Here is a 115343-nt window from a genome sequence, read left to right as displayed (position 1 = left end):
CGACCGGGACCCGGACAGCGCCCGCACCGCGATGCGGGCGCATCTGCGGCACGTCCGCACGACCCTGCTGGGGGACAACGCCTGATATGTAGGGCGAAGTTTGTCCAGAGGGCAGGGTGAGGCGGCCGCCGGGGAGCTCGATCGACGGAGCCTCGTTGCTTCCGCGGCGCGTCCGTGTGGTGAGCGTGCCGGTAAGCGACGCGCGGTCCGACCGATATGTGCGGGTTGGCAACCGCGGGACACATACACGGGCCGATCTCTGAGCCGATGGCGAGCGGGTGACGATGAAGTGTCATGCCTTTTGTTCGTCGCGCGAAGGAGCCCACTGGTCAATGCCGATGTTGTGAACGACCTCTTGAATGTGTTGGGTCATCGCGGCGCGGGCGCCTTCCGCGTCATGGCTACGGATCGCATTGTAGATCCGTCGATGGGCAGCCACAGATTGCTCGATCCTCGTCGTGGTCTGCAGGCCAGCCTCTCTCGACGGCGCCATCCATTCGTGGGCGACTTCCAATAAGCGGGACAGCATGGGGTTATGAGTCAGTTTCGATATTCCAATGTGGAATTCCACGTCGAGTCGAACCAGAAGTTCGATCGACGGAACTTCGTGTTGTAGCTCATATTCGGCAAGTTCGAGTGGTTTGAGGAGCGCAGAGAGTTCACCATCACGCGCACGACCAGCTGCCCGTTCTGCGATGGGCGGCTCGATCACCGCCCGCAGATCCATTACTTCTCTGAGCATGCGCAAGGACGAATCCATCATCCCGAGCATTCCAGCGTCCAACTCGGGGCGGGCATGCTCCTCCACGATGGTTCCTCTACCGGGCTTCCGGCTGATCAGCCCTCGCAACTCGAGGTCACGCAGGGCTTCTCGAACGGACGTCCTGGAAATACCCGCACTTTCGGCTAGTTCGCGCTCGTTGGGTAGCTTTTGTCCCGACTTGATCTCGCCGTCGACGATCATCCGGATCAATCGCTCGCTCAGGAGTTCAGCTCGCGAACCGCTCGAAATAGAAAGGCTGCTCCAAGATGTCATGTGGCCCTCCGGCGAGATTGTGGTCCAACCAACGTACCAGTTCGACCGGGCCGATCGTCGATTCCAAATGGCCACCCAGTTCGCGAAGCAACGGCCAGCCACGTGACCTGTCGCTCCGACGAGCAAGCACCCGCCCGAGGCCGTATTCGCACCGCAACCGCCCTGAAAACTGGCGAATTCGGACTACGAACGAAGCAGTGCAGTCACGTGTGGAAGTCGCGAAGCAGACCAAGATGATGCTGGCACGCACTCGATCACGCGAGTCGCGCGCATACCTTCGTGCGCCCCAGCAAATCAGCGCATTAGAACTCCGATCCGGACCTGGTCAATCACGAGGGTGACTCCCCATCGCCAGCGCCCGCTGTCTAGTGCGATTCTGGTGCCCGAGGTCGAGCACGTTGCCGGCCACGCACCGTGGCTCCAAGTCCCGCCGGTATTGGCGTTGCAGTTGCGGGACATGCAGTAGGCAGCGGTCCTCACTCCGAACTTCCTCGCGCGATTCTCATAGTCGTTCGTCATCTCCGAACTCCCCGCCGCGCCGACGGCGGGGAGACATTTGTTTGATGGTCCAACCAAGTTGGGAAAGTGTTCCATGCCACTTGATTTGAGTCAACCCGTCGAAGGGAAGACACCGTCCCAGCTACAGAGAGGATCCCTTGCTTCGATGCTGATAACTGCAGAGCAGCAAGAGCTTCCGGTCTGATCACCCGGCCGCCGCGAGCAACGGCGTGCCACGTTCGAATGCCGGCAACGAACCGACAACTTCGCAGTGGGTACCGATCGGAGTGTCCACCACGTCGGATGGCAGAACTGGTCGAGCTAGGCATCGACGTCGACGCCGAAGTCTCAGGTCCCGATCGTCGCCAGTGGCCTTCATGAACAGACGACGTATTTCGTTGCCGGCCGAGGAAGAAACCAACCGCAACGAACACCGCAAAATCTGGCGCCAATTTCCACTCCGGTGCCAAATTGCGATCCGCGCCTTCCTTTTACAGCCGAGTAGAGTCTTCGCTTCATCCCTTGACGTAGCTCATCAGGGAGGCCTAGCCTCCCCTTTGAGGGACAACGCCGAACGGTTCCCTTCCAACCAAGCCTCATCGTCACCATCGGGCAGAGCCGTACGAACAAATTTGTGCGCCGCGCCGCTCCACCCAGGAACTGCTTGGAAGGAATCGCCATGCTCGAAACAGGCCCCAACCTGGCGCCACTGGAAGTGAGCCTTTCCGACGATCCGCGAGTCGTGAAGAAGGCTGCAACCGAGGACTACACCACTCACGTTGTTCCGCTCTCATGGCGCAGTAGTAAGAAATCCCTGTCCATGTCCTGGTACTCGCTCGTCAGCGGGATGTTCTACCTGGTCACAGCCGCCACGCTAGCCGCGGTGGTCGGTACGGCGAACACGCTGATTGGCGGCGCTCTCGCCGTTGCCGTCTTCGGGCTGTTCGGATCGATCGTCTCCCGCTATGCGGCCAAGACCGGACTGACCGTGGCCTTGATCTCTCAGCGGCTCTTCGGGGTCACCGGTTCGATCGTGGCCCCGCTGATTCTTGCAGCCACGTCGATCTACTACGCAGTCTTCGAGAGCTCAGTGATCGCTCACGCGTTCTACGGCTACATCGGCGTTCTCGATATCAGAGTGTGGAACGCCATCGCCGTTGTGATGAGCCTGCCACTCATCATGGGCGGAATACGTCGCTGGATGGACAAGTACAACGCTGCCCTTCTTCCCGTCTACTGGATTGGCCTCATCATTGTGGTCGTCCTTGCAGCCAGGCAAGGCGACACATCAGGTTGGCTCAGCCATGCACCGCAAACATCCGTCGATCTCTCCGCTCCCGGCTGGCTCTACGCCTTCTTCGTCTACCTCGGTTCCCTGGTGTTCATGATGTTCACCATGGACTTCGCGCGGTTCGGAAAACCCAACGACGCCAGAATCAATGGTATTGGTATCTTCGGTCCCGTCTTCTACTTCTTCGTCTACATCGCCAACGGGCTCATCGGGATCTTCATCGCCTACGCGGCCGGACTGTCAGGACAAATTTCCGACACAGCAGTCGTCGACACTATCGTCGGGCTCCTCGGCACTTGGGGTCTGCTACTGGTATGGGTCACGCAGGCGCGAATCAACACAGCAAACTTCTACGTAGCTTCCACCAACATCGAAGCGCTCTGGACGAGAGTATTTCGCACCGAACTTCCCCGAGTGATCGCCGTCCTGATCTGTGGTGGCATCACCTATCTGTTCATGCTCACCGACGTGCTCAGCTACCTCCTGGTCGCATTGGCGTGGCAGGGAGCATTCATCGCCGCCTGGGCCAGCATGACGCTCGTGCACATCTACCTCAGCCCATCCGGCGACGGACATGGACTGCCCGAATTCAGGCCGGGCCGCCTCGCAAACTTCGGCGCCGGCGCATGGATCTGGTTCGCCAGTTCAATACTCGGCATCGTGCTGTACCAATATGGCGGCAGCATCGGAGCGACCTGGTCCACCCCCGTCACCTTTGTTCTAGCAGCCGCCGCCTACGCCACCGTCTTCAAACTGCAGTCCAAAAACATACTCCTTCAACGTAGTCACGACCCACGAGACGAAGTGGCCGATATCTGGGAAACACGCGTCAAATGCCACGTCTGTGACCACAGCTATATCGCAGTCGAGATGGACCGAGATCCCAGCACAACAGGGAGCCCCGCAATTTGCGCCGCCTGCGCCGGATTAAGTCGAAGCTATCGACGTGCGTGCATCGAGGAACACACCCAACCAGCATCGGAGCAAACCCTTGACCAACCACACGCCCATAGCGATCAGGCTCGTTGAATGTACCAATCTAGTGGTGCGTCTCTGATGTAACTGATCCTTCGGGACTGGGATTGATGGTGGATCCGCGTTGGCCTTTCCCGCCGAGCAGCGTGCTTGGCGGGAAAGACATACCATGACAGCAACATTGGCCCCATGGCGAACGAAGTAATCAGCAGCAGTTGCCCGAGAAGCTCGTGGCGCGAGCGAACGAACAGGGCATCGAGCTCACTGCTCCACCGGATGACGAAGAACGTGCTCGAAACCGCACTTGATGCAGATCACCGAGCATCTCGGCTACGGACACACGATTTCGGCCGGCCGCGATAGCGGAAACTCACGCAACGGCACCCGCACTAAGACGGTGCTCAGCGAGATCCGGCCGGTCGAGATCGAGGTCACCGAGCCACTGACACAGTGCGTTGGCACTGACTACCGGAGATCGGCGAACCCAGTTCACTGACGGGTACGGGGAACATATTCGAGGGACACAATCGCCCGGATCACCGTCAAGGTGGATCGCCGAGATGATCGAGTGGAAGAACCGGGCCTCGATGAGGTCTACCCGGTGGTGTTCAGCGACGCGATACGCGTCAACACCCGCGACAGACAGGTCACAAACCGGCCGATTACGTCGCGATCGGTGTGAGCGTGAACGGCGAACCCGACATCCTCGGATTGTGGGCCGGTGACTTCGTGCAGCACAGGATGGACGCGGACTGGGCCGTCGGGGTCACCGCGGCGACCGCACACGGGCCTGACCACCACCCGGATTAGCGCCACGGTCACCGCGCTGCGCGGGATCTGGATGCCGAAGTGCGGAAACCAGATCGGCTTGGCACACAGAGAGCGACCGCCTAGTGCGGCGGCGGGAAGTAGTTTGACGGTCAAGTGCTCGCGAGCCGCAAGAAGACCCGGTCACGTCCTAAGACGTGCTCTTGCGGGGTCTCAACCAAGTGTTGCATTTGCGAACAGCAAGAGAAGCGTTCGGGAGAGGTGATGCCTTCCTGAAGTCGGACAAGCTCAAAACCGAAACAGCACCTCGGAGCCGGTGCTTGCCCTCCCCGATATCGATTGAGGAGGCGGCAGCAACGTCTTCCGGAGTCTGCGCTTCCCAGCGGCTCCCGGAGAAGCGCAAGCTCGAGAATGTCATTGTCGTGATGGCTGTTCCACGTTTCTTCCTGTTGAAGTTCGACTACTCTGGTTTCTTCGCCGGTTCGTGGGACCTGTCGGACCGTCAGCCGCCGGCTGGCCGCCGGTTCGGCCATGGTGCGGGTATGCGCGCGCCAAACTGCGTACCTCGTCTCGACGACAGTGAGATTCGGGGACGACCTGCCACAATCGTTCGACGAACCGGCACGTTGTCATTCCGAAGTGCACAAGGATCTCCTCGCCGGTAGCGCCACCGAATGGTGCCCACATCATGGCGAACTCGATGAGGCGCTCCGCCTCGGGATCAGGATGATTGCGACTGCGGTTGGTGTCGATCCAAGCGGCACGACGCCGCTTTCGCCATTGGGGATTCTTAGGAGAGTTCACGGAATTCACACATCTGATCGGGACTGCGGAAGTCTTGGAAGTTGGGGAACCTCGCCGCAGCGAGGAAATACGTGGAGTGCCAGTCACTCTCACCCTTAATGTCAACCTTCTTGTGCAACGCCGGACTCGTTCACGACAGTACTTTGAGTTCTTCTGTAACGGCACCGACAGATTTCTTGGCGTCACCGAACAGCATGGAGGTGTGATCGGCGTAGAACAGGGGGTTGTCGATCCCTGCGAAACCGGAGTTCATCGACCGTTTGAGCACGATGACTGACTTGGCCTGGTCCACATTCAGGATCGGCATCCCATGAATCGGGCTGCTGGGGTCGGTGCGTGCGGCGGGGTTCGTGACATCGTTGGCACCGATCACCAACACCACATCGGTGCGGGAGAACTCCCCATTGATGTCGTCCATCTCCCGAAGCGCGTCATAGGAGACTTCGGCCTCGGCGAGCAGCACGTTCATATGCCCCGGCATACGTCCGGCGACCGGGTGGATCGCGTACTTGACCTCGACACCGTTGGCTTCCAACAGAGTCGCCATTTCCTTGACAGCGTGCTGCGCCTGCGCCACAGCCATCCCATAGCCAGGGACGACGATCACCTGATTTGCGTACGCCATCTGAATCGCCGCATCCGCAGCGTTGGTCGCCTTCGCGCTCTTGTGCTCACCAGTATGGTCTGCGGCAGCGACACCCGTACCGCCGAACCCACCGGCCACGATCGCCGGAATGGACCGGTTCATCGCCTTCGCCATCAAATTCGTCAGGATCGTGCCCGACGCGCCGACGATCATTCCCGCCACGATCATCGCTTGATTATTCAATGCCAACCCGGCAGCAGCCGCGGACAATCCAGTGAGCGCGTTGAGCAGGGAGATCACAACGGGCATGTCGGCGCCGCCGATCGGCAACACCACCATCAACCCCAGCACGCCCGCCAGGACGAGGACAGCAACTATCCACCACGGCGACACTCCTTCACCGGAAGCACCCATGCCGATCACGACCGCAGAGACGGCAGCACCGATCAACAGCAGGGCGTTGACCGGTTGCTGGGCGCGGCCCAGAGTAATCGGGGACCCGGGCAGGATCTCTTGCAGCTTGCCGTACGCGACCAGCGATCCCCAGAACGAGATCGACCCGATGACCGCGGCGAACAGTGAACCGACGATGATGTGCACCGTCGGTTCCTCACCATGTTTGAAGTTCGAGAAGCCGCTGGTGTCGAGGAATTCGGCCCACGCGATCAACGCGACAGTGCCACCACCGACGCCGTTGAACAACGCCACCAATTGCGGCATCGCCGTCATCTTGGTGTGGCGCGCCGGCGGAATACCAAGCAGCACACCGGCCAGTAGGCCGGCCGCGATGAGGATCCAGTTTTGGGTGTGCAGCACCGAAAGCAAGGTCGCAATCACTGCGATCGCCATACCTACAGCAGCGATCTGATTGCCGCGTACAGCGGTCTTCGGCCCTGTCAAACCCATCAGACCGTAAATGAACATCGCGAACGCGACGATGTAGAGCACGATTATGAAGTTGTCCATCAGACTTCGCCTTTCTCAGAATGCTTGGCGCGCGCCGTAGCAGTCGCCCGATCGGGCTTGAACATGCCCAGCATCCGGTCGGTCACCACGAACCCACCTATAACGTTGAGAGTTCCGAAGATCACCGCAATGAACAAAATAAGTTGGATCAGCACCGAGGGGTTCTCCACCCGCCCTAATGTCACCAGCGCACCCAAAACTACGATCCCGTGGATCGCGTTGGTTCCCGACATCAACGGGGTGTGCAGGGTGTTGGGTACCTTCGAGATTACGGCGAATCCCACGAACCCGGACAGAACGAGGATTGCAATATTCGCGAGCAATTCGGTATACATGCTCAATCCTCCGTCTCGTCGTCCGTATACCAGTGCTCATACTCGAGCGAGCACGGCATCACGATGTAGTCGACGATCGCCGCGACAAGCCTTCTCGCCGCTGTTGCCAGTGTGGCTATCAATGCTTTCCTCCAGGAGCGACTTTCAGTTCTGACCGCGAAGTCACACATGAGTCCGCGAGCACCTGATCGGAGAAGTCGGGGGCTAGTTTGCCATCGACCAGCATCAGCTCGATCAGTTCCGCAACATTCTTCGCGTACAACTCGCTGGCGTGCTCGGGCATCGTCGCCGGTAGGTTCAGCGGTGAAGCGATGGTCACGCCGTGCTTGACAACAGTCTTTCCGGGTTCGGTGAGCGCGCAGTTGCCACCGGTCTCCCCTGCCATGTCGACGATCACCGACCCGGGCTTCATACCTTCCACCGCAGCCGCAGTCACCAACTGTGGCGCCGGCCGACCCGGAACCAACGCAGTAGTTATGACGACGTCGAATCCCTTGATCGCGTCCTCCAACGCCTGCTGCTGCTGAGCCCGTTCCTCGGCCGTCAACTGACGGGCGTAGCCACCTTCGCCGGTTGCGTCGATTCCCAGATCGAGCCAACGGGCGCCGACCGAACGAACCTGATCGGCCACCTCCGGCCGCACGTCGTACCCGGTCGGTCGGCCACCGAGACGTTTGGCAGTGGCCAATGCCTGCAAGCCCGCAACCCCGACACCGAGGATCAACACATTCGCTGGCTTCACCGTGCCGGCAGCCGTCGTGAGCATCGGGAAGAACCTGGTCGACTCCGATGCCGCGAGCAATACAGCCTTGTATCCGGCAACGCTGGCCTGCGACGACAACGCGTCCATCACCTGCGCGCGAGAGATACGCGGGATGGCCTCGACCGCGAAGGCGCGCACACCCGCGGACTTCAGCACCTCGATCTTATTGTCGGCATTATGTGGGGCACAGAATCCGATCAGTGTCTGACCGGTCGACAGTTTTCCGATTTCGGCATCGGACGGCGGCGCAACCTTGACGACGACGTCGGCCGACCACGGATCACCGACGGTTGCGCCGGCGTCGGTATACAACTTGTCGGGGATCAACGCACCCAGACCGGCACCCGACTCAATGACTACATTGACGCCCTTGCCTGTCAACGATGCCACGATCTTCGGGACCAATGCCACACGTCGTTCTCCGTCATTCCGCTCACGAACAACCCCCACGCGCGGCCCTTCGACTCTTTGCGATGTGTCCAACTACCTGCCTTCCTTTTGTACGTAACGCACACGTTTCGACTCACCGAGAGAGGCAGCGGCTGACCGCGCTTAGGCGGAACATGTTGGTAGCCTTTGCAGCAGCGAGCGCCGTGGCTTTGCCGGGGAGTTCGCCGGGTTTCCTCAGATGGCCCGACGAACGAGATATTCGCCGCGGCTCACAGGATGACGAGATCGGGATTCCGCGAGAGAAACTATTAGCCGGTAGCGATCGCGGCCGCGCAGGAGCCCATCCCGGCCAAGACGATCTCGTGGCGAGAAAGATGGGCCCGAACCGGATGGCCTGCTCGCCAATCTGGCAAAGCGCCTCCTCCGCCTTCGACTGATGGATCGAAGGTCGATCTTCACCGAGACGAACAGCGACCGTCTCGATCCTGAGTCCGCATGCCGCACGGTACGTGCGGATGGCAACTTCGCCGCCATTGGCCACTGCGACGGTGGAGAACATCGACTTAACCTACCAGGATTTGACCATTGGTCAATTTTCAACTTTTGGTTTACTTCTTTGGTATCGTCGCGGCGTCAAGCTCGTCTGGACCGGAGCGGTGTCTCTTCGAGGCGGTCCGAGCACTCGAACGAGCACCTCGATCACCCAACGGTCAGGAGAGCGAATGAACGCCGACAAATACCTCCGGAGCATCCCCAAGGTAGAACTCCACAACCACGTCACCGGAGCAGTCCGGCTTCAGACGGTGGTGGAAATTGCCCGCAAGAATTCGATACCCCTTCCGGCGGGAGACCCCGGCGCACTCTACGAATACGTGGATCTCATCGGATTTCTCACCAGCCACTCCTTCGTCTGCAGCGCCCTCAGAGATCGGGACGACTTTTCGCGTATCGCGTACGAGTCACTCGAAGACGGATACCAGAACAGCAACGTGCGTTATATGGAGATGTTTTTCAACCCGACGAATCACATGGCTGACGGTGTTGCCTACACAGAGGTCGTCGATGGACTCGTGGATGGGATCCGCCGCGCTGAGGCCGAATTCGGCGTGCAAGGTCGACTGATCCCGTCCATCAACCGGCAGCAGTCGATCGCTGTCGCTCGCGAGATGCTCGATGCGATCGTCGCGCATCGCCGCGACGAAGTAATCGGTATCGGCATGGACCACGACGAGCTTCCGGATCCTCCGGAGAAGTTCGCGACCGTCTACCAGGCGGCAGGACGGGCGGGGCTGAAGAGGACGGCGCACACGAGCCACGATGGACCCGCCAGCCACATTCTGACGTGCCTCGATGAACTGGGATGCGACCGAATCGATCACGGGTACCGCGTTACGCGAGATGCTCAGGTACTCCAAAGAGTAGTGGACGAGCAGATTCCATTTACCTGTGCGCTCACTAGCGCACAGATGTTCTGGCCGTGGGCTGCGATCGACGAGACCCCGGACGGTGCAGTCAATCCGGTCAAAACGATGTTCGACGCCGGCGTGAACGTGACCGTGCACACCGATGACCCGACGATGCTGCACACCGATCTGGGATCCGAATACATCAAATACTTTCGTGATTGTGTCCTCGATATCGACAGCACCCATGCGGCGGGATTGTCCGCGTTGGATGCAGCCTGGTTGGACGAGTCGGACAAATCTGTTCTTCGGAAGGAGTTTCGGGCTGAAATGACGCGCCTTGGTTCGGAATTGAATGCCATGTAGAAAGGTTGGCGGAACGAGGACGCGGCGTCGACGGGTTGTAGGCGACCTCAATTGTTTTTCGGTAGAACATGGAGCGGCGGCGATCTCTTCGAGACCGCCGCCGTTCCATGTGCCTACCCTGTGCCGTCGAACTGTCGCGACGTGACGTCCTAGTTAGGCTGCGTCGGTCGTCCGCAACGACAGGACCCCATCCGCGCCCGCGGACAACTGTGCTGGCTGGCGCTGCTGCGGATCCGGGTCGCCGAGACCGAAGCCGGTGACGCCTGGATGGGCATCCGTCACGAGTTCGTGTGCAATCGTATGCACCTGGAGATCCTTGCCACCGACCACGGCCGGGTGGCCCAACGCGCGGCCGTCATCGCCGGCCATAAGCGGAACCTCGCGGCACTTGAGCTGCCCGAACCGCCCCGGTTCTTCGACTTCGCGTCCGCCGACGGGTAAGGCACGCTCAGACCGCAGCGAAAGCCCGGAGTAACACGACTCCAACGCCCTCTCCGCACGTCAACATGTCTTCTCACAGAATCGTGTGTTCATCTACGGAAGATCGGCCCGAGGCCCCGGTTCGTTATCCGCGATAGCGGCGGTGGCCGTACACGGCGACCGTGAACGTCAATGCCGCTGCCAGCATCATCGGCACCCAGATGTGCCCGAAAAGCAGCAGTAGTGCGCCAACAGCTGCGCCGGCGAAGAGTACTGCAATTGCTGTAATTCTCCGGTTGAACACTGCGTGTCGCCCACCTCGGACCAGCGAATCACCGGCGAACGATGTCAGCGTGGACGTCACGACAACGGTTGTCAGGTCCTTCACTGCCAGCGACCGGGCAACATACGCTTGCTCGCCCATCGTCGCGGCTGTCAACGACGCCACGCCCACCTGCACGAGGGGAGAGGGTGCTCCATCGACGACAAAGAGCACTACCGCGAGCGCGAAGAGGATCGAGGCGCCGGTGGTCAGGGCCAACGTGACGCGAAGAGTCCAAAGGGAACTCGACGATCGCAATGCGATGCCGGTCACGAATGCACCGACGGCGAAGGCGACTAGCGCGGACGCCGGACCCAACACCGGCAGTTCATCTGCACCCGCAACTCCCATTGCCAGGATCACGATGTTGCCGGTCATATTCCCGGTGAAGACGCGATCGAGACCGAGATAGCCGATGGCGTCTACTACGCCGGTGACGAAGGTCAACATCATCATCAGCACCAACGCCGCATGGTCACCGGCAACGGCTATGTCGGCACGGGGCGCCCCCGTCGATCCGGATCTCGACGTCGGCGGCTGCCCCGCCGCTGGTTCGCGGGCACGGCCGCCGCCCACGGTTGTCACGCCCGACGGGCGAATGTCTTCAGTCATGTTTGTGTACATACCTTTCGGTTGTCACGCGTTACTTCGGCGCGTGTCGTGGCAAAACGGTCGATTGGGAGGGAGGTGGCTATCCGCCAGGCCGGGGTTCGGGAGGTTCCGCTCCACGCCGAAGAAACGGAGGTGGGGTCGACAGCAGACCGATGCCATGCGCACAAGGCTCACGGAGCGCGACAGTTGCATATTATAGGATCTGTGTCACACTTTCAACGTGGAGCCCAGTCGTTCGGCACGCAAGGAAGGGAGATGAGCGCCTATTTCCCCCGCATTCGATCCATCCCCACGAAACCTAGCGATGCTCGACTTCGACATCGACATCCCACTGATTCTATAGAATCTTACGTTGCTCGATCGCTACTCAGCTTTCGTCAACGAACTCGTCCCCCGGCTTTGGACGGGTTCACACGACCGTCGCTGCCGGATGAGTGTGGGTGGATTCGCAACCCGAGTCCCAACAGTAGTCCGTCTGCCTGGAGTTTCATCTGCCTGTCGGCCTCTGCCGCGGTCGGCCGATGTTTCGGTCCGTCGAAGTCTCGGCGGCTTGGCGAACCGATTCGACATTTGTCAGCTCGACGATGCCGCTGTCAACGGATGCTACGAGATTTGCGGAGTGGTCGGAATCCAATTACCGGACGACGGAACGACTTCCCCTCTCGAGCTGCTTGCCGGTGCAACAACATCCTCTCGTCTCGATGTGATGCCGCTGCAGACTCCGGGATCCGGGCGGCCGCTCAGCTCGGCCGTGGCGACCACACCAACTGGCATTTCCTCGTCAGTGCAGACACTCGACTCCAGGTACATCGTCATCTGTAGACCCTTCGGCCTGTCCGTAGGCTCCGCGACGCTACGTACCCCCGAACTTCTCCACACGAGTTACGCCAACGGAACGCAGATCATCCGACGGCGATGCACTTCTCCCGCACGACCCACACCACATGACATGTGCGTAGAACCGCCTCGCACACACCAGCAAGGAGCCTCGTATGCCGCGCGCTCACATCGACACCCTGATCAACAACACGATGGTCGTCACGATGAACGCCGACCGTCATGTCCTCGCCGATGCGAGTGTCGCGATCAACAGGGACCGAATAGTGGACATCGGAAAGACAGCCGAACTTGATTCCCGCTATGACGCGCGTGAGACGATCGACGGCTCTCGATTCGTGGTCACCCCCGGAATGGTCAACACCCATGTTCATCTGACCGGCGAGCCCCTCACCAAGGGGTATGCACCGGAGAACATCGACCTCGACACTCTGATCTTCGACTGGCTCTGCCCGATGTACGGTATGTACACCGAGGACGAAGAGCGCCTGTCGGCGCAACTTCTCGCCACCGAAATGCTCAAGTCGGGCACGACGTGCTTCCTCGAGGCAGGGAGCATCAAGTACGTGGACGCGGTCGTCGACGGGCTTGTCGAAATCGGAATTCGCGGCCGCGTCGGCAAATGGATCTGGGACCTTCCGCCGGAGCCACTGCCGCTGCGCCAGAGCACCGTTGAAGCAATCGCGAATCTCGAGAAGACGCTCGCCGATCACCGTAATGCCGCCGGGGGGCGCATTCAGGCCTGGGCAATGGTTCTCGGGCACACGACCTGCAGCGACGAACTGTGGACGGCGGCCGCGGATGCGGCCAAACGGTGGGAAACCGGCATCAACTTCCATATGTCGCACGGTCCGGGCGACGCCGCCGGGTTCGCCGAGCAATACGGGGAGCGGCCACTCGAACATCTCGACCGCCTCGGCGTTCTGGGACCCAATTGTGTAGTGGCACATGCAGTGCACGTAACAGACGCCGAAATCGACTTGCTCGCGCGGTCCGGTACGTCCGTTGCCCATGCACCTACCGCGGCGTTGCGCTGTTCGGTCGGGGTGACCCAGATCGGGCGAGTACCGGAACTGGTCAAAGCCGGTGTCAATGTCTCGATCGGCATCGACGGCTGCAATGCCTCCAACTACGCAGACATGATGCGAGCGACGTACCTGGTGGCCGGCCTCTACAAAGATGCACGTCGCGACCCCAGCATGTTCCCTTCGGAGATGGCGTTCGAGATGGCCACCCTAGGTGGGGCACGCTCGATCCACGCCGAACATGAGATCGGTTCGATCGAGGTCGGTAAGAAGGCAGACCTGGTGCTGCACGACCGACTGCGCCCCGAGTGGACACCGCTTCTCAATGTCGCCGCTCAGCTGGTGTGGTCGGCGGACGGCCGCGGAGTCCACACAGTCTTCGTTGACGGCAGGAAGGTCGTCGACAACTACTCCCTGACCACGATCGACGAAGTCGCCCTCTACCGCCGAGCGCAGACGGCGGGAGAGGCAATCGTTGCTCGGAGCGGACTGCCCGATCTGTCTACCTGGAAGGTGATCTGAGCATTCGAGACTCGACCCCGCCGTGCACTGCTTTGGCCCCGGACCGACACAGTCCGGGGCCCAAGCAGAGCAAGGCGAACGTGCTACAACACCAGCGCCAGACCTTCCGCGCGTGGATCGGATGCTGCCCGCACCGCCGTGCCGGACAGATCGATCAGCTGCGCATGACCCATCATGTCGCTGTACGGCGCGACAATCTCCACATCGTGCCCCCGGCCTCGAAGCCCAGCCAGCACCGTGGCGTCCATGTCTGCTTCCACGCGAACCTTCCACGTTCCCGGTTCCACGCTCCACCGGGGCCGGGCCAACGCCGACGCAATGTTGACTCCGTCGTCGAGCAGTGCGGTAAGTAGCTGTAGATGCACCTGTGGTTGCGCATCGGCGCCCATGGTCGCGAAGAGCAGACTCGGTGAGCTCCCGTCGATGATCATGCCGGGCGCCAATGTGTGCATCGGAAGCTTGCTCGGGGCCCAAGCATTGACGTGGTCGCGGTCGTAGCTGAACGACGCCCCGCGGTTGTGCAGAACGAACCCGCTATTGGGCACATTGACACCCGACCCGAGCGGCATCAGATTCGATTGCAGCAAACTGATCGACAACCCGGATGAGTCGGTGGCGCAGATCGCCGCTGTCCCTCCACGCTGAACGACCGCTGCGCCAGGGTTACGAGCGGAGTCGGGGTCGAACTCCGATCGGATCCGGTCGATGTGAATATCCGAGATCAGCTCCTGTGCCGAACGCGTCATTCGGGCGGGATCGGTGATCGTGGTGTCTCGATCGAACAGCGCGCATTTCATCGCCTCCACCAACTGATGGGAGCGTTCAGCGGAACTGCGTCGACGATCGTCCTCGACCAGCCGCAGAGCTTCGAGTGCCATCGTTCCTTGAGTCGGCGGCGGCAGTTCGAATATCTGCCGTCCCCTGTACGTGCACGACAGCGGATCCACCCACATTCCCCGATGCGATGCGAGGTCGTCAGCGGTCAGGATTCCCCCGGCATCGGTCACCGTGTGCACAATCTCGCCGGCGACCGGTCCGTCGTAGAAATGCGACGGCCCGCAGCGGCCCAGCGATACCAGCAACTCGGCGAGCGCTTGCTGCCGTACGGTGTTGTCACCGCGCCACTCGGCGCAGAACTCGTGCACGGAACTGTCGGCCGGGTAGGACTCCAGCGCGCGTTCGATGCGCACCCGAGCGGCCGAGCTCACTCTCAGCCCGGACCGCGCGTTGGCGACCGCGGTGCGGGCCACAGCGTCGAAATCCCAGGTACCCCAGCGATCGAGGAGATCAAACCAACCTTGGACCGCACCGGGAACTGTCACAGTCCGGCCGCCGACACGCGATCGGGGCCCCGGAAGGGCCTGGATGTGATCGATGTGCGCTGCCTCGGAGGAACGTCCGACACCGAGATAGCCGTGGACCGACCCGTCCCACACCATCGCCAGCAGGTCTCCGCCGACACCGCAGAAGTAGGGAGTAACGACAGCCAACGTCAGATTAGTGGCCACGGCCGCATCGACGGCGTTACCACCACCAGCAAGTACGTCGGCTCCGGCCATTGTCGCCAGGTAATGGGGGCTCGCAACTGCCGCGCCGCTCATCGCGTCAACACCTGCGCCGCGGCGGTACCTGCGGATTCGAGCATGCACGCCAACTCGAGCAAAAGGGCGTCCCCGCCCGGACGCCCGACGAGCTGAACACCGCGTGGTAGCCCGAGGTCGTCGGGTTCGGCGACGGGCACCGACAGTGCCGGCAGGCCGAGGAACGAGAACGGAATGCAGCACCGCCCGAGAGCCGGGTTCAGCGCCTCCACCTGGCCATCGATCTCGAGCGTGCTCAGCCTCGACAGCGGTGCCGTCGTCGGTACCGTCGGCAGGATCAGGACGTCCGCGCCGTCGAAAAGATCAGCAACTCGTGACATCAATACGCCTCTGAGCTGCAACGCTTCCGTCGCATCGATCGAGGCGGCGTTCGCGGCGACCAGACGCGCACGCAAATCATGGCCGATGTCGTGGGGACGCTCGAGCAGCGCCGTGCGGGTCTCGGCCGCGATCTCGGAGGCGGTGAGGATCTGGGCACCGAATCGGGCAGCACCCGCCCACGCAGTTCGGACCCTCCGCGTCGAGTCCAGCGCGCGCGCCGCGATCGACACGGCATCGCGCATGGCCGGTGTGGCAGGTTCCGCGGGGAACCCGTCCACTACCGCGATTACCGCATCCCCGGCGGCCACCGGACCGGAGGAGGCGATGCCCATTGCGGAGGCCAGTTCGCGCAATAACTGCGCTGTGGCGGCCATGGGCCCCGGGGTATCGAGTGTGGTAGAGAGATAACGCATTCCGCGCGAGGATACCGCACCCGAGGTCGGTCGAAGCCCCCATATTCCGCACAGAGCGGAGGGGATCCGTATCGAGCCGTTGGTGTCGGTGCCGAGTGCGATGTCGATCATGCCGCCGGCTATCGCCGCTGCGCTGCCGCTCGACGACCCACCCGATATGCACCCAGCTGCGTGGGGGTTGGCGACAGACCCGAAGTGGCTATTTCGGCCGGTAAAGCCGTATGCAAGTTCGTCCATGTTCGTCGTTCCGACGATGGCGGTGCCCGCCGACCGGACCGCCGCCACCACGGGAGCGTCGCAGTCCTGGGGCGGTTCATCGGCGTAGGCGGCACAGCCGGCCGAGCGCCGGAAACCTCGCACCGCGATATTGGCTTTGATCGCGATAGGCCTTCCGGCGAGCGAGGAGGGCCTATCTCCTGCGGTGCGGAGCTCGGCAAACGCGCCGTCCCAGTCCGTCTCGAGGAACCACCCCGCCACGTCTGGTGTTGCGGGTTGCGTGAACTTCGCTGGTGCGCTGTTCGGTCTCATCGGTCCTGATCTCCGTTCAACCAGGCGGTGATCGCGTCCTGCGCAGACCGCAGTCCGCTCAGATGCTGTGCTGCACTGGCTCCGTCGGCACAATTGAGGGTGAATCCGAGCCCCGCGGCGGTGGCAGCGATTTCGGACGCGGTGTGGGAGTCGCTGTGCTCTGTCGCGGTGGAACGATAGGGTAGCGGCATGGCTGACCTTGACCTTTCGGATATGGAGAATAAGCGGGTGGCGCAGAACAATGTGCACGGTGACGGCGCCGGTCGGCCCAGTACCCGTCGCCGCCGGGCCAAGATCCAGGCCATTGTCGAGGCTGCCGAACACTTGTTCACCTCAAATGGCTACGCCGACACCAGCCTTGGAGACATCGCCGACCGGCTCAACCTCTCCCCCAAGGCGATCTACTACTATTTTCCTTCCAAGCTCGACATTCTCGATGCGGTGATTGCCGAAGCATTCGGGTATTTCGACGAGGATCGGCTCACAGCCACCCGTGAGCAGTGGTACGGGCAACCCCTGCCCGAGGCGCTGGTCGCAAGTTCGATCGACGCTGTCGAACATCTCGTCGGCCGCGGCGACTCGTTGATGGTGTCGTTCTCGGAGTCGTTTCGCGGGAACCCGCGTACCAGCGCTCGTCACGGGACCTACATGGCGAGCTGGGTCGATCATGTTTACCGAATTATCGTCGACGCCGACGGTGCCGACACGGTGACCGAAAGCTCCGGACGACTTTTGGCCGAGCAAATCGTCGATGCACTCTTCGGTGTGAGTGTCGATTCCATCCTGCGTCGACGACCGCAGGTTGTCGATGTCGACGTCGACGGCGCGGTGCACGCGAATCGCACATACTTCGAGAGGTACATAGCGAACCTGCTCGAGGGCGCAGTCCGAGCGGCCGACCAGTAAGGCGTCGGCCGGCTCGGTCCGCTATCGCGCGAGGGGATCGGGAGTCACCTGCGCACAGCTGTCGATCGCGGTCAGTGCAATCAATTCGGAGAGCGTCAGGCAGTCCGTGACATCGACAACATTGAGGCCTAGAGTGTCCGGACCCAGCCAGCTGTCCAGTCCAACTCGCAGAGGCATACCGACGCGGGCGGTCGGAATGCCCCATAGCCGCAGAATGCACGTATCCGATGCTCCGCTGGTGTTGTCGATGTGACGGTGCGGGCCGCCCTCAATGACCTCCCATGCTCGGCGTGCCGAGACGATGATCGGCTCGGCTTCGTCGGTGGCGCTCGGTGGAACGGTGGCGCGTACGTCCAGACGCCAATCGAGTCCCGGCGGACCCAATACTTCGATGAGTTTCGCTCTCACGAGGCGGACCACCTCGGCGGGCTTTCGCCGGGGACTCACCCGGACATCGAGGTATAGATCGCACACCTCGCCGACGAATGCCGACTTCTCGGGCGCGCCGCCGCGGATGGCAGCGACAATGCCTTGCGGTGCAACCAGGCCACTGGTCTCGGTGCGTGCGTAGTCGGTGAACCATTCCTCGAGTTCGGCTGCGAGGCGGCCGGCGCGGGTGATGGCGTTGTCGTAGGGCGCTTTGTGGCGAAATCCCACGTAGGCTTGGCGGCCGGTCAAGCGGACGCGCAACCAGGTCAGGCCGACCTCTTCATGCGCGACGGTCCACCCAGGTTTACACGAGATGGCGCCGTCCGCGTGCAGACCTTTCTGGAGCAGCCGGAGCAGTCCGGAACCAAAGCCCAGCTCCTCGGGCGTGGCACCGAGGGTGGGCATCGCGCTTCCGCACAACGCCAGCCGTAGGGTCCCGGGAGCTGTCCACCCCGACCGTTTGAGCGCGAGCAGTGCCATCAGCGCGGCGAGGACGAACCCTTTGGGATTCTCCGCTCCCGCCCCACCGACCTCCGTCCCGCGGATACGTGCCGTCTGCCATTCCCTGAGCGTCTCGACAGATCCGAACCATGGTGAATCTCGTTCCAGATCTGCACTTTCGGCGATGTCGAGCGGCGCGTAGACGAGGAGTACAGGGCCGTCGCCGGTGCCCGGGAGGTCCAGCACAATGCTGGCGGCCTCACCGGGGCCGGCGTCGACGGTGTACTCGATCTCGTTGCTGCGCGCCCAGTCGGCGATCACGCCGACCAGCTGGGCCTCGTGCCCCGTCGGTGACGGTGTGTCGACCATCCGGACGAGCACGTCGCGTGCTTCGTCCGGGCTCACGTGGTCGGCGATCGTGAAGCAGGCGGCCGCGGGAGCGGTGTTCGTTGTCTCAGTCATCGGTGGGTGGGGTGTAGGTGGCCCATGCATGCTCGGCGGTCTGCACGCCTCGGGCATGCTTGTTCACGAGTTTGCGCCAGTTCGTGATGACCACGTCAGGGCTGAACAAACGCTCATCCCGCCATCCGTTGCCGTGATCGTAGAATTCGGCCATCGCCTTGCGCGCGAAGACGTCGTCGTCGTTGAATTCCGCGGGGATGTAGTCGCTCCACTTCTCCTTGGTCGAGGTGATGAACTGTTCCTTCTCGTCCTCGTTCGTCACTCGCTTGGCCCAGGTGATGATGTAGCGGTGGTGGTAGCGATCGACGGGGACGTACCACTCGAGGTGGATCATGCCCGGTTCGGGCATCGGGTCCACCCACAGCCCGCAGGGCATCCAGACGCTGACGTCCGGGCTCATGCCTTCGAGGACGCCCTCGTCGCTGGGATCGAAACGAGACGAGACGGTGAGGTCGGGGGCGACATCAGCCGACCACACCGCGGTTCCGCCACCGCGTTCGAGAAGCACACCCTTGGGGGCGTCGTCCTCGGTCATGATCTTCATGCCTTGCCGGCTCGAGATTGCGGTGTCCCCGAGGACCATGGGGACCTTGTAGTCGGTCACCCATGCCGAGTTGCGGTGGATGTAGGCATGGGCCGGATCGAAGCCGTTCTCCGCGGCGGTGCGCCAGTTGCAGTCGACGACCTTCGCCCACCCGAATGGGTAGACCACCATGTCGTCGTCGAGGACGCCGGGCTGAACGTCGTTCGCGAGGGGGTGTGGGTCGCCGTCACCGATGTACACCCAAACCAGTCCGGCTGCTTCTTCGACCGGGTAGGACTTGATGGCCAGTTTGCCGACGAGACGCGACTTCGGGTCCGTGATCACCGAGGTCAGGGCGCCGCTGTCCATGGCGTAGGTGAAGCCGTGATACCAGCAGGTGATCGTGTCGGCGGTATAGCACTCCGGCCGCGCCGACAACGCAACGCCTCGGTGCAGACACCGATCCTCCACCGCGAGCACTTTCCCCTCGACCCGCCGAAACAGAATTCGTTCGCCGAGAAGAATTTCGGCCTTCATCGCCACTGCCGGTTCCCCGTGGATGTCGCTGACGTCCGCCTCCACGAGCTCGTGGCTGAAAAATGCTGGATACCAGTGATTCCGGAAACCCAACTCCGCCTCGAGGTAACGCTCCCAGGGCTTTTCCCGCCGGGTCGTCGGGTCTACCGCAAGGTTGTAGATCTCTCGCTCGTCGTTCTTGCGTGCATCCGTTGCGTCAATGGTCATTTCGTCACGCTCTCCTTGATCGGTCGGTGTCCCCAGATGCTGGACTTGTCATAGCGAGGAATCGATTCCTGCTCGGACGGCCCGGGGCGTCCGCCCCAGCTGTATTCGATGGGGGTTCCCCCCGGCCCGGCCGCATAGAACGAGACCATCTGGTCGTTGACGTGGCGGCCCATGGTGGTGACAACGCAATTGCGCTCGGTCGCGCGGTCGTAGGCGAAGCCGAGGTCGTCCAATTCACGTACCTCAATCATGATGTGCGCGAGACCGTGGTTGTCGGTGTCGGCCGGCCCCTGTGCGAGAGCGAGCAGGTGATGATGCGGACCCGACGTCACGAAGCTGACCGTCACACGTGCCGGACCCGGCTCGAACGGGCTCTCCCCCATCCCGAAGTCCAGGCGATCGCTCACCGAGAGGTCGAATGCGTCGCGAAAGAACCCTTCCGTGGACGGGGCGTCGGGCACCAGCAGGAACGCGTGGCCCATGCCGACGAAGCCGCTGCAGTGCCCGACCGGAACGACGGGCCGGGTGATGGCGTGCGATCCCGCGTACACCTCGTGAACGTACTCGTTCGGGTCGGTGAACCGGATGGCCTCGTCGACGCGGCGATCGGCGCATTCGGCGGCGGACAGCTCCTCGATATCGACGCCCATGCCTTTGAGCCTGTCGGCGACGTCAATCAATGCGCGGCGATCGGTTGCCTCCCACCCGAGGTAGTCGAGTCCATCGGTATCCGATTGGAGGACCGAGAGACTGAATGGGCGTGAGCCCAGACGCAGACGGACCGCGCCCGCGGCCGAGTCCTCACCGAGCGGCATTCCGAGTACGTCGGGCCCGAAGGTGCGCCACCCTTCTGCGTCGGACGAGAGGAGTCCGGCGTAACCGAGTCGTTGGATCAACATGTCCTTCTCCTTTTTTACCTAGGGTCAAATTTTGACACAGAGTGAGTTTTTGTGCCAGTAAATTGGCAGATTCGGCGGTCAGAATTGTTGACGGAAGTCGCTCTTGCGGATCAAGCAGTGCACGCCTTGCACGCCGTCGACAACCTGGCTGATCTCGAAGTCCGCCGCGGCGCTCAGGTACGCCATCGCCGTGGCCCTGTCCATGCCCTGGGCGGTCTCGAGGAATCCGATCGCGCTGCGTACTGCTGCTTTCATGGCTCCGGAGAGATCGCGGTCGAGACCGATGACGATCCAATGCCGGCTGTTCTCACCGAACGGCTCCCGGAGCGCCCCCAGAACACCGGATGCAGCTGCGGCCGAGATGGTGGTAAGCCTGAACGTCGTCCGCAAGGGCGCCTCGAAGGCGGTCAGTGCGACCTCACCGTTTCCTTGCGAGTAGTGAGGGTCTCCGGTAGCGAACAACGCTCCGTCGACCTGCACGGGCAGATAGAACGTAGACCCGGATCCCAGCAACTTGACGTCGACATTCCCCCCGTGCAGGCCGGGCGGGTTGGAATGCACCGGCTCATCCGTGTCCGAGGCCACGGACATGATTCCCATGTGCGGATCGAGCGGAAACCGAACCGGGTTCAAGCCGCGTCGATTGAGTACACCGCAAATCTGCCCGCCGGATTGCTCGACGGAGACGAACGTAAAGCAGCTGTGAAAGCGGCCCGCATGAAAGCGATCTGCGCCATCCTCACGAGGCGGTGTCTCCGGAAATTCTCCCGGCAGAGCGCCGAGTCCGTGCCTGCTCGAGATCACACCGTAGCGAGTACGCAATGCCGTGTGCAGGACTTCGACCTTGAGAATGTCACCCGCACGGGAACCGGTCACCGCGATCGGACCGGTCACCACGTGGGGCCCGTCTCCGTTGCGGCGCTCGACACCGTCCGCGATCGCCCGAGCATCCGCCAGAATCTCTCCAGGCCGCACTCCGAACTGCGCGAACCAGGCCTGCGGATCGCGACCCTGATCGTCCATCATCCCTTCATGCGAAACAGTATCAACTGTTATCGTTGCGCCCGAAGCCATTTCGAAGACAGGCTTCGACACCGCGTTTGGCAGCCATCCCCACTGCACATTGTCGACTTCGCTACGTAAATAGTGCTCTCCGAGCGGAGACCCTTCGTTCGGTTGCAGTGTAGACAGTGACATCTTGACCTCCGTGTGAAATCCGAATGCAATGAGAAGAGAGAAACCGAGTGAGTACATCTACGAAACATGCTCTGCAACTGCACGATGCGCGCCTGACAGGCCAGAGAATCGACCCACTCACGACGTCGGACCCCTTGCTGGACATCAAACGGGCGTACGACGTGCAATGGAACGGAGTGCAGCTACGACTCCACGAGGGTGAACACATCATCGGAGCGAAACTTGGATTGACCTCACAGGCGAAGCAACGCGAAGTCGGCTTCACCAGCCCGATCTTCTCCTGGCTTACCTCGGGAATGCGGCACCGTTCCGGACACCCATTGTCGCTCAGCAATCTTCGCGTCCCTCGGGTCGAACCCGAGATAGCGCTGATCCTGCGTCGCGAACTAGGAAACGATGCCGAGACGGTCGCAAGTCTCTATGACGCAATTTCGTTCGTAGCACCCTCTATGGAGATCTTGGACAGCAGATACCACACCAACGCCCCCTCACTACCGGACGTAATCTCCGACGGTGCATCGGCTGCTGGTTTCGTAGTCGGAGAACCGGTTCCGTACGATCCATCCGAGGACCCCGACCTCGAACAGATCCGCTGCGCATTCCTGATCAACGGTTCCCCCGTGGCCGGCGCATCGGCCACCGAAGCCTTGGGCGGACCGGTACGCGCGCTGGCCGCATTGGTGGAGATCGTTCGAGGTCAGGGCCGGCGCGTACCCGCCGGAGCCATCGTGATGACCGGAGGACTGACCCGAGCCTTCCCGATCAACCCCGGCGACCTTGTCGCCGCCGATTTCGGGCCGATTCTGGGACGGGTCGAACTACCCACCACCCCGTGAAGCCTTCCCTGAACAACATGCCCCCGGAAGGCTAGGCGGCGGGCGTGGCGTTCAGACGGTGACGGCCGCGAGTCCCTCGATCTCGATCAGGAACTCCGGCCGCACCAGGCGTGAGATGACCAGCAACGTGTTTCCGGGATACACCTGATCGGGGAACCAGTCTGCGAACAGACGAGCGCGCGTCTGATAAAACGGTTCGATCAGCGAGGCGTCCGTAAGATATGTCGTCATCTTGACCAGGTCGGACAGATCCGCTCCCGCCGCTTGCAGAACCGTGCGCAGGTTGTCGAAGACCTGCACCATCTGCGCTTCGAAATCACCCGGATGTAGCGAATCGCCGTCCGAAGAGACACTCAGTTGACCCGAAAGAGCGAGCAGCGCTTTGTTTTTCGGGACAACTACGGCGTGTGAATACAGGCCGACAGGCTGACCGAGACCTTCGATTGCGTGCACTGTCATGACGACTCCTTCTGTGTGAGCGCGAACGTTCTGCGCGCTGCTTCCAATGTGGTTCGTAAATGGCTCAGTGTGATCCCAACGGCGCGATCCAAATCCCGATCACGGTAGGCGCGAACCAATTCGAGATGATCGCTCTCCGCACGGGCTCGGTCCGAGTGCTCCGAGACCGATGCTCCGACGTAGAGCGCCGAAATGTCAGCAAGGTTGCGCTGCGTGCGAACCAGGCGCGATTCCTTACCGGACCCTTCGAGCAGCAGGTGGAATCGGTGGTTGTCCTCGATCCAGGCACCAATCTCGGCTTCGGGCATCCTCAACGCGATCGCCTCCGCCTCGGCGATCGCCTCAGGGCTGGACTTGAGCACCGAGCGCTTCACCGACAGCGGTGTCAACGCGGCCCTCATATCGTAGATTTCTTCGAGCTCATCGAGCGTGGGTCGATTGACCACCGCCCCACGAAAGGCGTCGAAATCTACCAGCCCCTCCGCGGTGAGGTCGCGCAGCGCCTCACGGACGGGAGTCGACGAGACTCCCAGTCGTTTGGCCAGCGCAGTCTGGACAAGGCGCGCCCCCGGCGCAAGCTCCCCAGACAAGATCAGACGCCTCAAGGATTCGATGACTTCCTCGTGTGCCGTGCGAGTCGCTGCGGCTGTTTCGGCGGACTTCACGTCAGCTGACCTCAGTACTGATGAGGGTCATGATCGGGCCGGCGTCGGCAGTGAACACGTCCATGTCATCGCCGACCCACAGGAACTGAGATTGTGTTCGCACGACGCCGGCCGGCGCACCGGCAGCACAGTCCACGATGCCGATCCCGCCTGTTCGGACCGCCCCCACAAGCTCCACAATCTTCATAACGCCTCCAGATTTCATAGGATCTGGTTTCAGTATGCCCACATTCTGGAGTGAAATCCAAGGCATGTGAATCAGATTCTACAGAATCATGCATCCGTGACCCATGGGTCAGTTGGCGGTTCCGACCGCCGAATCCGTCAACCTACTGGCACAAAAACCAACTCTGTGTCAAAATTTGACCCATGGTAAAACTAGGAGAGGGATATGTTGACCCAACGACTCGGGTGCGCCGGACGACTCACGTCTGACGCAGAAACTGGCGCAGCCTCGGTCCGACGTGTTCGCCGTCATGAGAACGCATTTCCGGTGCGTCCCCGGACACGCGTTCTGATCGACCAGTTCGTCGAGGCCGCCACTTGGTGGTCGAGTGCACCAGTCGACGCCCATCGTGTTCAGCACGCGTGCGTTCGGGTTCCTCTCCCGATGACCAGGAGACGTACCGACGTAGGGCAGATGTTCTGGTCCGCTTCCCGAGATCGGTCACGGCGGGGCCAGGCCCAACCATTCTGGTGGCCGACGTGTTGCAAAGTATCTAGCGCTAGCCCAATCCACCGGACCGACGCCACGACGAGGGCGTCATTAGATCGACGAACAGCGAGGACCCCATGGCGTATGTAATCACCCAGCCCTGCTGCAACGACGCCACCTGCATCGCAGTGTGCCCGGTCGACTGCATTCGACCGACCCCGGATGACCCGTTGTTCACCACCGCAGAGATGCTGTATATCGATCCGGGCTCCTGCATCGACTGCGGAGCGTGCGCGGATGCCTGCCCGGTCGAGGCGATTTTCCCCGAGGACGCGCTGACCGAACCGAATGCCCGCTACCAGACGATCAACGCGGAGTACTTCGAGAGGTATCCGCTCGAGTTCGAGGAGCCGTCCACGCCGAACAGACCAGCCGTGGTGCCGGCGCGCGATGTCCCATGGCGGGTCGCGATCGTCGGCTCGGGGCCGGCAGCGTGCTACGCCGCCCAGGATCTGGTCACGCAGGGAGGGCAGTCGGTCGAGGTAGAAATGTTCGACCGACTGCCCACGCCGTGGGGGCTGGTCCGCGCGGGTGTGTCACCCGATCATCCAGGGACCAAGGGCGTCACAGACATCTTTCGGGCCACAGTCGCCAATCCGTCGTTTCAGTTCCACCTCAACGTGGAGATCGGCAAGCACCTCACCCATGAGGAGTTGATGGCACATCATCACGCGGTGGTCTACGCCGTGGGCGCGTCGAGCGACCGCCGCCTCGGCGTGCCCGGCGAGGAGCTTCCGGGCAGTCACGCCGCCACCGATTTCGTTGCCTGGTACAACGGACACCCGGACTACGCCGGGCTGCAGTTCGATCTGACCGGGGAACGTGCGGTGATCGTCGGCAACGGCAACGTGGCCCTCGACGTGGCCCGCATCCTGGTCTCCGACCCCGACAATCTCGCGGGCACCGACATCGCCGACCATGCCCTCGCAGCGTTGCGGCGCAGCCACATTCGTGAGGTGGTCGTAATCGGCCGCCGAGGACCGGCGCAAGCCGCCTATACGAACCCCGAGTTGATCGCGCTCGGCCACCTGAAGGGCGTGGACGTGCTGGTCGACCCGGCTGATGCCGAATTGGATCAGTACAGCCGGGTCCGGGTCGAAGATCCGGATGCAGATCCACAGATGGTCCTCAAAGCAACAGTGGCACAGGAATTTTCGCAGGGAACGCCGAGTCCGGGAAATAGGAGGATCGTGCTCCGCTACCTCGCGTCACCGATCGCGGTACTCGGCGAGGAACGGGCGGAGGGCCTGGAGATCGTGCATAACGCCCTTGTGGAGAGCGCCGACGGCACGCTGCGGGCGCAGCCAACCGACAAAACTGAGACCATCACCACGAACCTCGTGCTCCGCTCGATCGGGTACCGCGGCACCCCGGTACCCGGCATCCCATTCGACGACGCCCGCGGAACGATCCCCAACGAAAAGGGACGCGTCATCGACCCGCGTACCGGCGAACCAGTCACGGGCGTCTACACCGCCGGCTGGATCAAACGCGGCCCCTCCGGGGTGATCGGCACCAACAGGAAGTGCGCGCAGGACACTGTCGCGCAGATCCACGACGACCTGACAACCGGGCACCTGACCCGAACGGTCAAGGGACGACAGGATCTCCGCGACCTCATCCGCGAACGCCAGCCCGACGTCGTCAACACGCAAGGATGGGCAGCGATCGACGAGGCCGAACGCCGCCTGGGTAAACAGTCGGGTCGCCCACGCGCGAAGTTCACTGACATCTCCTCGATGCTCGATGCAGCGCTCGGGGCGGAGGCCGGAGCAGCGCGGCGCTGATCGACCGCGGCACCGGGTCGTGGGACAGATATCGATCGGCGGGGCCGACCACGATGGGTCGATCCGGGAGCCGCGTTGCGCCGACCCGATCCGGCGATGTCGGCGCACGGCCCGCGTTTCATGGCGGATCCGCGCACTGATATCGGCGCAAGCGTCAGGAGCGTGGGTCGACGAACCGAACTTGATTCGTCGACCCACGCTGTCCCGGACACGGCGTTCCGGATTGTCGGCGATCGATGGTGAGGTCGGTTCGATATCGAAGACTGAGAGAGATCAGACTAAGCCCGCCTACACGATGTAGGCGGGCTTAGTCGCTGCCGACGGTGACCTTCACGACCCGCGCTTCATCGACCCGATCAGCTCATCGTCGAACAGATGGTCGGATTCGGGATCCAGTGGCGCATGGATCGAGACCACACCGACGGCCCGAACGAGCGGATGAGCGACCGGCTGAAAGGTCAACCCCCACTCGGTCTTCAGTGCCGGCAGGCAACCGGAGCTTACCGCGCGTGAACGTCTAGGGGTGCGCGGCGGCAGGCCACCGCGAGTCCGAATCGGAGTGATTGGGAAATCCCTCAGGGACTACGGATCCACACGATTCCCCTTGGGAGCGGGTCGTTTTGTTGCACTCATCTTCCGGCGAATCGTCCACGCTCGGTGCACATCGCAATGATCACCGCCGCACTGATAGGCGCCGCCGATGAGGTGTTCCAAAGAACAGATTGGCCACGGCCAACGCGTCGTGAAAGCATCACTCCACGGGTTCGAGATCGTTTCCGGGACAGGCGCGTAGGAATATTCCAGTCACGGGAGAAGCCGTGGCGCCGTCACCTGAACAGAAACCTCGGACTGGCTGTTTGACGATCCTGACGCTCGTGGGCATCACTCCGCCGGAGGGGCCCTCGCCTGGAACCTGGAGGACAAGAAAAGACAATGGCAAAAATACTCTGCGTCCTTTACGACGACCCCATCGACGGCTACCCGATGACGTACGCGCGCGACGAGCTGCCGACCGTCGAGCAGTACGGAGACGGACAGACCCTGCCGACACCCACCGCGATCGACTTCCTGCCCGGCACCCTATTGGGCAGCGTGTCCGGCGAGCTCGGCCTGCGCAAGTACCTCGAAGCCAACGGCCACACCCTCGTCGTGACCTCCGACAAGGACGGCCCCGACTCGGTATTCGAGCACGAACTGGCCGACGCCGACGTCGTCATCTCCCAACCCTTCTGGCCGGCATACCTCACGGCGGAACGCATCGCCAAGGCCCCGAACCTGAAGCTGGCGCTGACCGCCGGCATCGGATCGGACCACGTCGACCTGCAGGCCGCCATGGACCGCGGCATCACCGTCGCCGAGGTCACCTACTGCAACTCGATCAGCGTCGCCGAACACGTCGTCATGATGATCCTCGGCCTGGTACGCAACTACCTGCCCTCCCACCAGTGGGTCACCAAAGGCGGCTGGAACATCGCCGACTGCGTGACCCGCTCCTACGACGTCGAGGGCATGCACGTCGGCACGGTCGCCGCCGGGCGCATCGGGCTCGCCGTGCTGCGCCGGCTCAAGCCGTTCGGCATGCACCTGCACTACACCGACCGCCACCGCCTGCCGGAGTCGGTGGAGAAGGAACTGGGCCTGACCTGGCATCCCACACCCGAGGACATGTACCCGGACTGCGACGTCATCACGCTGAACTGCCCACTGCACCCCGAGACCGAGCACATGATCAACGACGACACTCTGAAACTGTTCAAGCGCGGCACCTACCTGGTCAACACCGCGCGCGGCAAACTCTGCGACCGAGACTCCATCGTCCGGGCCCTCGAGAGCGGCCAGCTCGCCGGTTATGCGGGCGATGTCTGGTTCCCGCAGCCGGCCCCCAAGGATCACCCGTGGCGGACCATGCCGCACCACGGCATGACCCCACACATCTCCGGCACCTCCCTGTCGGCGCAGACCCGCTACGCGGCGGGCACACGCGAAATCCTCGAATGCTTCTTCGAGGACCGCCCGATCCGCGACGAATACCTCATCGTCGACGGCGGCACGCTGGCCGGTGTGGGCGCGCACTCCTACAGCGCCGGCAACGCGACCGGCGGCTCGGAAGAGGCCGCGAAGTTCAAAAAGGGCTGACCAGCCCCACCACCAGAAGTGAAATAGGAACTGCCAGTAATGCGTGGGAGCAGTTGTTTCGCGTGCCCACGCATTGCTGGCGGTGGTCGCGAAGGAGTCTGGAATGGCAGAAGTTCGGCTCGCGCCTGGGGCGACGGGTAAGCGGGGCCCGGCAGCCTGGGCGCTACTCCGCATCCCCCTGGTCTCCGGGTTGGGGGGTTTCGGCGCGATCTTCGTGTTGGCGCAGACCGAGGCAAACCTCCACACACTCCTGCTCGTGGCCCCGTTCGGCGCGAGCTGCGTGCTGCTCTTCGCCCTCCCACAGAGCCCGCTGGCACGGCCGAAAAACGTGATCGGCGGGCACCTGCTGTCGTCGTTGATCGGCGTCGCCATCCTCGCAGCGATCGGTCCGGGACCCCTCACCCTGGGCGTGGGTGTCGGCATCGCCATCGCGGCGATGACGCTGACAGATACCGTGCACCCGCCCGCAGGCGCCGACCCGATCCTCATCATCGCCGCCGCTGCCTCGTGGTCGTATCTATTGGCTCCCATCCTCGCCGGATCGGTCACGCTCGTCGTCCTGGCATGGTGCTATCACCGTTTCATCTCCAAGCGGGAGTACCCCACGCGGGGCTAGCAGCACAACTGATGTGTGGTCTTGCCTTGTCAGGTGACAGGCGGAGGCGGCCACGCACCCTGGTTCCGAAGCACTCTCACTCTCGCCGGACAACGGCGTGTCCAAGACGTGGTTTCGACCGGTTTATACTCGACCGATCGAGACGCGGGCGTGGCGTCGGTCGTCAGCCACCGGTCGGCGTGGACCGCCCACCGAGCACATCACCGATGCGGGCGCTGCGCGCCGTCGTCAACAGGGCACGTGTCAGCACCGAGCCAGGCTCGACCGCACTGGCGACGAGCGCGATCCGAGCGGTGACGGATGGGTTGTCCAGGCGCACTGCGCGTGCACCGGCGGGCGGGCGCAGGGTGCGGATCCAGGTCTGCGGAACGATAGTCGCCCACCGGCCGGTGCCGACGTGCGCGAGCAGGGCCACGATGGAGTCCGTCTCGAGTTGAGGTGTCACCGTGAGATTCTCAGTCGCCAGTGCATCGTCGATGAGTTGGCGGCCACGCATTCCGTTGTTGAGCAGGCACATCGGAAGTTGGAGTGCGTCCGACCAGCTAATGGTGTCCGATTGGCCGGCGAGCAGCGCGCTGCCGGCGATGAGGACCTGCTGTTCCTCGTACAGCGGGGTGACCACCAGGTCGGCGGTGTCCTGTTGGTCCGGGTAGATAATCCCGGCGTCCAGCTCGAACCGGCGGATCCGTTCGACTATGTCGGCCGATCGCAGACTCGCCTCCAGCCGCACACGCACCAACGGGTGCTCGGCACAAAACGGATCAGTAAGCAGGGCAACGGTACTCGACGCAGCCGGGATCACCCCGAGCCGTAGTACACCGGTCAGGCCGGTCTGCAACGCCGTGACCTCCTGCTCGAGGGCGTCGCGATCAGCCAGGATGCGCCGCGCCCACAGCACGAGCCGCTCGCCTTCGGGGGTGAGACCTTCGAACTTCTGCCCGCGTCGGACCAGCGGGACCTGCAATTCGTGTTCGAGCTTGCGGATCGCTTCGGACAGCGCCGGCTGGGACACATAGCAGGCACTCGCGGCGCGGGCAAAATGACGCTCACGAGCGAGCGCGACAAAGTACTCGAGCTGGCGGAACAACATGACCTATTCGACCATGCCCGCAGCCACATCGGTACGGTCCGCGACCAGCCAGTCAGCGATCCCACGCCTCACCCTCACACACCTCGACGTACACACCCCATCCGCCGAGAACACCCCATCAGCAGAGGGCAGCCGAACCATCCCCACTCGTCACGGTCGCGACAACCGCAACGCCAACAGACATCACAACTCCACACCCCCAGCCGCAGCCGCAGCCGCAACTCACCGGAACGGAAAGGTGGTCAACCCCTCCGACCCGCATCAATTGGGAACACCGAAAACATCACTCACCCCGACGACATGACTAATCCGACACACAGTCCACAACAATCACTGTCGAGACACACACCACTCAGAAGACACCCCGGAATCAAAGCCCTCCGAACACGAAAGGCACCACCCACCCGTGCCGGGCACCGGAACGGCAAGCCCCAACATCCGCGGGGTTCCAGCGAAACGGACACTGGTCGCTGCTGCGTTCCAATGCCTCTGCATGGGGTGGATCGGGGAGGTGGAAGAGGTCCGCAGTTGTTGCCTTCAATGCCTCCATCGGACTGATGGGCAACCAAAGGCGACTGAGGCCACAGAACTTCTTCTGAGTATCCGCAAGCGACCGACGCGAACTGTCGGCCGCCGTTGTGGACGGACACTCGCTGGCTGGCCATGCCCACCGGCACATGAGTGGGTTGCGAACGATTAAGCAGTGACGACGTAGTAGGGAGCACCGATGAACACACACAATTGGTCAGTCATCAATGGCTTCGAGAGCGGTGGCGTTTGGCACTACACCAGCCGCGCCGGCCTACGTGGAATCGTGGAGAACCACTGCTTGCGGGCGACCGCCCGGACCGGCTTGGACGACCCGACCGAAGTTACGTACGCCCTCGACGAGATGCGCAGCACCTGGCAGCACTATCGCAGCTCACCCAAACTCGTTGACGAAGTACCCCGCGACGAAGTCGACCACCTCATCGCTCGGCTCGGCAACGAAATCGAGTCACCCGATCTGTTCTTCGCCTCCGGCTCGATGTATGGCGACAAACTCGAGCACTGGAAGGATTACGGACGCGACCAGGGATACGCGATCTGCCTGCAGGAGCATTCGATCTGGCGTATCCGTAGCCGCTCCGAGGAAACAATCCCGGAGGCGCTTTCGGTAGGCAGCCCGTTTCTACGATGGCACGAGGTGGACTACAAGAAGTTCCAGCCCAACTTCACGGCCCCGCTGGAGACCCCGAGCGGCCGGGCCCTCGAAGAGATCATCCGGGCCGTCATGAAGCACCATGACGGCTCGATGGATGAGCAAACCGCGCACCAATACGCGCTCAACGTTGCACTCCGACAGCTGTGCTGGCAAAAACACGAGGGTTCCGAAAGTGAGGACGAGATCCGAATCGCCGTCATGAATCCGCCATCTGACACGCGACACTCACGGCCAAGTGCCTACGGTTCGCGCGCCGTCGAGTATGTCGAACTCGTCAGCGGAGACCCCACCGATCACGATGCCACTCTCCTCGCAGCAACCGAGACCGTCCCCTCGCTTCCGATCCTCGCTGTCCGTATCGGGCCGCAGACCACGCCCACCAAGCTTGCCGAAGACCTCAACGCCACCGCGCGTCTCCTCGACGAGAACGGCTACAACGTTCCCGTCGTCGCATCACCAACACCTTTCCTCAGTGGCCGGTAGCGCTAGAGGTATCGAGCGAAGTCGGTACCGGGGTTGGTCCGTCGGTGCCTGAGTCACGGACCGGGCCCCGACCGAGGTAATGGATACCTCGGTCGGATAGCCGCCAGCCCTGTCAGCCAGTATTGAACGGTGACTATCGTCGTCGTCGACACCAACATCATCACCGCCGATCCGCACCTGCAGAGCACAGCGTGGCGGTCGTTGGCCGAGAATGCCGAATGGTGGGGATTGAGCTTCATCGTGCCCGAGGTCGTCGCGATGGAGGCCATCAACGTCGTCGTGCGGGATCTCGTCAAGATCAGCCAGAAGTTCAGTGCGCTGGAATGGTGGAAGCTCGGCCTTGCAGACTGTCACGACGACTGGAAGCAACGCATCACTACACAGATTGAAGGTTACGAGGAACACCTGCACGACCGGCTCGTCGACTCCGGCGTTGAGGTTTTCACAACTCCCGAAATCAGCCACATGGAGATAGCGCGACGAGCGTCCGAGAGCAGGCCCCCGTACACCGGAGACACCAAAGACGGCTACCGCGACACACTCATCTGGTTCACCCTGCTGTCGATCGCCGAGAGCAATCCCGACGAACGGGTGTGGTTCGTCAGCAACAACCACTCCGACTTCGGACCTAGAGCAGTCGACCAGAGCCAGTGTCCAATCCCCTTCCATACCGCGCTCGCCGCAGAACTGCAGGCGAAGGACTTGGCAGATCGAGTCTTCTTTGCCGTGTCACTCTCGACCCTGGACTCCCATCTCGCAGCGGAGCACGCCCCGCTCGATCAATTGGCCATCACCGCGAAAACCGAAAACATCGACATGGACGCCCTCTGCATGAGTCTCCAGTTGTCCGCTCTCACCTATCGCGTCGACCCGGAAGAAGCCGCGCTCCCGCTGACGACATCCGAAGCTGCGATCGTCGGGGTAAGCGAGCAACGGGAAGGATGGGTTTTCGCCGACGCTGCCGGCCGTGAGGGTGGAGCGTGGACGGCCCGATTCCATGTCGACACCGAGGTTGACATCAGCACAATCGAGTCGGCGGAATCGATCGACGGACCGAATAGCAACGCCCAAGGAGTTGCTCGCGAGTACAACAAGACCCTTCGGCTTTCAGGTGCCGTTGCATTCGCTGACGACGGCACTGTTCAACAGATCTCTGTGACCGCGGCTGAGGCACTTCCCGATGACCCCGGCAGGACGCGCTGGCAAAGAAGAGCCAACAGGAAGCGGCTAAGTCTCTCGGATGCTTGGTTGGACGTTGCTACTTCATCCTCAGAGATTGGACGTAGTGCGTTGTTGCGGGCCAGGTTCGACGGCGGAGCGATCGGAGCGGCAGCACTCGCAGCCAGCGGATACGACCTGGCCACATTCGGCAAGGCCGCATAGGCAGCCAGCGGGTTCGACACCTCGGTCCTTGAAAGGGCCGCTCTGGGCAGAGCGCTCCGAGTCTGGCGAATGCATCGTCGCAGAGGCAATCGTCACCGGATGACGCTGCGCCGACAGTTGACGAAATGGTTGAAGGCGACGTTGAGTGATGACGCAGAACGCGCGTGTACCCGGTCCGATGCTCAGCTGACGGGCAGCAGTACCTGTGATCGGCGGGCTCGGTGCATGTACGGCGGCCGTAACCCTATCTGTCCCTCGCCACCAGTTCCCACGTCATCGACGTCGTGCAGGCAGGCCGAGGGTGCTGTGCGGCCGAGGCTGCCGTCGAAGTGCAAGTGCGAGAACTCCCACCGGTCGGCGTCCGGACCACCAGCGGCACCATCCCCGCAGCGATCTGCAGGGTCATGCCGGGAGTGAGAGCAGGGTTTCCAGGGCTTCAGTGCGGCGTGCGGCGACGATCTCCCGCCAATCGACCACCGGCGCACCATCAGGGTCTGAGGCGAGTGTGGTGGCGATCTGGCCGTGCCCGATCCCGGTGCGGCCGCCGAGCCAGCCGGTGCGGGTGAACTCGTCCAGGACGTCGACCGTGAACGCGTGGTCGAGATCGGAGCCTCGGTTCAGTGCACCCAGGACTCGAACCGGGTGCCGGGCCTATTGACCGGACTAACCATCGGACACGCCATCAAAGTCCTGTCGGAGACCGAGCCCGGCCGGTATACAAATCACCTATGTCGAGATGGAGAGGGGTGGTCGGGCTTGTTTGATGAGGTTGAGCGTGACATTGGGGTGATAAGACTTCCTAGATGGGGTCGGGTCGAGCGAGCGGCCGGGGTCGTCGCATGGGACGTCCTGGACGATGGTGGGACCCCCGTCGAGCCGGATCCGTCGCTACCTGACTGATTTCGTTGCACAGGGCAACAGCCAGGCATCGGTGCGCAGCTACGCCTACGCACTATTGCGCTGGTGGAGATGGTTGAGAGCTGTCGACGTTGACTGGGACAAGGCGACACCTGCTGAGTGCCGAGATCTGGTGCTGTGGTTGCAGGCGAATCTGAGAACGAGACGATCACCGCGGACAAAATCCCTTGCCACCGCTGGGACGATCAACCCGATCACCCGCAAGCGCTACCTGGACGACAATTACGCTATCCGTACGATTCGCCACTCCAAACGCAGTGGTCAGGGCCTTCTACGAGTACTGGATCGAGATCGGCCAAGGCCCCCTGATCAATCCGGTGCCCCTCAAGGGGCGGCAGGCCTCACGCCCATCACAATCGGCTCGAGCAATTCCGCCCGGAAGGACGGATCCGCTACGGCGAATCGAATCCGGGATCGGCAAGTCCCGGCGTTTACGGTCAGACACCTCGGGCACGGTCGCTCGCGGGAACGCCCACTCCAGGTCTTTGCGGGCGCGGGTGAATTCGGCGTCCTCGACCATCCGGTCGAGCTCCCGTGCCGAGTCACGCTCCTGTGCGCGGTCTTTGTACGCGTCGGCGGAACGGTAGCCGGCGGGGCTTTGACGCGGGCGTAATGCTGGTGCCGACCTCCGGATCCAACCGGGTCGCCGGTGCATCCGGGCTCACGTTGTACGCCACCAGACCCCCTCCCCCTGCGTCGAACACACCCCAGATGGAACGAAGCGTGGCAGGCATTAATGTCCCAATTGACGGCCTGCCACGCTCGGAGGCCTGAGTTCACGTCAGCGCAAGGTCCGCTCGGTCAACAAACACAGGGCGCAGTCGCGGTTGCCGGCCGTCGGTTACACCGCCGTGCAGACACTGATTACCGACCCGGACCGGTGGAACACCGTCGGCGAGGCGTTGTCGACGGCACGCGGTGACGCGCATTCGAGTCCGGGTTGGCGCTCTTCCAGGTAGCGGATCAGCACTCGCCGCACGGTCGGAGCTTGGACGCCGTGGAAGTCCACGATCTGTGCCGGTGTTCGCTGTCTGTGTCGGGCAGCTTCTTCCAGCGTGGTGTATCCCCAACCCCGGAGGGTGGCTCTACCGCGGAGAAGCAAACCGGTGACCAAACCAGTAACTCGCTCCCGCGCGCTGTCAGCGTTGCCGCCGACGGTACGAGCATACCGAAACACGCAGAGGTGGAACCCGATCCGCTCGCACTCAGAAGGGTTTCGCCATTCGGCGTATTGACCTGCGATGACGGCATGTCCCCTAGCGGATGGGGTGAACTGGAGATGCCGTACCGCCAGCCGCCTCCGACGAAGACATCCGAGGCACGATTCTGACCACTGTCCCGCACGGGGGCAGGATTGGGTCGTGAGCGACCGAACCGCAGCAGACCTCGAACGCGAACTCACCATGCTCGCCTACGTGCGGGACCGCCTCCGGGCGTCGGAGGGCGAACACTTCCGAATCCCGACCACGAGCGTCGACGAGGTACTCGATGCGCTCAACAGCATCGAACGGTCTCCGTCGGATCCGACATGATTCCGCCCGGAAAGAGCACGAATGACCGCAGGTTCCGAGGAGGTGGTCACGGGCCTCATCGACAGACCTACCGAGAAACGGCGCCGAGATAGTCAGACGGTTTTTCAGTCCTCTCAGCGAACACGATGCATTAATGTTTAAGTGTGCCCACCCCGCCCAATCAGAGTGCCCCTCGGAATCCTGATAACCCTAAAACGCCAAAGCATTCGGGAGCCGACGACACCAAAGTTCGGGACCTGTCCTACGACCGGAGCCGGCCACGGCAGCTCCTGGACCTGATGAAGGGCTCCTTCGTCAATTTCGGATTCGACGAGTTCGAAAATGACGACCTGCGCACAGATCAACTCGGGATCTACGTCAAGGAGAAGCCGCGCGGGCCGGGATACGTCACCGACATCGTCTACGTCAGCCGCGACCTTCCGGTCACCGTGTACGCAGTCCTCATCGACCGCGGTCACGGGCTCGAAGTCGCCGAGCTCGAACTCTTCCGCGACTACTGGGGCTGCGACGACGGTTTCGGCAACTACCTCCACCCCGATGACCAGCATGACACCGACACTCACGAGGACGAGGACGACGACTTCGGGATCCCGTTCGACGATGAAGACGAGGATCAGGGGCCGAGGCCGCTGATCACCAGCGACCTGTTGCGCCGCATCCCCTTGGGCGCCATCATCGCCCGCACCGAAGCTCGCCTCGCGGACATGTCGTGGCGCGAGGACGGCGTCAAGACAATCATGGGCCCCAACAAACCAGTCGCCGAGCTCACCGAGAGCGAGCAACGCGCACTGACCACCGCCACTTCGGTCCGAGTACGTCCGCGCGGACGCCCGACGCTGAGCGACGACCACCTACGGGAAGTGGCCCGCGCCTATCTCGACGAAGCCACCCGCGGCACCGGACTCACCCGCCGACTGTCGAAGCGGTTCGACCGGCCGGAAGCAACCATCCGCGACTGGATCGGCGCCGCGCGCCGACGAGGCTTTCTCAGCGCCGCAGCCCCCGGGCGCCGAGGAGCATCCGCAGGCCCCCACCTGAACCCACCGTAGAAACCCTGAACGTACAAAACCCCGGTGACATGCACGAAGTGCAGAGGCCGATCCGGGGTCTTCGCGATCAACCGTACACGACCCGGAGTGAGATGACCAACCGCCCGACCGACCTTGTCACCAGCCTGCAAAACGGGCTGACCAGCGAACGGCTGGCTCCCTACCTGCGCGCTGCGGGCGGAAACATCGATCGCGCCCTGGACCTGTACGAATGGAACACCCAGATCAGCGCCGCACTCTTCGCGGACTTCAGCTACTTCGAAGTCATCCTCCGCAACGCCTGCCACCGCCAACTCCAACAGTGGGCGGTCAGGCAGAACTCGACCGCCCCCTGGTACCGGCACCCCGTCCTGTCCACACGGTCGGCAGACGACGTCACCAAAGCCCGCACCCGCGCAACACGCGGACGGCGGCAAGAAACCGAAGGTCGCGTCGTTGCCGAGTTGATGTTCGGATTCTGGCGCTTCCTACACTCGAAGTCCTACGAGGCAACCCTGTGGACACCGGCCCTGCGGCACGCCTACCCCCACCAGACGCCGCGCCGGCGCGGTGATGTGTACACCCGGCTCGATCACCTCAACACCCTGCGCAACCGAATCGCCCACCACGAACCCATCCACGGCCCCACCGTCGGAGACACCGGCAAAGACATCGCCGCCCTCCACGACGAACTCCTCACCATCCTCAAGTGGATCGACCCGACGATCGAAACCTGGCTCCGCGCACACAGCACTGTCCCCCACACCTTGCAACATCGCCCCTGACCCTGCCACGGAGAGTGGCATACACGCGGATCCAACCCCGCCGAGAGCAGCACACACCACCGTGGCCTGTCGGTCGGGGTGCCTATCGTCTGCTCGGCACCATCCGGACACGAACACCGGACACCTCACATGGCAGACAGCCGACTCCGGCCCATGCACGAAGCCTTCTCCACCGCAAGCAAACTCAATGCCACACTGACCTTGATGCTCATCGTTTCCCTACGACGGCGGCGAACCTGGTGGGCGCGGTCCGGTGTTCCATTCTTGCCCAGGCCGCGTCCGCGGTGAACGGTCCGAATGTGCGACACGTCCCGTCGTGCCGGTCCACTTCCACCACCCAGTACTCGGTCACCTGGAGGGCCGCTACGGCGTCGACGGCGGTGCTAGTCATCGGTGCTCCTTTACAAGAGTGAAGCCTCGCGATTGTGTCAAGATCCATTGTCCGCCAACGTGAGCGCGCAGGACGAGGGAAACCGGCTTACAGCGATCGACCCCCTCTTCGCCGGGGCGTAGTCCAGCTGGGGCCGGGGGCCGATCAGGCGCCCCAAGAGCTCATCCAATCGATCACCTCGGCTCCACCATCGCGACAACCTCACCACCGATTCTATCGCCGGTCGCCACATCGAGTAGCAAAGCGGAATCGGACCCCCCGGCGCACGTTGACCGGAGGTGCCTGCCGGGGGTCGACGATTTGCGGCTGTCAGACACCGAGGTTCAGGCCGAACATGACGTGCAGCCAGTGCAGAAACGCCGTGAACGCCAGATTGGAGTCGATTCCAGCGGAACCCATGGTGATCACCTCTTTGAGTGAAACGACCCCGCCCCTACTTGCGTTATCGCTGGTCATGGTACTGATGTTTCACAGGGCACACCATCTGACCTGCCGCCAGGTGCTCACGCCGCCACGAAAGAACCCCACATCGGTATCGGTGCGGGGCATTCGTGTCAGAGGAGCACTGTCGCCTTACCCGCGTGACAGCCCGGGCTGGGTCTGGATCTGTCCGGGGCCGCCCTTGAAGCCGCCGGCCTTGCCCACGGTCCATACACCGTCCGCACCGCATGGCGTCGTTGCGGTCACCTGGCTTTCCGTATGTCACCGTCTCGTTGCCCTGCGAGTCTGCTCGAGCGGGCGCCCTCGGGCTCGGGTCCCACGTGCGGTTCGGGATCCGCCGCGCCGTGGACCTTGCCGAAGGTGTGGCCGCCGACGATCAGTGCGGCGGTCTAGTTGGGGGCACAGAGGTGCGAGCCACTCTTGACCACCCTCCGCGGGATCTGCGAGCCGGGCTGGTTGGGGTCGCCGAAGGAACCCGCCCGGCTCGTTGTGCGCGGATTGCTCGGGACGCAGCAGGCGTGCTGCGCGTCGTCCGGGTGGCGGGCGGCAAACCAGTCGGAGGTCCATTCCCGCACGTTGCCGGTGATGTCGTAGAGCCCGTAGCCGTTGGGTGGGGAGGCCCCGACGGGCGAGGTTCCCTCGAAGCCATCCAGTTCGAGGTTCTGCCAGGGGAACTCGCCCTGCCAGGTGTTCGCCGTCGCCTGACCGCCCGGGAAGTGTTCGTTAACCTTCTCCTCTGCGCTGCACTCCCAGGGCGAGATTCTCGTTGTCGAGGGGAGTCTCGAACTCGTGCGGACAGTGGACTGGCCGCTGGTCGCGCCGAAGCCACCGACGACTTTACCCCTCCCAGCGTGGATGTATGGGGTCAGGTCAGACCCGTCCGAACACGGCGGGTTACTCGCGCGAATCGCGATGCCGGTGAGGCAGTCGCCGTCGGGAAGTGTGACCGCTACGGCGAGGCCGGAAAGGATCTTGCCTGGTCAACCGTCTGCTACGCAGAAAGCGCTGTGGGGCGGACCGCATTCTCAGCGGCTCGCAGCAGACTCAGCACCCCGGCTAAAGCCAACGACACCCATCCCGAGGGGATACCAACCTGGAGCTCCCGAAAACTACCCGCTTTGGATGATGCGGTGGGGGCACAGTGACCACAGCATGGAGAGTGATCAATGTCGACGCGAGGCGCCGCTTCCCTCGGGCACCTGCGCCTAGCAGAAGGAGAAGCCAGTTCGCGACATCGTAGACACGATGGCCGAATGGCAAGAGCGTGACCTTCGCTTTGCCATCGCTACCGTTGTGCAAACCTGGAATTCAGCCCCGAAGCAACCCGGCGCAACCATGGCAGTCAATGAACTTGGCGAGGTCGCCGGCAGCGTGTCCGGCGGATGCGTCGAAGGCGCACTGTACGACCTCGCTCACGAAGTCATGGACTCGGGCGAAGCCGCCATCCAGCGATACGGCGTCAGTGATGACGAAGCTTTCGGCGTGGGACTGACATGTGGCGGAACCCTCGATGTTCTTGTCCAACCAGCTGATTCAAATCCTTTCCCTGAGCTCCCGCACATCATTGATGCGATCCGGTGCAATCGACCGATATCAGTAACGACGCTGCTTCGCGGGGATGACCGAATAGGTCGGCACCTGGTGACCGAATCCGACGGGATCTATGGTTCGTTAGGCAACCAGAGCCTGGACGCGGCCGCCCTTCCCCACATCGGAGGGATGCTCCGTCAAGGTAAGACGGGAGCCGTTCGGATTGACTGCGTGGATGGCAATGTCCGCGAGGACATCGAAATATTTGTAGAGTCTTTCGTTCCTCCCCCTCGAATGCTCGTGTTCGGCGCGATCGACTTCGCTGGGGCGGTGGCGAGGATCGGTAAGTTTCTGGGCTATCACGTGACCGTCTGCGATGCGCGCCCTGTATTCGCCACAAGAAAGCGGTTCCCCGAGGCTGACGATGTCGTTGTGCGTTGGCCGCACCAATACATGACGGAGACCACGGTCGACGACCGCACTGTCATCTGTGTGCTCACGCATGACCCGAAGTTTGACGTGCCGTTACTGAAGGTCGCTCTTACCTCGCCCGCCAAGTATGTGGGTGTGATGGGCAGTCGACGTACCCACGAAGACCGGATACAGCGCTTGTGTGACGAAGGACTTACGGCAGAGCAACTCTTCCGGATGTCGTCACCGATTGGGCTCGATCTCGGCGGACGGACGGCGGAGGAGACCGCAGTCGCGATTGCTGCCGAGATCATCGCGCTCGAGTGCGGCGGGTCGGGGGAAAGGCTCAGCGCTATCGATTCCCCGATCCACCGATGATCGCCGACCTGGTGAGGCCTCCTTGTCCGGTCGAATCACGTTTCGCTCCCGCCGGGGTCGACTTTGTGTGCGCTGTGATCGCTCGTCAGCCCCAAGTCAGGTGTACGCCGGTATCGCCAGACATGTAGCTACCCGGTCAGGGTGATGTGCTATGCCGTGGCCGGATTCACAGTGGACTCACCGCAGAAATCGAGAAAGGCCTTCACCGTGAAGCTGGAAAACGAGTTCGCCCTTGGCGTCCCCATCGGAGAAGCGTGGGCAGCCCTCACCGACGTCGAACTGATCGCCCCTTGTATGCCGGGCGCCGTTCTGACCGGGGTGGACGGAGACTCGTTTACGGGTGTCGTCAAGCTCAAGATCGGTCCCATCCTGACGCAGTTCAAGGGACAGGCCTCGTTCACTGAACTCGATCCGATTGTCTACCGAGCGGTGTTGAAGGCGCGGGCAAAGGACACGACAGGCAAGGGCAGCGCGGACGCACTCATCACCATGCAATTGTTGGGGAGCGACGCCGGCGGTACTCGGTGTACGGTCACCACGGACCTGGCGATCTCAGGGAAGGTGGCGCAGTTCGGCCGAGGCGCGATGACGGAAATCGGATCGCGGATGATCGAACAGTTCGCGGCGCGGTTGCAGCAAACGGTTCTCGCCGGTCCTGGCGATCCCCAGAAGGTCTCTGCAACACCGGAGGTAGCGCCTGTTGCCGGCGGCGGCGGCGAGACCGCGCCGAACCCGGCGGGGCCGGCACCGGTCACCGCCACCAATTTTGCCAGCACAGACGTTGCACCCCTCGATCTCAGATCGATCATCCCTGTCCAGGCGAAATGGGCTGCCACCGTGGTGGGGCTGATCGTACTGAGCATCGGAGTTGCCCGACTCCTACTGGTTCGTAAAGATTTCGATCCAATGAGTCCGGAAGCGCTGAAGAAGCATTTTATCTCGTTCGTTCGGCGAGATTGACGCCTTCGCAGGGTAGTCGATCAATCGACCTCGAATCGAATGCCTGTTGACAGGTATGAGCGCGCCCTGCCTCGACGCGGCCAGTCTCGGATCCCGAGAGATCGGCCCACTTCGCGGGTGGCTTGCCCTCAGTTGATTTGGCAAGGATCGCAATTCAATGAGGCTTGACCTCATGAATCCTCTTGACCAGCTATGGCGGCGTTCATCATGAATCCTTACGAGCCGCAGATTGGACCGACAGACATTGTGAAGCACGCAGGTCGCATACGAGAGAACACTATCACCACGGACGATGGAGTTTCGTTGGTCGTGAGGGAGATAGGACCCCCGGACGCTCCGCTGACCGTAGTCTTCGCTCACGGATACTGCCTGCGGATGGCCGCTTGGGGGCCACAACTCAGCCGACTGGAAAGACTGTGGGGCAACACGGTTCGACTTGTTGCATATGACCAGAGAGGGCACGGCCGGTCGGGACGAGCTGATCCAGCCAGCTGCACGATCTCGCAACTCGGACGTGATCTCCAGTCGGTGATAACCACAGTGGCGCCGAGTGGACCAATCGTCTTGGTCGGACACAGTATGGGCGGCATGACGGTGCTCTCCCATGCTGAACAGTTTCCGCACATGATCGGCACCCGAGTTATCGGTGCAGCTCTCATCGCTACCGCCGCGGAAGGACTACGGCGGTCCGGTCTCTTTCCTCAGGTTAATGGACCCGTCCTAGCGGCGCTTCGGCTCGGAATAGGAATCGCACCGAGAGCTGCCAACGTCGCGAAGGTCGCTGCGGCCACGGCCGTAACCGTGGCAGCGCAGCGCCGCATCGGAGGTTTTCGGATCGGCCTGGACCCATCGGTGGCGATGTTCGGATCAACGTCCATCGACACGATCAGGGCCTTTCTGGAGTCGCTGGAAGCACACGACGAAACCGCAGCGTTGCCGCTCCTCGGAACAGTCCCCTCGGTCGTGGTGTGCGGGGAGACGGACATGGTGACGCCGATTCGAAACTCCGAGGAAATCGCCGCCGCAATGCCTAGGGCTGAGTTTGTTCGTGTTGCAGGTGCTGGCCACATGATCCAGTTCGAGCATCCAAGGCTGGTGACCGAAGCGATCGCGCGGACGGTAGAGCGTGCAGTTCCGTGCAGGCAGTACGGGCTGGCGATGGCGGGTTGCCTGTAAAGCCGTCGGGCGGGGTCTCCGTGTCTCGAGTTCCCACGAAGGCGACGTGCAGCGCGAGTTACACCTGAGCTGGCTTTACCGGAGTGAGGACCCTTCTGGGGGCCGAGACTACCCGGTCAGGGTGATGTCGTAAGCGGGCTCACACGCCACGCTTGCAGCAGAGCTTCTTAGAAGCAGAGAACAAAGTGCAGTCGCATGATCGGCGATCAATCTGAACGAAAGGGACCACCATGACATCGGTAGCGGAGCGAACCGCCTACAAGGGAATTGTACCGCGCGAAGGTGAGGACGGCCTCTACACCCAGGTATGGCACGCGGTCGCGGCGTCGACCGAAGTCGACGCCGGCAAGGTGATCGGTAAGGACTTCCTGGGTGGCCGCATTGTGATCTTCCGAGCCGAAGACGGGACCGCCTCGGTCACCAGCGCGTACTGCCCGCACATGGGTGCAGACCTCAGCGACGGCGACGTGGTGGGCGCGGACCTCCGGTGCGCATTTCACCATTGGCAGTTCAACGGCGAGGGCGTCTGCACCAAGACCGGCAGTGGTGACGCAATCCCACGCAACGCGCGTGTGTTCAAGTTTCCGACTCGAGAAAAATACGGTCTGATCTGGGCATTCAACGGAGAAGAGCCGACGTACGAAGTGCCCTCTTTCAGCGTCCCGGAGGAAGACCTCGTCTTTCACCCGTCCCGAGTCCTTGACGTCATGGCCGTGACATATTGCGATCCATGGGAATTCATGTGCAACACAGCGGACTTCAACCACATCCAGGTGGTGCACGGAGTCACGATGGACGATCCGAACCCAGTCGACTCCGTTGAGTGGGATCAATGGGGCTTTACGTACCCCTTCCGTGGAACCACCGCTGACGGCATGCGACTCGACTTCAAGGTTTCCATCGTCGGCACGAACGTCTACCGCGAGGAAAGCGAGATCAACGGCCGGCGTCGGTTCGTCCTCAATCCATGCACGCCAACCAAATTCGGTCAGTATGACTCCTACTCCGTGATTGGCACCCTCAAGGGTGACACCCCGGAGGAGATGGCAGCGGCGGACGAGTACAACGTGTGGTCGAAGGAGTTCCAGAACAACCTGCTCGCCGACGACGTACCGATCATGAACAAGATGCGCTTTCGGCCCGAGATGCTGACGAAATCGGATCTGGTACTGGGACGTTACCTTCGGTTCCTTCGCGCCTTCCCCCGCGCGCATCCGGCACGAGACTTCATTTCGTAGGGCTGCTCATCGAGCCCGATCTCACAGGGCACAGACGCGCGGTCGGCGGACCGAACCACAACGAACAACAGCTAACAGCAGGGCGCACGGAGGTCGTAGTGATCAACTCAATGAATGAAGCCCGGCAGGATGACGTCCACGTCGACACCGCCGCCGAGTTTCGTCAGGTTCGGGTACGCGAACTGATCTGGCGATCCGAAGGAGTCGTATCGATCGGCTTCGTCAGCCTCGACGGGTGTCCGTTGGGTCCGTGGGAGCCCGGCGCCCACCTCGATGTCCAGGCCGGCCCGGACATGGTTCGGCAATACTCGCTGTGTGGCGACCCCACCAACGCGCACACCTGGCAGATCGCGGTTCAGCGTGACCCGCGCAGCCGCGGCGGCTCGATCTGGATGCACGACAACGTTCGGGTTGGGGACGTGCTCACCGTGCGCGGCCCGCGGAACAACTTCCCGCTGGTAGAGGCCGAGGAATACCTGCTGATTGCCGGCGGGATCGGAATCACTCCGCTGCGCGCGATGATTGCGCAACTGCAGACCCGCGAAGCCCGGTGGCGACTGGTCTACGGCGGCCGCAGCCGCACCACGATGGCGTTCGTAGACGAGCTTGCTGCCCTCGGCGAGCACGTCAGCGTTGTCCCACAAGACGAGCTGGGAATTATCGATCTTCAAGCTGAGATCGGGCAGCCTCGACCCGACGTCACCATCTACTGTTGCGGTCCGGAACCGCTCATCGCCGCAGTTGAGAACGCATGTCAGGACTGGCCGGCGGGATCACTACATGTCGAACGGTTTCGCGCCGACATTCCCGTCGTTGCTCCTGACTCGACATCATTCGAGGTAGTGCTCGAGAAGACTGGAACCACGATCGTGGTCGGCCCCGATCAGTCCATCCTCGAAGCAATGGAGGACGCGTCGATCGCGGTGTCCTTCGGCTGTCGCGAAGGCATATGTGGCACCTGCGAGACAAAGGTTCTCGGAGGCCTACCGGAGCATCGAGACCTACTGCTCAGTGAAGCGGAGCGAACCGCCAACACCTCCATGATGGTGTGCGTATCGCGAGCGTTGTCCCCTCAGCTCGTCCTCGACCTGTGACACGACCGAGCAAATGATGTCGATGATAAGAGGCTTGAAGTGAAACCAGCGCCGTTCGCCTACTACGTGCCCGAGACCGTCGCCGAAGCTGTGGGACTGCTCGTCGAGCATGGTGACGAAGCGAAGATCATCGCCGGCGGCCAGAGTCTGATTCCGACGATGAACATGCGTCTCGCACGTCCGAGTGTGCTGGTGGATGTGTGCCGGATCCCGGAGTTGCAGCGATTCGAGGTGAACGGTGCGGTGACCATCGGCGCCACGTCACGACACCAGAATATGCTCACATCTGCGGAGATCACCGCTGCGGCTCCGATCATCTCGGCAGCGCTCGTCCATGTCGGGCACGGCGCCATCCGCAACCGGGGCACGGTCGGTGGCAGCATCGCGCATGCCGATCCGGCGGCTGAACTGCCCGCGATCTTGCTTGCTCTCGATGGTCAGGTCGTGGTGACCGGCTCGGGCGGTGACCGTCTCATCGACGCGGATGATTTCTTCGTCACCTTCTTGACGACATCGATTGCCGAGGACGAAGTGCTCACCGAGATCAGAATTCCGCAGCCGCCGAGAAATGTTCGTCGGGTGTGGTCCTTCGAGGAGGTCGGTCGGCGGCACGGGGACTTCGCATTGGTGGGGACGGCGTTCGTCGCTGACCTCGACGAGGACGGCGCCGTCCGGCAGGCCCGGATCGCGCTCATGGGTGTCGCCGATCGGCCCCTGCGCGCCCGAACAGCCGAATCGGAGCTGATGGGTCGGCGCCTCGACGACCCGCAGGGTATCCGTGCTGCGGCGGCCGCTGCGGCGGACGGAATCGATCCGGTGCCCGACGCCCATGCCTCGGGTGAGTACCGCAAAGAAGTCACCGCCGCACTCGTAGCCCGATCCATTCGTCAGGCCGCCGGCCTCCAGGAAGGATAGACAATGGCAATCAAGGTCTATGACGGCGATGTTGCGGTGCGGGTCACCGTCAACGGAGTCAAGCGCAGCGGTATCGCCGAGCCACGCACATTGCTCAGTGACTTCATTCGACACGAACTCGATCTGACCGGCACACACGTCGGTTGTGAGCACGGTGTCTGCGGCGCGTGCACGGTGCGGATCGACGGTCAGTTGGTGCGCTCGTGCATCACGTTCGCCGTTCAGGTGGACGGTGCCGAGATCGAAACCGTGGAAGGCATGGCCGATGGAGCGCAGTTGCATCCGATTCAGGAGGCCTTCCGGGACGAGCACGGTCTGCAGTGCGGATTCTGCACTCCGGCAATGCTCCTGACGACACAGGCGCTTCTGGAGGAGGACCCCGATCCGTCGGAGGGTGTGATCCGTGACTACATCTCGGGCAACGTGTGCCGGTGCACGGGTTATCAGGGCATCGTCAACTCGGTCCAGAATGCGGCCCGCCGGTGCGGCGACGCGGCGGCGACCTGCGCTGTGCGCAATGAGGTTTCCGAGTGAGCGCCGTCGAGACCGGTCGCCCGAGCCGCTATGTCGGCGCCCGTGTCAAGCGGGTGGAGGACCCCCGCTTCCTTACCGGCCGCGGCAAGTACATCGATGACATTTCGCTTCCCGGTCTGCTGCACGCGGCGTTCGTTCGCAGCCCGCTGCCACACGCTACGATTCTCTCGATCGATACCGATGCGGCACTGGAGGTGCCCGGCGTACTCGCGGTCTACACCGCCGCGGACTTTGCCGACGAGATCCTACCCATCACAGCCGTCATTCCGCGTCCCGAAGGGAAGCCGGTCTCCCAACCAGCGCTGGCTGTCGACAACGTCCGATACCTGGGCGAAGCCGTCGCCATCGTGATCGCCGAGTCGCGCTACCTGGCCGAGGACGGCGCCGAGCTGGTCGAGGTGGACTACGATCCACTCCCGACGGTGTTGGACGCCACGTATGCGTTGAGCGAGGACGCACCCCGACTGCACGCGGAACTCGAAAGCAACAGCGCAGGCAGGGTCGAAGAAACGTACGGCGACATCGACGCTGCATTCGGAGGCGCGTATCGCGTGTTCACCAAGAACTTCCACACCGGCCGCCTCGGCGGCGCACCCCTGGAGAACCGCGCGGTGATGGCCGACTACGACCCGGCATCCGATCGCCTCACGATGTGGTGTTCGAGCCAGATGCCGTACATCATTCGGACGGCTGTCGCGCCGCTCCTGAAGATTCCGGAAGGCCGCTTTCGACTCATTTCCCCCGACGTGGGCGGCGGCTTCGGGCTGAAAGCCAGCATGTACCCCGAAGACATCGCGATCCCCGCGGCGAGCCGCAAGATCGGCCGACCCGTGAAGTGGGTCGAAGACCGCTTCGAAAATCTGGCTGCGTCCAACCACGCCCGCGAAGTCGCCTGCACCATGGACATCGCGGTGAAGGAGGACGGCGAATTCGTCGGCTTCCGTGGCACGTGGGTGGCTGACGGGGGTGCATACACGACCTACCCGAACACGTCGTTGGTGAACTCGATTCCAGCCGGAAAATGTATGACCGGCGTCTATGACGTTCAGAATGTCAACTACGTCGCAGACGGGGCCCTCACCAACAAATGCCCTTCGGGCGCAATCCGGGGCACCGGCCTGGCAGTCGGACAAACAGTCCGCGAAACCCTCGTCGATGACATCGCACGGGCCATGCAGATCGATCCCGTCGCACTGCGCCTGCGCAACGTCATCCCATCCGAGCCCTACCGAACGGCATTCGGCCAGAATTACGACGGCGGTAGCTACCGCGAATCGATCGAACTGGCGCAGAAGGAAATCGGATACGAGGAGTTCCGCAGCCGCCAGCTGGACCTGCGCAAACAGGGACGCTACATCGGGATCGGGTTCAGCGCGATCGTCGAACCCTCCGCGCCGGGCACTGATCTAGCCGCCGCGATCGGTGTCCCGGTTGCATCCCAGGATCAGGCCAGCGTCGTCGTCGAACCCGATGGCTCCGTCACGGTGACCACCGGAATGCACTCACATGGCCAAGGCCACGAAACAACGTTCGCACAGGTCGTCGCCGATGAGCTCGGCGTCCGACTCGAAGATGTTCGAGTTCGCTTCGGTGATACCGATCAAGCCCAATGGGGAATGGGAACGTGGGCGAGCCGAAGTGCGGTCATCGCCACGGGGGCACTCACCCGGGCCGCCATCGAAATCAAGGGCAAGCTGCAGAAGCTCGCCGGAACCATCCTCGAAGCCAGTCCGGACGACATCGAGATCTACAACGGGATTGCCTCCGTCAAGGGCGCCCCTCAAGTGGCCGTCCCCCTCAGTGCGGTGACCGGCTTCGGCTACTTCGCGGGATACGCCCGTCCGGAGGCCGAGACCGTATTGACAGCGACCCGCTCGTACGACCCGCCCGAGACGTACTCGAACGGGTGCACGGTCGTGGTCGTGGAGGTGGACGTCGAAACCGGCATCGTCAAGATCGAACGCCTACTCGCGGTGGAGGACTGCGGGGTCGTCCTGAACCCGATGATCGTCGACGGTCAGGTCTGCGGCGGACTGGCGCAAGGCCTGGGCATGGCACTGCTCGAGGAAATGGTCTATGACGACGACGGCCAGTTCCTCTCTGGCAGCTTGATGGACTATCTCTACCCGACCTCGATGGATGTCCCCAACATCGAAATCCACCACATCGAAACCCCTTCAGCGGTCACGACCAGCGGAGTCAAAGGTATGGGCGAGGGCGGCACGATCGTCGTACCTGCGGCGATCATCAACGCGGTGGCCGATGCCCTCAGCCCCTTCGGTGTGAGTATCGACCGCACTCCAGTCACACCGAGCTACCTGCGCGACTTGCTCAGGGACAAGCAGCCCGAGGTGGTGACCGAAACGTGATCGATAGCGGCACCGCGCCCTTCAACGGAAGCGCACTTCTCCATCCTGTGGATCGACCCGCGCCTCGAAGGAGGCAGCTGTCGACGGTGGCCGATACCGAGCGGGCGCTGACCGACACCGGCTATCTGGCCGACCGTGGCTTGGCGACCGCGATCCTGGTTGCGCTGCAGCTCGGCCGGCCGCTGCTGCTGGAGGGTGAGCCCGGGGTGGGCAAGACCATGCTGGCAGAAGCGCTGACGCAGATGTGCGACGCCGAGCTGATCCGGCTCCAGTGCTACGAAGGCATCGAGTCCTCACAGGCCCTCTACGATTGGGACTTTCCTCGTCAGCTATTGGCCGCCCGATCGATGTCCGACGGCGGGGAAGGCTATCGCGGCCTGTATACGCCAGAGTTTCTGCTGGAACGTTCGCTGCTCCGAGCCCTTCGGCTGGGGTCTCGCGCAGTGCTGCTGATCGATGAACTCGATCGGGCTGACGATGAATTCGAGGCGTTCCTGCTGGAGTTCCTCTCTGACTTCGCTGTGACGGTGCCCGAGATCGGACGGGTGTCCGCTCCGGACCCACCGATTGTGGTGATCACGTCGAATCGGACCCGGGAACTGCATGATGCTCTCACTCGCCGGTGTCTCTATCACTGGATTGACTATCCCGACGTAGAGCGGGAGGTTGCCATCATCTCAATGCACGTCCCCGACGCTGCGGGGGAACTCGCCCGGTCGGTCGCGGAGACGACAGCGAGAATGCGGTCCTTGGACTTGTTGAAGCCGCCGGGTGCTGCGGAGTCCATCGACTGGACGCGTGCGCTGCGTGCCGTGGGTGTGCAGTCGCTGCGACAGAACGCGGAGCTGGGCAGGGTAACCCTGGGCGCTGTTGCGAAGAACCGCGACGATCTCCGCCGTCTCGACGCGTTGATGGACGAGCTCGTCCATGAATGACTTAGTGCCACAGCTTGTCACCTTCGGGCATGCCCTGCGTGAGCATGGTGTGCCGGTCGACCCGTCCCGAATGCTCACGTTCTGTGAGTCAGCGGCGATTCTGGGGGCATCGGATCTGTACTGGGCCGGCCGAATCAGTTTGGTCTCGCGGCCGGATCGGATCACCCTGTACGACGAGGTGTTCCAGAGCTTCTTTGCCGGCCGTGAGGTGCCCGCCGATCAGGATGGATCCGATAGCCGAGATCAGTTGCTGACCGGCGCCACCCCGGCCGCCAATCATGACGATAGCGGCGCGGAAATGTCCACCGGAAGCCAAGAACTCACCGCAAACGCCATCGAGTTATTGCGCCACAAAAGTTTCGGGACTTGCAGCAGCGCAGAGCTCGATCAGCTCGCACGACTGATGGCGAGCATGCTGTCGGCGTTGCCTCGGCGACGGGAGCGTCGTTACTGCCGTGCGCCGTCCGGACCGGTGGACACTCGTCGCACAGTTCGGTTGGCACTGGCCACCGGGGGTGAACCCGTCACGTTGTGTCACCGCCGCCGCAGACAACGCCCGCGGAGAATCGTCTTTCTGCTGGACGTCTCCGGCTCGATGACGAATTTTTCCCGTGCCATGCTGCTGTTCGCCCATGTCGTCCATCGCGCGTGTCGAGATGCTCTTGCCTGGGCCTTCGGCACGTCGGTGACGAATCTGACCTCGACGCTGAGGGGCGGCGATCCTTCGGCCATGCTGTGCGCCGCGGCGAGCGTCGTCCCTGACTGGGACGGCGGCACTCGCATCGGCGAATCAGTCCATTTGCTGCTGACCGACTCGATCTCGAGATCGGCCATCCGCAACGCGACGGTGGTCGTTTGCTCAGATGGACTGGAGGTCGGCGACCCAGCGGCTCTGGAGCATCAAATGGAGAGACTGGCGCTCACTGCACACCAAGTGTTCTGGCTGAACCCGCTCGCCGAAGATCCCCGCTACGAACCGTTGGCACGAGGCATGAAGGCGTCGATGCCCTACATCGACAAGTTCTCCAGCGGACACAATCTGGCGAGTTTGGAACAACTACTCGGCGACCTTTTGTGATGGGTACACCACCTATCCCGCCACAGTAAATGAGATCAGGAATCCACGATATGACCCGACTACTCCACATCGATTCTTCGGTTCGAGATCAAGGCTCACACTCCCGCGACGTGGCGGCGATCTTTCGCCATGCCTTCGACGATGCGCTACCCACCGCACACGTAACCTATCGCGATCTCGCAACAGCCCCGCCCCCACATCTCATCGATGCTGTTGCAGCGAGTATGATTTCGTCTGCCGAGCGCAGTTCCGACCAACGCCGAGCTCTCAAGATCCAGGATGAACTCATCGAGGAGTTTCTCGCAGCGGATGCTTACCTCGTCTCGATGCCGATGTACAACTACTCGGTTCCGTCGACAATCAAAGCGTGGATTGATCATCTGATGGTGCCGGATCGGATCATGACTCCCGACGGTGTCGCGTCGCCAATCCAGGATCGTCCGATCACGGTGGTCGCAAGCTTCGGCGGTGGCTATGGGCCAGGCACCCCCAAAGAGGACTGGGATTTCCTTCGCCCGTACCTGAACAAGATCTTCGTCGACACGATGGAGATGAACCTGACCATCATCGACGTCGAACTCACCAACTCGACATACGTTCCGAACCTCGCGCACTTGCTCCCGCTCCATGAGCAATCCCGTGCCGCCGCGGTTTTACAGGCCACCGATCAAGCGGAGGCCGTGGCCAAGGCCCTCGATCGTTCAGTCGACCCCACCACCGAATCAGCTGCCGTCAGCTATTGACTCGCCGGCATACATACCGGTGCCCCAACTGAATATGCCCAATCTGTGCCCATCTACAACCATGAAAGATTCAGAGGCTGATCAGCATGACGACCACCGAACTTATCCAGATCCCTGAAGAGATCCAGAAATCCTTCAACGGCAAGTTCCTCTTCCCTGGAGATGAGGGCTACGACGCAGCGCGGTCGTTGCACAACGGCATGATCGACAAGCGACCCGCCGTGATCGCCTGCTGCGTCACCACCGCCGACGTGCGCGACGCAGTGAATCTGGGACGCGATCTCGGCCTGGAGATCTCCGTGCGCGGCTGCGGACACAACGTTGCAGGCAGGGCTGTGACAGAAGGCGGCCTGATGATCGACGTCAACCCGATGAAGGGTGTCTCCGTCGATCCGGCAGCGATGACGATTACGGCCCAGCCAGGGGTGAACTGGGGCCAGATCAACCGCGCATCGTCTGTGCACGGCATGGCCACCCCGGGTGGCGTGGTGTCGACCACGGGCATCGCAGGTCTCACGCTCGGCGGCGGCCTGGGGTGGCTGCAGGGGCGTTACGGTCTGGCGAGCGACAACCTTATCGGCGCCGAGCTGGTCACAGCGGAGGGCGACGTCCTCATTGTCAATGAGGACACAAATCCCGACCTGCTCTGGGCTCTGCGCGGCGCCGGCGCCAACTTTGGTGTTGTGACATCGCTGAAGTACCGGGCCTACCCCGTGACCGACATCGTCGGCGGCATGATCCTGCACCCATACGACGACGCCGCCGCAGTCTTCGACGCCTACGGCCGCTTCATCGAGCCGGCGCCCGATGAGCTCGCACTGCAATTCGGTCTCATGCACGACCAAGACGGCGTCAAACTCGCCGCCCTCGTCCTCTGCCACAGCGGTGACAACCTTGATGACGCGGAGTTGGAGGTGGCTCCGATCCGAGAGTACGGCTCGCCGGTCCTCGACGATGTCAAGAAGATGGCGTACCCGGGCATCAACACCCTCTTCGACCCTTCGTTCCCGCGCGGGGCACAAAACTACTGGAAGTCCGCCTTCCTGCGGGAGCTTTCTCCTGAGGTCGCGAAGATCATGGTCGACGCATACGCGACAGTGCCCTCACCGCTGACTTTGATGCTGATCGAACCGGTGCGCGGCGCGGCCGCACGCGTCGATCCGACCGCGACTGCCTACCCTCACCGTCAGCACGGGTACAGCGTGCTCATCCAGGCACAGTGGTGGGACCCGGCCGAGTCCGAAGTCAACATCGCTTGGACGCGGGAGGTCTTCGACGCTCTTCGGCCTTACATGCTGGAAGCGAGCTACGTGAACTACCTGTCAGAGGATGACGGTGCGTTGACCCGCGACGCCTACGGCCCGAATGTCGGTCGGCTGCGGGAACTCAAGCGCCAGTACGACCCGACCAACCTGTTTCATTTGAACCACAACATCGATCCGGCGGGCTAACCGCCCTCTCGCGGCTGGGATACTGCTTGCCGAGTAGCCCGGCCGCGAGCTCAGCACTCGCGCGCCTAGGACCCAGCACCTGACCGGTACCGTCGCCGGCCCACGGGATTGTATGTAGCGCGATACCGACCCTCTGTTCGCCGTTCAGTCCGGTCCTGCGGGTGCTGGAGTGTCGATCGGGATGAGCGAGTTCGCCAGCCCACCCTTCCGAAGTGGGATTTCAGTTCGCCCATGCGCCGGACCGACAACACCCAACGGGCACGGACGGAGGGCCACCCTACCCGGCGCAGCCGTGTCCATAGACGACCCACGGTTGCAACGGTACAGCGCAATTCAGACCTCATCCGTGGCCCACTTCTGGGCTTTACGGATGAGGTCTGAGTGCTGCCAATCCCGTATTGGACTGCAGCGAATCGCGCAGAGACTCTCGCATTCCGCCTCGGTTATTGTCTGAAATCCTAGGCCGACCATTGGCTGGATCGGCGTATTGTGAGCTGCGAGGGGATCGCCCGGGGCCACAAGGACTGGTCGCAATTACGTCGTTGGAGTTGGTGAATTGAACCTGAGGTCTAGCGCTCTGCGCCCAGGTGACTGCCGCGAATGCACGCCCGCACATGTGCGGTGCACAAGGTGACAACTGCGCCTCCCCCTCACCCACACGAAGGCCCGCTGGCCGCGCCGCTGGTCTCGACCAAGATCGGTCCACCGCGCGTTCCCGGCCGCCTGATATACCGACCTCGGTTGGTTCAGCTGCTCACGCTTGCGATCGAAGAACGAGTGACGGCAATAGTCGCTCCGGCGGGCTGGGGTAAGACGCTGCTGATGAGCTCGTGGCTGTCCGAGGTGGAATTACCTGGTCCGGTCGCCTGGATATCACTAGACACCGGCGACAATGACCCCATTCGGTTTTGGAGCAACCTGCTCCAAGCCTTGCACACCGCAACTTCAGCGCGTTTCGACAACGGGCTCGACACCCTACTACCTCCGATCACCACGAGTTCCGAGCTCGGATCGTTTGTGGCGTTGCTCGTCAATGCGCTGGCCGAACTGCCATCACCAGTGATCGTGGTTCTCGATGATGTTCACGAACTGACCAATCAACCTTTGGTCGAACAACTCGACTTCCTGCTGCAGTTCGCGCCTCGCCAGTTGCGAATAGTGCTGGCCGGGCGATTCCTTCCTCCGTTATCGCTTGCTCGGATGAGAGTGGCGCGTGAGCTCACCGAGATCCGAGCAAACGATTTGGGATTTACCGAGCGAGAAGCATCAGCGCTGCTGGAAGATGTCGGCCTCAGGCTGTCGGCATCAGACATGAACAAACTTCACGTGCGTGCCGAGGGCTGGCCCGCCGGTCTTCGGCTGGCTGCGCTCTCCATGGCGAATGTGTCCGACCCCGCAGGCTTCGTCGCCCACTTCGTGGGTGACGAGGGAACCGTGGCCGACTACCTCATTGCCGAGGTATTCGAGAAGCAATCCGCCGAAACTCGGGACTTTTTACTGCGTACGTCGGTGTGCGAGCGGATGACGGGAGGCTTGGCGAACGCTTTGACTGGCCGCAGTGACGGAGCAGCCATGCTCGCCCAGATGGAGCGAGGCAACGTGTTCACCATCGCACTAGGCCCCGAACGGTTCTGGTACCGCTACCACTCTCTCTTCGGGGAACTCCTGAGGCGCAAGCTGGAGCAGGGGGATCCGGAATTGCTTCCGCGGTTACACCGAACAGCGAGCGCCTGGTTCGCCGAGAACGGCGTTCCGCTCGAGGCATTTCACCATGCAGTGGAGTCCCGCGACTGGGCTTTGGCCAGCGACACGCTGACCAAAGCATGGTTGCCGCTGTTTCTGGATGGCGAATATTCGAACCTGCGCGCCATGCTCGGGCGGATTCCGAACGAGAAAGTGGACAGCGACCCGGTGCTCGCTGCCATCAGGGCAGTGACCAGGCTCGCCCTCGACGATGTCACCCATGCCGATCGTGATGCCCAGCTCGCTGAAGAAATGTCTGGTTTTGCATCGGCCGAGCAGCGCCCGCAGTTAGACATCGCGATCGCGATGTTCCATCTCGATCGTGCGCGGTTGCGGGGGGACGTCGTGGAAGCGCGCGCCGCTAGTTCGGTGCTGCTGGGTTCGCCCGGGTCAGCCCCTCGGGTTCTCGTCAGCGATGACGTGCGCGCTGCGGCGCTTCTCCATCTCGGAGCGACCGAATATTGGTCGGGCAGTAGAGAAGTCGCCGAGCGGCGCCTTCGCGAGGGCCTGACGCTCGCACGTCGGACCGGTCGCGATTACCTCGAACTCTGTTGCTTGAGCGAACTGACTGCGGTGCTGGCAGCGCAGTACAGACTCGGCGAAGCCGCCAGCCTCGCGCAACAAGCAGCCAGGCTGGCCGAGCGCCGCGGCTGGACCAACACCGAGGCGATGGCGCTGGCGTGGCACGCGCTGGGATATTGCCATTACGTCTGGAACGAGCTTGATGAGGCCGACAAGTACCTCGACCTAGCCGAGGACGCAGTGCGGACCAGCGAGTCTGCTCTGCAAACGTCAATCCGGTTCACACAGGGGATGGTCCTGTCACTGCGCGGAGACACCGTAGGCGCAATCGTCGCGCTCGGCGGAGCTGCGGAATCACTGGAGGCGATGACCGGCAAGTACCTCTTCTCGGAGTATGTCCGCGGTGAAACAATCCGCTTACTTGCAGCAATCGGCGAGACCGACCGCGCCAGAGTTCTGCTCACTGAACTTACGAATCCAGAGCCCTGGCCGACCCATCTGCTGGTAGCCAAGGCGCAGCTTCGGCTCGCCGAATCTGATCCTGCCGGCGCGTTGGAGACACTGGATCCTGCCGTCAATGGAATCTCCGAAGGCTTCACAGATGAGCGAGTACAGGCGCTACTGATGGCCGCGGCAATTCATCGAGAGAACGGGCGCTCCGAAGATGCGTCACGGCTGACGGAGACAGCTCTCGATCTGAGCGAACCCGAACGAATTTGTTACGCATACGTGCAACTCGGTCATCGCGGACAAGCCCTACTGTCTGAGCACGCGCGACAACCAACCATGCATCCCCGCTTCCTTGGAGAACTCATCGCGATGCTCGGAGATGCATTCGCCGACGGGAACACTAAGTCGCCGAGCGGCGATCGAGGTTCACTCACCGACAGGGAAGTGACTGTTCTGCGCTACCTACCCAGCCTTCTGACTTCGCCGGAGATAGCCGCGGAACTGTTCGTTTCGGTGAACACCGTCAAGGCCCATCTGAAGAGCATCTACGGCAAACTCGCAGTCTCGAGCCGGAGGCAGGCAGTCCTGCGAGCACGGGAGCTTGGTCTGCTCTAGCCGTCGACCATATTCGGACGAGGCGCCAGCAACCTGGGTGAACGATGCTCGAGCGGCGACAGCCCGATCCGTCCGGCCGCACCGTCGGCGAAATGCTGCCGCTTCCAGATCGGGATCTGCACCTTAGGGTTAACCAGCTGTGTGCGTGGAGGGAAGGCCACTGCCCGGTGCAGGGCTGCTAGTGCCGAAACGAGCGCTAGATCGCCGACGCACCGACGCGACCCACCGCTACGACAGATGTCCCCAGTCGCTTCAGATACCTCGGCACAGCATCACCGGAGAAACTCCCCATGTCACGCGACACAGACGTGCCGCCGTCGCTATTGCGCACGACCCTGCTGAAGAGGGCGACTTCGCCGTCTCGGCGCCGGCGACGTTGTCGTCGACACCGGCAGGGTCCACTGGCTGACCGGAAATCATTGCGGAAAGCGCAGGCATCGTCGTGCTTGATCCGGCAATTCGGCCAGGCGAGATCCGATCGGCCCTGCGGGTGAACGGTCGAACACCTCTGTCGTTATATGCACCGAGAGCATGGACCTCATACGCGGACTACGGTCTGCTCGCCCAGGGTACGGTAGTTGAACTGGTCGTCAGAGAAGAGAGCGACGGTTCCATGCCACCCCATCGGGGCAGGATGGGAAACCTGCCTTTGGAGCTGAACAGTTTCGTCGGCCGCCGCCGCGAGGTGACCGAGGCGAGGCGATTGTTGGCTGTCTCCCGATTGGTGACGCTGACCGGGATCGGCGGTGTGGGCAAGACTCGGCTCGCATTGCGGGTCGCCGCGGATGCGCGCCGCACGTTCGACGACGGGGTGTGGTTGGTAGAGCTGGGCGAGTTGCAGGATGCCGCGCTGGTGGCCGACACAGTCGCTGCCGGGTTAGGGCTTCGAGAGCAGTCAGCCCTTCGCGCTTTCGAGTTGCTGACGGATTTTCTCATCGATCGGCGGCTACTGCTGGTGCTGGACAACTGCGAGCATGTGGTGGCCGCTGTCGCGGCGCTGGCCGAGGAGTTACTGACGACCTGCCCTGACCTGCGGATCTTGGCGACAAGTCGCGAGGCGCTCGACATCGGTGGCGAAGCTGCATTGCGGGTACCGCCCCTGGCGTGCCCGGATCCGGGGAAGCCGTCATCCCTGCACGGACTCCCGGGGTATGACGCAGTAACTCTGTTCACCGAACGGGCGTGCACTGCTGTGCCGGGGTTCGGTCTCACTGAGACCAATCGCATCGCCGTCGCCGGGATCTGTCACCGGTTGGACGGTCTGCCCCTTCCGATCGAGTTGGCGGCGGCGCGGCTACGGGCCATGTCCGCTGCGCAGATCCTCCAGCGGCTGACCGACCGGTACGCATTGCTGACCGGGGGCACCCGCGGCGCGCCAACACGGCAGCAGACGCTGCGGCTGTGCGTCGACTGGAGCTATGAGCTGTGCACTGCGCCGGAACGGGAGATGTGGGCCCGACTGGCAGTGTTCGCGGGAAGCTTCGAGCTGGATGCCGCCGAGGCTATCTGTGGAGGGGAGCTCGCGCCGGAGGTCTTGTTGGATGTGGTCGCCTCGCTGGTCGACAAGTCGATCCTGATTCGTGAGGAGCGGGGCGCGGTGGTGCGGTATCGACTGCTGGAGACCCTTCGCGCCTACGGCTGGGAGAAATTGCGTGAGATCGGTGCCGGCGAAGCATTCCAGGGGCGGCACCGGGACTGGTACGAGCGGCTGGCGCTGCGTGCTGAGGCCGAGTGGATCAGTCCCCGGCAGATGGAGTGGATGTCACGCCTGGAGCGAGAGCAGCCGAACCTGCGGGAGGCGCTGGAATTCTGCCTGACCGAGCCCGGCGGCGCTGAGGTCGGACTGAGTATCGCGGCCGCCCTGTATCCGTTCTGGCGTTGCCGTGGCCTGCTCAGCGAGGGCCGACACTGGCTAGATCGGACCCTGGCATGCCCGAACGGGCCGCCTTCCGCGCTGCGGGTCAAAGCCCTGTACGGCGGCAGCATGCTGGCCGCCGTACAGGGCGATCTCGAAGCCGCCGCGGTCCTGACGGAGGAGGGGCGCGACCTTGCCGAACAGTTGGGCGACCCCGCGGCGCGCGCGCTCAACTCAGATGCAGCCGGATACCTTGCGCTCTTCGGGGGTGACTTTCTCCGCGCCGTCGTCTGCTTCGAGGCGGCTCTCGATGCGTATCGCCCCGAGGCGGACGTCCTGTGGCAAGTCTGGTCTTTACTCGGGCTCACGTTGGCGAGCGAGCTGCTCGGCGACGCGGCGCGCGCTGACGCCTGCCACGAGAAGCTCCTTTCCATTACTGAATCCCACGGCGAGTCCGTGTACCGCGGATGGTCGTTGTGGGCCGCCGGGCTGGCGAGGTGGCACCGAGGTGACCCCGCCCGTGCGGCAACGCTACTCGAGGATGCGCTTCGGCTGGCACGGATTGTCGACGACCGGATCAGTTCGGGATGGTGCATGGAGACTCTGGCCTGGATCGCGACAGGCGAGCACCGGGCCGAGCGTGCTGCGGTGTTGATGGGCGCCGCAGAATCACTTTCGCGGGACATGGGCCGCCCCATGGCGATCTTCCCGAGTTTGCGCGTCGACCATGAGGAATGTGAGAGGCAGACCCGTCGTGTGCTCACAGGGCGAACATTCGACGCGGCGTTCCGCAATGGCAAGAGCCTGAGTTTCGAGAGTGCCGTCGCGTATGCCCTCGATGAACGAGCTCAAGCGGCGGATCATCCATTTGTCAGCGTCGCGACTACTCTCACCCGACGCGAGCGGCAGGTCGCTGACTTGGTCACACAGGGTCTCACCAACAAAGCGATCGCCGACAGGCTGGTGATCTCGCAGCGTACCGCCCAGGGGCACGTAGAGCATGTGCTCGCCAAGCTCGGGTTCACCTCGCGTACGCAGATCGCAGCCTGGGTGGTCGAGCACGCGCATGGCCCGCAGTCCTGAGTGGGTCGAGGGACTACTCCCGGTCGGGCTTCCTGGGGATGGGACTGTCGATCGTGAAACGGCCGACCCAGACTCCAGTTGCTCCAGAAAGATTGGGGGTTCTACAGCTGTTCCGCGGAGAGGATGGGTGAAATACGTTCTCTCCCTACAGTTCTATACCCTATCGCGGTGTAGCTGTCAGTCTATGCGCCAACTTCCCGTCGCCCCAGGGCGGGCTGTACAAACCGATAGTGCTCGAACAGGTGAGCACTCACCGACGGCTACGAAGGAGACACTCACGCTGCGAGTACCGACTGTCGTGAGGCGGCCGGCGAGGTGCTGGTCGAGGAGTACGGCGCGAAGATAGACAGGATTCTCGTACGGGCGTGTGTCGTGACGCCGAACTGACTCGCCGAACACGGTTATCCAGCCTGCCAGATATTGAGCAGAGAACGCTGAGGTATATCAATTCTTCGACGTCCTCCCTTTTGGTCGAGCGAACCGGTATCAGACGGCGGAGTCCACGGCACCCTCATGGCTCGGTGGAGCACTTTTCCGCAACGGCCCTGGCGGAGTGACACCAGGTTTGCCGATGTGAGACGTGTACGGCATCGGTTGCGGGCACGAACTACCCGGACAGGGTGATGCGACCACCAGACCTTGCGTTCACCCTATGAAGGGAACGCAATCCAGTGACGTGCAGTCGATTGACCGCCATTGGCATCGACTAACTTGGCGAGGAGGTGAGCCGTGGTGATTCTGCTTCGTGGAGCGATCCTTGGTGACGGGTCCGCGGCTGATGTGCGTTTGAGCGGAAGGAACATCGAAACCGTGGCGCCGGTGGGGTCCGTCAGCTCCGAGGCGCTCGAGGAAGTCATCGACCTCGAGGGGTACGTGCTGCTACCCGCAATGGTCGACGCACACACGCATCTCGACAAGGCGAACAGTGCCGATCTGGTGTCGAATTCTTCCGGCGACCTCATGGGCGCAATCAACGCATGGTCGAAGTTCCGTCGCACGCTGACCGAGAAAGACATTTACTTACGCGCTTCCGAGATGGCAGAGGCCGCCTTAGCCTTCGGAGTCACGGCCATTCGCACGCACGCGGATGTCGGACCGGGAATCGAGATGAAGGCCGTACGCGCCCTCGTCCGACTGCGAGATGACTACCGAGATCTGATCGACATCCAAGTGTGCTCCTTGGCCTATCCACTGACCGGGAAAAGCGATTCGGCAAACCGAGAACGCGTGCGCGAGGCGTTGAGAATCGGAGTAGACGTCGTAGGAGGCGCACCGGAGCTCGACCCGGACCCGACCGAACATATTGCAATTTGCCTCGGGCTTGCCGCCGAGTTCGATTGTCCTGTCGACCTTCACCTTGATGAGAACCTCTACCCAACAAGCATGTTGGCGGAGCTTGCTGCCCAGCGGCGCGAGAACCTGAACCAGCCCGTTGCCGCCAGTCATTGTGTGAGCCTGGGGATGTGCCCCGAGACCGTCCAGATCGAGGCTAGCAGTGCGGTTGCCGGCGCTGGGATCGACATCATCACGATGCCGCAGAGCAATCTGCACCTTCAGGGACGGGGAATAGTCTCAGCGCAGCCGCGTGGCATCACCGCTCTGCGCGCGCTGAAGCGTGCCGGCGTCACTCTCGCGGGCGGTAGTGACAACAACGGGGACCCGTTCAACCCGGTCGGATGTGGGGACCCGCTGCGCACCGCACGGCTCCTGGTGATTGCCGGCCATCTCACCGTCGACGAAGCCTACGAGCTGGTCAGCCGCGGCGGGCGTGCCGTCATGCGCCTGCCCGAGGTGCGCGTCGCGCCGGGCTACCCCGCCGACCTGGTTGCTATTCGTGCACCATCACTTCGCGCGGCGATGGCGTCCGGCACCGAGGACCGTCTCGTCTTTCGCCGAGGACGACTCGTGCGACGCACGGCAGTCGATCGCGCCTCATACGCACCCGCCACCGGCGTGTAGCTACCGACCGCATCCTTGAGCCATCCCTTTGCACACCCGCACCAACACAAGGAGAAGCATCGTGAACACCCGACTGGTCGATCTCAGCGTCGAGGTCGACGCCGACACGGTGGGCCCGCCTTCGACGAACGTCAAGGTCGGCATCGAGACATTCCGAAGAGGACCCGGATTCTGGCAGGTCAGCTCGGTTCACCAGAGTGTCCATACCGGCACCCACATCGACACCCCCCTGCACTGCTACGCCGATGGCAAGCACACTGGCGAAGTCGAACTTCCTGACATCTGCGGCCACGTCGCCTTGTTCGATCTGCAGAAGGCGGCAACCGAGGCAGTCACCGACGTCGATCTCGAAGCCGCGAACCCCGGCCTGGCGGCTGGGGAAGTCGCAGTTCTCCGCACCGGCTGGAGCGATGAGATGTGGGGAAACTTCCCGGACTACTACACACAATCACCGTGGCTACACGAGTCCGCGGCGCACTGGCTGGCCGAGCGTAAACCCAAGGCTGTTGTGTTCGACTTCTTCGAGGAATACTGCGCTCGAAACCACGACTTCACATCCGAGGAATTCGTGGTCCACCGGATTCTCCTGGGCGCCGGCATCTACCTCGTCGAACACGCCACCAACCTCGCCGCCCTCCGCGGCAGGTCCGCGAGGATCTATCCCGCGTTCTACAAGTTCAGCGGCCTGGATGGCGCCACCGCTCGACTGTTTGCGTTGGTGACTCCGTGAAGCTTGCGACAATCAAGTGGAATGACAGCACCTCCGCGGCGTTGGTGACTGACGACGGTTACGCACCGATTCGTGTTCTACCGGGCCGCGCCGACGCAGTCGATGTTCTGTCATTGATCCACAGTCCTTTGACTGAAACAGAATTGACAGCACTTGCCGCTTCGTCGGTGCTGACGGGTTCGGTCACCTTGCTGGCTCCGATTCTGAACCCACCGAAGAACATCTTCTGTGTCGGGAAGAATTATGTGGAGCATGTCAAGGAAGGTGCTGCGGCAGAGGGGTTGACGGAGTTCACGATCCCGGCGTACCCAACCTGGTTCAGTAAGCCTCACACGGCACTCACCGGTCATGACAGTGGCATTGTCTATGACCGAGCCTTCACCTCCGAGCTCGACTACGAGGGTGAACTCGCGATCGTCATCGGGCGAGGAGGCCGCAACATCTCGCCGTCTGCCGCACTCGACCACGTGTTCGGCTACACGATCGTCAACGACGTCACCGCTCGAGACGTTCAGCAGAGCCACGGTCAATGGTTCCGTGGAAAGGGTGCAGATACCTACGCACCATGTGGTCCATGGATTATTTCGGCGGCGGACATTGTCGATCCGCAGAATCTTCGGATCACCACAGCGGTGGACGGCAAGGTTCGTCAGGATGATACGACCAAGAACATGATCTTCGACATCGTCAGCCTCATCGTGGACTTGAGCCAGGGAACGACTTTGGAGCCGGGCGACATCATTGCCACCGGTACACCGCAGGGCGTCGCCTGGGGAAAGACCGCCCCCGGGCTCGGCTTTCTCGAGGTGGGTCAGCAAGTCACAGTCGAGATCGAACAAATCGGCGTGCTCAGCAACGTCGTCGCCGCCCTATAGCAAGTCTGTTCGTCAATCTTTGAGAGGTGCCCGTGACGACCGAATCAACCTTCACCCCAGAGCCCGTGACACTTCCACCGCGTCCAGAGTTCACGATCAAGCACGCCAACATCGTCTCGATGGATCCGGCATTCGGCGACATGCTCGACGCCGACATCCACATTCGAAACGGACAGATCGTCGGTGTAGGGCGCGATCTTCCCATCGTCGGAGAGCTTATCGATGCCAGTGGGATGACAGTCCTACCAGGCCTGATCGATACCCACTGGCACCTATGGAACAGTCTGCTTCGCGGCCTCGTCCGAGATGAGACGGGTGAGGACTATTTCACCGTCAAACGAGCATTGGGCGGAAAATACGAGTTGGCCGACTTCTATTGGTCGGCGCGGCTTGCGCTTGCAGAAGCGACCAAGTCGGGGATCACCACGGTCCACAACTGGGACCACAACGTGCGCAGCAGCGCCGACGCGGATCTCAACATCCAAGCGCAGCTCGATTCTGGACTCCGCGGAGTATTTTCATACGGTCCCAAGGATTCGTGTCCGGAAGACGAGTTGATGGATCTCGAAGATCTGCGTCGAGTTGTCGACTTCTGGGATGCCCAGCGAACCGATGGGCGGATCAACATCGGCGTTGCGGTCCGGGGGCCCTACCGTACGCCTCCGCAGGTGTACGAAACCGAATGGGCCGCGGCACGCGAACTTGGGCTGCCCATGACGATGCACTGCGATCGCTGCCTCCGCGAGGAGGGTTGTAAGAACTGCGGTCTGACACGTCTCGGGGATCTGGGGTTGCTCGGACCGGATCTGCAGGTTGTGCATGCGATCCATGCCAGCACCGAGGACATCGCGGCCCTGGCCGAAACCGGAACCCGAGTGTCGCTCAGCCCGATCACCGAGATGCGTAGCATGGGTTTCCCTCAACTCACCGAACTGCTCGAAGCCGGCGTGCCGGTGAGCCTGTCCATCGACACCACCGCCTTTCCGACGAACGCTGACATGTTTTCGCAGATGCGGGTGCTGGTGGCCACCGAAGCAGCTCGGACGGGAAGCAAGATCGTTTCGGCCCGCCGCGTGATGGAGATGGCCACCATCGATGGTGCCCGCGATCTCGGGCTGGACCATCTGGTCGGGTCCATCAGCGTCGGCAAGAGAGCAGATCTGATCTTCATCCGGATGAGCGATCTCAACCTCGCCCCCGGAAAGGATCCACTCGAGCTGGTCGTTCTGGCCGCCCAACCCTCCAATGTCGACACGGTCATCGCAGACGGGCGCCTGCTCATGCGTGGTGGCGAATTGCTCGCTACCGACACGGACGCGCTGGCCGCCACGGCCCGCGCCTGCCAGGATCGGCTACTCGCAGAGGCTGCTGGTTGAGTGTGCACGGCCACGGTTCACGCGAGGTGTCTCGCGTCGATGCCATCTCGCGTGAACGGCTGGGCGACTGACGGTTTACCTTTGACGATCCGACCGTCCGCGGAGGGTCACGCATGAATCCAACGTTCGTGTGTGACTTCCGGGGAGCGGCTCATGGTGGGCCTACCGACATCTGGATCCGACTACTGGACGGGTACACCGACGGCAGAACTCGCAGTGGCAGGCGTACACCGGGCCGAGTGTGCGATTGGCTCTCTTGTCAGCGCCGTCGTCGCGGTCGTTCGTACGGGTACGGCGGTCCCGGGCGCCGACGCCGTGATCAATAAGGCGCCCAGCCCAGGCAAACATTCGCCGCGTGTCCACGCGGTGGTGGACCGCTCGACCGACGCGCTGGCCGACTTCTTGGTTGAGACGCCGGGCATCGCGTCGGTCGAGGTGTGACCGGCACAGCCGACGGGTGCCTGGGTGCATCGATGTCGGAACCTGCGATGGCACTTGAGCCTCCCATCAGATGTCCCTCAATCTGCGTTGGAGCGCGCTGCGGCTTCTAGGGATACAAGGCGCGCGAACATCGCTCGCGACTCACCATGATCTTGTCGATAGGGTTCCGCGGAGCCGAATGGCGTCAAGGGCCGGGATTCAACCGTGTGATGGAACAGACGAAGGACTCGAGCCTGAACCTGCACCAACATCGTCGATTCACCCTCAATCCGACGACGCCGCAATTATTCGTGGGCTCAGGGAAAAGCGATCTCGACACGTTCCGGCGAGTGCCGTTCGAGTAGATGAATCGCTGGGGGCCTGAGCACCCGGCGTAGCGCCTCCCAATGGTATCTGCCCGCGGACCTACCGCCTCGATGGTTTCGTGGCGGTTCAGTTCTTTCGTTGACACACATTGTCCGGTTGGCTGACTGTCGGGCTGCGCCGCGATCAGTTTGCAATGTCACCCTCATTGCGTGGCAGGGTGCCGTCATCTAGGCCGCCACGCTGATCGTGATTTCGCTGTAGGCCACGGGAGAACTACCCGACTCGGGTGATGCCATCACGCTGTGTCTGCCGTCACACTGAAGGTCTGCCGAAGAACGCTGACTTTCCGCCTCGGGGATGTATCACCCACGCGGCGCAACCCACCTTCGACGTGAGGACTGCTGTGCCCGCCTCTGATCACTTCGATCGAAGAATCAACCGGCTGAGATCCGCATGGCATGGGGCCGACAGCGAGGGCGTCACACCGTGACGGCGTGGACCGCCATCCTGCCGTGGCAACTTGGTTCCGATCGGAGCATCCCATCAAAGGGCTCTCATGAGTGACTCTGGCTTAGCGAATCTCCACACGAAGAGGTAGGGAATGCCCCCTGAGACTCAGGAATCCATCACAATCGAATGTGTCGACCCCCCTGGAGTGATTGCTCGCATCAGCGTGCTGTTTTGGCGTCATGGTCTCGAAATCACGCGACTTTCCTCTCGAGATTCGGTCGGTAATCCGGATGGTCGAACACTGACGATCACGTTCGATCTCGCTCCCAACCTCAGCGCAGCGTTCGTGATCAAGAGACTGAATCGGATCGTGGGCATCACGAAGATCGTCCGCCGCGCACAACCAGATCATCGCGGCGCACCGAGTAGTCGCACCCGGAGAGTCGATGTCAGCTGAATGCTTCTGCCCTGATGGATGATCCGTGAATCGGCGAATCGAATACTGATATCGGCCTTGTAGGGCGGAAAGTTCATGGCGAACCTGCACAACGACGCACGGTCAATCGGGGTGCCGGCTCAGCATGGCGGCAAACTGGCACCCGATCAGGTGGTCACCATACGAACATTCGATAGCCGCCGCAGACTCCCCCAACCTGCCACATCCCCAGCGCCGCTGAGGGAAGCCGCCCCGGAACAGTCGATCGATGAGGACCCCATGGCGTATGTGATTACCCAGCCCTGTTGCAACGATGCGTCCTGCATCGCAGTGTGCCCGGTCGACTGTATTCGGCCGACCCCGGACGACCCATTGTTCACCACCGCCGAGATGCTCTACATCGACCCGGGCTCATGCATCGACTGCGGCGCCTGCGCCGAGGCCTGCCCCGTAGACGCGATCTTCCCCGAAGACGCACTCACCGAACCCAACAGCCGCTACCAGACAATCAACGCCGACTACTTCGACAGATACCCCCTCGAATTCACCGCATTACCGCCCAGCAAAACCGCACCCGTCCCCGCACAAGACACACCATGGCGGGTCGCCATCGTCGGCTCAGGACCAGCAGCATGCTACGCCGCCGAACACCTCATCACCCTCGCAGGCAAAACGGTCGAGGTCGAAATGTTCGACCGCCTCCCCACCCCGTGGGGTCTCGTCCGCGCCGGCGTCTCCCCCGACCACCCCGGCACCAAAGCCGTCACCGACATCTTCACCAAAACTATTTCCAACCCCGCCTTTCAATTCCACCTCAACGTCGAAATCGGCACCCACCTCACCCACACCGAACTGATGGCCCACCACCACGCTGTGATCTACGCCGTCGGTGCCTCCAGCGACCGCCGTCTCGGCGTACCCGGTGAAGACCTCCCCGGGAGCCACGCAGCAACCGACTTCGTCGCCTGGTACAACGGACACCCCGACTACGCCGAACGACAATTCGACCTCACCGGCGAACGCGCCGTCATCGTCGGCAACGGAAACGTCGCCCTCGACGTCGCCCGCATCCTCGTCACCGACCCGGACGACCTCGCCCGCACCGACATCGCCGAACACGCCCTCACAGCCCTGCGTCAGAGCAACATCCGCGAGGTCGTCGTCATCGGACGACGAGGCCCCGCCCAAGCCGCCTACACAAACCCCGAATTCCTCGCCCTCGCCCACCTCAAAGGCGTCGACGTCATCGTCGACCCCACCGAGGCCACACTGGATGAGCACAGCCAGGCCCGGATCGAAGACCCGGATGCGGACCCCCAGATGATCCTCAAGGTCAATCTGGCGCAGGAGTTCTCGGAACGCACCGGGCATCCCGGTAACAGGCGGATCGTCCTTCGGTTCTTGTCTTCTCCCACCGAGGTGCTCGGCGCGGGGCAGGTGGAGGGTCTGCGCATCGTTCACAACGCGCTGATCGAGGATTCCGAGGGGAAACTTCGGGCCTGCCCGACTGGCGAGACGGAGACTATCTCGACGAATCTGGTGCTGCGTTCGATCGGCTATCACGGTGCTCGCGTGCCTGCTATCCCCTTTGATGAAGCCCGCGGCACGATCCCCAACGAGAGAGGGCGAGTCATCGACCCGCAGACGGACGAGCCACTGACCGGCGTCTACACGGCAGGGTGGATCAAGCGGGGGCCCTCCGGGGTGATCGGCACTAATAAGAAGTGTGCCAGGGACACCGTCGCACTGCTGCTCGAGGACGTTGCGGCCAAGAAGCTGACCAGGTCCGTCAAGGGACGTGCGGATCTGGACAGACTCATTAGCGAGCGTCAGCCAGACGTGGTCGATGCCAGGGGATGGGCGGCCATCGACAACGCCGAGCGCCAACTCGGCATCGAGTCTGGGCGACCGCGTACCAAGCTCACCACTATCGGATCGATGGTCGAGGTCGCACAACGCTAATCGGGACGAATCCGCCGCAGAGCATGTCTGCGTGCGCCTGCCCGTACTACGCCGAGTGGTTGCTGAACGGGGTGGGAGAACGCACGGTCGTACGACCGCCGTATCCCGCCCCGTGAGGGGCTGCGGTTCGCCGCAGTTCGTTGGGCGTGTTGTTTCTCTCCGGAGCGCGCGCCCGATCACATGTGAGTCGCAGAAACGCCGGGGACGAGTCCACCGGGGGTGCCGCGGATGACGCTCCACCGTCGTGATGATTGTGATCCCAGAGCGATATCGACAGACCAGGGAATTCTCGCTGGCTTCGACGTTGACCCGAGGAAGGAATCGCCAGTAGGGGTTGGCGGTGACTTCAACCGTGCTCCCACGTCCCAGGAAGCCATCAGAAGCCTAATTGCACCCGAAGGTAAACTCACCCAGCGGGTCCCTGCGTCGCCGCGGGGAACGTGATGACCTTTGTTGCAGATGAGGAGAATTCGGCTCATCCGATCGGACTCTGCTCGATGCCGTTGTCGGCTTTGCCACCCTGCCCGGGACTCTGCCGTTCGATCTGCCATCAAGCGAGGAAGCCGTCGATCAGTCGAAGGAAGACACCCCATTCGACACTTCCACTGTTCACCTTCGGACATGGACCCAGCTTTACCCAGCCCTGTCGCGGCCCGCCGCCACGTAACAGGAACAACTGCCCGCGTTCAACTGGTACCCACGATGAGTTGGCGAACGGCGGACGGGACCCGGTTTCAGCTCCAGATCTATGGTCTATCCAAGTTCCATGACCACCGAGCCAGTCCGTGGATCGACCCCCTTGCTTGAGACTGCGCACTGACAAACGCGTCTGACGATCGGTTTGCAATAGCGCTGCAGTGCACCACCGCGCGGAGGTGAGGTCGGAGGTGATGCGACTCGATCTGCGGCGCCACACGGTCGTACCGCAGCCGGATTCCGCCGCCGCCGACAGCTGTCCTGCGAGAAACTACCCGGTCCGGGGGATGCCGCAAAGCGCTGCCAGAGACCAGGCTGGTGGCAACGACCCGACCCACCTCCGATCCCGGGCAAACACGCGCGCTGTCCGTGCCGAGATGAGTAAGCGAGGCGGAATCACAGACGAAGGGACCCAGCGTGAACTTGTTCGCCAAGCCGGCAACGGCATCCGGCACGGCTACCCAGGGGACAGACAGGCCCGTCGGAGGATCCGATGCCTAACAGCCACGAATTAGTACAACTGATCACCCCGAATGGGGAGCGTGTAGAGCATCCCGAGTTCTCACAGTTGGTCGCAGACGTAACTCCGGATGCCCTGAGATCCCTGTACGAAGACCTGGTTGTGGTGCGGCGTATCGACGCCGAGGCGACCGCGTTGCAACGACAGGGCGAGCTGGGCCTGTGGGTACCCCTGAGAGGCCAGGAAGCGGCTCAGATCGGGTCGGCGCGCGCACTAGACGATCAGGACTTTGTCTTCGCAAGCTACCGCGAACACGGTGTCGGGTACTGCCGCGGTGTCGACCCGACGCAGATGCTCCGTTATTGGCGTGGCTCGACGCATTCTGGGTGGAACCCCTTCGAACACCGGATGACAACCCCGCAGATCATCGTAGGTTCCCAGGCACTGCATGCGACAGGTTACGCATTGGGATTGACCTTCGACGGTGACGACAGCGCCGTCATCACCTATTTCGGCGACGGCGCATCGAGCCAGGGTGACATCTCGGAGGCCTTCGGCTTCGCCTCCAGTTTCCGCGTTCCGGTGGTGTTCTTCTGCCAGAACAACCAGTGGGCGATCTCGGAACCTGTATCCCTGCAAAGCAATGTGACGATTGCGCAACGGGGAAGTGGATACGGCATACCGAGCATTCGCGTCGACGGAAACGACGTTCTGGCCGTACTCGCCGTCACTCGCCATGCACTCGCACGGGCAAAGGAAGGCAGCGGGCCTACCCTCATCGAGGCCTTCACCTACCGGATGGGACCCCACACGACCTCCGATGATCCGACCCGGTACCGTCCATCAGCCCTCGACGACGAGTGGAAGGCAAAGGACCCGATCGATAGAGTTCGCGCGCTGCTCGAACGCGAAGGTCTGATCGACGACGACTTCCTCGCGAAGGTCAAACGCCGAGCGGACTCCACGGCTGTCGACCTTCGACGCGGTTGCCTCGAAACTGTTGAACCGTTGCCGATGACCATGTTCGACGATGTCTACGCCGAACCTCATCCACTGATCGATGAGGAGCGCTCGGCCTACGCCGACTATCTCGCCAGCCTGGAAGGACAACACTGATGACGACACTACCCATTGTCAAGGCGCTCAATTCCGGGCTCAGGAAGGCGATGGAAGACGATCCAAGAGTCGTCCTCCTCGGCCTGGACATCGGAAAGCTTGGCGGGGTCTTCCGCGTTACCGACGGGCTTCAGAAGGACTTCGGACAGAACCGCGTCATCGACACGCCCCTTGCCGAGTCCGGAATCATCGGCACAGCTGTGGGATTGGCCATGCGTGGTTTCCGTCCGGTCTGTGAAATCCAATTCGATGGTTTCGTCTACCCGGCGTTCGACCAGATCGTGTCGCAGGTCGCCAAGTTGCATTCCCGGACGAGCGGCAACGTCAAGATGCCGATCACAATTCGGGTCCCGTACGGCGGCGGAATCGGAGCGATCGAGCACCATTCCGAATCCCCGGAGGCGTACTTCGCTCATACCGCTGGTCTGCGAGTTGTCTCGTGCAGCAACGCAGCGGATGCCAACTTGATGATCCGACAGGCCATCGCGTCCGACGATCCAGTGCTGTTCTTCGAACCAAAGCGCCGGTACTGGGAGAAGAGTGAAGCCAACGAGTCCGCATCACTCGATTCCTTCCCACTGCACAAAGCGCGAACCATCGTCGAGGGTAGCGACGCCACAGTCGTCGCGTACGGCCCCTTGGTGACCACCGCATTAGCGGCCGCGAAGATCGCGGCGGCGGAGGGCACTTCGATCGAGGTGATCGATCTTCGGTCAATCTCTCCCCTCGACCTCGACACGGTCGAAGCGTCGGTACGAAAGACGGGGAGACTGATCGTCACACACGAAGCGTCCGTCTTCATGGGCATCGGCGCTGAGATCGCGGCCCGGATCTCCGAGCGATGCTTCTATCATCTCCAGTCACCGGTCCTGCGGGTGGGCGGATTCGCAATCCCGTATCCGCCCGCGAAGCTCGAAGAGCATTTCCTCCCCGATCCCGATCGCATCCTCGACGCCGTCGACCGCGCCATCGCCGCCTGAGCCAAAGGACCGAATCCATGTCTGTCGAGAGCTTTCAACTGCCAGATCTCGGCGAAGGTCTCACTGAAGCCGAGCTGATCTCGTGGCTCGTCAAAGTCGGCGACACGATCGAGCTCAACCAGATTATCGCGGAGGTCGAGACGGCCAAGGCGAGCGTCGAACTGCCGTCCCCCTATGCCGGCACCGTCGTGGCTCTCAAAGCTGTTGAGGGTACGACGATGGAGGTCGGCGCGCCGATCATCGAGATCTCCGTCGGTAATACAGCCGAGCTCGCCCCCTCGGCCGGCGCAGATCCGCAGGACCAGGAAGCCCGAGGCCACGAGGCGGAAGAGCGGGTGCCGGTCCTCGTTGGGTACGGCGTCAGCGGCGCCTCCGCCAGCCGCCGACGCGGCAAGCGCCGTCCCCAGGAGGACGCGCCTGCCAACCCAACCTCGGCAACCGCATCGGTTGAGCGTGGCACGGAGCGACCTGCGGCAAAACCTCCGGTTCGCTTCCTCGCGAAGCAGAAGGGGATCGACTTGGCCGCGGTCTCGGGCACCGGTCCGGACGGGCGTATCACCCGCTCAGACGTACTCGGCTACGAGGCAGCCCACACAGATGCACCGAGTGTCATGGCGAAGGCCGGCCCGGCAACACTTCCGGCCGTAGCGGGCCAGACGACGGAGACCCGGACACCGGTCAAGGGAGTGCGCAGGCACACCGCCGATGCAATGGTTCGAAGCGCCTTCACTGCTCCACATGTCACCGAGTTCATCACCTTCGACATCACGCGCACCGTCGAGCTGCTCAGCAACCTCCGCGCGAGTCAAGCGTTCGCCGATATCAAACTCACCCCTCTGGCGCTGGTGGCAAAGGCACTGGTAGTCGCGCTACGCGACAACCCGAGTCTGAACAGCTACTGGGACGAGCACGCTCAGGAAATAGTCACCAAACACTACGTCAACCTCGGCATCGCGGCAGCAACGCCCCGGGGGCTGATGGTCCCCAACATCAAGGACGCCGATCGCCTCGGCCTGCGTGATCTCGCCAAGTCGCTCGTTGAACTAACCCGCACGGCGAAGGAAGGCAAGACGAGCCCCGCAGATCTGGCCGGCGGCACGATCACCATTACCAACGTCGGGGTTTTCGGCGTAGACGCGGGGACCCCGATTCTCAACCCCGGAGAGGCCGCCATCCTCTGCTTCGGCGCGATCCGCAAGCAGCCCTGGGAATTCGAGGGCGAAGTTGCGCTGCGTTCGGTGACCACGTTGAGCCTGTCCTTCGACCACCGGCTCGTTGACGGCGAACAGGGTTCGCGGTTCCTCTCCGACATCGCTGCGATGCTGTCCGACCCACTGCAACTGATAGCGCTCAGCTAGCCGAACCCAGATCGGAGATCCCCGCATGGCCGCGGACGCAACGACGGACTTTTGGAAGGAAAGCAGAATGAACTCCCGTACATCGCCGGACGATCTGACGTCAGCAGACCCACGTAGTCGCATCGGGCAACTCATCCGGACAACCTACCGGAGCCACTGGGCGTACGCCCGGTGGGCCACCATTGTCGCGGTTGTGCCTTCGCTCGGGCGTCCATGCTGGATGGTCGAGTTCAGTGACGGCGTTACCGATGTCTGGCCGTTTCGCGAGGCCGATCGTGGCTACGAGTTCCAGGACGGTCCCTCGGCGGCGTGGCCGATTCGTCGACATGTCGCACTAATCGAAGACGACAGCCGATCCGCCTGAACCAGCAGCTATCGCGATCTCCCCACCAATGGGAATACTCCCCCGGCTCGGGCGTGTCCGTTTCCACCCGAGCCGGGGTCTTCACGTTCAAAAACACTAGACCGCAACATACTTACAAGGAGCGACGTCATGACCAACTCGACGGATATGCTGATCCTCGGAGGCGGTTCCGGGGGTTACGCCTGCGCATTCCGAGCGGCACAACTTGGCATGTCCGTTACCTTGATTGACGAGAACAAGGTAGGAGGAACATGCCTGCATCGCGGATGCATTCCGACTAAGGCACTCCTTCACGCAGCCGAAGTCGCCGACTCGGCCCGCGAAAGCGAAATTTTTGGCGTGAAGGCTACCTTCGATGGAATCGATATGGCCGCCGTTACCTCCTACAAGGATGATGTCGTCTCGAAGCTCTACAAGGGACTTCAGGGGTTGGTCAAGAATCACGACATCAACTATGTCGAAGGCCGAGGCCACTATGTCGGAGACAAGACAGTCGTAGTCGGCGAGCAAACATACACCGGACGTGCCATTGTCTTGGCTACGGGCTCCTACCCCCGGATGTTGCCCGGTTTGGGTATCTCCGAGAGAGTGTTTACCAGCGATCAGGCTCTCGCCCTCGAGGCGGTGCCAGCACGGGCCGTTGTGCTCGGCGGCGGAGTGATCGGGGTCGAGTTCGCGAGCATATGGGCATCCTTCGGCGCCCAAGTGACTGTTGTCGAGGCACTTCCGCGACTGTTGGCCGGCGAGGACGAATGGTCGTCGAGGCAGATCGAGCGAGCGTTCCGAAAACGCGGAATCGTCGTGAAGACTGGGTCAAAGTTCGCGGGTGTTCAAGAGACAGAGACCGGCGTGATCGTCAACCTCGAGACCGGAGAGACTATCGATGCCGATGTACTGCTGATCGCGGTCGGTCGTGCTCCCAACACCACTGATACAGGTTTCGAGGACTCGGGTGTTGCGCTTGATCGCGGTTTCGTTGTCGTGGATGAGAATCTCCGCACGAATCACGCTGATGTGTACGCCGTCGGAGACGTTGTTTCCGGACCCCAGCTGGCGCATAGGGGATTTCAGCATGGGATCTTTGCTGCAGAACACGTGGCCGGTCTATCTCCAAATCGCGTCGAGGAGAGCAACATCCCGCGTGTTACCTATTCGAACCCAGAGGTGGCTTCTGTGGGTCTCACCGAGAGCCAAGCACGAGATCGCCATGGCGAAGTGAGCGTCGCCACCTACGATCTGGCCGGAAACGGTAAGAGCCAGATCCTGAAGACGGCCGGGGGCGTGAAGGTGATCCGATCCGGCTCAGAAGAGCGTACAGGGCCCATCTTAGGGATTCACATGGTCGGCGCACGCGTCGGAGACTTGGTCGGCGAAGCACAACTCGTAGTGAACTGGGAGGCTTACGCAGAAGAGGTTGCCCCACTCATTCACGCACATCCGACACAGGCCGAAGCTCTCGGCGAAGTACACCTCACATTGGCAGGCAAGCCATTGCATTCGCACAAGTAGCGCAGCCGCACTGGCTTCTTCTTGCTGGGCGAAGTTTCGAAGGCCGATCAGCCCATTGGGTACACGCGAAGCGCCGGGAGTGCCTCAACATTGGATGGCAGGTCGGTTGTCTCCTTCCTCGGTGACCGCGGGCGCCGGGCGTTGTGGTATGCGTTGTCCACGGCAATCAGGTGAGCCGAATTACTGCCGATGTCGTCCCCAACGCCGTGATGGACACGGCGAGGGCAATGGAGCGGGGTTCAGCTCCGGCTTCAACTCGCCGGTAGTGGCGGTAGAAGAGTCGTCGGTCTCAGTATGTGTGGGCGACCGCACCGATTCCGCCGCCGGCGCGCCGGGCGTGAATTGTCCAGGCCACTACAGGCTCAATGGCGATGATGCAGATCCGTGGATGCTTCGGCCGCGCCGAGCGTGGCCAACTTGTTCGCGGACAATGCCGTGAGCATCAGTCTCGACTCCCGCCGTCACCAAGGAAATCTCGTGGTCGAGCCGCGACGACGCTGGGGGCATGCGCAAGGCGATGACTTCCCACACCTTACCAACCTCGGATCCTTCAATTCCGTTCGCGGTGAGGAATCTACTGACCGCCTCGGCGCCATCGAGCTCGAATAGTTGGGTTCTCTCACTATCCCTCCGGGATCCCAAGATCGTGGAACATGGTATTGGCGGAGAGCAATTTACGATCGACGGTGAGCCCAAGCCGGTGGCCAGGGAGCGACCTGAACAAGAACACTCTCCGCGAATGATGAAATATCGATGGCAACAGATGTCTCGAACCAACGTGGTTGCCTGATCGCAAGATGCCTATCGGGGATGGATACTCTCGGAATCACGGCGCACATAGGTCGGTTTCCCTCTGGGTGATCGTTCCGGCATTCCCTCCGCAGCCTGTGCCGCGCCCGCAGGCTGTGTCCAGGCCGATTGGGGCCAACAGCCGTCCCTGCCCGTGAGCGTCCGGGCGAGTCCTCTAACGAACATATCAGGACACCGTCCGCACCTTCCGCGGCAACAGCGGAATCATTCGTTCGCGTAATCGATTCCATTCCCATCCTCTCGCTGCATACGTGCGCACCACCCTCGGAGAACCCACTGCGGTAACCCACGGACCGGGACCAGCCGAATCCGGTGGCCTCCTTGTCCATCCGGTGGCGTGTTCATCTCGCGAAGGAGCTGCTCGCCGCGTGCTCTTGTCGTGGTAGCGCCGCCAGTGTGGTGCCGGTTCTCCACCACTCGTCTAAGGCAGTTGACGGTCCGGCGCGACATACTCGCGGTATCCCTTCGACCACAAGTCGATCTCCCTACAATCGTGGAACGTCAGCTAGGCGCATTGCCCTGGAGCTCTAGCTCTCGGCGCCGACGGGGTCAGAGATTCCATCCGTCGATCGGACTACCCGGCCAGGGTGATGCGTGGGTCACATACGCGGGTCATCCTTTGGGTTCAGCCCACGACTACACGATGGAGGCCCTCGATGTCCGCTACAACGCTGGGTGAAACCGAAAGTGAAAGTGCTCGCGCGTCGGCGCTTCTACATGCCCTGTTCAGCGGATCTGTAACCGATCCGTACCCGCTGTATGAAGAGCTGCGAGAGCTCGGCGATGGCATTCACTGGTCTGATGACATGCACGCCTACGCGGTCTTCCGCTACGAAGATGTAAGGAAGATCGGCTCCGATCCCGGCCTGTTCTCGAGCGACGTCTTCTGGCAATCCCCGCAGAGCTTCCATGACCCGGACAACAGCGAGCACCGGCGATTCATTGAATACAATTCGCGGCTCTTCATGTTTTCCGACCCGCCGGTACATACACGAATTCGATCTATCTTCCGTCACGCGTTCACCCCGCAGGCGATCCAAGCCTGGCGGCCGCTGGTTGAAGAGGTCACTGCTGAACTCCTGGAGAACTACCACGTCGGCGACGACATCGACATCATGCCGGGCTTCGCCGCGGACGTGCCTGTCGCCTTGATCGCGGCCATCCTCGGCGTCCCCAAGCAGAAGCGCAGTCAGTTCCGAGCCTGGTCCTTGGCGTACGCGCTGACGTTCGACCCGTCCGTGGTGGGCGAAGCCCGCGACCAGGCGATCACGACGACACTCGAACTCATGGACTACCTGAGGGAGTTGGCTGACGAACGGCGCGCCGAACCAACCGACGATCTGATCTCCCTGCTGGTTCACACCGAAACCACGGACGGTGACCATCTACAGGACGTCGAACTCCTAGCCCAGCTGACCATCCTGCTTGCAGCTGGTAACGAGACGACCACGAGCCTCATCGGCAACGGGCTGTCCATTCTACTGGACCATCCAGAAGCACGCGCTGAGCTCACCGCCGACCCGAGCAAACTGCCGACGGCAATCGAGGAGATGCTGCGTTACGAGGCACCGCTGCACTTCCTGTTCCGGAAGACCACTCGAGAAACCCAACTCGGCGATCACGTGATCCCGGAAGGAACTGTCCTGCTTCCCAGCCCGGGATCGGCTAACCGGGACCCCCGCCACTTCGACAATCCAGACGTGTTCGACATTTCCCGCCCGGACAACAAACACCTCACATTCTTCCATGGCATTCATTTCTGTGTGGGCGCACCGCTCGCGCGGCTGGAAGGTGCTGTAGTCTTCGAGCATCTCCTGAAGCACTACCCAGATTTCAGCGCCGGAAGCGAACCGGCGCTCCGGACGAGCCACTCGAACTCGCCACGGACTTGGAAGACTAGGCCGGTCCGGCTGTGAGCAATGAATCCGTCACGGTGGTGGTCCACCCAGACAGGTGCATGGCAAGCGGTGGATGCCGACGAGTCGCGCCTACCGTGTTCGGCGCGGACACCGGAGGCTGGGTCAAGCTGCTCGATCCTCACCCCACAACACCACTGAGCGATCTGCGGAGGGCACACAATGTGTGTCCCATGGCCGCGATCGAAATTCAGGATGAGAACGGGAGGACGCTGACGTAATCGGGAGCGTGCTTACGTCCGTCGGAGCACGCGCCTGCTCGACGCCGATTTCTTCATGCTCGCGGATCGGACGCAGTCATCGCGTGAACTTCTGTGAGTAACGAGCAAAAGGTTACGTAGAGGAGATCACGCGATGATCCTGGACCATTCTCTTCCCAGCGGGAACTAACCGAAAACACTCTGCGATCCAGACGATGACCAGAGTCTCACGGCGACGGCTGAGAAGACACCCAAGTCCCGGATGGTGGTCGTTTCTTCATCAGCCGGCTCGAACCGCGCCGGTACATCGAGGTTGCCTGTGATGACGAAGGTTTGCGTCATCACAGGCAACCCGACCCAGAGGCCGACCACATCGCCGGTCCGCTATCTGGACCATGCGCGCGTCCTGCGCGTAGCGTTGACGCCACGTCGAAGCTGGAGGTAGATGATGCGCCTGTCCACTCGAAACCAACTCGCCGGCAAAATTACCGAAGTCAAGATCGGTAGCGTGATGGCAACGGTGAAAGTGCGCCTCGATGGAGGCGAGCAGATCGTGACGGCGTCCATCACAAAGGAAGCGGTCGAGGAACTCGGTTTGGCTGTCGGGTTAGCGGCAACGGTACTCGTGAAGTCCACTGAGGTTATGCTCGGTATCGAGTAGGGCTGAACGTCTCACGTCGCGCCATGGCCGGGACTCAGCATACGTGTGGTGCCAGCACGTTTGGATTTCGCCCGGCCAAGGATGGCAGAGCACATCGTTACCTGGATGAGGACGGCAACTCACGTTTCCCGCGTGACCGATCAGGGCCCGTCGAGGAACAGTCAAGAGCGCTGACGTCTGTTCGCAGTGTCGGCCCAGGAGAATTCCTGATCGATCAACGAGACGCCGCGAGCCGCCAACTGCTTGCCGGCATCAGCTCGACACGCCGCGGTCCTGATGTCGACAGGATTGGGTGCCTTGGCGCTCTCGGATACTTCCCCGGAAGAACACCGAACCCGCACCGCAATCGCCCGCCGGCCTGCCCTGAGCCACCGAAGCTTCGGTTGCCGGGTGAGAGTCCCGAGTGGACTCACCGCCACCCCTCTGAACAGGAGAACTACTTGTCTTTCGACGATGCGGTGCTGGTCGCGATCGCCGGCGTGCTGGCTGGGGCGATCAACACCGCTGCCGGTGGTGGCACCCTGATCACGTTCCCCGCACTTCTCGCAGTGGGACTTCCTCCGATTTCGGCAAATATCACCTCATCCCTCGGGCTGGTTCCGGGGTATGCAGGTGGCGCTTATGCGTACAGACGAGAACTGCGAGGGCAGCGGCGTCGCTTCTTCGCTCTCGCGGCGGTCAGCGTGATCGGGGGTGTCCTGGGCGCCGTCCTCCTACTCAACACCCCCGCCGCGGCGTTCAAGGTTGCCGTGCCGTACTTGGTGACTGGTTCCTGCCTTCTGCTGCTGGTACAGCCGCGCTTGGCTGCCTGGGTCTCCGTCAGGCGCAGCAGGAAGGGCGTGGACGAAGGGCGCGTCGGACTTGGCGCTCGTTCCGCAGTAATGGTCGCAGCAACGTATGGTTCGTACTTCGGCGCCGGTCTCGGTGTCCTACTGCTCGCAGTGATGGGAATTTTGATTCCTGACGACCTGCAGCGGCTCAACGGACTGAAAGCGCTGCTCTCATGCGTCGTCGTGACCTCTGGCCTGGTGGTCTATTTGCTGTCGGGCCAGGCGAGTCTGCCTCATGTCGCGATCTTGCTGGTCAGCTCGTGCGTCGGGGGCATGCTCGGCGGTCTCCTCGCGCGACAGGTGAGTCCGACCGTGTTGAGACGCGTCGTCTGCACCTTAGGGTTCGGCGTCGCCTCCATCCTTTTCATTCAAGGATGACGCGCCTCAGCACTGCGTCGTCACCGTTGGCTATCAGGATCGCGGTTGCGTGAACGAGAGAGGCATCTCCTGACTGCGGCACACCTACCGATTGTGATGCCGGCGTCTGCTTTTCGACTTGCCCGAAAGCGTGCGACTGCATCCCACGCCCTTCGAGTGCACGCGGATCAGGAGCAAAGCGGGCCCTCGCGACGAGCTACATAATTGGTTGCGGCTTTGAGTGATTCATTGTCGGTGGACAGCCGCAGACGATGGGGAGTCGCCGTAATCAGTCAACACCTCATCCAGGAAAGGATGTGGGATCGGTGGCCATTCTGGCTGCCACCGGTCATTTCGTTGGTCGTCGCGGAGCGCGGCGAGGGCTGGAGCGATCTGTGGGCCGCCATCCAGCAGGTATCGCAGAAGGCCCAGCTCGGCGCATTTCGCCGCGGCCGGTGCGAGTATGTTCTTGGCTTCGGTGATCCGGCCCGCTTCCGTCAGACATGAAGCGAGGAGTAGTTGCGCCTGAAGAAATGCCCTAGGTCGTCCCTGATCCCTGAGGCGCTCCGCGAGTGCTTCCGCCTCCGCACAGGCGCGGTCGACCCGCTCACGTGTACGTTCGTCCAGCATCAGCCAGATTGCGGTTTGTTCATCGAGTTCCGCCGCTATCGCTAGGATTCCGTCTACCCAGGGTGTCTCTCGCTGGTTGCCTCCGATTTGGTCTTCTGCCGGTAGAGGTCGGGTGGAGACGCCGGGTGTGGTCGGCAGCCCCAACCTCACCCTCTCATTTCTGATCCGCGCTCTCAGCCGTGGAAGTGAGAGCATTTCGGCGATACTGGCGCCTTCGTCAAGAAGCCGTGCAGCGGACTCGAGATCGCCTCTCAGAGACTTGATTCGGGCCCCTGTTCCGTACGTGGCGAGCATGAAATCCACCACCCCACCTTCGGGTCCGAGTTCACAGCTGGCGTCGAGCAGTCGTTCGGCCTCCACGAGGTCGCCCTGTTCATACAAGAGGTCACCGAGGAGGGCACCAGCTAGGCGCGCATCGTTCGAATGGCTGCCACCCGATCTACGGCCAAGCTGCAGGGCCTCGCGGTAGTGCCGCTCGGCCGACGCCACCTCGAGCCGTTCGTTGGCAGCAATCCCCGCGATGCAATACCCATATATGACGCCGCCGAACGGTCCGTTCGCTCGCCGCGGATAGCGCGATGCCCAGTCCTGCAACCGGTCTGCTGCATCAAAGTCGAACCGATAGATCTTTTCGAAGGTGGCGACATTGACCGCGACCGACACGACCCAGGGCCGCAACCTGTCCGGTCGCGACAGGCAATCCGACACCAGTTGGTCTACTCCGTCGATCCGGTCGGCGGAAACTTCCACCGAACTCCGCACGACAGCAGCCTCGGCCCGTAGATCGGCGACGTCGGTCTCGCTGCGAGTGCTCTGGTCGAGGGCGGAATCGACGAGAGCGAGTGCTGTCTGGGTGGGTGCGGTGCGGCGCAGCAGAAAGTTGGCCCACGCCGTGGTGAGCTGCAGGCGGGGGCTGGAAACCACGAGTCGTGGTGGAAGCTTCGCTGTCAACCCGAGCAGTGTCGCCATTTGCGAGCGCTCGATCAGATCCATCCCATCAGTTTCGACCAGACTGACCGCCCGGTCCTGGTCGCCCGCAGACAGCGCGTGATCGACGGCCTCGCTGAGCAGGTGGTGCTCGGCGAACCACCGCGACGCGCTTTGGTGGAGCTCGGCGACCCGATCCGGCTGATCGCGTTCGAGGCGTCGTCGCAGAAACTCGGCGAAAAGGTGGTGATATCGGAACCAGTCCCCGTTGTCGTCGATCCTGTGTAAGAAGAGGTCCCGTTTCTCGACCTCTTCGAGCAGTACCTGCCCACGACCGCCCCCCGAGAGGGTCGACGCGAGCGCACCACAGGTTCGTTCGGTGACGCAGGTGGCAAGCAGGAAATCGAGCATCTCGGGTTCGAGGTTATCGAGCACGTTCTCGGCTAGATACTCCCCGATCGCGTGATGGCGTCCCGACATGTGGCTGATCAGCCGAACTGGATCAGCCTGACCTCGCAGGGACAGCGACGCCAGCTGCAATGCCGCCACCCATCCCTCCGTCGATTCCCTGAGATCGGCCACATCGTTGTCAGCAAGCGTGAGCTCACCGATATCCACCAGGAACGAACGTGATTCTTCGACAGAGAACCGCAACGCCTCGGCGTCGATCTCGACAAGCTCATCGCGTACTCGCATTCGGCTCAGCGGCAGGCCGGCCTGGGATCGGGTCGTAACGATGACCTGGAGGTGGTGGCAACAGTTGTCGAGCAGGAAGCCCATCGCAGCAATGGTGACGTCACCGGTCACCATGTGCCAGTCATCGATGACGACGGCCATGCGTTCACCGCTGTCATGAATCTCGTTGATCAGGGACGTGAGCACGTACCGCTCGGCGTCATCGCCGCGCTCCTCGAGGATCTGGCCCAGCTCATCTGCGAGGGTGGGTCGCACCCGCCGGATCGCCTCGATCAGGTGCGCCAGGAACCAGACGACGTTGTTGTCATCACGATCGACAGCAAACCAGGCAACGGCCACATTCTCTTCTACAAGGGCGTCTCGCCACTGCGCGGCCAGGGTACTCTTCCCGAACCCCGCAGGCGCGTGGATGACGATCAAACGTCGGCTCCGGCCAGCACGTAAGACCTGCATCAGGCGGCCGCGCTCCACACGTGCTCGAGTCGCCTCCGGGGGATGAAATCGGGTCGAAGCGACGGGCGGCGGCCGCGGGGTCACCTGATTACGTCGCGGTTCCGAGCGGCCCCGGCTCGACGCAGCGGTCATGTTCTCGGGCGGGCCCTCGGCGGAACCTTCCTCACCGGGTAGTGCCATCTCGTCGACGCTCAGTTCGTGTCGACGTTCTACCTCTCTCAGCTCATGCGCGAAGTCGGCCGCGGAAGCGGGGCGATCTGTCGGCTCCCCCGCCATGGCGCGTTCGATGGCCGCACACACATCGTCGGGAATTCCCTGTTCACGTAGATCCGGGATCGGGTGTGAGGTGATCCGTAGGAATTGGGAGACAACCTTCTCACCGTTTCGGCGCTCGAAGGCAGCGTGGCCGGTGATAGCGCAAAAGAGTGTCGCGCCGAGACCGTAGACGTCCGACGCAGCCGTTGGATCCTCCCCTCTGAGCAGCTCGGGGGCAGTGAACGCCGGCGACCCGATGATGCTGCCGGCCGCGGTCTCGAAGCCGCCGGAAATGCGTGCGATGCCGAAGTCGGTTAGCTGCGGATCGCCGTATTCGGTGGTCAGGATGTTCGCCGGCTTGACGTCCCGATGGTGGATGCCGAGCCGGTGCGCAGTTTCGAGAGCCCCGGCCAGTTTGACGCCGATACGGAGTGCCTCGCGCCATCCGAGCGGCCCCTTCCGGCGGATTCGGGAGTCCAGCGAGCCGCGGACGTGGTACGGCATCACGATATAAGGCCTGCCCATGGGAGTGATGCCAACGTGAAGAATGTGGACGATGTTCGGGTGTCCGGAGAGTCGGCCCATCGCGTGCTGCTCGCGGAGGAAACGCTCGCGGTCGACCCCCTCGAACTCTGAGGAGAGGACCTTGATGGCGACGACACGGTCCAACGACGGCTGGACGCAGCGGTACACGACCCCGAACCCGCCGCGCCCGATCTCCCGAGCATCCTCGAACCCCGCCGATTCCAGCTCGGCTTCGATCCCGGGATCCATGTCGCGCTGTGTCGATTGTGGATCGAGTTCGGCCATCAGCGGCCTCGCTCCCGCGCGTCGGCCTCGTTTCGCAATCCAGGGGCATTTGGCCAGGCAGGGCTCGAACCCGGCGGACCGCCGCATGCCCGGACCCAATTCATGAGATCACCTCTTGCCGCCGTGGTAGGCGCATCCAGCGGTTACAGCATATCGCCGTTGGAACAATCGAGGTCGTCCGCAGCCGCTGCTGTGGGGTCTCGCGATGTTTCGGAAGTCCGGGCGTGACGTCGACAGCCGGGGACTTCAGCAGTGAAGGCGGAGGCAGGACCAGGACCACGGCAACGGTCCTGCACACAGACGAGGCCTCATAAGGCAACCAGGCGAGGGTCGGTTGGTGTGTTCGCTCTGGTGGGGTTATCGGAACTGAATTGGGTGATCTCCCCTGCCGCGATGTGTGCAACTACCCGGTCAGGGTGATGCGCGAAGACATCGCCGGGACCCACAGTGAACTACCGCACGAAACGAGAAAGGCCTTCACCGTGAAGCTGGAAAACGAGTTCGCCCTTGACGTGCCGATCGGTAAGGCGTGGACGGCACTGACCGACGTCGAACTGATCGCCCCCTGCATGCCCGGTGCCGTGCTGACCGGCATCGATGGAGACTCGTTCACCGGTGTCGTCAAACTCAAGATCGGTCCGATCCTCACACAGTTCAAGGGCCAGGCTTCGTTCACCGAACTCGACTCGAACGCATATCGAGCGGTGCTGAAGGCCCGGGCGAAAGATACGACCGGCAAGGGCAGCGCGGATGCACTCATCACCATGCAGCTGTTGGGGAGCGACGGCGGCAGTACACGCTGTACCGTCACCACGGACCTGGCAATCTCAGGAAAGGTGGCGCAGTTCGGCCGAGGCGCGATGACGGAGATCGGATCGCGGATGATCGAACAGTTCGCCGCCCGGCTGCAGGAAACCGTGCTGGCCAGCCCTAAGGACTCCCACGAGGTCGAAGCTAAGACCCAGGCAGGATCCGAGACGGCCGGCAGCTCACACACCGCGTCGCCCGCACCGAGACTGACACCCGTCACCCCCACGAACACCACCGTCGCAGACGTCGCCCCCCTCGACCTCAACTCGATCATTCCTCTCCAGGCAAAGTGGGCCGTCACCCTGGTCGGGCTGACCGTACTCACCATCGGACTGACATGGCTCCTGACCTGAACGCCCGCGATCCGCGGCAGGCTGATGCAACGCCCGCAAACGGTAAGGCCGCGAAGGCAGGATGGATGAGGTAAGCCCGCCGCGCCAATGTGCAATGCGCAATGCGCGAGATCGGAGATACGACGCGACAGTGCGGCCCGTCAAACGAATCTCGTTGGTAACCCACGCAGTCCACCGATTGAGTTCTCTCATCTCGGAGGGCGAATGGCCTGTCGGTTCCCAGATTCCAAACAACCGTGACCTCAGCACCCTTCTCGGTGTCAGTACTTCAACCGGGCGGGAGGCAATACGGGTCTTGGTCGCGTCCGGGCAACTCCTTCCACGCCAGGGCTCGGGCACATTCGTGATGTCTACCACCCCACTCACGACACTCGACCGACTACGAGGCCGAGCCGATCCACACGAGATCAACGAAGTTCGCGCAGCGCTGGAAATCGAGAGCGCTCGACTTGCGGCGAGCCGCAGAGATCACTCGGACATCGCCGCTCTCAAGGGCGCAATGATGTGGAGAGAATCAGCGGTATCGCCTGAACAATTCGTCGCCGCCGATCTCAGCCTCCACAGGGCGGTCGTTCGCGCCACTCATAATAGAGTCTTCTCAGTTCTATTCGACTGGGCCAGCGGGACCATCTCTGCTCCAGAGGGAAACCGGGGATCTGACGGCGAAACGCGACCAGGCGACGCGAAGGACGGATACGCCGCGCACAGGGCGCTAGTCGGGGCCATTGTGGATGAGCGTCCAGAATGCGCTGCAGATGCAATGCGGCTGAGTACCAACTGCATACGCCTCCCGAGTCGTCTCAGCGATGACATTCGCACCGCGAATGATCAGGCAAGCATTCCGTCGGCGGCAATCACCGACCTGATTGGTACACGTGCGATTTGGATGAACGGCGACCTCAGCTGGAACCACTGATCGCATCAATCAACGTGGGTCAGCGAAGCACTGTTTCACGGACGCTCGCCCGTTCGACGGATTACCAGTTCGTGGCAGTCGTTCGGAGCCACGGATTTAGACACCGTCAATCCCGTACTGATATTCACCGAAGTTCAACGTCCAACCACACTGTAGGAGTATTTCCAGTGGCCAAAAACACTGCCCGTGACTATGCCGTCCTCGCCGTCCGACTCGGCGTCGGCGGCACCCTGTTTGCGCATGGTGCCCAAAAGCTTTGGGGCGCCTTCGACGGCCCCGGATTGGAGGGGGCGGGGGTCGCCTTCGAGGAGATGGGCTTCACGGATGGACAGAAGAAAGCGAGGATCGCGGCGTTTTGCCAGATTGGAGGTGGCGCGCTGCTCGCCACCGGCCTCGCGACACCCGCCGCTGCCGCCGCGACGCTGGGCACCATGGCCGTCGCATCGGCCGTACATGCACCGAACGGCTTCTTCTCCCTGAATGGCGGATACGAGTACACAGCGATGCTCGGTCTGGTGGGTACCGCGGTGGGCATCGCCGGCCCCGGCAAGTTCTCAGTCGACCACGTCTCCGGGGACGCTCTCAACAGACCGTGGATGCGGACAGTCGCGTTGACATCCGCCGCCGTGGCCGCAGCGGGATTCGTCGCCGGACTGCGGAAGAACCGTGTCGAGCGCTGAATCGGAGACATGGTGTGCGCAGGGCAGGCGTTTCGCCGAAACGCTGACCAGCGACCGGTGTGTTACGACGTACACATCGTAGGTACAGGTGCTGATCTGGAAGCGCCAGCATTTCGCGGACGGGGTGACGGGCTGGGTTGGGTTGTGATCGCAATTTTCCTTCAGCCAAATCTCGTCCGCGGAGAACGGCGTGTCAATCAACCGGCCACGCATCGCCAGGCACACAGACACCGAGGAGTTGTGCTCGGAAAACCAGGGCGAGCAGTAAGCGCACGTTCACGAGCGGGAGGCACGCGCAATGTCGCACAACATGATCAACCCCGGGGACCTGCGCGATTGGTGCGACGGCTATAGCCATATCGCCGACACCTCCACGGCAGTGTCCTTCCAAGTGCAGTGGGCATCACCGGTGGAGGTCACGAGGACCACCCAGGTCAATGCGCAGGGCTGGCAGAATCCGATACCGCGAGGCTCGACACGTTGCGAACCCAGTGACCACGCTCGCCGCCCTCTTTGGCGAGCAACCGCACCACGTTCTGGCTGGCCGGCGGGTCGACCGCCTTCACAATGAAGGCCAGGGCGGGCCCACGACGGCCACCGAGGTATATCGTCATATCGACGTCGGTGTGTCCGATGGTCGTCATAGCCCGCGCCCCGCTGGTGATCGCGGTCGCGGTTAAACCGAATTCGACCTTCACCGAGGGCACCACGAGCTGAGAGCGCAGTGGGCCAGCTCAGAGGTGCGCTTGATGCTCGAGATCCCTGCCGTCCGGGCGGTGGACAGCACGTCGGCTTCGTCATGTTGTCGGCCCCAACCAACGCGATCACCTCGGCGGTGGTCTGGAACTCTCTCGCCTCCGACGGGATCCAAGCGGTAGCGGTTATTCCACTCACGTGGACTACCCACACCCTGCCCTCACCGTCGATGTAGGTCAGATCATCACTCACAGCGGCTACACGCGCACACTCTCTTCAGCTCACATGCTCGTTTCGCCCTCCTACACCTCGGGTCACCGCGACCATCTCAGCAATCCGGAACAAGGACACCGCGAGAAGATGCCGCGGCTTACACCCGTGGTCGTCGACAGAGCTGCCGATCGGAGTACACCGTGGTGTGAACGTCGTGATCGACTCATGACTTCCTTCACACCTCAGCCGCCAGCGAACGGCGGCAGCACATCCACCCGCGATGCCGCGGCAACCGCGAGATCCCGAGTGAGCTCGTCGTCCTGCAGGAACGCGGCCACCGTCAGCACGCGCTCCATGCTCGGGCCGTACCTGCCCACCAGTACCGCCCGAAGGTCGGCGAGGCTGGCGCCGACCACAACCCGGACTTCCTCCTTAGTACACCCGGCAGCCTCCGCGGCCGCGGCGAAGTAGCGCACCGATACCGAATGCTCAGCCACCGATCGCTCCCATACTGCGGTTCGGCGGCTCGAATCCTTCCAAGTTGATACCGTGTCCGGCCCATTTGCTCCACATCGCGTCACGCCACAGCCCGGCCAATTTCTCGTCCCCTGCCCCCGAGCGCATCGCTGCGCGTAGATCGACCTCCTCATCACTGAACAGGCCAGATCGGACCGTGCCCTCCGCGGTGAGCCGGGTCCGGTCACAGTCCGCACAGAAGTTCCGGGTCACCGAGGCGACGATGCCGACGGTGGCAGGGCCGCCGTCGACCAGCCACTCCTCGGCCGGCGCCGACGGATCCTCGCGTCCTACTTCCGTCAGGTCGAACCTCTCACCCAGCGCTTCCAGCAGCCGCTCCGCGTCGACCATCGACGCCCGCGCCCACCTGCGGTCCGCGTCAAGTGGCATCTGCTCGATGAACCGCAGAAGGCAGCCCTCCGTGAGGCACCATTCGAGCAGATCGGCCGCACCGCTGAGCGTTTCCGGCATCAGAACTGCGTTAATCTTGATCGGCGCAAGCCCGGCGCGGGCGGCTGCACGGATCCCGGCCAGCACCGATGGCAGCCGGTCCCGTCGGGTGAGTTCGGCGAAATGGGCGCGGTCGATAGAGTCGAGTGAAACGTTGACCCGTCCCAGCCCCGCGGCTGCGAGCCGCCGTGCCCGGCGCTCGAGCCCGACCGCATTCGTGGTCATCGATAGTGGGATACCGGGAACCGCTTGGGCGCAGCCCGCGACTATGTCCTCGAGGTCGCGTCGCATCAGCGGCTCCCCACCGGTGAACCGGACCTCGTTGACCCCCAAATCTTCGACCGCGATCCGCACCAAGCGCACGATCTCGTCTGTCGTGAGTAGTCGGTGCTGCGGGATGTTAGGAAGCCCTTCTGCGGGCATGCAGTAGGTGCAACGCAGCGAGCACTTCTCGATGATCGACACCCGCAGGTCCTTGGCGACCCGACCGAACCGATCGACCAGCGCCGCGACCGACGGACGATCGGCTCTCGACAGGGCGGGCGTTGGCTGACCACCTCCGCCTCGCACCCGCGGCATCCCGATCTGAACTGGATCAAGAATCGACGTCACCGCGACGCCCCCGTCCGGGATTCGGCTCCGCGCTGAGCGTGCTCACGACATGACGGCGCCGGGCCGTGCTGGGCGGCCTCCATTTCGCCTCGACACCATGAGCGGTGAGCAATCCCGTAGCCTCGGCTACGGTTTCGCGCGCATGATAGGCAATCGGCGCAGGTTGCACGTCACGTCCCTTCGCATGAACATCATTCGCTCGGGTCCACGGTCTCACCGCAAAACACGGCTATCGAAACAGTGTGGTCCCTGCCATGGCCTCACTGCATCCCCTGGAACGGGTAGTTCTTCAGCTTCCAGTGAGCACTGGTGACCCGCACGCGTACCGATCTCAATCGTCTGCTGCACCAACAGTTTGCTGCGCAGTCGATGCCGCCCCGGCGTCGGAGCGACTCCGCACAACGAACGGTGCGTAACCAACAACTGCCACGAGGATGGTGATGATCGGCGCGATGTTCGATCCTGTCGCCCAGAGAGTAGGAGACTCCAACAGATTGATTCCAACTGCAGCCGAGATCACCCACACCACCGTGGCGGGTCGGAGAGACGGAACCATTCCCGGCACGTCCCCCATCAACGCCCTCGAACCGGCAATCAAAACATGCGTCAACACAATGGCGACCCAACCGGCGAAGAATATGCTCTGCCATTGCAGGGCCTTTTCCATGTAAGAGAACACATCGGTCAGCATAAACACGAACACGATCACCGCACTGGCTACCACGAGCGGTTTGCGGCTGACCCGTCGACCGCTCAGCTGATAGATCAGCCGCTGCGCGTTCATCGACGACATGTAGAAGTTCAGCGTGTTGATCCGGATCTGGGTGGCAACGATCAGGACGAGACCCGCGAATCCGAGCGTGCCGATCAAACCGACCACGACACCGGCTTCGGTTGGCACGGATCCGGGAAACGCCATCTGCGCGAGAAACATACCCGCCGTGCCGGTTACTAGGAACACGACGATCGCAAATACCCAACCAAAGGTGATCCGTTGGTGATAGCCGATGTCCTCGAGACGTGAAAATCGTGCAAAATCAAGAGTGCTGACCATATTCAGCGACACCCCGAGATACAACAGTACGATTGCCAACCAGCCTGGAATCCCCCTCGCCTCGGGTGGAACCACGCCTGGGAAATCAAGGAACTCCGTAGGATTGCCGTTCTTTGCCGCAAGGATCACTGCAGCGACCATTCCGACGATATAGACCGGCAACAGGATTCCGTTGAGTTTGTGCATCCACGTCAGCACCCCTCCCATCATCAGGGGCAACATGGCAAGAACCACCACGAGGCTCCAGAGCCGCAGATCGCCGCCCCAATACTCATGAAGCCCGACCGCCACCACGCTGCTCTCGAACACTGCATAGTAGATTGTCGTGGCGCCGACGAGCACTGCGATCAGCATCCCACCCGCTTTACCGAACAATCGCCGGGACACGAGGGTGCTGCTCAATCCCGATAACGCTCCGATCCGCACCATCGGCGAGTTTAGTATCGCAAACCCCACGGTGAATACCGTCAGCCCGATTAGCGCCTGCCGCGTTCCGTAAAGGGTCCCCGCCAGCGCGCCGAAGAACAGCCAGGCCATTCCTGTGATCATCGACCAACCCGACATCGTGAGCGTAAATCGAGGTACCCGTGCCGATAGTGGTACGTGTTCATTCGAGTAATCGTCGGCGGCTGGATCCTCGTTCTCGTCTATTGAGCTCGGCCGCCTGAACTCGGACTGTGTGTGCTCCGATTCATTCACAGGGTGGTCGTCCGCTCCATCAATTCGATCTGAGTCGGGCACTTTCTTCCTCACGTCGAAGGTTGGATTACCCTCGCGGGTGTCTGCCGCTTTCGGGGATAAGGAAAGATGACACCTCACGATCGGATATGAGTGTGAGCCGAACCACGGATTGGTGGCATCACCCCGAACGGGTAGTTCCAGCCAGCAGTTGCCGGTCCTCACAGCTTCGGGAGCGTGGCGATCGAGAAGTCGAACAACCCGCTGGGACAACGACGTCGACTACCAAAACGATCTATCTAATCGCGTGTCTCATAGCATGGGCCATAATGTGACGCACGAGATGAGTTGTCACTGCGGTTGGCATCGGATGCGTTGTGGGAGATCGCCGAACCGTTGACCCACAGTTCGCCGCATGTCCACAGGGGAGGTCGCAGTGCACCGGTGGATGATCGGGCGGTGTTCACGCGATTTTGTACGTGCTTAGTCATGTTGCCGACTGCCGCGGCATCGCTCGCCCACTCCGCGACCGCTGCCAATTCCTGGGTACTGACGATGTGGAAATTCCTGAGTACTGACGATGTGGGCGTTTCTCATGGCCGGCCTCGGCGCGCACGCGTGGTACCGAGCAGCCGAACCGAATCCGAACGAGGACCGTCGCCCATTACAGGAACCGTTTCACCAGTAACGGACTACTCGAGTCAGTTCCTCGGGGAAGGGGACGTGTCATCTGCGCAGTTCAGCGGCTGGCTCCGGGCACTATCCGCGAGACTGCCGGTAGTACCCGGATCCACCCAGCCGGGTGTTCGCACCCGCTACCGTTTTGACTATGGGGACCGCCTTCCACGGGCCGAGTCCGTGGCCGCACATCACCCGCGCGATCCGCACGCGCGGGCCCCGCCGTGCTGCGATCGCGCACCTCGGCCAGGACGCACCCACCCTGCTGCCGCTGCGCGCCGGGGATGTTCTTGTCGTCAACGCTTCCCGCGCCGCGGTGCGCGCCCACGCGACCTCCCCGGTCGCGCTCGCCTACTACCTCGACGCCGGGGTGCGGGTGCTGTCGTCACCGAACCTGCACGCCAATGTCATCGCCACCGACCGGCGGGCGGTCATCGGCTCCGCCAACGCCTCCCACAGCTCCACCCTCGCCGACGAAGCCGCGGTCATCACCGACGACCCGGAGGTCGTGACCGCCGTGCGGGCGTTCATCGACGACATCGAGGAGATCACCGAGGTCGACCAGACGTTCCTCGACAACGCCACCGCGCAGTGGCAGATCGGTCGGGCGTGACCGCTGCCCGGGGTCACGAGCCGCGGGCGCGCCGACCCCGGGTTCCTGCCCGCCAAGATCCCCCGGATGTTTCTTCGACACACCGTCGACTACACACCCGGTCCTACCGAGCAGCACACGTGGGCAACGCAGGCCCGCCGGCATCGCGGCCCTGCCGGGCCGGCAGCGAAGTACCATCTCGAATGGTTCCACCACAACAAATCCGACACCCGCCTCGAGCGCGGTGACGTCCTGATCTTCGTCACCGCCGACAACGAGTGGATTTACCCCCCAGCGGTCGTGGATTCCGAGGCGATCGCGATCCTCCACGCCCGCGGCGCCGTCGGTCACCTCCTGCGAAGCCGAGCCGACCTCTCCCCCATCCCGGTGCCGGAGGCCGAGCAGACCCTCGCCGACCTCGGGCACCCCAACCCCCGGCTCCTGGCCGATCACCGGATCGCCTCCCCCTGCCTGCGGACCGCTCTGCTCCAACTCTGGAACCTCTGATTTATCCCGACCAATAGAGGCTTCTACCAGCGGGAACAACACGTCCCTACTAGTCACCGACCTGCCATTATCGCCGGCAATGCACGCATTGCTGGCAATGCTGGCAGGTCGCTTCCGCGGGTGGCGGTTCGCCGGTCCAACCCTGTGGCTCGCGCCTTGGCGTCGGCTCACCCGGGTGGGGTCGTCATGCCAGGGCGAGAACTCGGGAACGTGCCTCGAGGTAGCGGGCGAGGAGGTCGAGCATCTCCGCGTCCGGGTGCGCGAGTTCGGGGAGGTTCTTCGCGCTGATGATCGTCTGATCGACCGCGGCGACCTGCCGGCGGCATTCGCCGAACGCCTCCGGTGTGACGGCGGCGGCGTCGAGCCGGTCGGTGAGGTACCGAATCGACGTCTCCAGACCCAGACCCGGGTTGCGGGTGCCGTTTCCGGCCCTGCGGGTTTCGACCATCTGCCACCACTGGTCCAGTTCGGCCAGCACCGCGGGATCGGCGACCGCGATCCGCAGCGCCCGATCGAGCGACTGCGGGTCAGTGATGTCAACCACACCCATGCCTGCTGCGCGGGTGAGGATCTGGCCGAGCTGGTGGTTGGCGAGACCGTCGCCGCGGCTCCACCAGTACGACACCATCACATGTACCTTGCTCGCCGCGGCCAGCTCCCCCATCAGACCCTGTTCCCTTCAATGCAAGACGAAATCCTCGAATCCATCCTCACAGCCCGGCAACCGCCCCCGAGTCCCGGGTCACGGCTGTGGACCGGCGACTTCAGGCTGTGCGGCGGGAGGTGTGGGCCGCCGCGCACATCGGGCACCACGTGCGCTCGCCGACGATCCACCCGTTCGTCTCGGCGAAGGCCACCGCCTGAGCTTGACTGGCGACGGCAGCGGCGAAGGTGTGCTCGCACAGATCGCACCGCAACGTCCATCCACGCCTGCCTGTGGATCGCACCAACGTATGAACAGTCATGTCACCCCCGCGACTTCGTCACTGTGCCCCCAGCATGGCACAACCCGTCCGACAGTGGTGGCCCACGCGGGCCAGGCCCCGGCCGTCAAAAGTGCCGTGCGTCATGATCGCCGGCCACAACGACCGAGTTATCCACGAGCAGAACCAGTTAGCCACACAGCGCCGTAAGGACATTCGCGGTGCGGTATTCGACGTGGCTCAGAACCTCGCTCGAGGCCGAAATCGGCCCCGAGTCCGTGGCCTCGACACCGAGCAGCGCACCCAGATTCGCGATCCGGTCACCGCCCTGCACCGCTGAGAATCATCCCGAAATCGGGGCGTGTCATCTGAGCAGCTCCGGGCGCATTTTTGGCTATTTCAGGACTCGACCGGGACGAGACGTTCAAGCTTGCAGTGGAATGGGTAGGTCCCCGGGGCGCTGAGAACCGACTCGATCAGCGCTTCGTCGCCGTCAATGCTCACAATCGTGAACACCGAGGTGCCCTCGGCATGAACCTTGACTTTGTCGCCGACCTTCAGACCCGCGCGGGTTCCCGGCAGCGCAATCAGGCTTCCTGAGGCGGACTCCGCCAGCGACTCGGGCTGGCGGTGCCCCGGTTCGGGGCAATGAGTCGAGGCATCAGTCGCACGTAGGCGACCATGCCGATCACCTCGCGTGCATCCTTCCGAACCGACCGTCGTCTATTGGTGTGCCGACATCCCGGCACCCGACATCGAGTACGAGGACACTTTCATGACCACCATTCCCCCCGATTCAGACACCGACCGCACGCTCAAGGCCAAGCACCGGGCGTCGTGGGCCTCCGGCGACTACCCGACCGTCGCCGCCGAGCTGATCCCGACCCTCGGCGAGGTGCTCGTGGAGGCAGCCGATATCCGCTCCGGCCAGCGGGTGCTCGACGTGGCCGCCGGCAGCGGCAACGCCGCGATCCCGGCTGCCGCACGCGGCGCCACCGTCGTGGCGTCGGACCTGACGCCGGAACTGTTCGTCGCCGGGCGAGCGATCGCCGCCCAGCGCGGCGTCGAGCTGGACTGGGTCGAGGCCGACGCAGAGGCGTTGGCGTTCGACGACGACAGCTTCGACGCCGTCATCTCGGTCGTCGGAGCCATGTTCGCGCCGCACCATCGGCAGACCGCCGACGAGATGCTGCGAGTCTGCCGGCCCGGCGGCACCATCGCGATGATCAACTGGACACCGCAGGGCCTGATCGGCAACCTGTTCAAGGCCATGGGACCCTACGCACCGCCCCCGCCCCGCGGTGCGACCCCGCCGCCGTTGTGGGGCGACGAGCAACACGTCCGCGACCTGTTCGGCGACCGGGTGACCGCGCTCGACGCGCACCGCCAGTCGCTCGTGATCGACCGCTTCGCAGACCCGACCGAGTTCCGGGAGTTCTGGAAACGCAACTATGGCCCGACGATCGCCGCGTACCACCACAACGCCGCGGACCCGGATCGGATCGCGAACCTCGAGCGAGATTTCCTGCAGTTCCTCACCGCATGGAATCGGGCCGATGCGCACGGTCGGACACTCTACGAGGCCGAGTACCTGCTCATCACCGCACGCAAGCGGTAGCCCGCATTGGCCCTCGCTCACCGGCAGCGGGTCCCAGGATCGCGGAACTCACCGCCTTCGCCGCAGAGTTTGAGAATGGCGGCATGCGTACCACTGGGAGGTCGCCGCCCGCGCCGGAGTGAATGCGGAAGACGCTGCGGGACTACGAGCATCGAGGCCTGTTGGAGGCGCCGCCCCGGTCTTCGGCCGGGTATCGGTTCGCCTGTTGGGTTTGCCTCCTGATTCGACCTCTGTCTCGAATCTGCCGCGGACGTAGGCGGCGGTGCGGGAATCGACGGGCCCCGAACGCCGAACCCGAAAACGTAACTGGACCCGACCACCGGCACCGTCACGATGCAAGCGAGGGACGGTGCACCCGCGATCTGGAGGCATCGCCCATCGACTGATCGAACCTGTCGGTGTTCACTCGAATCATCACAAGCAATGCGAAGGCTCGACCTGCAAGGGTGGGCACCATGGCGGCGCCGCACATCGAGGCTGGGAGGACGGCCAGGATGAAACCGGAAACAGCGGAGGCTCGGATGTTGCTGTCGGTGATCGAGCATGCCCAGAACCTGGTCGCCATCGCCGACTACGACACCGGACGCCTGCGCTACCTCAACCCCGCCGGGATGCAGCTGATGGGGCTGACCGACGAGGCCGCCGTCGCCGCCCGCTGGGCACCGGAATTCTTCACCGACGTCGGATTCGTGCAGGCCCCCGACATGGAATCGGCCCTGCTCGATCAGGGCCGGTGGGAGGGCCGGTCGGAGTTTCGGCATTTCCTGACCGGTGAACCGATCCCGGTCACCTTGTCCACCTTCGTGGTCGAGCGCAGTCCGGAGAACCGCCCTGCGGTGATCGCATGTATCGCCCAGGACCTGCGCACTGCGCAGGAGCACGAACAGCGCCTGCACACGGCGTTGGAGGCGGCCGCGTACCGGGTCCGCGAACAACGCGCCCTCGCCGACCTGAGTGGGCTCGCCGTCGACGGCGACCTGGACCACGTCCTCGTGGCCGCGGCGGACGCAGCCGCCGCGTTGGTGGGAGTCAACTGCGCCTCGGTGGCCCGGGCCGAGGAGCCGGGCGGTGCATTACGGGTGCTCGCCTACCGCGGTCAACCACCCGTCCCGGAAACCTTCGCCCCCGGCGCCGATTCCCAGCCCGGATACGCGGCCGCCACCGATCAGATCATCATCTGCCCCGACCGGTACGGCGAGCACCGGTTCGCGACCGAAGCCATGAATACCCGAGGGTTACGGAGCGGGGTCTGCGTTCCCATCGGCGCCGACACGGTGTGGGGTGTGCTCACCGCGCACAGTGCCCGCCCCCGCGAATACTCCGACCGGGAGGTGATGTTCCTGCGCTCGGTGACCGCGGTGCTGGCCGCGGCGATCCGGCGCATCGAGGCAGAGCAGGCGCTGCGGCATCTGAGCCTGCACGATTCATTGACCGGGCTACCGAACCGTGCCCTGGCGCATCAGCAGATCGACGCCGCCCTGGACACCGCACGCGGAAGCGGGCGCACGGTTGCGGCGTTGCTGATCGACCTCGACGAGTTCAAGACCCTCAACGACCGACTCGGCCACGCCGTCGGCGACGACGCCCTCATCCGGCTGGCCGAACAACTGCAATCGGTCATACGCCCCACCGACACCGTGGCCCGGATCGGCGGCGACGAATTCCTCATCGTCTGCCCCGACACCACCACCGTCGAGGAGGCCATCGCCCTCGCCACCCGCATCACCGAACTACACATCGGACCCGACTCGACCGGACGCGAACTTCGCTACACCGCCAGCGTCGGCATCGCCCTCGCCCGACCGGAAGACACCCGAGTAACGCTCATCCGACGCGCGGACGCCGCCATGTATGAAGCCAAAACCACCGGCAGCGGCTACACCCTCGCCCCCTGACACGAACCCCCACCCCCGCACCCAAGCACACCGCCACCGACATTCATTGTGCCGCAGAGTGTTCCTACCGAAGCACCGAGCACGCCACCCAGGCCAGCCGAGCGTCGCCGAACCTGACCTGCCCCCACCAGGCTCCGGGGAGCGGATGCTTGCGACCGGGCCTCGGTCGGCACGAACACCCGCGGTGCATCAGCGAGATGCGCGAGCACCCCAGACGCGAACTCGCCCACAGGCCCACACCAGACCCCACCGCACCACATTCAGCTCAGCGACGACGAATACACCCGCGCCCACGCGGCCGCCCGCACCGCCGGCCAGAACCTCGACACCTCCGGTTCACGACCGCATCACCGACGCCCTCGAACAACCCGAATAGCAGGTTCAGTCGGGGGTGAAGAACAGCTCCATCGACATGAAGAACCACACCACCATTGCCGCCATCGGCAGGAACGCGCACACCAACGGGCAGGGCGAAGTCCACACTCGGATCGGCGGCGACGCGAACCGTGACGGGACGACCTACAGGGGCATCTGTTCCCCGGTGACGAGGAAAATCACACGGCGCCCGACCACGACGGTGTGGTCACCGAAGCGCTCGTAGAAACGCCCCAACAAGGTCACATCGACCGCGGCCGGGATGGTGCCGGTCCAGGCCGGATCCTCGATCAAGGTGAGCAGCCGTCGATGCAAGTCGTCGAGCTCGTCGTCGCGTCTGCCGATCTCGGCGGCCAGTTCGGGATCGTGCGTGCGCAGGACCCGTTCGGCGAGGCCGGCCAACTCGGCCGCCACCCGCCCCATATGGGAGAGCAATTCCTCCGCCTCACCGGAAGCGACGTGCTCGGGATGACGCCGGCGGACGCTTTCGGCCACATGCTGCACCAGCCCACCCATCCGGCTCAGATCCGCCACCAGGTGCACACCGGTGACAACCTGACGCAGATCACGCGCCACCGGGCCCTGCAACGCCAACAGCGCCATCGCCAGGTCCTCACACGGACCGCGCAGCTCCTCGATCTGGTCGTTCAGGTCGAACACCCGCTCGGCCAGGGGCAGGTCAGCCAGCACCAGGGCCTCGGTCGCCGCCTGGACCGCATCCCCGGCCAGCCGGCACATCGACGCCAACCGGTCCGTCAGCTCGTCGAGCTGCTCGTGAAACTTCATCCGCATACCCATCATCCTCGTGCACTACTCGAAGACAGCACACCGGGACATGTCATCTTTCCCGGTCAGAACGCTCACCCAGGCCACGATTCTTCCCCGTCCATCCACGCGATCACATCAAACACCCGCAGCGCCGAGATCCCTTCGGGGAGGCCCGCCTCCCCGCGGAGCGACAGCAACCGGCGATGCAACGCCCCCTCGTCGGCCCGGAGGGCCTCCCAGACCGGGTTCAGATGTGCTCGCCCGGTGCCCAGGACCGCACTGACGACCGAGACCCAAATCGGGTACAGCCGGGGATGTTTACGGGTGATCAGCTTCGTTGCCTTCGTCCGGCCGATCCCCGGCAACGCCCACAGCGCCGTTTCCAGGTCCCACGCGGGCCACCCCGGGGCGAACGGGTCCGGTTCGTCGACCAAGGTCCCGATCCGGGCCTATCGCCGCCAGAAGGGCGTTCAGCGCCTCGATCGCCGCAACGTCCGGGTCCGTCGCGAGGGTGGTCGGCAGCCGCAATGTAGCCGGGGTGGTCTCGACACGCCGTCTGCTCGCGGATCAGTACCGACGCCCGGGCTGTCGAAGTTCACTGGCACCTGCTGGGCATAAGCCGATGGGTCTGGTTCCACTGAACGGCTCGGCGCGGGCCCGCGATCAAGGTCACTAAATGTCGCGGAGGACATTCAGCGGCGATACCCGCCAGAAGGCAGGACCTGAATGATCATGCAGGCGGCGCACTGTCTGCATGTGCCGACCCAAGATCAGCGCCTTCGCTTCCTTTGTAAGGGAGGCCCGGTGGTATGACAGTACGCGCGCACCAAACGTGCGAATCGCCTCGGCTTCGTGGTGCACCCTGGCAATCCGAAAGTTCTGGGTGAGAGCGATCAGACCTTCAGCGGCGCTGTCCTCGATCCACCGCACGTCCTCAATGTCTTGTCCTACCCCGTGCCCGTAGATGTCATCTAGTGTTCGGTGCTCGATATCGAAATGGGTGAGCGCTTTTCCCACACCGGGGGGAATGCACCGATCAAGGAGTACGACCGGTCTACGCGATTTCCGCGAGCTTTTCAGCCGCTTGCTCAACTGCCAGCACCTCCGCCACATCTAAGCCGTAGTCTGCTGCCACCACAGTCGGTAGTTCGCCTGCCTCGAGCGCTCCTAAAATCGCGAACGCCGGAACACGACTTCGCAATAGCGATGGACGTCCACCGTTGAACCGAGGATCGAGAGTCAACTCGACACCGCCGTGGAGGCTAAGACGAAACGCTGTCGGCTGCTCGTCGTCGTCGCGATCGATTCTTTGTAGATAGTCTTCAATGACACGCTCGATTGGCTGTTGGCCGTCCTCCACCCGGAAGAGGTCGCCACGCTCGCGACGGTAGAGATCGATTCCATCAGTGAACAACAGCGGCCGTGCGAGCACATACGGATCCGAGAACTCGTGCCGAAGACCGTCCGCCACTGTTACCAACTTCGACATCGGAACACCGGCTGTGCGCAATGCCCGCATTGACCAAGTCTCAACGATGCCGACCAGGGGGACCGTGGGCCACCCTTTGCGTTGGTTCCTCACCGTATGCACCATCGCTGGTCGAGTCTTAGTCGACTTCGTCCAAGAATGGACGGTATTCACAGGCATGGAAACTATCCGTGCTGCTTGTTTCGGGGTGCAGATTCCGGAGCGATAACGGATGTCGGTCGCGTACTCAGGGGTGGTCACCGTAGGCGTCATCTCGGTCGCGGTCCTCCTCTCGTATCGCATGTAGCACTGCCAGATCCGTACAGTCTCGCATCCGCGACGTTTGTACGGCGGCAGGATCCCCCCGTGGTGGCAGGCTGCACCCACCACGAGGAGGTCAGTCGCGTGCCCCCGAGGACATATCGTCAGCCAGTTCAACTCACCGGACCAGGAAGTTCCCTATTCGTCCGCGCGAGATCATCTCCCCAGTGACGCGTGACGCCGTGGAGGGGAGGACGCCCGCTCCGGCGATGCCACCGAACTCAGCGTTTAGGACGGTGTTCCCGGCGGAACCAAGCCCACCCGCGGCAATCGCACCATCACTCAGGGCGGCCATTCCGGCCAACGTCGCGCCGCCCCAGTCAACCTGCGGCTCTACCGAGACGTACTGCCCACCGCCTATGGCGACGCCGGGGACAAGCCCGATGGAAGCGACCTTGCCCCCGTGCACACTCTTGCCGCGCAGCCGCCGGCGGAGGAGCTTGCACTCCTCGCGCATCCGGTCCAGATCCCCTTGTCAAGATGCGGGAACTCGTTCACGAGCGCCTCCAGAACGGCGCGCGGTTAGACCCATCGCCAGCTCAGCACCGCATCCATTTGCTCCTCGAAGCGGGTCGATCTGTCAATACGCTGCGTGAATGAATCTGCGGCGCTGTGCGAATGCTCTGTCGATTCCAATTTAGGAGAACCTGCGGCGAAGATCGGCTCCCCGACACCTAGATCCCAGCGGGCCACCCCGGACCGAGCGGGTCGAGTTCGCCGAACCAGGTCCCGGTCCGGCCCCCCACCGCCTTCAGAAGCGCGTTCAGCCCGCAATCGCCGCAACATCCGAATCCGTCGCAAGGGTGGTGGGCAGCCGGAACCTCATACCCCCGCACCCTCTCACCCCCCCAGACGCCGGCCGCCGCGGGAACTGGGGGTGGGTGGTCACCAACTCCTCGCGCTCATCTTCATCACGCTCGCACGAACCGCTACCCGCACCTACCCTCGATACGAGATTCTCGAGGGAATGACCTCCACATTGCCGAATCCCCTCTGCCTCAATAGCTGTTCGGCGGCCCTCGACCGAAGTTCCATGTCGGCGCCAGGACCCACGCGTACATTGACGATTGGGGCTGGCATTCCCGGCATCGCGAAGTACATCAATCGAACATACGGTGTGATTCCAGTCGGCCCCACCCTGTATTCACATGGCGTGTAGTTCTGCCGATCGAGATCGAACAGCCGCCACTCGCGCTCACTTGCGAATGCTGGCGACTTCACCTGCGCGAGTGCTTCAAGGCACAGCTGCATTGCCTCTTGGTCCGTCATTTCATTCGCAACGACTGTCTTCGCGGCATCTTGGAGAATCTGGGCGGCGTCGCCATATTCGACCTTGCGAAGGCGTGTCACCGGAGAGAGCGGATCGACAGGCATAACGGCCAGGGGGTGACCCGCCCGGCGAATCATGCCCTCCAGAGCTGACTTCCGGAAGCCGATTGCGTACCCCTTGTCAGAGCCATACCCGCGCCACTGGCTCAGTAGATCGCCGTCCTCGCAGAAACACGCAGCGTAGAAGTTGAGCCGGTCCGGGCCGTAGATGTCCGAGGCCACCTCAAATGGGTCGTCGAGGTGGCCACCAAGCACTCCTTCCAGCCAAGTGACCGTCCCGTCCATTGCGCTACCTGGAGCGACCGGTGCTCGGAGCTCTCGCAGCAGTTGCTTTCGGCCGTATTGCAGTTCCTTTGTGTCGTTGAGGTAGACAACGTCTGTCGCCCACAACGAGAACGAACCTGCGGTGGTGGTGATCTTCGCGTCCCACCCGGAGGGCTGCCCCACTGGAGACAGGATGCCCAGCAACCCCGCTGTCGACGTGTAGTGATACAGGATGTCATCGTCGTGATCTTCGTTGTGCACCGAATGATCCTATTTGCCGCGGATCGCGCGCCCACCTGCGCTTGCAATACGCCAGCCTCATCGAAACGGCCATCATCTCCGCCGCGGACGCAGTTGCAGCCGCAGGCATCCTCGTTCAACCACTAAAACGATTGGTGCGGCCGAGGGAAGATTGGGTGCGGCCTCCCGAACCCTTCTGTAGTCCCGGCCAGTCCGAACAAGGCCACCGGGCTTATCTACTAACGCAAGCCCCGGGATGCAACAATCGTCATGCGGTCTGCAATAGTTACCTCCATGATGTTATTATTGCAGCATGCCTAGTGATATTCGCATCCTAGACCTGGCGGACCTTGCCGGCGGGCAATGGGGCCTGTTCACCATGGCGCAAGCGCGTGACCTCGATCTCTCCGCCCAGCAGGTCGCTCGGCTGGCCAACTCCGGCGCGGTCGAGCGGCTGCGGCATGGCGTGTACCGGATCAGCGGTGCGCCGAGCGCGCCCGACGAACAGCTGCGCGCTGCCTGGCTCATGATCGACCCGCACAAGACCGCGGGTGAGCGCCTGGAGGCCGCTCACCCGGCGATCGTCAGTCGCCGCTCGGCCGCGCGTCTGCACGACCTCGGTGACCTCGACGCAGATGTCATGGAATTCGCCACGCCCCGTCGGCGGCAATCACGTCTTTCCGATGTCCGCTACCACGTCCGGGCGTACGCCCCCGATCAGTGGACGCTCGTGGGCGGCCTGCCGGTGACCACCGTGCTGGTCACGATCGCAGATCTTGCTGCCGATCAACTCGATGGCGGTCATCTCGCGGGCATCGTCCGGGATGCACTCACCACCAATCGCGCCGACGCCGACGAGGTGAGCGCGGTGCTGCGGCCGTATGCCCACAGGTACGGTGCGGCGCTGGGTGACGGCTCGGGCCTGCTCGACCGGTTCCTCACCGAAGCCGGCATCCCGAAGTCGACCCGCGCCCTCGGTCAGCATCTGGCCACCCAGGGAGCACTGGATCTCACGCCGGTGTACCAGAAGGGAATCCTCGATGCCTTCGCCGTGGCCAGCAGCCCCAGCCTCGACCACATCCGCGACGCCTTCGCCGTAGCGAACAGCCCTACCGTTCACCAGGTTCGGAACGCACTGCAGGCAATCGACCTGCCGGCAGTCGACCAGTCGCAAGCAGCGATGCGGCGGGCAACGGACCGGCAATAGTGCGGTCCGCGGGGCACCCTCCTTTCGCAGTCCGCACCCGACGATCAGCTTCTGCGCCTTCCCCATTCGAGAGATGATGAGACACACATGCCGAGAAGCTCGGCTGCACGCACGCCGGCGGCGTTCAAACGGTCCCTCAAAGATCGACTCAAGAAAGAGTCGAAGGAACGCGGCCGCGTGTTCGAGCACCTGCATCGGGAGTTCTACCTTCAGCGTTTCCTCGTTCGCGTCTTCTCACAACCCGGCGACCGATGGCTGTTGAAAGGCGGAGCATCCCTGATCGTGCGGCTCCCGGATGCCCGCTACAGCCGCGACATCGACCTCCTGCACACTGACGCCGAACTCGACGATGCGGTGGCTGAGCTGAAGTCAGCGGCCGGAGTCAGCGACCTGGATCCGTTCCGCTTCCAAGTACGAGACGAACCGGCGGAGATGACCGGCGGCGTCGCGGGCGCCACCCTGAAAGTTGATGTGTACCTCGGAGTTGAACAGCTCTATGCGTTCCCCATCGACCTGGCCACCGACCTTCTGCCGATCGGACCGATCGACTATCAGCAGCCGCGGCCGGTGGTGACGATGGACGAGCTGGCGGCGATGCCGACATTCGCCCTGTATCCACTCCCGTCCCAGATCGCGGACAAGGTGTGCGCAATGTACGGGTTGTACGGCGAGGCAAAGAACCCCTCGTCGCGCTATCACGATTTGGTCGATCTCGCCTTCATCGTGTCCTGCTGGTCATTCGACGCCGAAGCTGTGGGCCACGCGCTCGCGCACGAAGCCCAACGCCGTGGACTCACACTGCCCCCGACCATGTCGAGTCCAGCCGGTCAGTGGGTCGCCGGCTACGCCAGGACCGCCCGCGCCGTACCGAGTCTGCCCACCACAGCAGCCGACCTCGAGGGCGCACTACGGCTTGTCGGAGCAGCGCTCGACCCCGTCCTCTCAAACCAGATCAAGACCGCGTCCTGGGACCCGAACGCCGCGATCTGGATTGCCCTGCCCTAGCCTCGGTCCCGACGGTCGGAAGCTCACGTAGCCCGTCGGTCCTACCGTCAGCGACGGCGAAGCCGCCCTGCATATGTCGCGGCACAGGCGACTGGGGAAGTACTCGCGGGCCCTCAAAGTCGTCCAGTCAAATAGCCCACGCTCGATCAAAGAAAATCCAACATTGGGCGGCGACCCGATGACGAACTACCTCCTACACGAGGTGTCCACCCAAGCGGGGTCCCACTCCAGATAACCTCGAGCGAGCCCGCTCGCATGCAAGTCCTCGCTACCGGCGACGGCGGACGACGTCAGCCACGCCATTTTCCTTCCAGGATTGCCCGGCGCAGATGCTCGGCGGCGTCCGCTGTGTCGGGGCCCGGGCGGCGGAGCACATCCTGCAACACGATGATCGGATCGACTCGCACCGGCAGCACATCGTCCGACACGACGGTCGAATCGATCCCCCCGGCGGTGCTGCCGCTGCCTCCGCGGTGCGCCACAGGGTGGGGTCTGTCTTCCGGATCCCGGCCGGTCCACCGCAGCGGGAGAGGATCGCGAGCACGAACCGCGCAGGGTCCGACCTCCCGGACAGGCGTTGCAGCTAGCAGGTATGCGCCTGGTGGGGCTGACCGGGGGGCGCAGATAGGCGCCAGTGGTAACGACACGGGCGGCGCCGGGCGGCGATTCTAGAAGCCCCCCGGAACCAAGTTTGCAGGAGGCGTGGACATGGTCCCCTCACCGGACGCCGTCGAGGTGGTGACCCGCGAACAGGCCACCGCTCTGCTCACCCGACGGCCGGGGATGAAGTACGCGGTGGAGTCGATCCGCACGTTCTTGCTGGTATTCACGGTCGGCGCCGCCGCGCTTGGGGGCGGCCCGGTGGCCCCGTTGGCCCTCGGCGCGGTCCTGATGGTGATGATCTACGCTCGGGCGCACCACTGCTGTGGCCACTACAACCCGGCGATGACAATGGTGACGCTGGTGCGCGGCCGGATCGGGCCCCGTACTGCCGCCGAGTACTGCGTTGTCCAGCTCGGCGCCGGCCTGCTCGCCGCGGCGGCGGTGCGTGGGTTCGTCGATCCGGCGCACGCCGGCACCGTGGCGGCGGTGACCCCGCCCGGCCACACCCCAGCGACGGTGTGGGTGGTCGAGCAGTTGTTCACCTTCGCCCTGTGCTGCCTGGTGCTCAACGTCGCCACCCGCCGCAGCCCACCGGACAACTCGCTCTACGGTCTGATGATTGGATTCACGGTGGTGGCAGGAGCGTTCGCGGTCGGCACGATCTCCGGTGGCGGATTCAACCCGGCCGTTGTCCTCAGTACCGGCGCCGGCACCGCTGCTGGATTCGCCTTACTCGCGCTCGCCCCCGGCGACACATGATGTGGCGGCCGCCGACGGGCCCGGTTTCGCCGCTGCGGTCACCTGTCACCCTCCGCCCGTGGGCGGGTCACGGCCTTGTTCAAGTCCGCAATATGATGTGGGCTTGCGTGATGGCTCGGAAGTGGTCACGACTGCCCAACTGGTCGCCGTACACGCCAGGCGTGACGTCCGCGGGCCGCGATCTTGACGCGCCAACACCTACACGCCCGCCGCGCGCTCGTGTGATGTCGCTGTTGGTACACCCGACCACCCCGCCGCTGTGGCTCGGAATCGTGGTCGCCGCGTCCCTGATCGCGGTGGAGAGCCTCCTGGTGCTTCTGCTCGAGCACCTCGCCCCCGGGAACACCTTCGGTGCGGTCTTCCTCCTGGGGGTGCTGGTGGTATCGGCCGGGTGGGGATTCGGGCTCTCGGTGGCAACGACGCTGGCGAGCGCCCTGGTCTATGTCTACGTCCATCTCGAGACCAACGGGAGCGTCCTCCCGAGCGAAGTCGAGGACTGGATGGCGATCGTCATCTTTCTTCCGATCGCGTTTTTGGCCAACGTTCTCGCGGGCCAGGCCCGACTGCGCACCGCCGAGGCAGAACAACGCCGCCGGGAGGCCGAGGCAAGCCGGGACCAGCTCGGCGTGCTCGCAGACCAGCAGGCCGCACTGCGACGGGTGGCAACCCGAGTGGCGCGTGGGGCGAGCCCCTCGGAGGTGTTCTCCGCGGTGGCCGACGAGCTGGCCCGATGCCTGAATGCGGCCACCGCGTCGGTGAACAGCTTCGACGATGGCATGGCGACCGTGGTTGCCGTCGCTGCCCCCGCGCCGGGGATCATGCGTGCGCCACGTGTCGGCGAACGCCACACCTTGTCGGAAGGCGACAACATCGCAACGAGGGTGTATCACACCGGGCGGGCTGCACGCCTGGACGGGTCGGAGCTGCAGAAAGCTCCTGACTCCGTAGCCGCACGGCTTCGAGAAATGGGTCTGCGTTCCACGGTGGCGGTTCCGATCATTGTCGATGAACGGGTTTGGGGAATGGCGGCCGTCGGTTCGTTGCGGCCCGAGCCGCTCCTCGCGGACACCGAGGCGCGGACGAGCGACTTTGCCGATCTTGTCGCGACCGCGGTCGCCAACGCTGCCACCCGTGCCGAACTCCTCGCCTCGCGGGCTCGGATCGTTGCGGCGGGCGATCAGGCCCGGCGTCGCCTGGAACGCGATTTGCACGACGGAGCCCAGCAGCGGCTGGTCTCGCTCGGGCTCGAGCTACGCAAGGCCGAGGCATCGGTGCCACCCCCACAAAACGACCTCAAGGAGCAGCTGTCTCACATCGTGTCGGGGTTGACCGGCGTCTCGGAGGATCTCCAGCAGTTCTCCCGCGGGATCCATCCGGCGATACTGTCAAAGGGAGGGCTGGGCTCGGCGATTCGGACGCTGGCTCGCCGCTCCGCCGTCCCCGTCACATTAGACATCGCCGTTGATCGACCGTTGCCCGAATCCGCCGAAGTCGCCGCCTACTACGTGGTTTCCGAAACTCTCACCAACGCCGCCAAGCACGCCCAAGCCTCCGAGGTGCACGTGTCCGCACGAGCCGAGGACGACACTCTCGATCTCATGATCCAAGACGACGGCGTCGGGGGCGCCGACTCGCGCAAAGGGTCAGGACTGATCGGCCTCATCGACCGCGTCGAGGCTCTCGGCGGACACTTGGAGATCACGAGTCAACCCGGAAACGGGACGGTGCTGCACGTCACGATCCCGGTCGAACCGGTCCGATCGCGGCGGCCGCCGCCATGAGCAGTCGCGGAATCTGTTGCCTGCCAAGGCCGAGTAGCCCACCGCGGGCCCCTCCCCTCGCTCTCCCCGCGGCGAAAGTCGCGCTACCACCGGCTGCCTCCACTGCGGCGGCCGATCGACTCGCTGACCGGCGACGGGGACTCCCAAAAGGCGCCGACTCGTCCATGTTTCGGCTCGATCGGGGACGCGAGGTAACGGTGAGCGCGCAAAGCTGGCCGGGCCCGCCAAGACCGGGGTGATGTAGGTTAGTCCGATCCTCGTGGTGGTACTCCTAAGTTGGCCGATCCGAACGTATTGTAGGCATTGCGCTGCAGCGAATCCCCGTCGTCACCGCTGATACCCATCACCGCTACCTACCAGCTGGAATTCAGGGAGTACCGGCCAGCAGCAGACCGCGCGGAACATTGAGCTCGCCGCCGGAATCACTGCCAGGACCAGTGACACCCTCCGCTCAACTGACTCACACCGCCAACGGATCGTTTCTCGAGCGGCCCTCTGTGACCATCAGGAACACGGTTGTGCACGACGGCCAGTTCCGAGAACGTGCGCGAACGTGGACAGGTGGCTCCCCGCCCTCGCTCACGTAAGCCGCGACAAGCACACGGCGGTTCCCCTCGCCCGAGAGACCGGCGGAGAAAAGTCGGTTCACTCAGGTGATTCCGAGAGTGCATACAGTTCAGGAAGATTGACCACGATGGCTTCTTGAGTGCTGCGTGCGATCACGATCACCGCGGGGGTGTCGGAGTCCGGATTCTCTTCGCGATGCGGAACGTACGGCGGGACGAAGATGTAGTCGCCGGGACTCGTGGCGATGCGCACCTCCCCTGTCCCGTCGTGGAAGACGAACTGAGGGTGTCCGCTCCGCACGAAGATCGCCGTTTCCGACTCGCCGTGGTGGTGGTTGTCCGACACCGTCTCCGGCGACACCACGGTCTCCCCCATCCAGATCTTTTCCGACCCGACCGAGCGGCCACTGATCGCGGCGAATCTCTGCATACCCTCGGTCTGGGCCGTCCCGGAGCTCAGCTCCGACGCCTTGACATGGTGTACCCGGGTGCGCAGCGACGAGTCCACGTACTCGGTGTTCGTCGTCTGCAGGTCTGGATGGAACTCGTCATCGCTGCTCATGGTCCTCAGCCTCGTGCGTCGACCCGCGTGGCGACCGCGGTCATCGCCGGGGCAGTGACCGCCGACGCGACGTCGTCGTCCCCATGGCCGCCGGTGACGGCGTCATGCCAGCGCGGCAGCAACGCACCGGTGAGAGCGAGCTCGACCCCGAGCTGGCGCGCGGCGTAAGACACCAGTTCGGCATCCTTGACCGCGAGCCGCAACGGAAAACCCGGGCTGAAGTCGGCACCGAGCATCGCCGCGCCCTTGCTCATCGCGTAGTCCGACGCCATCGGGCCCCCGGTTACGGCATCCAGGAACAGCTCGGGGTCGATTCCGAGAGCTTCACTGAGGGTGAGGGTTTCGGCCATTCCCTCGACCAGCACCGCCAGCCAGTTGTTGAGAGCGAGTTTGAGCCGGCTGCCGTCACCGGCACGCTCGAGCCACAGAGTCCGCCGGCCGAGGACCTCGAAGATCGGCGCCACCCGAGACCGGACCGGGCGTGCCCCCGCGGCGAGGACGACCAGCTCCCCCGCCACGGCCGGGGCGGTGCTTCCGGAGACCGGGGCGTCGACGAGGACGACGCCGTTCCTGCCCGCGAGGTCCACGAGACGGGTGCAGGATTCGACGCCTACGGTGCTCATCTGGATCCACACCGCATCCGTAGAGAGTGTGGACAACGCGCCCGCAGGGCCGGTCATCACCTCTTCGACGGCGGCGCCGTCGCTGAGCATGGTGATCACCACGTCGGCGCCGTCGGTGGCGGTCGCAGGACTGGATGCGAGGTGCGCCCCCTCCGCGGCCAACTCCGCGGCCTTCGCGGTGGTGGGATTCCACACCCGCACCCGGTAACCAGCGCGGATCAGATTGCGCGCGATCGGGGCACCCATCGTTCCGGTGCCCAACACCGCGACATTTCGCGAAAACTCGCTCATCACATACCCTCCGGGGAGGGCCCGGCGACCGGCGTGGCCGCCGCCATGATCGTGTCGATCTCGGCGAGGTCCGCAGCGCTGAGCCACACCTCGGTGGCGCCGAGGCTGTCCTGGACATGGTCCGCCTGCCGGGCACCGACGATCGCGACGTGCACGGCCGGGTTCGCCAACGTCCAGGCGATCGCCAACTGGCTGACGGTGATGCCCAGCTCACCCGCGAAGGTCGCCAACGCGGACACCGTCGCCAGATTGCGCCGATAGGTATCGCCGGTGAAAACGCTGCTCGCCCCTCGCCAGTCATCAGCGGCGAACGTCGTGTCCGTGGTGAGCGTTCCGGTCAGCAAACCGTGCGCCAACGGCCCGTACACCAACACACCGATGTCGCGGGCACGGCAATGGGGCAACAACTCCGCCTCGACATCCCGCCGGAACAGGTGGTACGGCGGCTGCACCGTCTCCACCGGCAGCGTGGCCGCGAACTCCTCCATCTGCGCAGTGTCATAGTTGGACACCCCGACGTGCCCGATCTTGCCGGCGGCGACGAGTTCGGCCAGCGCACCCGCCGTCTCCGCGACCGGCACAGCCGGGTCGGGCCAATGCACCTGATAGAGGTCGATGTGATCGACCCCCAGCGCCGTCAGGCTGGCATCCACCCCCCGCCGCAACCAGTCGGGGCTCGCGTCACGGACCAGCCCCGAGTCGGTCCTGCGCAAGCCGCCCTTCGTGGCGATCACGAGCTCGTCGCGCTCGGTGCTCAGTTCACGGCGAAGTGCCTTGCCGAGGATCCGCTCGGACGCCCCGAAACCATAGGCCTGCGCGGTGTCGAAGAAATTGACCCCCAGCTCGCGGGCACGGTGGATCGCCGCGATCGCCGCATCCTCGTCGAACCGGCCCCATTCACCGCCGAGCTGCCAGGTGCCGAACGCAATGCGCGAGACGTGCAGCCCGCTTCGTCCCAATGTCGTGGTCTTCATGTCGCTCTCCAAGTTTCGGTGAACATCGTCCCTGCCACGATTACGCGCCGGCGAGCAGTTGTCGCCACGGCCAGCCCCCAAGCAGCACTACCCGTTAGCAGGAATCGAGGTCTTCTCGTCAACTCCTCAAACCCCGGTCTCGGCGTGGCGCCTATCGGCGGGCAGCGGACCCGATCGGGCGTGGCAAGTTGTCGCGGTGCTGAGCTGTGGCGGCACAGAATTCCCGCTAGCCGGGATGCGTACCGATACGGCGCTAGCGCACACTGACGTCATGGTTCCGCGAAATACGCTGTTGCGCTGTCTGATCGTCGATGACAGCCCGAGTTTCCGTGACGCCGCCCGGAATCTCCTCGAACTGGAGGGGATCACCGTCGTCGGCGTGGCGTCGACGAGCGCCGAGGCGCTCCGGGGTGTCGAGGAACTGCGACCGGACGTCACGTTGGTCGACGTCAACCTCGGCGGGGAGAGCGGCTTCATCCTCGCCGAGCAGCTTCACCACGACGGGCGATGTGCACCGTCACCGGTGATCCTGATCTCCACCCACGACGAGCAGGACCTCGCCGACCTGATCGACGCCAGCCCGGCGGTGGGGTTCGTGTCCAAGTCCGCCCTGTCGGCCGGCGCCATCTATGACCTGCTCCGCGACCAGCCCGGGGAGGACGGCGATCCCGCCGTGTCGGTCAGCGGGCCTCCAGGAAGGTGACCACCGCCAGGACCCGGCGGTGATCGTCACCGGTCCCCGGAAGGCTCAACTTGGTGAGAATGCTGCGCACGTGCTTCTCGACGGTGCCCTCCGCGACCCACAAGCGGCGGGCGATGCCCGCGTTGGAACGTCCCTCCGCCATCAACGCCAGCACCTCCCGCTCCCGCACGCTGAGCACGGCCAGCGGATCGTCGCGCCGTTGGACCGAGACCAACTCCTGCACCAGTGCCGGGTCGACCACCGATGCCCCCTTGGCAATTCGCTGCAGGGTGTCGGCGAAATCCTCCACGTCGGTGACCCGGCTCTTGAGCAGGTAGCCGATCCCGCGGCCACTGGCCAGCAGTTCCATCGCATTCTCGACGTCGGCGTGCGCCGACAGGACCAGGATGCCGACCTCGGGGAACTCCTCACGGACCACCCGGGCCGCGTCCAGCCCCTCGGTGGTATGCGTCGGAGGCATCCGCACGTCGACCACCACCAGGTCCGCCGCCGCGGCGCGCACCAGATCGAGGAGTTGGACGGCGTCGCCGGCCTGCCCCACGACGTCGAACCCCGAGCGTGTGAGCAGGCTGGCCACGCCCTCGCGGAGCAGGACGTCATCGTCGGCCAGTATCACCCGCAGCTGAGTCGTCACCGGGCTCTCACCACCTTCCAACCGTGCGGTCTGGTGTCCGCCGTCGGCATGATCCTCGCCGATATGTGTGGGCACGGCCATGTCGTCGACGGTCAGTCCGTGGCGGCGTTGGGCTTGTCTGAGCTCGTCCCCGAGTTCGGCGGCGGTCCCGGGCCGCCCCACAGGACTGGTCGCCATCGCATGCTCGATGGCGGACCGAACGTCGTCGGGAATGTGTATTCGGTCCAGGTCCGGATGGGGTGCGTCGGTGGTGCGCAGGAATTGGGTCACCACCTGCTCACCGACGCGGCGCTCGAACGCCGCGTGCCCGGTGACGGCGCAAAACAACGTGGCGCCGAGACTGTAGACATCCGACGCCGGAGTCGGGGCCTGGCCCTCGAGTACCTCGGGGGCGGTGAACGCGGGTGAACCCGTGATGACGCCCGTGGTGGTCTCGAAGCCCCCGGCGATTCGGGCGATGCCGAAGTCGGTGAGCTGCGGATCGCCGTAGTCGGTGAGCAGGATGTTCGCGGGCTTGATATCGCGGTGGAGAGTGGCGAGGCGGTGCGCCGTTTCGAGAGCGCCGGCCATCTTGACCCCCAGGTGCAACGCGTCCTGCCACCGCAGTGGGCCCGCTTTGCGGATCAGTGCAGCCAGTGAGTCGTGCGGGTGATATTGCATCACGATGTAGGGCAGCCCCGATTCGGTGACGCCGACCTGAAACACGTTGACGATATTGGGATGTCCGGACAGCTTGCCCATGGCGCGCTGCTCGCGGAGGAATCGTTCGAGGTTGTCCGGGTCGGGCGCACAGGTGAGGACCTTGACGGCCACGGTGCGGTCGAGTGAGCGCTGCCGGCACCGGTAGACGGTTCCGAAGCCGCCCCGCCCGACCTCGTGCGCATCGTCGAACCCGGCCGCGGCCAGTTCCGCCGCGATCGGTGGCGCGGGATTACCCCGAGTGTCCGGTGGATCCAACTCTGCCATCGGCGACCTCAAAGCCCGGTACTCGATGTTCGCAATCGCGCACCCATGCACTCACCTCTCGAAGCGCTGAGGGGCGGCACTCCCACTCCTCGTGGTTCCAAGCGAAAGCCGGGGGTCTCGACTGTCCCATCAGGACGGAGGAGACCCTATGAACGAGTATGACGCACAACAGTTGGTCGGGATCGATCCACACCCGAAGCGATGAGCGAGTGCCCGTCGGGTCCGCACCGTCCCCGAGGAACCTGGGACAGCTGGCGCCGATCCGTGTGGCAGTCCGAGCGTCGCGGCGACGCCTGCAGGGTCCGCCCCGCCAAGATCACCGGGACAGTGATTGAGAGCGGCAGTACAGGGCAGTATCTGCGCACATGCACGGCGTGACGTTCCGCTCCCGCTCTCCAGCTTGGCGACCGACGCCGAGTGCGCGGGTTGCGACACCTGACAGGCGTCCACTGCCCCGCGCGAAATGTCTTGCGCGCCAACGCCACGAAAGTACTCCCGCTTACGGAACAGCATGTGCCACTCCCCCGCTTCCGTAGCGCCCCGCGGGGACCGCACCGCGTGGTTCACCGCCCCTGCGGCGCGGCGGTGCGTGACGGGCTGCGGTAGAGGTCGGTGACGGCGGCGATGTCGGCATCCTCCAGTCCGGATGACGCCGCTGTGTCGTAGAGGTGCCGCACCACCGCGGCCGCCGGAAGCTCGAGATCGGCGTCGCGGGCGATGTCGAGCGCCAAACCGGCGTCCTTCGCGCCGAGCACCGTGGTCCACCACCCGTCCGGTGAGCCGGTCAGCACACCCTCGAACCGATTCCTCAATCCGAGCGCCACCAGGGGGCTGGTGCCGAGCAGGTCCCGCAACTGGTCGTCCCGCAGACCGCCCGAACGCCCCACCGCGAACGACTCGGCCAGGGCGACCACCTCCGAGAGCAGCAAGAGGTTGGTCGCCAGCTTGGCGGTGACGGCCAGCGGCGCCGTGTCATATCGCCGGACGTTGTCGGTCAGCGACGAGATCACCGGGCCCAGGCGGTCCACGACGCCGGCGTCGCCGCCGACGAGGAACGTCGCCTGCCCCGCGCTCACCGCGGCGGGACCGCCGACAACGGGCATGGCGAGGAACCGAGCGGAGAACACCTCGGCGAGTTCCCCACTGAGCTTCCGCGACACGGTCGAGCAGTCGACGAAGATGGTTTCCCCGCCGATTGACGACCGTAACTCGCCGAACGCCACGGCCCTGACCGCGGCGTCGTCGGCCAGCATGGTGACCACGACATCGACACGGTCCACCGCGTCGGTGACGCTCTGCGCTTGTCTGGCGCCGGCGGACACGATCTCCCCGGTCTTGCCCGTCGAGCGGTTCCAGACCGTCACCCGGTGTCCGCCCTCGAGCAGCCTCCCGGCGAGCGCACGCCCCATCCGTCCCATGCCCAGCACTGCGATGTCCATCATGGCCTCCTGTGTCGCTGTGGTATTCGTTCCGAAGCGCCGTTGTCCTCCACGTCGCGTTGAACAAGTCTCGCTCGCACCGAGCGGCCGTGTGATCGCCGCTACCTGGAAGATCGGGATTCCTGCTAGCTGCACCCCGAAGAGTCCTGCTGGCGGTGCAGACGTCGAGCCCGGTGCGGCGAACCATTGACTCGAACGATCGATCGGACCTCAGCCGACCGCGCTCGGTGACGCACCAACCATCACACGCTCGGCGGCAGGCTGCGCAACTCGACTATGAAAGGTGAGAGCGATGAAGAGGATCACTGCCCGCGCCGCGGTTGCCGCAACCGCATTGGCATGCTTGACGGCGCTCGGCGCCGGTACCGCCGCCGCCGCCGCACCAACACTCGACGAAGTGGCGGGGCCGGCGGCCCGCGTCGTCGCCGGCTCCACCGGGACTGTCACCGATATGCCGAATTCCGGTTTCCCGTGGGCGTGGCCCTGGCCGTCCGGACCGTTCGAGCCCGGCCGTCCGTTTGACAATCATGGGCACAGGGAGTTCGGCGGTCACCGTGGGTGGTAACCGGGAGGCCGGCAGGGCTGACAACGACTGACTGAAGCACGATTCCGGCAGTCCCGCAGAGTAATTCGAGGAGTCTCGACATGGCCACATCCCAGGAAACCACCCAGGTCCCCACCCATGCAGCGTCGGAGGGCGGCGGGGCGAGTGCTGCCCGCCGGGCACTATCGACATACACGGTCGAGCTGATCGGAACATTCTTTCTGGTGTTCACGGTGGGGACGGCCGCCGGCAGCGGCAGCCCGTTCGCCCCGCTGGCAATCGGTGCGGCCCTGATGGTGATGATCTACGCCGGGGGCCACGTCTCCGGTGGGCACTACAACCCTGCCGTGACCCTGGCGGTACTGGTGCGACACCGAATCGGCGTCCATGACGCCGCCGGATACTGGACCGCGCAACTCGCCGCCGGCGTACTCGCCGCAGTAGTGGTACGCGAGGTCGTCGATCCCGCGCAGTCCACCCTCTCGGCGACGCTGCACCTGTCCGGTCACACCCTGGTGGCCGCGTTCGCGGTGGAGCTGTTGTTCACCTTCGCCCTGTGCTACGTGATGCTCAACGTCGCCACCAGCAAGAGCCACCCGGACAACTCGTTCTACGGGCTGGCGATCGGATTCACCGTCGTGGCAGGAGCATTCGCGGTCGGCGGAATCTCCGGTGGGGCGTTCAACCCATCGGTCACATTCGGCGCCGCAGTGATGGGAATGTTCGCCTGGCCGACCCTGTGGGTGTACCTGGTGGCCCAACTCGTCGCGGGCGCCGCCGCCGGCGCCGCCTTCCTCGCCATCAACCCCGACGACACATGATCGCCCCGCGACAGCGGCCCAACCCAGCTTCCCCGTTCCACAACCAGCCGAAAGACACGACAATGACCAACACAGAGCCCACACCGACGACCACCGATGCCGGCACCCCGGTCGAAAGCGACGAGCACTCGCTCACCGTCGGCCCGGACGGACCGATCCTGCTGCACGACCACTACCTGATCGAGCAGATCGCCCAGTTCAACCGCGAACGCGTCCCCGAGCGCCAGCCCCATGCCAAGGGCAGCGGCGCCTTCGGCCACTTCGAGGTCACCCACGACGTCAGCGCCTACACCCAGGCCGGACTGTTCCAGCCGGGCATCACCACCGACCTGGTGGCCCGCTTTTCCACGGTGGCCGGCGAGCGCGGCAGCCCCGACACCTGGCGCGACCCCCGCGGCTTCGCCCTGAAGTTCT

Annotated in this window: 98 protein-coding genes and 4 pseudogenes (2 of these 102 cut by a window edge); 63 read left to right on the top strand and 39 right to left on the bottom strand. The window is 63.3% G+C overall.

Annotated elements, in window-relative coordinates; all coding sequences use genetic code 11:
* Window positions 1-85: the 3' end of a FadR/GntR family transcriptional regulator gene (locus tag RJ1_RS00810; RefSeq protein WP_073357995.1), read on the top strand. Its footprint begins 587 nt before the window's first position; only the last 85 of its 672 coding nucleotides appear in the window; its start codon lies off the left edge, out of view; the stop codon is at window positions 83-85.
* 207 nt (window positions 86-292) lie between these two features.
* Here the strand turns inward: RJ1_RS00810 and RJ1_RS00805 are convergent, their stop codons facing one another.
* A complete protein-coding gene (locus tag RJ1_RS00805) occupies window positions 293-1036 on the bottom strand; it encodes a FadR/GntR family transcriptional regulator (RefSeq protein WP_073357994.1) in 744 nt (247 codons plus the stop codon).
* A gap of 1177 nt (window positions 1037-2213) precedes the next feature.
* Between RJ1_RS00805 and RJ1_RS00800 the strand changes: the two genes are divergently transcribed.
* The 4 genes from RJ1_RS00800 to RJ1_RS47435 all read left to right on the top strand — a co-directional run bounded on the left by RJ1_RS00800 (window position 2214) and on the right by RJ1_RS47435 (window position 4610).
* A complete protein-coding gene (locus RJ1_RS00800) occupies window positions 2214-3854 on the top strand; it encodes a purine-cytosine permease family protein (protein WP_073357993.1) in 1641 nt (546 codons plus the stop codon).
* A gap of 253 nt (window positions 3855-4107) precedes the next feature.
* Window positions 4108-4296 carry a hypothetical protein gene (locus tag RJ1_RS00795; protein WP_073357992.1) on the top strand — a complete coding sequence of 63 codons (189 nt, stop codon included), beginning with the start codon at window positions 4108-4110 and terminating at the stop codon, window positions 4294-4296.
* A 51-nt stretch (window positions 4297-4347) separates the two neighbouring features.
* Window positions 4348-4482 carry a hypothetical protein gene (locus tag RJ1_RS48740; RefSeq protein ID WP_162850253.1) on the top strand — a complete coding sequence of 45 codons (135 nt, stop codon included), beginning with the start codon at window positions 4348-4350 and terminating at the stop codon, window positions 4480-4482.
* A 2-nt stretch (window positions 4483-4484) separates the two neighbouring features.
* Window positions 4485-4610, top strand: coding sequence for a hypothetical protein (locus tag RJ1_RS47435; protein ID WP_255284855.1), 126 nt, complete (start codon window positions 4485-4487; stop codon window positions 4608-4610).
* Window positions 4611-5502: 892 nt separating this feature from the next.
* Here the strand turns inward: RJ1_RS47435 and RJ1_RS00785 are convergent.
* From RJ1_RS00785 to RJ1_RS00770, 4 genes are all read right to left on the bottom strand, one after another.
* The gene (locus tag RJ1_RS00785; protein WP_073357990.1) at window positions 5503-6924 is read right to left on the bottom strand and encodes an NAD(P)(+) transhydrogenase (Re/Si-specific) subunit beta; all 1422 of its coding nucleotides are present in this window, start codon (window positions 6922-6924) and stop codon (window positions 5503-5505) included.
* Window positions 6924-7259: an NAD(P) transhydrogenase subunit alpha part 2 gene (locus tag RJ1_RS00780; RefSeq protein ID WP_073357989.1), complete on the bottom strand. Its 336-nt coding sequence runs from the start codon at window positions 7257-7259 to the stop codon at window positions 6924-6926. The genes RJ1_RS00785 and RJ1_RS00780 overlap by 1 nt, the downstream gene beginning before the upstream one ends.
* 118 nt (window positions 7260-7377) lie before the next feature.
* Window positions 7378-8505: an NAD(P) transhydrogenase subunit alpha gene (locus RJ1_RS00775; protein WP_073357988.1), complete on the bottom strand. Its 1128-nt coding sequence runs from the start codon at window positions 8503-8505 to the stop codon at window positions 7378-7380.
* A gap of 40 nt (window positions 8506-8545) precedes the next feature.
* Window positions 8546-8971 (bottom strand): biotin carboxylase N-terminal domain-containing protein, encoded by a 426-nt coding sequence (locus RJ1_RS00770; RefSeq protein ID WP_073357987.1) that lies wholly within the window; start codon window positions 8969-8971, stop codon window positions 8546-8548.
* On the opposite strand from RJ1_RS00770, the gene add reads away from it, so the two are divergent.
* Window positions 8961-10181, top strand: coding sequence for an adenosine deaminase (gene add / locus RJ1_RS00765; RefSeq protein ID WP_162850252.1), 1221 nt, complete (start codon window positions 8961-8963; stop codon window positions 10179-10181). The genes RJ1_RS00770 and add overlap by 11 nt on opposite strands.
* Window positions 10182-10334: 153 nt before the next feature.
* Here the strand turns inward: add and RJ1_RS46635 are convergent, their stop codons facing one another.
* Window positions 10335-10487 (bottom strand): hypothetical protein, encoded by a 153-nt coding sequence (locus tag RJ1_RS46635; RefSeq protein WP_162850251.1) that lies wholly within the window; start codon window positions 10485-10487, stop codon window positions 10335-10337.
* Between RJ1_RS46635 and RJ1_RS46630 the strand changes: the two genes are divergently transcribed.
* Window positions 10482-10622, top strand: coding sequence for a hypothetical protein (locus RJ1_RS46630; protein ID WP_162850250.1), 141 nt, complete (start codon window positions 10482-10484; stop codon window positions 10620-10622). The two genes, RJ1_RS46635 and RJ1_RS46630, sit on opposite strands and share 6 nt — an antisense overlap.
* A gap of 124 nt (window positions 10623-10746) precedes the next feature.
* Here the strand turns inward: RJ1_RS46630 and RJ1_RS00760 are convergent, their stop codons facing one another.
* On the bottom strand, window positions 10747-11379 hold the full coding sequence (locus RJ1_RS00760; protein WP_073358114.1) for a YoaK family protein: 633 nt from the start codon (window positions 11377-11379) through the stop codon (window positions 10747-10749).
* Window positions 11380-12527: 1148 nt separating this feature from the next.
* Between RJ1_RS00760 and RJ1_RS00755 the strand changes: the two genes are divergently transcribed.
* Complete coding sequence (locus RJ1_RS00755) at window positions 12528-13919, top strand: amidohydrolase family protein (RefSeq protein ID WP_073357985.1); 1392 nt, start codon at window positions 12528-12530, stop codon at window positions 13917-13919.
* An 83-nt stretch (window positions 13920-14002) separates the two neighbouring features.
* On the opposite strand, the gene RJ1_RS00750 is transcribed toward RJ1_RS00755, so the two are convergent.
* Both RJ1_RS00750 and RJ1_RS00745 read right to left on the bottom strand, forming a co-directional pair.
* Window positions 14003-15520: a gamma-glutamyltransferase family protein gene (locus tag RJ1_RS00750; protein ID WP_073357984.1), complete on the bottom strand. Its 1518-nt coding sequence runs from the start codon at window positions 15518-15520 to the stop codon at window positions 14003-14005.
* Window positions 15517-16782 (bottom strand): amidase, encoded by a 1266-nt coding sequence (locus RJ1_RS00745; protein WP_083400295.1) that lies wholly within the window; start codon window positions 16780-16782, stop codon window positions 15517-15519. Before RJ1_RS00745 ends, RJ1_RS00750 begins: the two co-directional genes overlap by 4 nt.
* Window positions 16783-16971: 189 nt before the next feature.
* On the opposite strand from RJ1_RS00745, the gene RJ1_RS00735 reads away from it, so the two are divergent.
* The gene (locus RJ1_RS00735; RefSeq protein ID WP_083400294.1) at window positions 16972-17688 is read left to right on the top strand and encodes a TetR/AcrR family transcriptional regulator; all 717 of its coding nucleotides are present in this window, start codon (window positions 16972-16974) and stop codon (window positions 17686-17688) included.
* Window positions 17689-17709: 21 nt separating this feature from the next.
* Here the strand turns inward: RJ1_RS00735 and RJ1_RS00730 are convergent, their stop codons facing one another.
* From RJ1_RS00730 to RJ1_RS00715, 4 genes are all read right to left on the bottom strand, one after another.
* A complete protein-coding gene (locus RJ1_RS00730; protein WP_073357980.1) occupies window positions 17710-19020 on the bottom strand; it encodes a zinc-binding metallopeptidase family protein in 1311 nt (436 codons plus the stop codon).
* On the bottom strand, window positions 19013-20287 hold the full coding sequence (locus tag RJ1_RS00725; RefSeq protein WP_073357979.1) for a Rieske 2Fe-2S domain-containing protein: 1275 nt from the start codon (window positions 20285-20287) through the stop codon (window positions 19013-19015). Before RJ1_RS00725 ends, RJ1_RS00730 begins: the two co-directional genes overlap by 8 nt.
* Window positions 20284-21186: a VOC family protein gene (locus tag RJ1_RS00720; protein WP_073357978.1), complete on the bottom strand. Its 903-nt coding sequence runs from the start codon at window positions 21184-21186 to the stop codon at window positions 20284-20286. Before RJ1_RS00720 ends, RJ1_RS00725 begins: the two co-directional genes overlap by 4 nt.
* A 78-nt stretch (window positions 21187-21264) precedes the next feature.
* A complete protein-coding gene (locus tag RJ1_RS00715) occupies window positions 21265-22383 on the bottom strand; it encodes an acetamidase/formamidase family protein (protein ID WP_073357977.1) in 1119 nt (372 codons plus the stop codon).
* 47 nt (window positions 22384-22430) lie between these two features.
* On the opposite strand from RJ1_RS00715, the gene RJ1_RS00710 reads away from it, so the two are divergent.
* Window positions 22431-23219 (top strand): 2-keto-4-pentenoate hydratase, encoded by a 789-nt coding sequence (locus RJ1_RS00710; RefSeq protein ID WP_073357976.1) that lies wholly within the window; start codon window positions 22431-22433, stop codon window positions 23217-23219.
* Window positions 23220-23270: 51 nt separating this feature from the next.
* On the opposite strand, the gene RJ1_RS00705 is transcribed toward RJ1_RS00710, so the two are convergent.
* From RJ1_RS00705 to RJ1_RS00695, 3 genes are read right to left on the bottom strand one after another with little or no spacing between them, the layout of a single operon-like run.
* Window positions 23271-23678: a RidA family protein gene (locus RJ1_RS00705; protein WP_073357975.1), complete on the bottom strand. Its 408-nt coding sequence runs from the start codon at window positions 23676-23678 to the stop codon at window positions 23271-23273.
* Window positions 23675-24343 carry a GntR family transcriptional regulator gene (locus RJ1_RS00700; protein WP_073357974.1) on the bottom strand — a complete coding sequence of 223 codons (669 nt, stop codon included), beginning with the start codon at window positions 24341-24343 and terminating at the stop codon, window positions 23675-23677. The genes RJ1_RS00705 and RJ1_RS00700 overlap by 4 nt, the downstream gene beginning before the upstream one ends.
* A 1-nt stretch (window position 24344) precedes the next feature.
* Window positions 24345-24596, bottom strand: coding sequence for a hypothetical protein (locus tag RJ1_RS00695; protein ID WP_143048794.1), 252 nt, complete (start codon window positions 24594-24596; stop codon window positions 24345-24347).
* Window positions 24597-25135: 539 nt separating this feature from the next.
* On the opposite strand from RJ1_RS00695, the gene RJ1_RS00690 reads away from it, so the two are divergent.
* From RJ1_RS00690 to RJ1_RS00680, 3 genes are all read left to right on the top strand, one after another.
* Window positions 25136-26845 carry an FAD-dependent oxidoreductase gene (locus RJ1_RS00690; RefSeq protein WP_073357972.1) on the top strand — a complete coding sequence of 570 codons (1710 nt, stop codon included), beginning with the start codon at window positions 25136-25138 and terminating at the stop codon, window positions 26843-26845.
* A 933-nt stretch (window positions 26846-27778) separates the two neighbouring features.
* The gene (locus tag RJ1_RS00685; RefSeq protein WP_073357971.1) at window positions 27779-28981 is read left to right on the top strand and encodes an NAD-dependent formate dehydrogenase; all 1203 of its coding nucleotides are present in this window, start codon (window positions 27779-27781) and stop codon (window positions 28979-28981) included.
* Window positions 28982-29084: 103 nt separating this feature from the next.
* A complete protein-coding gene (locus tag RJ1_RS00680) occupies window positions 29085-29597 on the top strand; it encodes an HPP family protein (protein ID WP_073357970.1) in 513 nt (170 codons plus the stop codon).
* Between the two features lie 163 nt (window positions 29598-29760).
* On the opposite strand, the gene RJ1_RS00675 is transcribed toward RJ1_RS00680, so the two are convergent.
* Window positions 29761-30687 carry a LysR family transcriptional regulator gene (locus RJ1_RS00675; RefSeq protein WP_073357969.1) on the bottom strand — a complete coding sequence of 309 codons (927 nt, stop codon included), beginning with the start codon at window positions 30685-30687 and terminating at the stop codon, window positions 29761-29763.
* Between the two features lie 727 nt (window positions 30688-31414).
* On the opposite strand from RJ1_RS00675, the gene RJ1_RS47155 reads away from it, so the two are divergent.
* The 6 genes from RJ1_RS47155 to RJ1_RS00640 all read left to right on the top strand — a co-directional run bounded on the left by RJ1_RS47155 (window position 31415) and on the right by RJ1_RS00640 (window position 38020).
* On the top strand, window positions 31415-32374 hold the full coding sequence (locus RJ1_RS47155) for a hypothetical protein (protein ID WP_174694930.1): 960 nt from the start codon (window positions 31415-31417) through the stop codon (window positions 32372-32374).
* A gap of 129 nt (window positions 32375-32503) precedes the next feature.
* A complete protein-coding gene (locus RJ1_RS00665) occupies window positions 32504-33757 on the top strand; it encodes a PIN domain-containing protein (RefSeq protein ID WP_073357968.1) in 1254 nt (417 codons plus the stop codon).
* 856 nt (window positions 33758-34613) lie between these two features.
* Window positions 34614-35288 (top strand): site-specific integrase, encoded by a 675-nt coding sequence (locus RJ1_RS48735; protein WP_205415324.1) that lies wholly within the window; start codon window positions 34614-34616, stop codon window positions 35286-35288.
* Window positions 35289-36036: 748 nt separating this feature from the next.
* The gene (locus tag RJ1_RS46625; RefSeq protein WP_162850249.1) at window positions 36037-36207 is read left to right on the top strand and encodes a hypothetical protein; all 171 of its coding nucleotides are present in this window, start codon (window positions 36037-36039) and stop codon (window positions 36205-36207) included.
* A 278-nt stretch (window positions 36208-36485) separates the two neighbouring features.
* On the top strand, window positions 36486-37256 hold the full coding sequence (locus RJ1_RS47430; protein ID WP_240319572.1) for a hypothetical protein: 771 nt from the start codon (window positions 36486-36488) through the stop codon (window positions 37254-37256).
* Window positions 37257-37348: 92 nt separating this feature from the next.
* Window positions 37349-38020 (top strand): Abi family protein, encoded by a 672-nt coding sequence (locus RJ1_RS00640; protein WP_073358111.1) that lies wholly within the window; start codon window positions 37349-37351, stop codon window positions 38018-38020.
* A 208-nt stretch (window positions 38021-38228) separates the two neighbouring features.
* On the opposite strand, the gene RJ1_RS49200 is transcribed toward RJ1_RS00640, so the two are convergent.
* Entirely contained in the window at window positions 38229-38411 is a 183-nt protein-coding gene (locus RJ1_RS49200; RefSeq protein ID WP_073357966.1) for a hypothetical protein, read from the bottom strand.
* An 830-nt stretch (window positions 38412-39241) separates the two neighbouring features.
* Window positions 39242-39613 carry an SUMF1/EgtB/PvdO family nonheme iron enzyme gene (locus RJ1_RS47425; protein WP_240319594.1) on the bottom strand — a complete coding sequence of 124 codons (372 nt, stop codon included), beginning with the start codon at window positions 39611-39613 and terminating at the stop codon, window positions 39242-39244.
* A 484-nt stretch (window positions 39614-40097) separates the two neighbouring features.
* On the opposite strand from RJ1_RS47425, the gene RJ1_RS00625 reads away from it, so the two are divergent.
* The 29 genes and pseudogenes from RJ1_RS00625 to RJ1_RS45695 all read left to right on the top strand — a co-directional run bounded on the left by RJ1_RS00625 (window position 40098) and on the right by RJ1_RS45695 (window position 79745).
* Window positions 40098-41171 (top strand): XdhC family protein, encoded by a 1074-nt coding sequence (locus tag RJ1_RS00625; protein ID WP_073357964.1) that lies wholly within the window; start codon window positions 40098-40100, stop codon window positions 41169-41171.
* A 171-nt stretch (window positions 41172-41342) separates the two neighbouring features.
* Window positions 41343-42131, top strand: a complete 789-nt coding sequence (locus RJ1_RS00620) for an SRPBCC family protein (protein ID WP_162850248.1) — start codon at window positions 41343-41345, stop codon at window positions 42129-42131.
* A gap of 192 nt (window positions 42132-42323) precedes the next feature.
* Window positions 42324-43307: an alpha/beta fold hydrolase gene (locus RJ1_RS00615; RefSeq protein ID WP_338049544.1), complete on the top strand. Its 984-nt coding sequence runs from the start codon at window positions 42324-42326 to the stop codon at window positions 43305-43307.
* A gap of 230 nt (window positions 43308-43537) precedes the next feature.
* Window positions 43538-43834 (top strand): annotated as a pseudogene (locus RJ1_RS47420) (Rieske 2Fe-2S domain-containing protein); the annotation flags it as partial.
* A 542-nt stretch (window positions 43835-44376) separates the two neighbouring features.
* On the top strand, window positions 44377-45639 hold the full coding sequence (locus tag RJ1_RS00605; protein ID WP_255284854.1) for a PDR/VanB family oxidoreductase: 1263 nt from the start codon (window positions 44377-44379) through the stop codon (window positions 45637-45639).
* A 39-nt stretch (window positions 45640-45678) separates the two neighbouring features.
* On the top strand, window positions 45679-46554 hold the full coding sequence (locus tag RJ1_RS00600; RefSeq protein ID WP_073357961.1) for an FAD binding domain-containing protein: 876 nt from the start codon (window positions 45679-45681) through the stop codon (window positions 46552-46554).
* 3 nt (window positions 46555-46557) lie between these two features.
* A complete protein-coding gene (locus RJ1_RS00595) occupies window positions 46558-47088 on the top strand; it encodes a (2Fe-2S)-binding protein (protein WP_073357960.1) in 531 nt (176 codons plus the stop codon).
* On the top strand, window positions 47085-49457 hold the full coding sequence (locus RJ1_RS00590) for a xanthine dehydrogenase family protein molybdopterin-binding subunit (RefSeq protein WP_073357959.1): 2373 nt from the start codon (window positions 47085-47087) through the stop codon (window positions 49455-49457). Before RJ1_RS00595 ends, RJ1_RS00590 begins: the two co-directional genes overlap by 4 nt.
* Window positions 49458-49534: 77 nt before the next feature.
* The gene (locus tag RJ1_RS00585) at window positions 49535-50392 is read left to right on the top strand and encodes an AAA family ATPase (RefSeq protein ID WP_073358108.1); all 858 of its coding nucleotides are present in this window, start codon (window positions 49535-49537) and stop codon (window positions 50390-50392) included.
* Window positions 50385-51470 (top strand): vWA domain-containing protein, encoded by a 1086-nt coding sequence (locus tag RJ1_RS00580; RefSeq protein ID WP_073357958.1) that lies wholly within the window; start codon window positions 50385-50387, stop codon window positions 51468-51470. The genes RJ1_RS00585 and RJ1_RS00580 overlap by 8 nt, the downstream gene beginning before the upstream one ends.
* Window positions 51471-51580: 110 nt before the next feature.
* Window positions 51581-52213 carry an FMN-dependent NADH-azoreductase gene (locus RJ1_RS00575; protein WP_240319570.1) on the top strand — a complete coding sequence of 211 codons (633 nt, stop codon included), beginning with the start codon at window positions 51581-51583 and terminating at the stop codon, window positions 52211-52213.
* Between the two features lie 86 nt (window positions 52214-52299).
* A complete protein-coding gene (locus RJ1_RS00570; RefSeq protein ID WP_073357956.1) occupies window positions 52300-53664 on the top strand; it encodes an FAD-binding oxidoreductase in 1365 nt (454 codons plus the stop codon).
* A 741-nt stretch (window positions 53665-54405) separates the two neighbouring features.
* Entirely contained in the window at window positions 54406-56994 is a 2589-nt protein-coding gene (locus RJ1_RS00565) for a winged helix-turn-helix domain-containing protein (RefSeq protein ID WP_162850247.1), read from the top strand.
* A gap of 634 nt (window positions 56995-57628) precedes the next feature.
* Window positions 57629-59932: an ATP-binding protein gene (locus RJ1_RS00560; protein WP_240319569.1), complete on the top strand. Its 2304-nt coding sequence runs from the start codon at window positions 57629-57631 to the stop codon at window positions 59930-59932.
* Between the two features lie 729 nt (window positions 59933-60661).
* Window positions 60662-61891 (top strand): amidohydrolase family protein, encoded by a 1230-nt coding sequence (locus RJ1_RS00555; protein ID WP_073357953.1) that lies wholly within the window; start codon window positions 60662-60664, stop codon window positions 61889-61891.
* 61 nt (window positions 61892-61952) lie between these two features.
* Complete coding sequence (locus tag RJ1_RS00550) at window positions 61953-62621, top strand: cyclase family protein (protein ID WP_073357952.1); 669 nt, start codon at window positions 61953-61955, stop codon at window positions 62619-62621.
* Window positions 62618-63496 carry a fumarylacetoacetate hydrolase family protein gene (locus RJ1_RS00545; RefSeq protein ID WP_073357951.1) on the top strand — a complete coding sequence of 293 codons (879 nt, stop codon included), beginning with the start codon at window positions 62618-62620 and terminating at the stop codon, window positions 63494-63496. The genes RJ1_RS00550 and RJ1_RS00545 overlap by 4 nt, the downstream gene beginning before the upstream one ends.
* Before the next feature lie 32 nt (window positions 63497-63528).
* The gene (locus RJ1_RS00540; protein WP_143048793.1) at window positions 63529-64872 is read left to right on the top strand and encodes an amidohydrolase family protein; all 1344 of its coding nucleotides are present in this window, start codon (window positions 63529-63531) and stop codon (window positions 64870-64872) included.
* Window positions 64873-65004: 132 nt separating this feature from the next.
* Window positions 65005-65313, top strand: a complete 309-nt coding sequence (locus RJ1_RS00535; protein ID WP_143048792.1) for a hypothetical protein — start codon at window positions 65005-65007, stop codon at window positions 65311-65313.
* Between the two features lie 1471 nt (window positions 65314-66784).
* Window positions 66785-68467, top strand: a complete 1683-nt coding sequence (locus tag RJ1_RS00525; protein WP_073357947.1) for an FAD-dependent oxidoreductase — start codon at window positions 66785-66787, stop codon at window positions 68465-68467.
* Between the two features lie 1189 nt (window positions 68468-69656).
* Complete coding sequence (pdhA, locus tag RJ1_RS00520; protein ID WP_073357946.1) at window positions 69657-70739, top strand: pyruvate dehydrogenase (acetyl-transferring) E1 component subunit alpha; 1083 nt, start codon at window positions 69657-69659, stop codon at window positions 70737-70739.
* Complete coding sequence (locus tag RJ1_RS00515) at window positions 70739-71719, top strand: alpha-ketoacid dehydrogenase subunit beta (RefSeq protein WP_073357945.1); 981 nt, start codon at window positions 70739-70741, stop codon at window positions 71717-71719. The genes pdhA and RJ1_RS00515 overlap by 1 nt, the downstream gene beginning before the upstream one ends.
* A gap of 17 nt (window positions 71720-71736) precedes the next feature.
* Window positions 71737-73077 (top strand): dihydrolipoamide acetyltransferase family protein, encoded by a 1341-nt coding sequence (locus RJ1_RS00510; protein ID WP_073357944.1) that lies wholly within the window; start codon window positions 71737-71739, stop codon window positions 73075-73077.
* Between the two features lie 493 nt (window positions 73078-73570).
* A complete protein-coding gene (gene lpdA / locus RJ1_RS00505; protein ID WP_073357943.1) occupies window positions 73571-74950 on the top strand; it encodes a dihydrolipoyl dehydrogenase in 1380 nt (459 codons plus the stop codon).
* Window positions 74951-75334: 384 nt separating this feature from the next.
* Entirely contained in the window at window positions 75335-75559 is a 225-nt protein-coding gene (locus RJ1_RS45700; RefSeq protein WP_143048791.1) for a hypothetical protein, read from the top strand.
* A gap of 857 nt (window positions 75560-76416) precedes the next feature.
* Window positions 76417-77676: a cytochrome P450 gene (locus RJ1_RS00500; RefSeq protein ID WP_073357942.1), complete on the top strand. Its 1260-nt coding sequence runs from the start codon at window positions 76417-76419 to the stop codon at window positions 77674-77676.
* Complete coding sequence (locus tag RJ1_RS00495) at window positions 77673-77897, top strand: ferredoxin (RefSeq protein ID WP_174694929.1); 225 nt, start codon at window positions 77673-77675, stop codon at window positions 77895-77897. Before RJ1_RS00500 ends, RJ1_RS00495 begins: the two co-directional genes overlap by 4 nt.
* Window positions 77898-78324: 427 nt before the next feature.
* On the top strand, window positions 78325-78537 hold the full coding sequence (locus RJ1_RS00490) for a TOBE domain-containing protein (protein WP_073358106.1): 213 nt from the start codon (window positions 78325-78327) through the stop codon (window positions 78535-78537).
* A 440-nt stretch (window positions 78538-78977) separates the two neighbouring features.
* Window positions 78978-79745 (top strand): sulfite exporter TauE/SafE family protein, encoded by a 768-nt coding sequence (locus RJ1_RS45695; protein ID WP_073358105.1) that lies wholly within the window; start codon window positions 78978-78980, stop codon window positions 79743-79745.
* A 225-nt stretch (window positions 79746-79970) separates the two neighbouring features.
* On the opposite strand, the gene RJ1_RS00480 is transcribed toward RJ1_RS45695, so the two are convergent.
* The gene (locus tag RJ1_RS00480) at window positions 79971-83495 is read right to left on the bottom strand and encodes a serine/threonine-protein kinase (RefSeq protein ID WP_073357941.1); all 3525 of its coding nucleotides are present in this window, start codon (window positions 83493-83495) and stop codon (window positions 79971-79973) included.
* A gap of 482 nt (window positions 83496-83977) precedes the next feature.
* Between RJ1_RS00480 and RJ1_RS00475 the strand changes: the two genes are divergently transcribed.
* The 3 genes from RJ1_RS00475 (at window position 83978) to RJ1_RS00465 (ending at window position 86254) form a co-directional block, all read left to right on the top strand.
* Window positions 83978-84658 (top strand): SRPBCC family protein, encoded by a 681-nt coding sequence (locus RJ1_RS00475; RefSeq protein WP_162850246.1) that lies wholly within the window; start codon window positions 83978-83980, stop codon window positions 84656-84658.
* Window positions 84659-84719: 61 nt separating this feature from the next.
* Complete coding sequence (locus RJ1_RS48725) at window positions 84720-85574, top strand: FadR/GntR family transcriptional regulator (RefSeq protein WP_143048788.1); 855 nt, start codon at window positions 84720-84722, stop codon at window positions 85572-85574.
* Window positions 85575-85741: 167 nt separating this feature from the next.
* Window positions 85742-86254: a DoxX family protein gene (locus RJ1_RS00465; protein ID WP_073357938.1), complete on the top strand. Its 513-nt coding sequence runs from the start codon at window positions 85742-85744 to the stop codon at window positions 86252-86254.
* Between the two features lie 434 nt (window positions 86255-86688).
* Here RJ1_RS00465 and RJ1_RS00460 read toward each other — a convergent pair whose 3' ends face one another.
* The 4 genes from RJ1_RS00460 to RJ1_RS00445 form a co-directional block, all read right to left on the bottom strand.
* Entirely contained in the window at window positions 86689-86952 is a 264-nt protein-coding gene (locus tag RJ1_RS00460; protein ID WP_143048786.1) for a hypothetical protein, read from the bottom strand.
* Window positions 86953-87405: 453 nt separating this feature from the next.
* The gene (locus RJ1_RS00455; RefSeq protein WP_073357936.1) at window positions 87406-87660 is read right to left on the bottom strand and encodes a MoaD/ThiS family protein; all 255 of its coding nucleotides are present in this window, start codon (window positions 87658-87660) and stop codon (window positions 87406-87408) included.
* A complete protein-coding gene (moaA, locus tag RJ1_RS00450; RefSeq protein WP_073357935.1) occupies window positions 87653-88708 on the bottom strand; it encodes a GTP 3',8-cyclase MoaA in 1056 nt (351 codons plus the stop codon). The genes RJ1_RS00455 and moaA overlap by 8 nt, the downstream gene beginning before the upstream one ends.
* Window positions 88709-89072: 364 nt before the next feature.
* Window positions 89073-90332 (bottom strand): purine-cytosine permease family protein, encoded by a 1260-nt coding sequence (locus tag RJ1_RS00445; RefSeq protein WP_083400281.1) that lies wholly within the window; start codon window positions 90330-90332, stop codon window positions 89073-89075.
* Window positions 90333-90821: 489 nt separating this feature from the next.
* Between RJ1_RS00445 and RJ1_RS47415 the strand changes: the two are divergent.
* A pseudogene (locus RJ1_RS47415) lies at window positions 90822-90941 on the top strand (IS5/IS1182 family transposase); the annotation flags it as partial.
* 361 nt (window positions 90942-91302) lie between these two features.
* Window positions 91303-92250, top strand: a pseudogene (locus RJ1_RS00440) (phospholipase D-like domain-containing protein).
* 184 nt (window positions 92251-92434) lie between these two features.
* Here the strand turns inward: RJ1_RS00440 and RJ1_RS00435 are convergent.
* Entirely contained in the window at window positions 92435-92914 is a 480-nt protein-coding gene (locus tag RJ1_RS00435) for a hypothetical protein (protein WP_073357934.1), read from the bottom strand.
* A gap of 100 nt (window positions 92915-93014) precedes the next feature.
* Entirely contained in the window at window positions 93015-93215 is a 201-nt protein-coding gene (locus RJ1_RS45690; protein WP_143048785.1) for a hypothetical protein, read from the bottom strand.
* A gap of 733 nt (window positions 93216-93948) precedes the next feature.
* Here RJ1_RS45690 and RJ1_RS00430 point away from each other — a divergent pair.
* The gene (locus tag RJ1_RS00430) at window positions 93949-94791 is read left to right on the top strand and encodes a class I SAM-dependent methyltransferase (protein ID WP_073358103.1); all 843 of its coding nucleotides are present in this window, start codon (window positions 93949-93951) and stop codon (window positions 94789-94791) included.
* A gap of 494 nt (window positions 94792-95285) precedes the next feature.
* Complete coding sequence (locus RJ1_RS00425; RefSeq protein WP_073357933.1) at window positions 95286-96686, top strand: sensor domain-containing diguanylate cyclase; 1401 nt, start codon at window positions 95286-95288, stop codon at window positions 96684-96686.
* A 519-nt stretch (window positions 96687-97205) separates the two neighbouring features.
* Here the strand turns inward: RJ1_RS00425 and phoU are convergent.
* From phoU to RJ1_RS00390, 7 genes and pseudogenes are all read right to left on the bottom strand, one after another.
* Window positions 97206-97853 carry a phosphate signaling complex protein PhoU gene (gene phoU / locus RJ1_RS00415; protein ID WP_073357932.1) on the bottom strand — a complete coding sequence of 216 codons (648 nt, stop codon included), beginning with the start codon at window positions 97851-97853 and terminating at the stop codon, window positions 97206-97208.
* 68 nt (window positions 97854-97921) lie between these two features.
* On the bottom strand, window positions 97922-98263 hold the full coding sequence (locus RJ1_RS00410; RefSeq protein ID WP_083400280.1) for a DUF6308 family protein: 342 nt from the start codon (window positions 98261-98263) through the stop codon (window positions 97922-97924).
* Between the two features lie 238 nt (window positions 98264-98501).
* The gene (locus RJ1_RS00405) at window positions 98502-98942 is read right to left on the bottom strand and encodes a PIN-like domain-containing protein (RefSeq protein ID WP_255284853.1); all 441 of its coding nucleotides are present in this window, start codon (window positions 98940-98942) and stop codon (window positions 98502-98504) included.
* Complete coding sequence (locus RJ1_RS00400) at window positions 98884-99318, bottom strand: DUF433 domain-containing protein (RefSeq protein ID WP_143048783.1); 435 nt, start codon at window positions 99316-99318, stop codon at window positions 98884-98886. Before RJ1_RS00400 ends, RJ1_RS00405 begins: the two co-directional genes overlap by 59 nt.
* A 3-nt stretch (window positions 99319-99321) precedes the next feature.
* A pseudogene (locus tag RJ1_RS48720) lies at window positions 99322-99570 on the bottom strand (hypothetical protein); the annotation flags it as partial.
* Window positions 99571-99736: 166 nt separating this feature from the next.
* Complete coding sequence (locus RJ1_RS00395) at window positions 99737-100075, bottom strand: hypothetical protein (RefSeq protein WP_073357929.1); 339 nt, start codon at window positions 100073-100075, stop codon at window positions 99737-99739.
* 482 nt (window positions 100076-100557) lie between these two features.
* Window positions 100558-101472 carry a DUF2971 domain-containing protein gene (locus tag RJ1_RS00390; RefSeq protein ID WP_073357928.1) on the bottom strand — a complete coding sequence of 305 codons (915 nt, stop codon included), beginning with the start codon at window positions 101470-101472 and terminating at the stop codon, window positions 100558-100560.
* Between the two features lie 292 nt (window positions 101473-101764).
* Between RJ1_RS00390 and RJ1_RS00385 the strand changes: the two genes are divergently transcribed.
* Together RJ1_RS00385 and RJ1_RS00380 are read left to right on the top strand one after the other, a co-directional pair.
* Window positions 101765-102658, top strand: coding sequence for a type IV toxin-antitoxin system AbiEi family antitoxin domain-containing protein (locus RJ1_RS00385; RefSeq protein ID WP_073357927.1), 894 nt, complete (start codon window positions 101765-101767; stop codon window positions 102656-102658).
* 87 nt (window positions 102659-102745) lie between these two features.
* Window positions 102746-103663 (top strand): nucleotidyl transferase AbiEii/AbiGii toxin family protein, encoded by a 918-nt coding sequence (locus RJ1_RS00380; protein ID WP_073357926.1) that lies wholly within the window; start codon window positions 102746-102748, stop codon window positions 103661-103663.
* 290 nt (window positions 103664-103953) lie between these two features.
* Here the strand turns inward: RJ1_RS00380 and RJ1_RS00375 are convergent, their stop codons facing one another.
* The gene (locus RJ1_RS00375) at window positions 103954-104145 is read right to left on the bottom strand and encodes a hypothetical protein (RefSeq protein ID WP_240319568.1); all 192 of its coding nucleotides are present in this window, start codon (window positions 104143-104145) and stop codon (window positions 103954-103956) included.
* A 226-nt stretch (window positions 104146-104371) separates the two neighbouring features.
* Between RJ1_RS00375 and RJ1_RS00370 the strand changes: the two genes are divergently transcribed.
* Together RJ1_RS00370 and RJ1_RS00365 are read left to right on the top strand one after the other, a co-directional pair.
* On the top strand, window positions 104372-105025 hold the full coding sequence (locus tag RJ1_RS00370) for an aquaporin (protein ID WP_083400328.1): 654 nt from the start codon (window positions 104372-104374) through the stop codon (window positions 105023-105025).
* A gap of 224 nt (window positions 105026-105249) precedes the next feature.
* Window positions 105250-106806 carry a GAF domain-containing protein gene (locus RJ1_RS00365; protein WP_240319567.1) on the top strand — a complete coding sequence of 519 codons (1557 nt, stop codon included), beginning with the start codon at window positions 105250-105252 and terminating at the stop codon, window positions 106804-106806.
* A 645-nt stretch (window positions 106807-107451) separates the two neighbouring features.
* On the opposite strand, the gene RJ1_RS00360 is transcribed toward RJ1_RS00365, so the two are convergent.
* Genes RJ1_RS00360 through RJ1_RS00350 form a run of 3 tightly spaced genes read right to left on the bottom strand, consistent with a single transcriptional unit; the run spans window position 107452 to window position 109822 of the window.
* A complete protein-coding gene (locus RJ1_RS00360) occupies window positions 107452-107934 on the bottom strand; it encodes a cupin domain-containing protein (protein ID WP_073357924.1) in 483 nt (160 codons plus the stop codon).
* A gap of 5 nt (window positions 107935-107939) precedes the next feature.
* Window positions 107940-108848, bottom strand: a complete 909-nt coding sequence (locus RJ1_RS00355) for an NAD(P)-dependent oxidoreductase (protein WP_073357923.1) — start codon at window positions 108846-108848, stop codon at window positions 107940-107942.
* Window positions 108848-109822, bottom strand: a complete 975-nt coding sequence (locus tag RJ1_RS00350; RefSeq protein ID WP_073357922.1) for an aldo/keto reductase — start codon at window positions 109820-109822, stop codon at window positions 108848-108850. Before RJ1_RS00350 ends, RJ1_RS00355 begins: the two co-directional genes overlap by 1 nt.
* A gap of 271 nt (window positions 109823-110093) precedes the next feature.
* On the opposite strand from RJ1_RS00350, the gene RJ1_RS00345 reads away from it, so the two are divergent.
* Window positions 110094-110525 carry a response regulator gene (locus RJ1_RS00345; RefSeq protein ID WP_083400277.1) on the top strand — a complete coding sequence of 144 codons (432 nt, stop codon included), beginning with the start codon at window positions 110094-110096 and terminating at the stop codon, window positions 110523-110525.
* Here the strand turns inward: RJ1_RS00345 and RJ1_RS48715 are convergent.
* Window positions 110503-112125: a protein kinase domain-containing protein gene (locus RJ1_RS48715; RefSeq protein WP_073357920.1), complete on the bottom strand. Its 1623-nt coding sequence runs from the start codon at window positions 112123-112125 to the stop codon at window positions 110503-110505. The two genes, RJ1_RS00345 and RJ1_RS48715, sit on opposite strands and share 23 nt — an antisense overlap.
* A gap of 563 nt (window positions 112126-112688) precedes the next feature.
* Window positions 112689-113699: an NAD(P)-dependent oxidoreductase gene (locus tag RJ1_RS00335; protein ID WP_255284852.1), complete on the bottom strand. Its 1011-nt coding sequence runs from the start codon at window positions 113697-113699 to the stop codon at window positions 112689-112691.
* 157 nt (window positions 113700-113856) lie between these two features.
* Here RJ1_RS00335 and RJ1_RS00330 point away from each other — a divergent pair, with 157 nt between their 5' ends.
* The 3 genes from RJ1_RS00330 to RJ1_RS00320 all read left to right on the top strand — a co-directional run.
* Window positions 113857-114129, top strand: coding sequence for a hypothetical protein (locus RJ1_RS00330; protein ID WP_073357918.1), 273 nt, complete (start codon window positions 113857-113859; stop codon window positions 114127-114129).
* 80 nt (window positions 114130-114209) lie between these two features.
* Complete coding sequence (locus RJ1_RS00325; protein ID WP_240319566.1) at window positions 114210-114929, top strand: MIP/aquaporin family protein; 720 nt, start codon at window positions 114210-114212, stop codon at window positions 114927-114929.
* Window positions 114930-114991: 62 nt separating this feature from the next.
* Window positions 114992-115343, top strand: partial view of a catalase gene (locus tag RJ1_RS00320; protein WP_073357917.1) — the 5' end (the start) only. The gene runs 1103 nt beyond the window's last position; the window shows 352 of its 1455 coding nt (coding positions 1-352); the start codon lies at window positions 114992-114994; its stop codon lies beyond the right edge, outside the window.

It is taken from the genome of Rhodococcus jostii NBRC 16295 (assembly GCF_001894825.1).
Lineage (GTDB): Bacteria > Actinomycetota > Actinomycetes > Mycobacteriales > Mycobacteriaceae > Rhodococcus_F > Rhodococcus_F jostii.
Note: the sequence above shows the minus strand (reverse complement) of the source record. Positions and strands in the feature narration are given on the sequence as shown.

Bases quoted from the DNA above. Each gene is read 5' to 3' on its own strand.
- RJ1_RS00805 (WP_073357994.1), bottom strand. From the start codon at position 1,036: ATGACATCTTGGAGCAGCCTTTCTATTTCGAGCGGTTCGCGAGCTGAA.
- RJ1_RS00800 (WP_073357993.1), top strand. From the start codon at position 2,214: ATGCTCGAAACAGGCCCCAACCTGGCGCCACTGGAAGTGAGCCTTTCC.
- RJ1_RS00795 (WP_073357992.1), top strand. From the start codon at position 4,108: ATGCAGATCACCGAGCATCTCGGCTACGGACACACGATTTCGGCCGGC.
- RJ1_RS00785 (WP_073357990.1), bottom strand. From the start codon at position 6,924: ATGGACAACTTCATAATCGTGCTCTACATCGTCGCGTTCGCGATGTTC.
- RJ1_RS00780 (WP_073357989.1), bottom strand. From the start codon at position 7,259: ATGTATACCGAATTGCTCGCGAATATTGCAATCCTCGTTCTGTCCGGG.
- RJ1_RS00770 (WP_073357987.1), bottom strand. From the start codon at position 8,971: ATGTTCTCCACCGTCGCAGTGGCCAATGGCGGCGAAGTTGCCATCCGC.
- RJ1_RS46630 (WP_162850250.1), top strand. From the start codon at position 10,482: ATGCACCTGGAGATCCTTGCCACCGACCACGGCCGGGTGGCCCAACGC.
- RJ1_RS00760 (WP_073358114.1), bottom strand. From the start codon at position 11,379: ATGATGATGTTGACCTTCGTCACCGGCGTAGTAGACGCCATCGGCTAT.
- RJ1_RS00755 (WP_073357985.1), top strand. From the start codon at position 12,528: ATGCCGCGCGCTCACATCGACACCCTGATCAACAACACGATGGTCGTC.
- RJ1_RS00750 (WP_073357984.1), bottom strand. From the start codon at position 15,520: ATGAGCGGCGCGGCAGTTGCGAGCCCCCATTACCTGGCGACAATGGCC.
- RJ1_RS00745 (WP_083400295.1), bottom strand. From the start codon at position 16,782: ATGAGACCGAACAGCGCACCAGCGAAGTTCACGCAACCCGCAACACCA.
- RJ1_RS00735 (WP_083400294.1), top strand. From the start codon at position 16,972: ATGGCTGACCTTGACCTTTCGGATATGGAGAATAAGCGGGTGGCGCAG.
- RJ1_RS00730 (WP_073357980.1), bottom strand. From the start codon at position 19,020: ATGACTGAGACAACGAACACCGCTCCCGCGGCCGCCTGCTTCACGATC.
- RJ1_RS00725 (WP_073357979.1), bottom strand. From the start codon at position 20,287: ATGACCATTGACGCAACGGATGCACGCAAGAACGACGAGCGAGAGATC.
- RJ1_RS00720 (WP_073357978.1), bottom strand. From the start codon at position 21,186: ATGTTGATCCAACGACTCGGTTACGCCGGACTCCTCTCGTCCGACGCA.
- RJ1_RS00715 (WP_073357977.1), bottom strand. From the start codon at position 22,383: ATGTCACTGTCTACACTGCAACCGAACGAAGGGTCTCCGCTCGGAGAG.
- RJ1_RS00705 (WP_073357975.1), bottom strand. From the start codon at position 23,678: ATGACAGTGCACGCAATCGAAGGTCTCGGTCAGCCTGTCGGCCTGTAT.
- RJ1_RS00695 (WP_143048794.1), bottom strand. From the start codon at position 24,596: ATGCCTTGGATTTCACTCCAGAATGTGGGCATACTGAAACCAGATCCT.
- RJ1_RS00690 (WP_073357972.1), top strand. From the start codon at position 25,136: ATGGCGTATGTAATCACCCAGCCCTGCTGCAACGACGCCACCTGCATC.
- RJ1_RS00685 (WP_073357971.1), top strand. From the start codon at position 27,779: ATGGCAAAAATACTCTGCGTCCTTTACGACGACCCCATCGACGGCTAC.
- RJ1_RS00680 (WP_073357970.1), top strand. From the start codon at position 29,085: ATGGCAGAAGTTCGGCTCGCGCCTGGGGCGACGGGTAAGCGGGGCCCG.
- RJ1_RS00675 (WP_073357969.1), bottom strand. From the start codon at position 30,687: ATGTTGTTCCGCCAGCTCGAGTACTTTGTCGCGCTCGCTCGTGAGCGT.
- RJ1_RS47155 (WP_174694930.1), top strand. From the start codon at position 31,415: ATGAACACACACAATTGGTCAGTCATCAATGGCTTCGAGAGCGGTGGC.
- RJ1_RS48735 (WP_205415324.1), top strand. From the start codon at position 34,614: ATGGTGGGACCCCCGTCGAGCCGGATCCGTCGCTACCTGACTGATTTC.
- RJ1_RS47430 (WP_240319572.1), top strand. From the start codon at position 36,486: ATGAAGGGCTCCTTCGTCAATTTCGGATTCGACGAGTTCGAAAATGAC.
- RJ1_RS00640 (WP_073358111.1), top strand. From the start codon at position 37,349: ATGACCAACCGCCCGACCGACCTTGTCACCAGCCTGCAAAACGGGCTG.
- RJ1_RS49200 (WP_073357966.1), bottom strand. From the start codon at position 38,411: ATGACTAGCACCGCCGTCGACGCCGTAGCGGCCCTCCAGGTGACCGAG.
- RJ1_RS00625 (WP_073357964.1), top strand. From the start codon at position 40,098: ATGGCCGAATGGCAAGAGCGTGACCTTCGCTTTGCCATCGCTACCGTT.
- RJ1_RS00615 (WP_338049544.1), top strand. From the start codon at position 42,324: ATGGCGGCGTTCATCATGAATCCTTACGAGCCGCAGATTGGACCGACA.
- RJ1_RS00595 (WP_073357960.1), top strand. From the start codon at position 46,558: ATGGCAATCAAGGTCTATGACGGCGATGTTGCGGTGCGGGTCACCGTC.
- RJ1_RS00580 (WP_073357958.1), top strand. From the start codon at position 50,385: ATGAATGACTTAGTGCCACAGCTTGTCACCTTCGGGCATGCCCTGCGT.
- RJ1_RS00570 (WP_073357956.1), top strand. From the start codon at position 52,300: ATGACGACCACCGAACTTATCCAGATCCCTGAAGAGATCCAGAAATCC.
- RJ1_RS00560 (WP_240319569.1), top strand. From the start codon at position 57,629: ATGGGAAACCTGCCTTTGGAGCTGAACAGTTTCGTCGGCCGCCGCCGC.
- RJ1_RS00525 (WP_073357947.1), top strand. From the start codon at position 66,785: ATGGCGTATGTGATTACCCAGCCCTGTTGCAACGATGCGTCCTGCATC.
- pdhA (WP_073357946.1), top strand. From the start codon at position 69,657: ATGCCTAACAGCCACGAATTAGTACAACTGATCACCCCGAATGGGGAG.
- RJ1_RS00515 (WP_073357945.1), top strand. From the start codon at position 70,739: ATGACGACACTACCCATTGTCAAGGCGCTCAATTCCGGGCTCAGGAAG.
- RJ1_RS00510 (WP_073357944.1), top strand. From the start codon at position 71,737: ATGTCTGTCGAGAGCTTTCAACTGCCAGATCTCGGCGAAGGTCTCACT.
- lpdA (WP_073357943.1), top strand. From the start codon at position 73,571: ATGACCAACTCGACGGATATGCTGATCCTCGGAGGCGGTTCCGGGGGT.
- RJ1_RS00500 (WP_073357942.1), top strand. From the start codon at position 76,417: ATGTCCGCTACAACGCTGGGTGAAACCGAAAGTGAAAGTGCTCGCGCG.
- RJ1_RS00490 (WP_073358106.1), top strand. From the start codon at position 78,325: ATGCGCCTGTCCACTCGAAACCAACTCGCCGGCAAAATTACCGAAGTC.
- RJ1_RS00480 (WP_073357941.1), bottom strand. From the start codon at position 83,495: ATGGCCGAACTCGATCCACAATCGACACAGCGCGACATGGATCCCGGG.
- RJ1_RS48725 (WP_143048788.1), top strand. From the start codon at position 84,720: ATGGATGAGGTAAGCCCGCCGCGCCAATGTGCAATGCGCAATGCGCGA.
- moaA (WP_073357935.1), bottom strand. From the start codon at position 88,708: ATGCCGCGGGTGCGAGGCGGAGGTGGTCAGCCAACGCCCGCCCTGTCG.
- RJ1_RS00445 (WP_083400281.1), bottom strand. From the start codon at position 90,332: ATGGCCTGGCTGTTCTTCGGCGCGCTGGCGGGGACCCTTTACGGAACG.
- RJ1_RS00435 (WP_073357934.1), bottom strand. From the start codon at position 92,914: ATGGGGGAGCTGGCCGCGGCGAGCAAGGTACATGTGATGGTGTCGTAC.
- RJ1_RS45690 (WP_143048785.1), bottom strand. From the start codon at position 93,215: ATGACTGTTCATACGTTGGTGCGATCCACAGGCAGGCGTGGATGGACG.
- RJ1_RS00430 (WP_073358103.1), top strand. From the start codon at position 93,949: ATGACCACCATTCCCCCCGATTCAGACACCGACCGCACGCTCAAGGCC.
- RJ1_RS00425 (WP_073357933.1), top strand. From the start codon at position 95,286: ATGAAACCGGAAACAGCGGAGGCTCGGATGTTGCTGTCGGTGATCGAG.
- phoU (WP_073357932.1), bottom strand. From the start codon at position 97,853: ATGCGGATGAAGTTTCACGAGCAGCTCGACGAGCTGACGGACCGGTTG.
- RJ1_RS00405 (WP_255284853.1), bottom strand. From the start codon at position 98,942: ATGTGGCGGAGGTGCTGGCAGTTGAGCAAGCGGCTGAAAAGCTCGCGG.
- RJ1_RS00400 (WP_143048783.1), bottom strand. From the start codon at position 99,318: ATGTCGAAGTTGGTAACAGTGGCGGACGGTCTTCGGCACGAGTTCTCG.
- RJ1_RS00395 (WP_073357929.1), bottom strand. From the start codon at position 100,075: ATGCGCGAGGAGTGCAAGCTCCTCCGCCGGCGGCTGCGCGGCAAGAGT.
- RJ1_RS00385 (WP_073357927.1), top strand. From the start codon at position 101,765: ATGCCTAGTGATATTCGCATCCTAGACCTGGCGGACCTTGCCGGCGGG.
- RJ1_RS00380 (WP_073357926.1), top strand. From the start codon at position 102,746: ATGCCGAGAAGCTCGGCTGCACGCACGCCGGCGGCGTTCAAACGGTCC.
- RJ1_RS00370 (WP_083400328.1), top strand. From the start codon at position 104,372: ATGGTCCCCTCACCGGACGCCGTCGAGGTGGTGACCCGCGAACAGGCC.
- RJ1_RS00365 (WP_240319567.1), top strand. From the start codon at position 105,250: ATGTCGCTGTTGGTACACCCGACCACCCCGCCGCTGTGGCTCGGAATC.
- RJ1_RS00360 (WP_073357924.1), bottom strand. From the start codon at position 107,934: ATGAGCAGCGATGACGAGTTCCATCCAGACCTGCAGACGACGAACACC.
- RJ1_RS00355 (WP_073357923.1), bottom strand. From the start codon at position 108,848: ATGAGCGAGTTTTCGCGAAATGTCGCGGTGTTGGGCACCGGAACGATG.
- RJ1_RS00350 (WP_073357922.1), bottom strand. From the start codon at position 109,822: ATGAAGACCACGACATTGGGACGAAGCGGGCTGCACGTCTCGCGCATT.
- RJ1_RS00345 (WP_083400277.1), top strand. From the start codon at position 110,094: ATGGTTCCGCGAAATACGCTGTTGCGCTGTCTGATCGTCGATGACAGC.
- RJ1_RS48715 (WP_073357920.1), bottom strand. From the start codon at position 112,125: ATGGCAGAGTTGGATCCACCGGACACTCGGGGTAATCCCGCGCCACCG.
- RJ1_RS00330 (WP_073357918.1), top strand. From the start codon at position 113,857: ATGAAGAGGATCACTGCCCGCGCCGCGGTTGCCGCAACCGCATTGGCA.
- RJ1_RS00325 (WP_240319566.1), top strand. From the start codon at position 114,210: ATGGCCACATCCCAGGAAACCACCCAGGTCCCCACCCATGCAGCGTCG.